Below are 114,593 nucleotides of genomic sequence, written 5' to 3'. Positions count from 1 at the left end.
AATAGGCGTTCACGGTCTGCGGCGTCATGCCCCACTCGTCGCGGTCGATAGGCTGGCCCAGCTTGTTCAATTCGCGGTTGTAGTTGAGCAGGTGCGAACGCTGGATGTTGCCGATCAAATCGTCCGGCGCCACCGTCAGGCCCGAGTAATCGCGCCATTTGTTCGGGTAGCCGATCTTGGTGGTGAACTTGGCCAGTTTAATTTGCGCCTGTTTCTTGGTGACGGGGCTCATCCAGTCGAGCTTGTCGATACTTTGCTGATAGGCCGTCATCAGGTTTTTCACCAGCGCTTCCATGCGCACCTTGCGCTCGGCCGGGAAATATTGCTCCACGTACAGCTGGCCCACGGCTTCGCCCAGCGCGCCTTCGACGGCGCCCACGCCACGTTTCCAACGCGGACGCATTTCCGTCACGCCCGTCAGCGTGGTGCCGTAAAACGCGAAGTTTTCATCGACATACGCTTTCGGCAGGTAGCCGGCATTGGCGTGCAGCAAGTGCCACTGGAAGTACGCTTTCCATGTGTCCAGCGGCGTCTTGTTGGCGATCTCGGCAAAGCCTTTCAGGTAGCTGGGCTGGCTGACGATCACGTAATTGACCTTGCCGGCGATACCCGTGTCCTTCAGGTAGCGGGCCCAGTCGTAGCCTGGCGCCACGGCGGCCAGTTTCGCCAGTTCCACCTTGTTGTAGGTCTTGACGGGGTCGCGGTTCTGCACATTGCTCCATTGCGCCTTGGCCAAGTCCGTTTCCAGCGCGAGGATAGCCTTGGCGTTGGCAGCAGCATTCGCGTCGCCGGCCAGGCTGAGCATTTTTTCCACGTGGGCCAGGTATTTGGCGCGCGTGTCGGCCTTGCCCGCTTCCAGGTAGTAATCGCGGTCAGGCAAGCCCAGGCCGCTTTGCACGATGTCGGCCACGTATTTGGTGGAATCCTTGGCGTCCTGGTGGATGCCGAAGTCGTACGGCGAGGTCACGCCCAGTTTGCTGAAGTGGGCGATCACGGCTGGCAACTCGGCCTTGTCCTGCAGTGCGGCGATCTTCGCCAGCTCCGCGTTCAAGGGCGTCAGGCCCAGGCTTTCCAGCTTGGCTTCATCCATGAAACTGTTATAAAAATCACCGATTTTCTGGGCATTCGAGCCGGCCGCGCGGGCCTTGTCGGCGCTGGCGCCTTCGACGATGCCGCGCAGCTGCGTTTGCGTATCGTCGGCCAGCTTGGCAAAGCTGCCCCAGCTCGACTTGTCGGCAGGAATCACGGTTTCCGCCAGCCATTTGCCATTCAGGTGCTGGAACAGGTCGTCCTGCGCGCGCACGGCAGGATCGACGTATTCGACGGCGATGCCAGACGTCAGCGCGGCGGCCGCGACGGCGGGAGCGGCAGCGGCTTTCTTGGCCGTATCAGCGGCGCCAGCCATGCCGGACACGCCGGCCAGCAAACTCAGGGTCAATGCACTTAACAAATAACGATTCACGGTTGTCCTCTATATTATATTGTGTGGAATATAAGGGTCAGAAGGCCCAGGGCTTCTGGCCCGGTTTTTGACTGTAGCATACCGGCTGAAATGACAGAAAGAACTTTGGCCAGAATGCAAAAAAGACCACGCAAGGTGGTCTCTTTTGTTGCTACAGGATTACGTTTTCATCACGACAGGGCTTACCAGATAATGACGCGGTTTTCCGGGGCGACATACATCTTGTCGCCCGGTTTCACGCCAAACGCTTCATAGAAGCCAGGCTGGTTGACCATGGTGCCATTCGCGCGGTACTGGCCCGGCGAATGCGGGTCGGTCTTGATCTGCACGATCTGCTGCGCTTCGCGCATTTTGCTGCGCCAGACCTGGCCAAAGCCCATGTAGAAACGCTGGTCGCCCGTCAAGCCATCGAGCACGGGCGCCGGCTTGCCACCCAGCGAGATCTTGTAGGCTTTGTAGGCGATCGCCACGCCCGAGTTGTCGGCGATGTTTTCGCCCAGGGTCAGCGCGCCGTTGACGTGGTAGCCCGGCAATGGGCTGTAGCCGTCGTATTGCTTGGTCAGCGCATCGGCCTTGGCCGCGAAGTTCTTGCGGTCGGCCGGGGTCCACCAGTCGCGCAGATTGCCGTCACCATCGGACTGGCTGCCCTTGTCGTCGAAGCCGTGGCTGATTTCATGGCCGATGACGGCGCCGATGGCGCCATAGTTGACGGCGTCGTCCGCGTTGGCGTCAAAGAACGGCGGCTGCAGGATGGACGCGGGGAAGACGATTTCATTCATCGTCGAGCTGTAATACGCGTTCACCGTCTGCGGCGTCATGCCCCACTCTTCGCGGTCGATCGGTTTGCCCAGCTTGGCCACCTGGCGCGCGGAACCAAAATTGGCGGCGCGCATCATGTTGCCCACCAGGTCGCCCTGGACGATTTGCAGCTTCGTGTAATCGCGCCATTGGTTCGGATAGGCGATCTTCGGCGTGAACTTGGCCAGCTTGGCTTGCGCTTCTTTCTTGGTGTCAAGGCTCATCCAGTCCAGGGTGTCGATGCTGTCCTTGTAGGCTGCCAGCACGTTTTTCACCAGTTCCTGCATGTGCGCCTTGCGCTCTGCCGGGAAATATTGCGCGACATACAGCTTGCCGACGGCTTCGCCCAGCACGCCTTCGACGGCGCCCACGCCACGCTTCCAGCGCGGCTGGTTTTCCGTCACGCCACTGAGTACCGTGCCGTAGAAGGCAAAGCTCTCATCGACGAAGTTTTTCGACAGGTAGCTGGCATAGCTGCGCAACAACTGCCATTCGAAATACGCTTTCAGGGTGTCCAGGTCGGTGCTAGCCAGCACCTTGTTGTAGCCGGCCAGGTAGCTGGGCTGGTTGACGATGACGTAATCGACCTTGTTGGCGATGCCCAGCGCGGCCAGGCCGGACTTCAGGTCGTAGCCAGGGGTCAGGTCGTTGAGCTTGTTGATATCGGTCTTGTTGTAGCGCTTTACCGGGTCGCGGTTCTCGACCTTGGTCCATTGCACTTCAGCCAGCGATGTTTCCAGCGCAACGACCGCCTTGGCGCGCGCGGCGGCGTTCTTGTCGCCGGCCATGGCCAGCATTTTTTCCACGTGCGCCTGGTACTTTTCTTTGATACCAGCCTGCTTGGCTTCCAGGTAGTAGTCGCGGTCGGGCATGCCCAGGCCGCTTTGGCTCACATACGCGGCATATTTCGTCGAGGCACGCGCATCCTGGCCCACATACACGGCATACGGGGTCGACACGCCCGTCTGGCTCAGGTGGGCGATCAGGGCGGGCACGCCCTTCTTGTCGCGCAGCGAGCGAATGCGGTTCAGTTCGCCGGCCAGCGGCTTCGTGCCCAGCGCATCGAGGCGGGCTTCATCCATATAGCTGGCGTACAGGTCACTGATTTTCTGCGCTTCGGAACCGGCCTTCTTGTTTTTATCTTGTTGCGTGGCTACGATGATGCCGCGCAATTGCGGCGTGGTGTCATCGCGCAACTTGGCGAACGAACCCCAGCTCGACTTGTCGGCAGGAATCTCGGCCGTGGCCAGCCACTTGCCATTCAAATGGGTGAAAAAGTCATCCTGCACGCGCACGGCGGGGTCGATGTACTGTACGTCGATGCCGGAAACGACGCCAGCGGCGGCAGGCGCGGAAGGTGCGACATTGGGCGCCACGGTCGGTGCCGCCACGGCCGATACGGGTTCGGCGGCATGGGCAAACGCAGCCAACAGGGTCAGGGTCAGACTGCTCAAGAGATAGCGATTCACGGATTGTCCTTATGGGGCATATCAAAAAAGACCGGGCAGATAGCTGCGGGCGGATAGCCCGCCGCGCCAGGCGCTGCCGGAATGTAGCACGCGACCAGGCCATTTGGCCATCCTTTGCCCCGGGATTGCCTCTCAGTTAGCCCCTCAGTTGGCGGGTAGCGTCATGCCGGCGCCCCCGCTGCCCATGCTCACGCCTCCCTTGCCGCCCTTGCGCCCGCCGTGTTCGCCAGCGGGCGCGCCGCGCGATTCATTGTGGGGTACGGCGGCATCCATCACGCGCGCCATCTGCCCGGCGATGAACTGGGCCACCGCCTGGCGCTGCTGCTCGTCCAGGGCATCGTTGACGCTGAGCCACCACTCGCGCACCTGCTTTTCTTCAGCCAGGCTCTGCGTGCTTTCCGTGTCCAGGCCGGCGAGCAGGTCGCGCAACTCCAGCCGGGGCGTTTGCAAGCCCTGCGTCACAGCCGCTTGCAGCCGTTCGCGGCGCGCCTTGCGTTCGCGCAAGAGTTGACGGGTTTTCCCTTCCACCTGCTGCCACAAGGTGGTCTGATTCGCATTGAGTTTCAATTCCATCCTGAAATCGGGCGCCATCGGCAACAAGTCTTCCAGGCGCATCTCGGCGATTGGCACGGCCGAGGCGGTCAAGGCGGTAGTGCCCAGCAGGAAAGCCAGGCCGAGACGGCGCACGGCGGGGAGAAAGGTCAGCGATGTCATGGGGGCTCCGGATAAAAAAAAGCCTGCGTCCGCAGACGCAGGCAAAACCACTTCGGGTCGAGAATGCGAATCCACTATAGGGCCGCCGCACACGCTTTTTTTCGACTCTTACAAATGCTTACTCCCCTCAAGAGTAACTATACATCGCATACAAAACCGCAACATATGGCAAGCTGACAGCCCCGTTTTCGCGCGTAGACTGGGCCCAGCCACGCTTTTTCCACGGCCGGCCCACACCGGCAGAGATTCAGGTCTATACTTTCAGGAAAGCGCCGCTCCACGGGGACTGGCGCTTATGCAAGACACGCTAGCTGCAAAGGTGCAATGATGGGCAAACTCAAAAATACCGGCTTGATTGGCCTGGGCGTGGTGGCCGGCGTCGCCGTGTCGCTGCAATTTTCGGCCATGGCACAAAAGACCGTCGAGCCGCCCCTGCCGCTGGAAGAGTTGCGCCAGCTGGCCGATGTGTTTGGCCTGATCAAGTCCGATTACGTCGAGCCGGTGGAAGACAAGAAACTGCTGGAAGACGCCATTTCCGGCATGGTCGCCTCGCTCGACCCCCATTCCGCCTACCTCGACAAGAAAGCCTACGCCGAGCTGCGCGAAGGCTCCGAAGGCAAGTTCGTCGGCCTGGGCATTGAAATTGGCCTGAGCGAAGACGGCTACATCAAGATCGTCTCGCCCATCGAGGATTCACCCGCCTACCGCGCCGGCATCAAGGCCGGAGACCTCATCACACGCCTGGATGGCCAGCCCGTGAAAGGCGTCAGCCTGGACGACAGCGTCAAGCGCATGCGCGGCGAACCGGGCACCAAGGTGTCGCTGACCATTGCCCGCAAGGATGAACCACAGCCGCTGGCCTTCACCATCACGCGCGAGGAAATCCATCAAAAGAGCGTGAAGGCGAAGATGGTCGAGCCGGGCTACGCCTGGCTGCGCGTGTCGCAATTCCAGGAACCGACCGTCGACGACATGGCCGCGCAGATCACGGCCCTGTACCAGCAAGACCCGCACATCAAGGGCATGGTGCTGGACTTGCGCAACGATCCGGGCGGTGTGCTGCAGGGCGCCATCGGCGTCTCGGCCGCCTTCCTGCCGAAGGACGCGGCCATCGTCTCGACCAACGGCCAGCTGCCGGACTCGAAACAGGTGTTTTACGGCCGCGCCGAATACTATACCTTCCGCTCGGAAGGCGATGCGCTGGCAAAATTGCCGGCCGCTATCAAGAAAGTGCCGCTGGTGGTGCTGGTCAACACGGGGTCGGCCTCGGCCTCGGAAATCGTCGCCGGCGCCCTGCAGGATTACAAGCGCGCCACCATCATCGGCACGCCAACCTTCGGCAAGGGTTCCGTGCAAACCATCCGCCAGCTGACGGCCGACACGGCCGTCAAGCTGACGACGGCCCGCTACTACACGCCGAACGGCCGCTCGATCCAGGCCAAGGGCATCGTGCCCGACCTGCTGGTCGATGAAAATGCGGACGGCGACGGCCTGAACGGCTTGCGCATCCGCGAAGCAGACCTGACCAAGCACCTGAGCAACGACCGCGACCAGGAAAGCGCCAAGGCCGCGCCCGTCAACGACGAGTTGGAAGAGCAATTGCGCATCATCGCCCTGGAAAAGACCCGCAAGCCGCTGGAATTTGGCAGCCAGGACGATTTTCAATTGCACCAGGCGCTGAACCACCTGAAGGGTTTGCCGGTGCAATTGGCCAAGGCCGAACCGGTGGTGGTGCAAGCCGACGTCAAGAAAGAACAGAAGAAGTAAGCAGCAGCGCCAGCAGCACAGAGGGGGGCGCCATGCCCCCCGATAACCGCTCCACGCGACAAAAATCAATCTTCCGCCACACTTCCCCCTCTCCCGCAACACGAAACTCTCTACAGTCGAGCCCGTTTGTGTAAAATTTGCTTCACTTATCGGCAGCGCGCCGATTGCCAAATTTGAAAGTTTAACCATGAAACAAGTCGTCATCAGCGGTACCGGACTGTACACGCCGCCATTTTCGATCTCCAACGAAGAGCTGGTCATCTGCTTCAATGCCTACGCAGAAAAATTCAATGCCGATCACGCCGACGCGATCGCCGCAGGCACGGTGACTTCGCTGGAGCTGTCGAGCGTGGCCTTCATCGAAAAGGCGTCCGGCATCAAGTCGCGCTTCGTGATGGAGAAAGAAGGCATCCTCGATCCGGCGCGCATGGTCTCGCGCATCCCGGAACGGGGCGATGACGAACTGTCCTTGCAGGCGGAAATGGCCGTCGCCGCCGCACGCGATGCGTTGGCGCGCGCCGGCCGCACGCCGGCCGACATCGACATGGTGCTGGTGGCCTGCAGCAATATGCAGCGCGCCTACCCCGCCATGGCGGTGGAAGTGCAGGATGCGCTGGGCATCGACGGGTATGGTTTTGACATGAACGTGGCGTGTTCGTCCGCTACCTTCGGCATCCAGCAAGCCGTGGCCGCCGTACAAAGCGGCCAGGCGCGCGCCGTGCTGGTGTTGAATCCCGAAATCACCAGCGGCCACCTGAACTGGCGCGACCGCGACAGCCATTTCATTTTCGGCGACGCCTGCACCGCCATCATCGTCGAAGCCAAGGACACGGCCGTGTCCAAGCACCAGTTCGAGATCATCGGCACGGAACTCAAAACGCGCTTCTCGAATGCCATCCGCAACAATTTCGGCTTCCTCAACCGTTTTGACGAGTCCGGCGTGGGCAAGGCCGACAAATTATTCCGCCAGCAAGGCCGCAAGGTCTTCAAGGAAGTGTGCCCGATGGCGGCCGAGATGATCAAGGCGACCCTGGCCAAGGCCGGCGTGGAAGTGGCGCAAGTCTCCCGCTACTGGCTGCACCAGGCCAACCTGAACATGAACCTGCTGATCGCGCGCCTGATCCTGGGCCGCGACGCCGAGGCCAACGAAGCGCCCGTGATCCTCGACACCTACGCCAACACCTCGTCGGCCGGTTCCATCATCGCCTTCCATACCTATCAGGATGATATGGCGGCAGGCGCAATGGGCGTCATCTGCTCGTTCGGCGCCGGCTATTCCATCGGCTGCGTGGTCGTGCGCAAGGTGTAAGCGTCGGGGGCGGGATGCGCCTGATTGCCTCAATTAGGCGCAGATCGCAGTCGATGGCATGCGTTCGGTGCCAGCTGGACGAAGATATAGCGCAAATTTTTTGTAAAAAAAGCGGCAGGAAAATTCCAGCCGCAGCTTTGTTGCGTTTATACTCGATCGCTGAACACCCTCTTTTTCCATCCGCACGTCTCCATAAGGAACCCACCACGCATGCCCCATGACATCAGTCTGATCACCACCATCGCCGCCGCCCTCGGGTTCGGCCTCATCTTCGGCTTCATCGCCGCGCGCCTGAAACTGCCGGCATTGGTCGGCTATCTGGCCGCCGGCATCATCATCGGACCGGCCACGCCCGGTTTTGTGGCGAATGCGGAAATAGCCGGGCAATTGGCGGAGATCGGGGTGATGCTGATGATGTTCGGTGTCGGCCTGCACTTTTCCATCGACGATTTGTGGGACGTGCGCAAGATCGCGCTGCCCGGCGCCATCTTGCAGATCGGCGTCGCCACGGCGATGGGTATGGGCCTGGCCCACTGGTGGGGCTGGACGCTAGGTGGCGGACTGGTCTTTGGCTTGGCCCTGTCCGTGGCCAGTACCGTGGTGCTGCTGCGCGCGCTGGAAGAACGGGGCATCCTCGACTCGCTCAATGGCCGCATCGCCGTCGGCTGGCTGGTGGTGGAAGACCTCGTCACCGTCCTGGTGCTGGTGCTGCTGCCGGCGTTCGCCGGTATGCTGGGTGGCAAGGTCGCGCCGGGAGCCGAGGCCACCAGCCTGTGGCAAACCCTGGCCGTGACCCTGGGGCAAGTAGCCGGTTTCATCGTCTTCATGCTGGTGGTGGGCCGCAAGCTGTTCCCATGGATTTTGTGGCAAGTGGCGCGCACCGGTTCGCGCGAACTGTTTACCCTGTGCGTGATCGCCGCCGCCGTCGGCATCGCCTACGCTTCCACCAAACTGTTCGGTGTGTCGTTCGCGCTGGGCGCCTTCTTCGCCGGCATGGTGCTGCGCGAGTCCGAACTGAGCCACCGCGCCGCGGAAGAGTCCTTGCCCCTGCGCGACGCGTTTGCCGTGCTGTTCTTCGTTTCCGTCGGCATGCTGTTCGAGCCGAATATCCTCATCGAGAAGCCGCTGCAGGTGCTGGCCGTGTGCGCCATCATTATCTTCGGCAAGTCCATCGCCGCCTTTTTGCTGGTGATGGCCCTGCGCTATCCGCCAAAAACAGCCATCATCGTCTCGGCCAGCCTGGCGCAGATCGGTGAATTCTCGTTCATCCTGGCGGCCCTGGGCCTCTCCTTGGGCCTGATGCCGCAGGAAGGACAAAGCCTGATCCTGGCCGGCGCCATCCTGTCCATCGCCCTCAACCCGCTCGTGTTCAGCATGGCCAAGCCGCTGCTGCGCGTGATCGGCAACAGCGATTTCGCGCGCAAGTTCGAACGCACCACCGACCCGCTGGCCGAACTGCCGATGACGGTGCCGCAGGAAAAGCTGTCGGGTCAAGTCGTGCTGGTCGGCTACGGCCGCGTGGGCCGGCGCATCGCCGCCGCCCTGATGGAACGCGGCATTCATTTTGTCGTCGCCGAGGAAAACCGCGAAATCGTCGACCAGCTGCGCAAGCAGGGCATTCCGGCCGTGGCCGGCAATGCGGGCGAACCGGCCGTGCTGATCCAGGCGCACATCACGCACGCCACCATGCTCGTCATCGCCACGCCGGACACCTTCCACGTGCGCGCCATGATCGAGACGGCGCGCGCGCTGAACCCCGCCATCCTGACGGTGGTACGCACGCACAGCGAGGAAGAGGCGGAATTGCTGCGCGCGGAAAACGCGGGCAAGGTCTTCATTGGCGAGCACGAGCTGGCCAATGGCATGGCCGAGCATGTGCTGCAGAGTTTTGAGACGGCCAAGAAGGGGCATGGCCATTAAGGTTCTTTGATACCGAACCTCTAGCCCATGCAAATGCCGGGGTCGGACCCTCAGGGTCCGACCCCAGTTTTTTCCGGGTTATAAACTGGCGGCCAGCTCCGCGCCTTCCCGTATGGCCCGCTTGGCATCGAGTTCCGCCGCCAGCGCGGCGCCGCCGATTTTATGGAAGCGCGGGCCGCCAGCCTGTAAGGGCTTGCCATCCTTGCCGACGGGCGGCATGAGTTCCGTCAAGCTGTCCTGGCCAGCGCAGATGACCACGTTGTCCACCGCCAGCAGGCGCTGCTCGCCGCCCACGGTGATGTGCAAGCCTTGCCCGTCGATCTTGTCATAGCTCACGCCAGCCAGCATGGCCACGCCATTGCGCGCCAGTGCCGCGCGGTGCACCCAGCCCGAGGTCTTGCCCAGGCCCGCGCCCACTTTCGACGTCTTGCGCTGCAACAGGAAAATCTGCCGTACGGGCGCAGGAGCCACGGACGCCACCAGGCCACCGCCGGTGGCCGCATTCAAATCCACACCCCACTCGCCCGCCCACGTCGCCACGGATTGCGGCAGCGGGTGCGCCGGGTCGTGCAGCAAATACTCTCCCACGTCAAAGCCGATGCCGCCCGCGCCGATGATGGCCACGCGCGCGCCGACGGGTTTCTTGGCTTGCAGCACATCCAGATACGACAGCACTTTCGGATGCTCGATGCCGGGAATGGCCGGGAGGCGCACCTTGATGCCGGTGGCGACGATGACGTCGTCATAGCCGCCGGCCAGCAATTGCTCACGCGTCACGCGCTGCCCCAGGCGCAGCTTGACTTCCAGCAGCGCCAGCCGGCGGGCAAAGTAGCGGATGGTTTCCGTAAATTCTTCCTTGCCCGGTATCTGCATCGCCACCTTGAACTGGCCGCCCACGCTGTCGCTGCTGTCGAACAGGGTCACCTCGTGCCCGCATTCGGCGGCCACGCAGGCGGCGGACAGGCCGGCCGGCCCGGCGCCGACGACGGCCACCCGGCGCGCTACGGCCTTTTTCGCGTACACGAGTTCCGTTTCATGGCAGGCGCGCGGGTTGACCAGGCAGCTGGCGCGCTTGTTGGCAAAAGTGTGGTCCAGACACGCCTGGTTGCAGCCGATGCAGGTGTTGATTTCGTCGGCGCGGCCTGAAGCGGCCTTGGCAACAAAGTCAGGATCGGCCAGGAAAGGGCGCGCCATCGACACCAGGTCGCAGTCACCGCGCTCCAGGATGGCGTTCGCTTCGTGCGGCATGTTGATGCGGTTCGAGGCCACCACGGGAATGCTCACTTCGCGGCGCAGCCGGCCCGCCACGGAGGCGAAGGCGGCGCGCGGCACGGAAGTGACGATGGTGGGCACGCGCGCCTCATGCCAGCCGAAGCCCGTATTCAGAATGGTCACGCCGGCCTGTTCCAGCGCCCTGGCTACCGTCACCACGTCCTCCCAGGTGTTGCCGCCTTCGACCAGGTCGAGCAGGGAATGGCGGTACATGATGATGAAGTTGGGACCGACGGCGGCGCGGATGCGGCGCACGATCTCCACGGGCAGGCGCATGCGGTTCTCGATCGTGCCGCCCCAGCGGTCCTGGCGCAGATTCGTGCGCGCGCACAGGAACTGGTTCAGCAGATAACCCTCGCTGCCCATCACTTCGATGCCGTCGTAGCCCGCCTTTTGCGCCAGGCGCGCGCAGCGCACGTAGTCGCAGATGGTGCGCTCGATGCCCCGCTCGCTCAAGGGACGGGGGCGGAACGGAGAGATCGGCGATTTTTTCGCCGATGCCGAGACGACGAAGGGCTGATAGCCATAGCGGCCCGCATGCAGGATCTGCATGACGATCTTGCCGCCCTCTTCGTGCACGGCGCGCGTCACCTTGCGGTGATTCGGCACATCGCCGAGGAAATTCAAGGTGCCGCCAAATGGCAGCAGCCAGCCCTGGCGGTTCGGCGAGATGCCGCCCGTGACGATCAGGCCCACGCCACCGCGCGCCCGTTCGCGGTAAAAGGCGGCCAGCTTGCCATAATGATAGAACCGGTCTTCCAGGCCCGTATGCATGGATCCCATGATGACGCGGTTACGCAAAGAGGTAAAACCCAGGTCGAGCGGGGCCAGCAGATGGGGATAGGCAGTCATGGTCGGTCCGATAGATGGTGGTATGCAGGCCGTACGGTAACAAGCATTGCTGGCCAGCGCAGCGACTTTCTCTAGACCGGGAGTTCTAAATCGCCGGGCGCGCCCGCCGACGATGGGCACAGCTTGTGCCGGGCGGTACTTTCCCGTAGGCTAGGTGGCATGACGCGACTCTTCCTCTGCCTGCTGATGCTGTGCACCGTCCCCGCTACCGCGCTGGCACAGGCGCAACGCCTGGACAAGCTGAAGGTCGAGGTCAAGCGCATCGAGGTCGACGGGCAGCGCATGTATGAAGTCGATGCCAGCGGCAGCGTGCAGGCACCGCCGATGTCCGTGTGGAAAACCCTGACCAGCTACGAGCGCATGAGCGAATTCGTGCCCGACCTCAGCTCTTGCCGCGTGCTGTCGCGCAACGGTAATGAAGTCATCATCGAGCAACAGGGCATGGCGCGCTTCCTGTTCATGAACCACGCCATCCATCTGGTGGTGCGGGCCACGGAAACGCCGTTGACCTCCATCGACATCGCCCTGATCTCCGGCGACATGCGGCATTACGAATCGCGCTGGAATTTGTACCCCATCCCCGAGACGGGCGGCACGCGCATCGTCTTTTCCAGCCGGCTGATGCCGGGCTTCTATGTGCCAGGCATGCTGGGCACGACCATGATACGCGGCGATATCGAGCGCATGATGGCGGCAGTACTGGCACGCATCGACAGCCAGCACGCCGATAAATCCGGATAATTCAGGCGGAATTACGCCAGATACGTGTCGCGGTCGCGGATTTCCGCGAAATTTTCCAGGCTGCCCAGTTTGACCGTGACGGGGTTCAGGCTGGCCTGCGGTTGCATCGAGCGCCAGGCGAACAGCCATTCCTGCTCGGGCGCTTCGGCGCGCGTCTTGGTGAAGGCGGCGCCCAGGGCGGCGCGCTGGCCATATTCGACGACGCCGTCGATGCCGGCCCAGCTGGGCAAGGTGCGCTGCACGGCGCGGTGCAGGCGTTCGCCGAATTCTTCCGTATTGTGGATGATCAAACAGGCGTCGGCCGGGGCGAACAGGTCGAACAGTTGCTTGTCCCACACTTGCGAAAAGCTGAGGGTCAGGCAATTGCCCGCGGGCATCAGACGGAACTGGCCCAGGCTCAGCGCCAGATCGAGTTCGCTGCGCTGGCCGTAGCGGTGCAGGGTGGGGGGACGTTTGTAATCGTGCATGCTGGACTCGTTCTTCAATAGTAGGGTAAAACCGGCGCGGTCGCTTAACGGGGCGGGCGGATATGGCGCCGGATGCGCTGGGCCCTGGCGGCCAGGTAAATTTCGCGCAGTAAGTAAATAAAACAGCCGATCAGGCAAATCACGGCCAGCACAAAGAAGGCCGCGATGTATTTGTCCAGGGTCAGATTCATAATATCGCCCAGAAACAGCATGGCGATGATGACGCAGACGAAGAAACCGCAGGCCGTGCTCAGCGAAATCGAGTAATTGATCAGATGGGTACGCTGATACAAGGTATCTAGCTCATCCATATAGAAATCGTTGTAACCGATGTCGAGCCGGTCTTCCAGCACGCGCGTGCGGTCGATGATGCGGCCCAGGCGGTTGGTCAGCACGACCAGCATGGTGCCGATGCCGGTCAGCAGGAAAACCGGCGCAATCGCCAGCTGAATGATATGGCCGATGTCGCCGATCTGTATGTTCATGGGTAAAAAAAGGTAAGGTCGCACTGCCGCCCGCGGAAGGCGGCGGCACAGGCGCTAGTGTAGCAGGTGGCGCACGCCGGCTGGCCGCTTTGCCAACCGGCATGTTTAGATGTCATGCGAAGCCACGCCCCGGGACGAAGCGCTCGGTGGCGCGCACCAGCGCCGAAGCGATGCCGTGCTCCAGCGCGCCATGGCCCGCGTCCGGTATCATCTCCAGCTGCGCGCCGGGCCAGGCTTGCTGCAGGCGGTAAGCCGACAGGGGCGGGCAGATGGCGTCGTAGCGTCCCTGAACGATGACGGCCGGCAAGTGCGCGATGCGCCCCATGTTGCGGATCAGCTGGTCTTCTTCGAAGAAACCGAGATTGGCCATGTAATGCGATTCGAGCCTGCCCACGCCCAGGTCCAGCGCATCGTTCGGCGCATCTTCCGGCTGCGGCATCAGGTAGACGCGGCGGCCCTCGAAGCGGCTCCAGGCGCGCGCGGCAGGCCAGTACACGGCGGGGTCGCTGCTGAGGATGCGTTGCACGTAGGCGGCCAGCAAGTCGCCCCGCTCCTCTGGCGGAATCGGCGCGGCAAATTCTGCGTACAATTCCGGATAGAACCAGCGTACGCCTTCGATGAACCAGTCGATTTCCGCCTGCGTGCATAAAAAGATGCCGCGCAGCACGAAACCGAGGCAAGCTTCCGGATGCGCCTGGCCATACGCCAGCGCCAGGGTCGAGCCCCAGGAGCCGCCAAACACCAGCCACTGGGCGATGCCGAACTGGGCGCGCAGCACTTCGATATCCTCGATCAGCAACTGCGTCGTGTTGTTGCGCCATTCGCCCAGCGGCGTGGACTTGCCCGCGCCACGCTGGTCGAACAGGATCACGCGGTAGCGCTGCGGATCGAAAAAGCGACGGTGCTGCGGCGACAGGCCCGCGCCCGGGCCGCCATGCAGGAACAACACGGGAATGCCGTCGGGATTGCCGCACTCTTCCCAATAAATGGTGTGCAGGTCATCGACCGCCAGCATGCCGTGCCGGTTCGGCATCAGGGCGGGAAACAGGGGCGACAGGGAATCGGGCATGGCGGTCCTTAGATGGCAGTCAGGGGCCAGGCACGATTCCTGGCAACTGTTCCAATTATAGTGCGCCCCCGGCGCCTCAGGCCAGCGGCAAGGGCAGGCGGTTCGACGACTTGATTTCGCGCATCGACAGGCTGGACTGGATTTCCGCCACGCCGGGGAGGCGGCGCAACACCGTCGAGACGAATTCGCCATACGCTTCCAGGTCGCGCGCCACCACTTGCAGGAAATAATCGGCTTCGCCCGCCACATTGTGGCACGACAATATCTCGGGAATCGTCGCGATGGCTTGCTCGAACTGCGACGGCTGCTCGCCGCCATGGTTGGCAAACACGACCCGTACAAAGGCCACCAGGCCGATGCCCAGTTTCTTGCGGTTGAGCAAAGCCTGGTAGCCGGTAATAAACCCTTCCTCTTCCAGGCGGCGCAGGCGGCGCCAGACGGGGGTTTCACTGAGCTTCAAGCGCTCGGCCAGGCGCGCGTTGGACAGCCTTCCTTCATCCTGCAACAGCCTGAGTATTTGCAAATCGGTGGCGTCGAGGCTAACTTCTGAAATTTTCATCTATTTTTTGTTTTTATAGGAGTGGAATCTACCCGAATACTAGGGCATGCAGGGCAGGAAAAGCAAGCACATTTCATCGCGACAAGAACATAATGGGGCCCGGCGAGCATGCGGCAAGCTGCCGTTGCTCCCGCCCTTACTTTTTGCCTGTGACCGAGCTGCGCCATGTCCGATTCTACCTTCCTGATGTACCTGCTGGCACTGGCCGGCGCCTTTTTATTACCGGGCCCCGACATGGCGCTGGTGCTGGCGACGGGCGCCGCGCGCGGCGTGGCGACGGCGCTGGTGACGGCGCTGGGCATCGCCGGCGCGCGCGCCGTGCACGTGGCGCTGTCGGGCGCGGGCCTGGCGGCATTGATGGTGACGCATCCGCAAGCCTTGCAATGGGTCAAATGGGCGGGCGCCGCGTATCTGCTGTACCTGGCGCTGCGCCTGCTGCAGTCGGCCCTGTCAACAAGCACGGCACAGGAAAAAGCCGCCCCCGCCACGGCGCACGGCGCCCGCGCCAGCCTGGTGCGCGGCTTCCTGACAAATCTGCTCAATCCGAAGGCACTGCTGTTTTGCAGCATGTTCCTGCCGCAATTCGTCGTTGGCAGCGAGCAGGTCGGCATGCAATACCTGCGTCTGGGCGCCGTCCTGGTGCTGGTGGGCTTGCTGTTCGATGCCCTGTACGCCGTACTGGCCGCACGCCTGGCGCGCCGCCTGCGCGGCAAACCTTCGCCTTACGGCAAGTTCGTGCTGCCCACCGTGTTCGTGCTGCTGGCGGGGCGGCTGGTGCTGGGCTGAACCGGCGCCCCGCTCTCAAAAAAGACGGGATAAGCCGTCAGTAATTCCTGTTCCCGGCGGTTCACGCTGGCAAACAGGCGATGCGTGGGTGCCAGTGTCCGGCCCGCCTCCCAGCTGCGCCAGGCATTGGCAGTATCGAACTGCGCATACAACGCATCGCCCAGTTCCTTGTAGCCGCCGGCCAGCTGCGGCCGCGCTTGCAGCGCTTGCAGATACAGCGTGGTCGCCTCCGGCCATTGCCCCGCCTTGCCGCGCATGCTGGCCTCAAACAATGTCAGCATGGGCTGATCCTTGCCGACCTGCGCGCGCAATGCCTGCACTGCGGCGAGGCCGGCCTTGATGGCGTCCTCGTCTCTGGCGGACAGCGCACGTATCAATTGCTGTGCCTGCTCATTGGTTTCCAGCGCCAGCCTTTGCTGCGGCGACAATTTCCCCACCGGGGCGCCTGTGGAATAATTGTCTTCCATCATGATCAGCAAGGCAGCAAAAGGCTGCTGCCCGGCAAACGCCTGCTCCGCCTGCGCGCGCATTGCCGGATGCGCCTCGGCCGCCAATGGCTGCAGCCGCGTTGCCTGGTCCAGCACGCGCGCCAGAACGGGAGCGTCGGCGCCGGCCCTGCCCGGCCGGTAGCCTTGCAGCGTAAAGGTCGCGGGTGCATCCGCCTGCACGGCACTGACACGAAAGCGGCGCGTGAGCGTGCCTCCCACCTCCTGATAGTGCAGCAGGAATCGCATGGGAATCTGCCGGCTGTCGGCAAGCATTTTCAGCACCAGCGGGTGACCGCCCCAGGTATAACGCAAGAACTGGGCAAACGCCTTGCTGTCCTGCCCGTCGCCTGCGCTATGGGCCGGCCCCAGACGCAGCAAAGGGTGCTCATCGAGCGACCACAGCACCTCGCCATCGAGAATGTTGGGCACCAGCCGGCCTCGCACCTTGCCGGCCCGGACCGACAGCGCCTGCTCCTCGTAGGCTTGGGGCGTGACCTGATCGGCCCGCTTGGCGACAGTCAGCACGTCGGCAATGCCCAGCCGGTGGCGCATCTCGCTCTGGCGCAGCGCGACAACATCGAACAGCGAGTATTGCTCGTAAGTCCCCGCTGCCTTGTCGATAACATAACGCCGGCGCGTGGAAAAATCGAGCACGGATAGCGTCTTGCCATCGCTGACGCTGATGTACTGCTGGCCCAGCACCACGTCACTTTCCTGCACTTCCTGCGCCGGCAAGCGGCTTTTCACGCCGGGGCGATTCTCGCGCTCGGTGGTGACGCTCACATGAAACGAGACAGCGGCCTGGGCAGCAGCAGCGGCCAGGAGAAGGACGGCGGCCAGGCTGGCGCGGCGCAAGGCAAAAAGTGCAGTCATGAAGGGAAGCGGAAAGGGAAATGCTGATTCTAAGGCAAATCCCGCACTCCCCTTGTTTTGCTTGCAAGCATAAAAAAAAGACAGCCGCAGCTGTCTCTCTGTTTTACCTCAACAACGATTACGACATGTGCTGGCCGCCGTTGATCGAGATATTCGCGCCAGTGACGAACGCTGCCTCGTCGGAGGCCAGGTAAGCCACCAGGCCGGCCACTTCTTCCGGCTTGCCCAGGCGCGCCATCGGAATTTGCGGGATGATTTTGCTGTCGAGCACTTCCTGCGGAATTGCCATGACCATCTTGGTACCGATGTAACCTGGCGAAATGGTGTTGACGGTGACGTTCTTGCGCGCCACTTCCAGCGCCAGCGACTTGGTGAAACCGTGCATGCCGGCTTTCGCGGCCGAGTAGTTGGTCTGGCCGAAGGCACCCTTCTGACCATTCACGGACGAGATATTGATGATGCGGCCCCAGCCGCGTTCCACCATGCCGTCGCAGACAGGCTTGGTCATGTTGAAAACGGAGTCGAGGTTGGTGCCCATCACGGCATCCCAGTTCGGCTTGTCCATCTTCTTGAACGTCATGTCGCGCGTGATGCCGGCGTTATTCACCAGCACGTCGACAGGACCGATATCCTTTTCCACGGCAGCCACGCAGGCGGCAGCCGAATCGTAGTCGGCCACGTCGCACGGATACGCCTTGAAGTCATAGCCCATGTCCTTGGTCGTCGCCAGCCAGTCCGCGACCTTCTGATTGCCTGGAGAATAGGTCGTGACCACGCGATAACCGAGCGCCGCCAGTTTAAAACACACCGCTTCGCCCAGACCACCCATGCCACCAGTTACCAATGCAACTCTTGCCATTTTTCATCCCCTCAGTGTCGTTCTGTTGCTAAAAAGTTAATTAATTAGGTAAGGCAGTCCACAACCGTTGCATCACGGCGGCAAACCGCACCGTACCCAAGCGTAGCGAGCGGCGATGATTTGTGGCTAAGAAGCGCAACCGTGTTTCAACACGGTGAGCATCGCAGGCCGCAAAGCGCGCCGCGCAGTAGCTTGGGGGCGGTGCCAGCTACTTAGTCGCGTTCGATCGCTAGAGCAACACCCATGCCGCCGCCGATGCACAAGGCGGCTAGGCCTTTCTTGGCGTCGCGGCGTATCATTTCGTGGATCAGCGTGACCAGGATGCGCGCGCCGGAGGCGCCGATCGGGTGGCCGATGGCAATCGCGCCGCCGTTCACGTTGATCTTGCTGGTATCCCAGCCCATTTCCTTGTTGACGGCAATCGCTTGCGCGGCGAACGCTTCATTGATTTCCATCAAGTCCAGCTCTTCATGCGTCCAGCCGGCTTTTTTCAGGCACAGACGCGAAGCGGAGACAGGGCCCATGCCCATGACGGCCGGGTCCAGGCCCGACGAGGCGTAGGCCTTGATGCGTGCCAGCGGCTTCAAGCCCAGTTCTTTCGCTTGCGAGGCCGACATCATGATGACGGCGGCGGCGCCATCGTTCAGGCCGGAAGCATTGCCGGCGGTGACGGTACCGTCCTTGGCGAACGCGGGGCGCAGGCCGGTCAGCGATTCCAGGGTCGAGCCCGGCTTGATGTATTCGTCGCTGTCGAAGACCACGGTGCCTTTTTTGTTGGCGATTTCCAGCGGCAGGATTTCATCCTTGAACTTGCCCGCTTTTTGCGCCGCTTCCGCCTTCAGTTGCGACTGCAGCGCGAATTCATCCTGCTCGGCGCGCGTCACTTCGTATTTCTTGGCGACATTTTCCGCCGTGATGCCCATGTGGTACTGGTTGTACACATCCCACAGGCCGTCGACGATCATGGTGTCGACCATCTTGAAGTCGCCCATGCGGAAACCGTCGCGCGAGCCGTTCATCGCGTGCGGCGAGGCGCTCATGTTTTCCTGGCCACCGGCGATGATGATGTTGGCGTCGCCACATTTGATCGCTTGCGCCGCCAGGTGCGTGGCCTTCAGGCCGCTGCCGCATACCTTGTTGATGGTGAATGCCGGGATGGAGCTGGGCAGGCCAGCCTTGATGACAGCCTGGCGCGCGGCGTTCTGGCCGACGGCAGCCGTCAGCACCTGGCCCAGGATCGCTTCGCCGATCAGGTTCGGGTCGATGCCGGTTTGTGCCAGCAAGCCCTTGATTACATGCGCGCCCAGTTCGGACGCAGGAATCTTGGCCAGACTGCCACCGAATTTGCCGACTGCGGTACGGCCGGCGGCCACGATTACGACATCATCCATTTATTTCTCCGATATGCAGGCCACGAGGGCCAAGGTGAAGGTGTTAATACAATCCAATGAATCCGGGAAGACACAGCAAGCTGTGTTTCATTCTAGCGCGGCATACGCCGCAGTTCCAGCGCCACACCGCAGGCGGCAGCGATGGCAGCCTGCCCTGCGGTGGCGGCGGGCGGCCTGGCGCGGCGGATAGCCGCTGCCGGGCCGCGACGCGCCTACGCTTGACGGGCAGGACGCGTGTTTTTATTTTTATCATACCCTTCATCGGCGCCGCCGAAAGTGGTTTTTAGAAAATTATTGAAGGGAATAATCAGGGGCGCGGGCGTTTGCTTTACCACCTGCAACAGCTCGTCGAATTTTTGACGCGATGCAGCAAACTCACCCTTTGTCACAGTGTCGAATTTTTGCTGGGCTTCCTGAGCAACATCCTTTGCCTGACGGTTATATGCACCGATGCGTTCGATGGCCAGTTGCGACTGCGTGCGCGACAGTTGCAGCAGCGCTTGCGGGTCCTTCGCGGACAGCAGCTGATTGCCCGCTACCGTAGCGGCCGCCAGCGCCGCGCGGGCCGCATCGAGCTGCAAATCCAGCACGCTGGCGCCGCTGTCGACGGCGGCCTGGACATACGCTTGCGCGCTGATCAATTGTGCTTCCACCACGGCCTTGCCGGCCAGTGCCCATTGCTCGGAAAATGAAAACATCGTGTTCCTCCCCAAAGAGTAGGCAGCGCCATGTTGCGCCGCACAGTGCTCAACTGTAAGCGGTGGTTCATTGCTGAACCTTGATATTTATCAAGCTTTGCTGTTGGTTTGTGCCCACCAACATGGATCAGGACAACAACTTGATACCGTCAAGCGAGGCCGCGCACTGCTCGCGTATCACGCTGACGAAATCGCGCACATATGCCTTGTCCTGCAACTGCTCCGGCACGGACACGTACAAGTCGCTCCACAGACCGTGCTCGCCCACCGGACGCGCCACCACATAATCGTAATCGACGTAATTCTTGATGGCCCAGTTCGGCAAGGCGGCGATGCCGCGCCGGCTCGCCACCAGCTGCAGCACGGCCACCGTCAGTTCGGCTGTGCGGCGCTCGAACTGGATGCCGGCGGGCCGCAGCACTTCGCGGATCAGATCGATGCGCTCTTCCGGCACGGGATAGGTGATCAGGGTCTCGCCCGTAAAGTCGGCCGCCACCAGCCGGCGCTGCGCCTGCAGCCGGTGCTTCTGCGCCATCACCACCAGCATTTCAAAGCGGAACAGGGGAAACACGGTGAAGTCGGGGCCGTAAGGCGAACCAATCACGAGATCGGCATCGCCCGAGCGCAGCAAGTCCGCCGGTTCGCTGTGAAAGCCCGATACCAGGTCAATCTCCACTTCCGGCCAGCGCTGGCGGAACGCATCCATCACCGGCATCAACCAGTCGAAGCAGGTATGGCATTCGAGCGCCACGCGCAGCTGCCCCTTGTCGCCCTGCGACAGGCGCGCCACGTCGCGCTCGGCCAGCTCGATCTCGGGCAGCAGCTTGTCGGCCAGGGCCAAGAGACGGCTACCCGTGGCCGTAAAGGCGATCGGCATCGACTTGCGCTCGAACAGGGGCGCCTTGTAGCGCTCTTCGAGCAAGCGGATCTGGTGTGACAGCGCCGACTGGGTCAAATTGAGCAGCTGCGCGGCGCGCACCAGGCTGCCGGACGAACGCAAGGCACTCAGGGTGCGCAGGTGGCGGATTTCTAGCATCGGGAAATGGGGGGAAGTACGTGAATTATTTTCATGTTATTCGGCAAAATGTTTCGTTTTGATTATAGACCAAGTTGCCGCACACTCTAGCGCATTCACATTAAATCTCGATGACATCATGCCCATTCGTACCCACATCCTTGGCTTTCCCCGTATCGGCGCCGCGCGTGAACTGAAACTGGCACTGGAAAGCCATTGGCGCGGCGAGGTGTCCGAGGCCGCCCTGGAAGCGACGGGCCAGCAACTGCGCGCACGTCACTGGGCCTTGCAACGCGATGCCGGTCTCGATTACGTCACCGTGGGCGACTTCGCCTTGTACGACCAGGTGGCCAGCCATATCCAGCTGCTGGGCTGCGAACCGGCGCGTTTCAACTTTACGCCGGAGCAATCACCGCTGGCGCGCTATTTCACCATGGCGCGCGGTGAAGCAACGCATGCGCAACACGCGGACTGCGGCCACGCGCACCATAGCAACGCCGCAGGCACTGCCGCGCTGGAAATGACCAAGTGGTTTGACACCAATTACCACTACCTGGTGCCCGAATTGTCGCCGCAGACCCAATTTTCGCTGGCTTGCGAGCGTCTGCTGGCGGAAGTGGCCGAGGCGCAAGCGCTGGGCCACCAGGTCAAGGCGGCCCTGATCGGCCCCCTCACTTTCCTCTGGCTGGGCAAGGAAAAGACGCCGGGCGAGTCTGGCTTCCATCGTCTGGCCCTGCTGGAACAATTGCTGCCCGTGTACGGCGCCCTGCTCGACCGCCTGAAACAGCAAGGCGTGACCTGGGTGCAGCTCGACGAACCGATTTTGGGCCTGGACTTGCCCCACGCCTGGCGCAGCGCTTTTGAGAGCACCTACTGGCAGCTGAACCAGGTGGGCGTGAATATCTTGCTGGCCACATATTTCTCGCCGCTGGAAGAAAACCTCAGCCTGACCTGCCGCCTGCCCGTGGCCGGCCTGCACGTGGACGGCATCCGCGCGCCGCATGAATTGATCAGCGTGACGGACTGGCTGCCCGCGCATAAAGTCTTGTCGATTGGCATCGTCGACGGGCGCAACATCTGGCGCACCGACCTCGACGCGGCCCTGGCCGTGCTGCAGCCGCTGGCAGCGAGGCGCAACGGCCAGCTGTGGCTGGCGCCGTCGTGCTCGCTGCTGCACGTGCCGTTCAGCCTGGACGCGGAAACGGAGCTCGACGGCGAGATCCAGAGCTGGCTGGCGTTTGCCACGGAAAAGCTGGCGGAACTGTCCCTGCTCAAGGGGGCACTGGAAGGCCATCCCGATGCCGCCGCGCTGGCCACCTCTCGCCTGGCCATCGCCGGGCGGCGCGCCAGCCCCCGCGTCCACCGTGCCTCGGTCACGCAGCGCCTGCAAACGCTCACGCCCACCGTCGACCGCCGCGATTCCAGCTTCCCCCTGCGCCAGGCCGTGCAGCGGGCGCGTTTGCAACTGCCCGACTTCCCGACGACGACCATCGGCTCCTTCCCGCAGACGGCGGCCATCCGCACCGCCCGCGCCCGCCATCAACGGGGCGAACTGGCAAGCGCCGAGTATGAAAACCAGATGCGCGCCGAAATCGCCCACGCCGTGGCGCGCCAGGAAGCGCTGGGCCTGGACGTGCTGGTGCATGGCGAAGCGGAACGCAATGACATGGTCGAATACTTTGGCGAGCAACTGGACGGGTTCGCCTTCACGCGCCTGGGCTGGGTGCAATCGTACGGCTCGCGCTGCGTCAAGCCTCCCGTCCTCTACGGCGATGTGCAGCGCCCGGCCGCCATGACCGTCGCATGGACGGTGCACGCGCAAAGCCTGACGCATAAACCCATGAAGGGCATGCTGACGGGCCCGGTCACGCTCTTGCTATGGTCGTTCGTGCGCGACGACCAGCCGCGCGCCAGCACGGCGCTGCAACTGGCCCTGGCCATCCGCGACGAGGTGCAAGACCTGGAAACGGCCGGCATCGGCATCATCCAGATCGACGAGCCGGCCATCCGCGAAGGCTTGCCGCTGCGCCGCGGCCAGTGGGACGCCTACCTGGACTGGGCCACGCGCGCCTTCCGCATCGCCGCGTCCGTCGTCAGCGACACGACGCAGATCCACACGCACATGTGCTATGCGCAGTTCAACGACATCCTGCCGCAGATCGCCGCCATGGATGCCGACGTCATCACGTTGGAGACGAGCCGCTCGGACAGGGAGTTGCTGACGGGCTTGGGCCAGTTCCAGTATCAGAACGAAATCGGCCCCGGCGTGTACGACATCCACTCGCCGCGCCGCCCCTCGATTCTCGACATGGTGAAATTGCTGCAAAAAGCCAGCGCCGTGATTCCGCCAGCCAACTTATGGGTCAACCCCGATTGCGGCCTGAAGACGCGGGGCTGGGCGGAAACGGAGGCGGCTTTAAAAAATATGGTCGCGGCGGCGCAGCAGATGCGCGCGGCGGCATGACATAAGCCGACCCAGGCCGCATGCAGGGCTGCTTTCAGGGTGGCGCACCGGTTTTCCGGGGCGCCGCCCATTTTTTTTGACATGAAGTAGGTGTTGCCCTGCGGAATAGCACGCGCCAGGCCCCTGATGCTGATTTTTTTGCAGTAGAATGCAAGAAATTTACTGCTCCCATTGTTGCCGTACGGAACATCTGGCCTGCCGCAGTTTCACTTTGATAAATGTTTATGTCCAAAAGCCCGTCGCAGAAGCCTATCGAAATCAAGATTTCCACCGTCGTCGCCGTTTCCGCCATTGTCCATAGCGCCGATACGCAGGCACTCGATGCCGCCTTGCGCGACATGACGGGAGGCGTGGCGGACTTTTTCGAAGATGACCTGGCCGTGCTGGACGTGGCCGACTTGCCGCCTGGCGGCATGCCCGTCGATTGGGCTTCGCTGGTGGCACTGCTGAAAAAATACCGCTTGAATGCCGTGGCCGTGCGCAATGCGCCGGCCGAGATGCAGGACGCCATCCTGGCGCAAGGCTTGAGCCTCGATAGCGGCAAGACGCGCGACGATGCGCCGCCCAAGGATACGCCCACGGCGGCCGCCCAGGCGGGCGCCGAAGCGCAAGTGATGGTGATCGACACGCCCGTGCGTGCGGGCCAGCGCATTTATGCGCGCGGCTGCGACCTGATCATCACCGCCGTGGTCAACAATGGCGCCGAAATCATCGCCGACGGCAGCATCCACGTGTATTCCTCGCTGTATGGCCGCGCGCTGGCCGGCGCCTCGGGCAATGCCCAGGCGCGCATCTTCGCGCTGGCCATGGAGCCTGAACTGGTGTCGATCGCCGGCGTGTACCGCACGTTCGAGGATGGTTTCCCTGCGGAAATGGCGCGCGGACCCGCGCAAATTCGTTTGGCTGGAGACAGAATCGATATACACTCTGTCAATCCGGTCACTCCCGTGAACCGCTCTTAAGCTGCACAATTCAAGAGATATCTGAAAAGGATTATTTGTGGCAAGAATTATTGTTGTGACGTCCGGCAAGGGCGGTGTCGGCAAGACGACCTCTAGCGCCAGTTTTTCCACTGGCCTGGCCATGCGCGGCCACAAGACAGCCGTGCTCGACTTCGACGTGGGCCTGCGCAACCTCGACCTGATCATGGGTTGCGAGCGCCGCGTCGTCTACGACCTGATCAATGTGATCAACAAGGAAGCCACGCTGAACCAGGCCCTGATCAAGGACAAGCACTGCGACAACCTGTTCATCCTGCCTGCGTCGCAAACGCGCGACAAGGATGCCTTGTCGGAAGAAGGCGTGGAACGCGTGTTGAACGACCTGATCAACATGGGTTTCGAGTTCATCATCTGCGATTCGCCGGCCGGCATCGAGCATGGCGCGCTGATGGCGCTGACGTTTGCCGACGAAGCCATCATCGTCACCAACCCGGAAGTGTCGTCGGTGCGCGATTCGGACCGCATCCTGGGCATCCTGCAAGCCAAGTCGCGCCGCGCGCAGACGGGCGGCGAACCGGTCAAGGAACATTTGCTGATCACCCGTTACTCGCCGAAGCGCGTGGAATCGGATGAAATGCTGTCCTACCAGGACGTGCAGGAAATCCTGCGCATCCCGCTGGTGGGCATCATTCCGGAATCGGAACAAGTGCTGGCCGCCTCGAACCAGGGCAATCCCGCCATCCATTTCAAGGGGACGGACGTGGCGCAAGCCTATGAAGACGTGGTCTCGCGTTTCCTCGGCGAAGAGGTCGAGTTGCGCTTTACCAACTATGAAAAGCCTGGATTACTCCAGCGCATTTTTGGGGCGAAGTGATATGGCCTTGCTTTCTTTCCTGTTTCCCCCCAAGCCGAAGACGGCGACCGCCGCCAAGGAACGCCTGCAGATCATCATCGCCCGCGAACGCAGCGGCCGCGGTGGTCCGGACTTCCTGCCCGCCCTGCACAAGGAATTGATCGCCGTCATTTCCAAGTACACCAAGGTCAATGCCGACGACATCAAGATCTCGCTGGACCGCCAGGGCAACCTGGAGGTACTCGACGTCAACGTGGTGCTGCCGGACGCTTAAGGTCTTTACTCCGGCCTGACCGTGAGCAATTCCTGCGCCACCGCGGCGCAGGCATTCACGTGCTGATTGCCGATCTGGCGGAACACGGCATAGCCGATGGCTGCCGCCACCGCCTGCCCGGCGAACGGCACGAAGCGCGCCACCTGCTTGGTGGCAATCTTGACGCCACTGCGCTTGAGCAGGTGGAGGATCAATTCGCGCGACACCAGCTTTCCCACCAGCATGCCGCCCATGCCCACCGCCGCGCGGTAGGCCATCATCTTGAACTGCGGGTTGAGGCGCTCGATCTGCTCGGGCGTCAGGCCGAATTCGTGGTTGATATCATTGATCAGCATGGAAAACAGGCCGACATCGGACATCAGGTCGATGCCGGGTATGGGAATGGCCGAGGCGCCCGCCGACATCACGGCACGCCGCTGCACCAGGCGCCGGCAACGCTCGCGCACTTGCTCGATTTCGGCATGACTGGCCGGTATCAGGGTCCAATCGGTACTGCTCTTGTCTGCCATGCGCGTTTCTCCGCTAGTAAGGGGTAGATGAACAAGTGTAACGTAAAGAATGTGGCCACCGATTTCACTGGACACAGTTGCAATCTCTGTTATATTTCACTTGAGCATTCCTTAACATTACGATAAGCAGAGCGGACCGTCTGTTTGTTGCTACACACTCCAGCCCATTATGCGAATTGCCGTACTCGATAGCGACCATAGTCAGGCAGAACTGATCTGCCAGGTGCTCACCGCCGCCGGCCACGCTTGCCACGAGTTTCAGAGTGGCAAGGAAATGCTGGGGCAACTGCGCAAGGACAGTTGCGACATGCTCATCCTCGACTGGCATGTGAGCGATCTGGATGGCGCCGAAGTATTGCGCCGTGCCCGGGAAAAACTGGCGCCGAAGGCGCCCGTGTTGTTTATGACCAACAGTTCCGGCGAAGACGATGTGGTGGCGGGCATGACGGCCGGTGCCGACGACTACATGATCAAGCCCTTGCGGCGCAGCGAACTGACTTTGCGCACCCAGGCGCTGCTGCGCGTGGCCTACCCGGCGCAGAATGGCGCCGAGTATTTGCAATTTGGTCATTACACGTTTGAAACCCGCCCCGGCCGCCTGCTGAAGGATGGCGAAGTGCTGGACGTGACGCACAAGGAATTCGCCCTGGCGCTGCTGTTTTTCCGCAACATGGGCCGTCCCCTGTCGCGCGCCTACATCCACGAAGCCGTGTGGCAGCGCGACACGGCCCTGCCCTCGCGCACCATGGACACCCACGTCTCGCGCGTGCGCAACAAGCTGCAACTGAAACCGGAACACGGCTACCGCCTCGTGCCCGTCTACAGTTATGGTTATCGCCTGGAAAAACTGGGCGGGTGACGCCCACGCATCCGGGTGAAAACAGGCGAACTGCTCAAAGAGCGGGCACAAGGCGTTATAATGTCGGCATAAGAATTCCCAACAGCCCTGAAATGCAACTGCTCGCCGTCGGCCTCAACCATACCACCGCTCCAGTGTCGCTCCGCGAACAGCTGGCGTTTGCGCCTGAGCATCTGGGTTCGGCGGTGATGGCGGCGCGCACCTGGTTCCAGCGCATCGACCTGCGCGACAACGACGAAGCGGCCATTCTCTCGACCTGCAACCGCACCGAGCTGTATGCGGCCAGCCATGTGCCCAATCCGCTCGACGCGGGTGCGCATTTCCTGGCCGATTATCACCAGCTCAATTACAGCGAGCTGCGCCCCCACTTATACATGCTGCCGCAGCACGATGCCGTGCGCCACACCTTCCGCGTCGCCTCCGGGCTGGACTCGATGGTGCTGGGCGAAACGCAGATCCTGGGGCAGATCAAGGATGCCATCCGCACGGCCGACGAGGCCGGCGGCCTGGGCACGTATCTGCACCAGTTGTTCCAGCGCAGCTTTTCGGTCGCCAAGGAAGTGCGCAGCAGCACGGAAATCGGCGCCCACAGCGTGTCCATGGCGGCCGCCGCCGTGCGCCTGTCGCAGCGCATCTTCGACAAGATCGCCGAGCAGAACGTACTGTTCATCGGCGCCGGCGAAATGATCGAATTATGCGCCACGCACTTTGCCGCGCAAAACCCGAAAAGCATCACGATTGCCAACCGCACCATGGAACGGGGCGAGGAACTGGCGCACCGCTTCAACGGCAAGGCGATCCGCCTGGCGGACTTGCCAGAAATGCTGCACCAGTTCGACATCGTCATCTCATGCACGGCATCATCGTTACCGCTGCTGGGCCTGGGCCTGGTCGAGCGCGCCATCAAGGCGCGCCGCCACAAACCCATGTTCATGGTCGACCTGGCCGTGCCGCGCGACATCGAATCGGAAGTGGGCCGCCTGAACGACGTCTTCCTGTACACGGTCGACGACCTGGGCAAGGTCGTGCAGACGGGCCTGGAAAGCCGGCAAGCGGCCGTGGCGCAAGCCGAGACCATCATCGAGACGCGCGTGCAATCGTTCATGAGCTGGGTCGACGACCGCGCCATGGTACCCGTCATCCAGCACTTGCATGAAAACAGCGAAGCGCTACGCCTGATGGAAGTGGAACGGGCGCGCAAGATGCTGGCCAAGGGCGCCGACATCGACGCCGTGCTGGAAGCGCTGTCGAAAGGCTTGACGGCCAAGTTCCTGCACGGTCCGCAACAGGCACTGCACCAGGCGCAAGGCGACGAGCGCAAGCAACTGGTCACCCTGCTGCCGAAACTGTTCCGCCCCCGCCGTTAGCGCAGCCCCGCTGGCCGCCCGCGCGCGGCTACCCCTGCCCGCCTGCCGGGCCTGCCGGACCCGCACCATCCCTACACTCTTTTACCGCGAATCGCTATGAAACCATCCATGCTGGGCAAACTCGATCAACTGGCGAACCGCCTGGTCGAACTCGACGAACTGCTGATGCATCCGGACGCCACGTCGAACATGGACAGCTACCGCAAGATGACGCGCGAGCACGCCGAACTGGGCCCGCTGGTGGCCCTGTACCATTCCTACCAGGAAGCGGGCAACGATATTGCGACGGCGCAAGAGATGCTGGGCGACCCGGACATGAAGGAATTCGCGCAGGAAGAGATCGAGGCGGCGAAAGCCACCATGGCGCGCCTGGAACGCGAATTGCAAACCATGCTGCTGCCGAAGGATGTCAATGACGAGCGCAATATTTTCCTGGAAATTCGTGCCGGCACGGGCGGCGATGAATCCGCGCTGTTCGCTGGCGACCTGCTGCGCATGTACTCGCGCTTTGCCGAACGCAACCGCTGGCAGGTGGAACTCGTGTCGTCGTCCGACTCCGACCTGGGCGGCTACCGCGAAGTGATCGTGCGCGTGGTCGGCAATGGCGCGTATTCCAAGCTGAAATTCGAGTCGGGCGGCCACCGCGTGCAGCGCGTGCCGGCCACAGAAACGCAGGGCCGCATCCATACGTCGGCCTGCACGGTGGCCGTGATGCCGGAAGCCGATGAAGTGGAAGACGTCAACATCAACCCGGCCGACCTGCGCATCGACACCTACCGCGCCTCGGGCGCGGGCGGACAGCACATCAACAAGACCGATTCGGCCGTGCGCATCACCCACTTGCCGACCGGCATCGTGGTGGAGTGCCAGGATGACCGCAGCCAGCACAAGAACAAGGCGCAAGCGATGAAAGTGCTGGCCGCGCGCATCAAGGACGTGCAACTGCGCGAGCAGCAGTCGAAGGAAGCGGCCACGCGCAAGAGCCTGATCGGCTCCGGCGACCGCAGCGAGCGCATCCGCACCTATAACTTCCCGCAGGGCCGCCTGACGGACCACCGCATCAATCTGACCTTGTATAAGCTGGACTTCATCATGGATGGGGATTTGACGGAGCTGACGAATGCGCTGGCGGCGGAGCACCAGGCGGAGCTTTTAGCAGCGCTGGGCGATTAAGTAACCCACGCAAGGGCCGGGGTCGGACGGGGACGCCGAGTCCCTGAGGGTCCGACCCCGGATTCTGCCTTTGGGTTTAAGTAGCGGCTAAGCAATAAAAAACCGGCCTTGTGCGAAAATGACCAGCTCGATTCCATCCACCTCACCGTGTCGCCCATGAAAAATTCACGCACCGTCCTCCTGTCGATCGCCGCCCTGTGTTTCCTGATGCTGGGCGTGGCCATGTATTTGCAGCATGCCATGAACATGGCGCCGTGCCCGCTGTGCGTGATCCAGCGCTACCTGTTCCTCGCCATCGGCATCGCCTGCCTGGCTGGCGCGGCCGCCAACCGGCCGAAAATCGGCGCCGGCATCGGTGTATTGGCGGCCTTGGGCGGCCTGGGCGTGGGCGCCAAGCATTTGTACGTGCTGGCGCACCCCGGCTTCTCGTGCGGCATCGACCCGGTGGAAACGGCGCTGAACAAGATCTTCACGGCCGAACTCATGCCCTTCATGTTTGAATCGTATGGCGCCTGCGAAAACGCCGGCGAGCCGTTTTTCGGCCTGTCGATCCCGCAATGGGCGTTCATCTGGTTCGCCATCTTCGCCATCGGCCTGCTGTGGACCTTGCTGCGCCGTCAGAAATAATTGAAAGTACCATGCCAGAAACACTGATCCCCGCCGGCAGCACTGTCGGCGCCCTGCAAATTCGTCCGCTGCTCGACCCGCTCGACAACCGCATCCTGCTGGGCCACGCGCTGGGCTTGTCGCGCGTCTCGCTGATCACACAATCGGAGCGCGTGCTCACTTCCGATGAAGCCGAACGCCTGTCCGGCTTGCTGGCGCGCCGCCTGCAAGGCGAGCCGATCGCCTACATCGTCGGCCAACGCGAATTCTTCGGCTTGCCATTCGAAGTCAACGACGCCGTGCTGATTCCCCGCCCCGACACGGAAGTGCTGGTGGAACTGGCGCTCGAGCGCCTGCCGCCCGGCGGACGGGTGCTCGACATGGGCACGGGCAGCGGCGCCATCGCCGTCGCGCTGGCGTACACGCGGCCCGACGCCGTGGTCACGGCCCTGGATGTCAGCAGCACGGCGCTGGCTGTGGCGCGCCGCAACGCCAGCGCCAACGGCGTCAACATCACCTTCATGGCCAGCGACTGGTTCGAAGCGCTGGGCACGGAAAAATTCGACCTGATCGTCTCGAATCCCCCCTACATCGCCAGCGGCGACCGCCACCTGGCAGAAGGCGATTTGCGCTTCGAGCCGGCCGGTGCGCTGACCGACCACGCCGATGGCCTGTCGGCCCTGCGCACCATCGTCGCTGGCGCCGCGCGCCACCTGGCGTCGGGCGCCTGGCTGCTGATGGAGCACGGCTATGACCAGGCGGCATCCGTGCGCGGCTTGCTGGCCGATGCCGGCTACAGCAAAGTACAAAGCTGGCGCGACCTGGCCGGCATCGAGCGCGTCAGCGGCGCCCGCCTGGGCTGACCCATCCACGTGCGCGGGACTTGATCCGGCAACGCGCCAGATGCTCCGCAGTTTGTTAAAATATCAAGCGAATTCCTGACCGAAGCGCCGCCCCTCTTGCCCGGGGCGGACGCTGGCGACGCGGCGTTTTTTGGGCCGGCGCCGACGCATTTGCCAAAATTCGGTTAATCTCAGCACAAATTATTTATATGCTGCACAAGAAAGGAAGCTCAAATTGCCCAACCTGTTGACTCGCCGCCTGGCATTGCTGACCGAAGATGCCAACCGCGCGCTGCTGGGCGGCTTGCGCGGCATCGAGCGTGAAACCCTGCGCGTCGACCCTGCTGGCCATCTGGCTTCCACGCCCCACCCCGCCGCCCTGGGCTCGGCGCTGACGCATCCTGAAATCACCACCGACTACGCCGAAGCGCTGCTCGAATTCATCACCCCGGCTGAAAGCGACATCGCCGTCACGCTCGACAAGCTGGGTACCGTGCACCGCCATGCCTACAGCCGCCTCGGTGACGAGTTGCTGTGGAGCCAGTCGATGCCCTGCCAGTTGCCGCCCGAAGCGGACATCGAAATCGCCAACTACGGCAGCTCGAACATGGGCATGCTCAAGCACGTCTATCGGCGCGGCCTGGCCTTGCGCTACGGCAAGGCCATGCAATGCATCGCCGGCATCCACTACAACTATTCGCTCGACGAACAGCTGTGGCAAGTGCTCGCCAGCAACCCGGACACCAGCGCCAGCCCGACGCAGGCAGCTGCCTCGCCGAAAGACGTGCAGTCGGAAAGCTACCTGGCGACGATCCGCAATTTCCGCCGCTACAGCTGGCTGCTGATGTACCTGTTCGGCGCCTCGCCGGCGCTGTCGGCCGGTTTCCTGCGCGGCCGCGCGCACAAGCTCGACACCTTGTCCGACGACACGCTGTTCCTGCCCTACGCCACCAGCCTGCGCATGAGCGACCTCGGCTACCAGAACGATGCCCAGTCGGGCCTGCGCCCGCACGAAAACAGCCTGGAAGACTACGTCAGCGCCCTCACGCATGCCGTCAACGACCCGTATCCGCCGTATGCGGCGCTGGGCACGAAAAAAGATGGCGAGTGGATTCAATTGTCCACCAACGTGCTGCAGATCGAAAATGAATACTATTCGACCATCCGCCCGAAGCGCGTGATCCGCACGGGCGAGCGCCCCATCCAGGCCCTGTGCCTGCGCGGCGTGCAATACATCGAAGTGCGCTGCATGGATGTCGACCCGTTCGAACCGGTCGGTATCAGCCTGGAAACGGGGCGCTTCCTCGATGCGTTTTTGCTGTTCTGCGCGCTCGACGACAGTGCGCCCATCTCGGCCGAGCAAAGCGCCTGCTACACGCACAATTTCGCGCGCACCGTCAAGGAAGGCCGCACGCCGGGCCTGACCCTGCGCCGCGACGGCGCAGACATCAGCCTGCAGGCCTGGGGCGAAGAATTGCTGGCGCGCATCGCCCCCGTGGCGGCCTTGCTCGACGCGCGCATTGGCGGCACGCAGCACGCGGACAGCCTGGCGGCGCAAGCCGTCAAACTGGCAGACCCGGACACGACGCCATCGGCCAAGGTATTGGCCGAGCTGCGCGCCAATGGCGGCTCGTTTGCCGCCTTCGGCCTGCGCCAGAGCGAACGCCACGCCGCCTACTTCCGCGCGCAGCCGGCCACACCGGAACAAAGCGCGTATTTCGACCAGATGGCCGCCAGTTCGCTGGCCGAGCAGCACGCCATGGAAGCGGCGCCCGCCGGCAGCTTCGACGATTTCGTCGCCGCCTACCGCGCCAGCACCCTGTGTTCGCACACCTGACCTTGCACAAAACGCCCCAATGCTGACCTTCTACAATGAATTGCATAGCCAGCACCGGGGCCGCTTCGAAATGTTTCGCGGCACCATGGTGCCCTGCTTCGAGACGCCCGAACGGGCCGACATGGTGGTGGCCGAACTGGGACGGCGCAATCTGGGCCGCATCGTCACACCGCACGGTGTACCGCTGACGTCGCTCGAACGTATCCACACGCCCCGTTACCTGCATTTCCTGCGCCACGCCTGGCACGACTGGCTGGCGCTCGACCCGGACAATGCCAACAAGGATGCCTTGCCCTCCGTGTGGCCCGTGCGCACCTTGCGCAGCGATATCGAACCGGACGACTTCACGGCCAAGCTGGGCCTGTATTCGATGGACAATGGCACGCCGCTGACGACCGGCACGTGGACGGCGGCCAAGACGGGCGCCGACTGCGCCGTCAACGCGGCGCACGCGCTGCGCCTGGGAGAACGGGCCACGTTCGCCCTGACGCGCCCGCCGGGCCACCATGCGGGCAGCGATTTCTTTGGCGGTTACTGCTTTCTGAACAACGCGGCCCTGGCCGCGCAGCACCTGCTCGACGACGGCGCCAGCAAGGTCGCCATCCTCGACATCGATTACCACCACGGCAACGGCACGCAGAGCATTTTCTATGCGCGCAACGACGTGCTGTTCGCCTCTGTCCACGCCGATCCGCGCAGCGAATACCCGTTTTACCTGGGCCACGCCGATGAAACGGGCAGCGGTGCGGGGCTTGGCTACAACGTCAACCTGCCGCTGCCTGCCGGCAGCACCACGGCCAGCTGGTTCGCCGCGCTGGAAACTGCTTGCCTGCGCATCAAGATGTACGCGCCCGACGCACTGGTGGTGTCGCTCGGTGTCGACACCTTCGTCGGCGACCCGCTGTCGCACTTCGCCCTGCAAAGCGGCGACTACCTGCGCGTGGGTGAACGCCTTGCCCATCTGAACCTGCCCACCGCCTTCATCCTCGAAGGGGGCTATGCGGTGAAGGAACTGGGCATCAATGTGGTGAATGTGCTCGAAGGGTTTGAAACCGCAGAGTAATTCTGGGGTCAGACCCCCGTCCACGTTGACGGTGAGCCTGGCGTTAGCGGTGTTGAGGGTCTGACCCCGGCTTTAGCATCGCTACATATTCCGGAACAAGGCCATGAACGGCTGGCTCACGGCCAGGGTTTCCGGCCGCGTTTTCAGACGCAATACACCGCGTCCCACCTCGTCGCGCGTGACCGCCGCCACCATCTTCATGTTGACGATGGTGGAGCGGTGAATCTGCTTGAAAATCGCCGGATCGAGCACGTCGAGCAGTTCGCGTATCGGCTTGCGCAGCAGCGCCTCGCCGTCCGCCGTCATGACGGCCGTGTACTTGGTGTCGGACTGAAAATAGGCGATATCTTCCACCATGATCAGGCGCGTGTCCTTGCCGCTGCTGGCCGTCAGCCACACCAGCGGCGGCGACTTGGCCGCCGCCGGCAAGGCGCGGCTCAATTGCTGCAGCAGGCCGGCCAGCGCGCCGTCGCCCGCCTGGGCCTTGCCGGCCCGCACCTGCAGGCGCTGCAAGGTCGCTTGCAGGCGCTCACGGGCGATGGGTTTCAATAAGTAATCGACGGCGCCCTTGTCGAAGGCATCGATCGCGTACTGGTCGTAGGCGGTGACGAACACCACCTGGGTGGCGGGACTGGCTTCGAGCGCGCCAGCCGCCACTTCCAGCCCCGTCAAACCCGGCATGCGGATATCCAGGAAGGCAACGTCGGGTCGCAGGGTGGCGATGGCGTCGAGCGCCGTGCCGCCGTCGTCGCAGGCGGCAACGATGCGCAGTGCCGGCCACTCTTCGGCCAGCAAGGCCACCAGCGCATCGCGCAGCAGGGTTTCATCTTCGGCGATGACGCAGGTCATCTCAGGCGGATGCATACGACACTCCTTGCGCCGTACTGTCCGGCACCGTGATGGTGGCCGTCACGCCATCGGGGAAATTGGCGACAATGGCAAACGCGGCGGTATTGCCATAGGTCAGGCGCAGGCGTTCGCGCACATTGCGCAAGCCGATGCCCGTACCGGCGCCGTCGTCGCTGAAACCCTTGCCGTCGTCGGCCACCGTGACGATCACCGTGCCGTCACCGCTGCGCGCCATGATCCAGATGGTGCCGCCGCCGCTCTTCGGCTCCAGGCCATGCTTGATGGCGTTTTCCACCAGGGTTTGCAGCATCATCGGCGGCAGCTCCGCCTGGCGCAGGTATTGCGGCACCTCAATCTGCAGGTTCAGGCGCGCGCCCATGCGGATTTTCAAAATATCGAGGTAGGCACGCGCCCGTTCCAGCTCCGTGCCCAGGGTCGACATGGCTTGCTCCGTGCGCGGCAGCGAGTGGCGCAAATACAGAATCAGGTTGCCCAGCATCTCGTCGGCGCGCACGGGGTCGCTGCGCGTGAGCAGCTGCGCGCTGGCCAGCGTGTTGTACAGGAAGTGCGGCTCGACCTGCGCGTGCAGCAGGCTCAGCTTGGCCACCGTGAGTTCCTTTTCCGTCACCGTCTGGCGCGCTTCGGCCTGCTCGCCGCGCCGGCGCTGCGCCACCCGGCGCGTCATCGCCCGCGTCACCGCTTCCGCGTTTTCCAGGTTGCTGCCATGGTCGACGAGGAACCAGTCGGTCCAGGCATTGCGCGCCGGCTCGCAGATCAGCGTCACGCTGCCCGCCTCGCCATTCGGCGTGACGGTGGCGAGGATCTGGTTCGGCCGCGGCTCCAGGAAACCCAGCAAGCGCATGCGGGGCAAGCCCGTGTGCGTGTACGGCGCGGCGCGGCGCACGCGGGCCTGCACCTGCAAGCTGTCGCGCGCGCTTTCGACCACTTCGCTGCCCGGCAATTCGCGGATGGCCGCGTCGATCATGTCGAACGCCTCACCCGCCTCGAACGGGATCTCGATCTGGCGCCGCTGGCGGCTCGACAGGGTGCCGGGGTTGACGGCGCCGGCGATCAGGCGCACGCGGCGCACGTGCGAAAACGCATTCGTGATGACGGCGCCGGCCAGCAGTGCGCCGATGCTGACAAAGAAGCCTTCCGTATGCCCGAAGATATAGCGCAGGAAATTCTCCACCAGGATCGCCGTGGCGATGATGTAGGTGAGCATCGTGGCCAAGGTGATGCGCAGGATAAAGAAGAGGCTAGTCATGATTTTTTCCTTGGGGTGTGAAGTGGGCCCAGCATAACCATCGCCCCCGGCGACGGTGGCCATTATGCGATGGAAGGGCAATACTGGCGACAAAGGCATCAAAATAAAGCACAAATCTGCATCGCCTGAAATTAAAATCGCTTGCAATTAAATAGTGCGCGATATATATTGTGTACATGGACGCCGGCAAGCGCTTCTGCAGACGGGCATCCTGGGGCGTTAGCCCATGAAACAAGTAGCACACTATTTAGTAGCCAACTATTTATCCATCTAAAGGAAATCATCATGTCGATCAAACAAGTCCTGTACCGCGCGCAAGCCACCGCTACCGGAGGCCGCGAAGGCCGTGCCGTGTCGTCCGACAATGTGCTGGATGTCAAGCTGACCACGCCGAAAGAACTGGGCGGCAATGGCGCCGTGGGCACCAATCCGGAACAACTGTTCGCCGCCGGCTACTCGGCCTGCTTCATCGGCGCCATGAAATTCGTCGGCGGCCGCGACAAGATCACCTTGCCGGCAGACCTGTCCATCGAAGGCAACGTCGGCATCGGCGCCATCGACACGGGCTTCGGCATCGAAGTGGAACTGAAAATTTCGCTGCCGGGCATGGAGCGCGCCGCCGCCGAAGCGCTGGTCGCCGCCGCCCACATCGTGTGCCCTTACTCGAACGCCACGCGCGGCAACATCGACGTCACCCTGACGATCGTCTGAGCGCACCTGGCATCAGTTGCTGCGCGTCACCATCAAAACCGCACTGCCATGTAGGCAGCGCGGTTTTTTTTCACGTGTACCTTTAGAATGGCGCTCTTTTCCTGATTTTTCCGGAGTACGCATGATCAGCTGGCAATGGAACACGTTCGACGAACTCGGCCCCCATGATTTGTACCAAGTGCTGGCCTTGCGCCAGCGCGTGTTCGTCATCGAACAGCAGTGTATTTACCCGGACCTCGATGGCCATGACCAGCCAGCCATGCACTTGTTGGGCTGGCAAACGGTCGATGGCCAGCGCCGGCTGGCCGCGTATCTGCGCGTGCTGGCGCCGGGCGCCAAATACGTGGAAATGTCGCTGGGCCGCGTGCTGACGGCGCCCGAGGCGCGCAGCACGGGCGCCGGCAAGCAGCTGCTGCTTGAGGGCATCGCGCGCGCCGAACGCCAGCACCCTGGCCACGCCATTCGCATCGGTGCGCAGCAGTATCTGGAGCGCTTCTACCAGTCGTTCGGTTTTGTCACCGTCAGCGCCCCCTACGACGAAGACGGCATACAGCACATCGACATGCTGCGCGCGGTGGAGACGGCAGCATGACGACGGCCCTCATTTCCTGGAGCGGCGGCAAGGATTCCTGCCTGGCCCTGTGGCGCGCACGCAACGCCGGTATGCGCGTGCCGCTGCTGATCACGGCCATGGATGAAGATGGCCGCAAATCGCGCTCGCACGGCGTGCCGCCCGAGCTGCTCGAAGCACAGGCAGCCAGCCTGGGGGCGCGCCTGCAGCGCTATCACGCCAGCTGGGCCAGCTACGAAGAACAATTCATCGCCATGCTGCGCGCGGCGAAAGACGAGGGCATAGCTCACGCCCTGTTTGGCGACATCGACCTGCAGCCGCACCGCGACTGGGAAGAAAAAGTCTGCGCCGCGGCCGGCCTGACGGCCCATCTGCCCCTGTGGGGCGAAGCGCGGCGCGCGCTGGTCGACGAATTTCTCGCCGCCGGCTTCAAGGCCATCGTCGTCTGCATCAATGGCCAGCACCTGCCACGCGAGTTTTGCGGGCGCGAGTTCGACGCTTCCTTCCTCGCCGACCTGCCGCCCGGTGTCGACGCCTGCGGCGAAAACGGCGAATTCCACACCTTCGTCTACGACGGCCCCGCCTTCAGCGCCCCCGTGGCGTTGCGCCGCACGCAGGTGCTGCAATATGACGCGCCAGCCGATCTGGGCGGCGCCACGTATTACTTCCAGGAACTGGCGCCAGCCTGACGCAGACAGGGCCCGCAAAGCAAAAAGGGCGATTCCGTGGAATCGCCCCTGGTACTGGCTGCCCTGCGCGTGCCTACTTCTTTTTCTCCACGCCGATCAGCTTGACTTCAAACAGCAAGCCGGCATAGCCGGGAATCTTCGGCGGGCTGCCCGCCTTGCCATAACCGAGGTCATACGGAATGGCCAGGGTGCGGGTGCCGCCCACCTGCATGCCGACCAGGCCGCGGTCCCAGCCCAGGATGACGTGGCCGATACCCAGAGGGAAATCGTAGCTGGCGCCAGCCTGGTTCGTATCGAACTGCGTGCCCTTGTTGCCCGGCTTGCTAGCGTCGTACAGCCAGCCTGTGTAAAGCACGCTCAGGGTATCGCCCGCCGCCGCCGCCGTGCCGGTGCCGACCACCACATCGGTAATGGTCAGTTCTTTCACCTGCGTATTCGGATCGAGCACGACCGGCTTTTCCGTGTTTGCGGCGGCGCCGCAGGCGGTCAGAGCCACGGCACAGGCAATCGTGGCGATCATTTTAAATACCGATTTCATGGTTTCCCTTTAAATATTGAGTGTGGCTCGATCCGTACGGTGCGGACCGGTGCGAGCAGCAGTTTAACAGGTGTCGCCAGCCTCATTTGTAAGCAGACGTAAGCACGGCGGAAGATTGTGCGTCAATACAACATTAACAAAATATCCATTCCGCCGCGCCGTCGGGCCTAGATTTCCACCTGCGTGCCCAGTTCGATCACCCGGTTGCTGGGGATCTGATAGTAGTCGGCCGCCGTGCGCGCATTGCGCGACATGGTGACGAACAGGTGCTCGCGCCACGGCATCATGCCAGCACCCGGCGTCGAGATGATGGTCTGGCGCGCGATGAAGAACGACGTTTCCATCATCTCAAAATCCATTCCCTGCTCGGCGCATTGCGCCAGCGCAGCCGGAATATCCGGTTCATCCTTGAAGCCGTAATGCACATTCACCTGGTAGCACTGGTGGCCCAGCTCCACCACGCGCACGCGCTCGGATGGCAACACCCACGGCTCTTCATGCATGAAGACAGTGAGGAAAATGACGCGCTCATGCAGCACCTTGTTATGCAGCAAGTTATGCAGCAGCGCATGCGGCACGCCATCCGTTTCACCGCGCAGGAAGATGGCGGTGCCGGGCACGCGCAGCGGCGGCGCGATGAACAGCGACGAGAGGAATTCGTTGAGCGGGATGGCGTGCTTTTCCAGGTTCTGGAACACCAGCTGGCGGCCCCGTTTCCAGGTCAGCATGATGATGAACAGGACGGCGCCCAGCAACAGCGGGAACCAGCCGCCGTGGAACAGTTTCAGGGAACTGGCCGCGAACAGGTTCACATCGATGATCAGGAAGAAGCCCGTGGCGGCCCAGCACAGCAGCAAATTCATCTTCCAGCGGTAGCGGATGACGAAGAAGGTCAGGATCGTGGTGGCCAGCATGGTGGCGGTGACGGCGATGCCGTAGGCGGCGGCCAGCTTTTCCGACGAGCCAAAACCGACGACGGCCATCAGCACGACGGCCAGCTGCAGCCAGTTGACGGCAGGAATGTAAATCTGGCCGATTTCGCTTTCCGACGTGTGGCGCACGCGCATGCGCGGCAAGAAGCCCAGCGCGATGGCTTGCTTGGTCATCGAGAAGGTGCCGGAAATGGTCGCCTGCGAAGCGATGACGGTGGCCATGGTCGACAAAATCACCAGCGGATACACGCTCCAGGCGCCCAGCTGCTGGTAGAACGGATTGGAAATGGCTTCCGGGTGCGCCAGCAGCAAGCCGCCCTGGCCCAGGTAGTTCAGCGCCAGCGCGGGAAAGGCGATCAGGAACCAGGCCATGCGGATCGGCTTCTTGCCGAAGTGGCCCATGTCGGCGTACAGCGCCTCGGCGCCCGTCAGTGCCAGCACCACGGCGCCCAGCGACAGGAAGGCGATGCGGCCATTGTCCAGCAGGAAAGCCACCGCATGCAGGGGATTGACGGCGGCCAGGATGCCTGGCGACTTGATGATATTGACCACGCCCATAAAGGCGAGCGCGACAAACCATATCAGCATGATGGGAGCGAAGAAGCGGCCGATGCCGGCCGTACCGTGCGACTGCACCGAATACAGCGCCACCAGCACGGCGATCGTCAGCCACACCACATACGGACTGAAGGCAGGCGTGGCCACTTCCAGGCCTTCGATCGCCGACAGCACCGAAATGGCCGGCGTGATCACGCTGTCGCCATAGAACAGGGTGGCGCCAAACACGCCGATCACCATCAGCGGCACATGCCAGCGCGACGACTTGCTGACGGACGACAGCACCAGCGCCATCAGGGCCATGATGCCGCCCTCGCCGCGGTTGTCGGCACGCAGCACCAGGGTCACGTACTTGAGCGAGACGATCAGGGTCAGGCCCCAGAAGATCAACGAGACGATGCCCAGCAGGTTGTTATGCGTGACAGACAGGCCGTGGGCCGGGTCGAATACCGTTTTGAGGGTGTATAGCGGACTGGTGCCGATATCGCCATAGACGATGCCGACGGCAGCCAGTGTCAAGCCGACCAGGCCGCTTTTTTTGTGTTCCGACGTCAAGATTGCACCCGTTTTTGTTTTGTTGCATCGCACAATATGATAGGTATTAGCAAATAGCAAGAGTATTTTTGCATGGTTCCGCAGCTGCCCCAAAGTCGTGGTTTTGTACCGCTCCGCCTTGCTGCGCGGGCTTGCGGCCATTGATTTGTTGCCATTCTACGCCTCGCCAGCGGCGCCGGGCAGCCCCCGATGTTTTCAGCCATAATGACAGACTGTCTACTCTCCAGCGAGCCCCATCATGAATCCAGGCATGTTGTACGCCTCCCTCGCCTTCCTGTGCTGGGGCCTGTTTCCCCTGTATTTCCATGCCATCGGCGAGATCGCACCACAGGAAATCCTGGCGCACCGCATGGTCTGGTCTCTGTTGTTTCTAGGCATCGTGCTGACCGTGCGCCGCCAGTGGAGCTGGCTGGGCAGCCTGAAAGCGCAGCCCAGGGTCGTGGCCGGCTTCGTCGCCAGTGCGTTTTTGCTGTCCGCCAACTGGTTCATCTATATCTGGGCCGTCAACAATGGCCATGTGGTCGACGCCAGCCTCGGCTACTTCATTACGCCCCTGATCAATGTCATGCTGGGCTTTATGCTGCTGCACGAGCGCTTGCGCCGCCTGCAGTGGCTGGCCATCGGCCTGGCCGCCTGCGGCGTGGCCTGGCTCACCTGGCAGGCGGGGCAAGTGCCGTGGATCGCCCTGCTGCTGGCGGCCACCTTCGGCGGCTATGGTTTGCTGCGCAAGACGGCCGCGCTCGGTGCGCTGGAAGGCCTGTCATTCGAAACCTTGATTTTGTTTCCCCTGGCGCTGGCCTACATGCTGTGGCTGGCCTGGCACGGCCAGAGCGGCTTCGTCAATACAGATTCCACCGCCACGCGCGCGCTGCTGCTGGCGTCCGGCCCCATCACGGCCATCCCCCTGCTGCTGTTTGCCGCCGGCGCGCGCCGCCTGCCGCTGGCCGTGCTGGGCTTATTACAATACATCGCCCCCACAGGCCAGTTGCTGATCGGCGTGTGGGTCTTCCACGAATCGTTCACGCCCGAACGCATGCTGGGCTTCCTCGTCATCTGGACGGCGCTGGCCCTGTACGCGGCCGAAGGGCTGTGGAGCAGCCGCCGCGCGCGCCTGGCAGCCTGACCGACCCGCTCCGGCAGCGTACAGCGCTGGCCGGAAGCGGGCGTTTACCGTATCCTGTCCGTCTTTGTATATCACCCGAGATTTCTAATGGCAAATTACGTCTACACCATGAATCGCGTGGGCAAAATCGTCCCGCCCAAGCGCCAGATTCTGAAAGATATTTCCCTCTCCTTCTTCCCAGGCGCGAAGATCGGCGTGCTGGGCCTGAACGGCTCCGGCAAATCGACCCTGCTGAAAATCATGGCCGGCATCGACACCGACATCCAGGGCGAAGCCGTGCCGATGCCGGGCCTGAACATCGGCTACCTGCCGCAGGAACCGCAACTGGACCCGGAAAAAACCGTGCGCCAGGAAGTCGAATCGGGCCTGGGCGAAGTATTTGAAGCGCAAGCCAAGCTGGAAGCCGTGTACGCCGCGTATGCCGAGGAAGACGCCGATTTCGACGCCCTGGCCACGGAACAGGCACGCCTGGAAGCGATCATCTCGACTTCCGACGGCGGCAATTTGAATTTGCAGCTGGAAATGGCCGCCGACGCGCTGCGCCTGCCGCCCTGGGATGCCAGCATCGGCGTGCTGTCCGGCGGCGAAAAGCGCCGCGTGGCGCTGTGCAAGCTGTTGCTGTCCAAGCCCGACATGCTGCTGCTCGACGAACCGACCAACCATCTGGATGCGGAATCGGTCGACTGGCTGGAACAATTCCTGCTGCGCTTCCCCGGCACCGTGGTAGCCATCACCCATGACCGCTACTTCCTCGACAATGCGGCCGAGTGGATCCTGGAGCTGGACCGCGGCAGCGGCATTCCATGGAAGGGTAACTACTCGACCTGGCTGGAGCAGAAGCAAGCCCGCCTGAAGCAGGAAGAATCGACGGAATCGGCACGCCAGAAGGCGCTGCAAAAGGAATTGGAATGGTCGCGCCAGAACCCGAAAGCGCGCCAGGCCAAGTCGAAAGCCCGCCTGGCCCGCTTCAACGAGCTGTCCGAGCACGAATACCAGAAGCGCAACGAAACGCAGGAAATCTTCATTCCCGTGGCTGAACGCCTGGGCAATGACGTCATCGAGTTCAAGAACGTGTCGAAAGCGTTCGGCGACCGTTTGCTGATCGATAACCTGAGCTTCACCGTGCCGCCAGGCGCCATCGTCGGCATCATCGGCCCCAACGGCGCCGGCAAGTCGACCCTGTTCAAGATGATCACCGGCAAGGAACAGCCGGACAGCGGCGAAGTGGCCATCGGCCAGACGGCGCGCGTCTCCATCGTCGACCAGAATCGCGGCGACTCGCTGTCGGACAGCAAGACCGTCTTCCAGGACGTGTGCGGCGGCGCCGACATGTTGACGGTTGGCCGCTTCGAAATGCCGTCGCGCGCCTACCTGGGCCGCTTCAACTTCAAGGGCGGCGACCAGCAAAAAATCGTCGGCAATCTGTCCGGCGGTGAACGTGGCCGTCTGCACCTGGCAAAAACCCTGCTGATGGGCGGCAACGTCCTGCTGCTCGATGAACCGTCGAACGATCTGGACGTGGAAACCCTGCGCGCGCTGGAAGACGCCTTGCTGGAATTTGCCGGCAGCGTGATGGTCATCTCGCATGATCGCTGGTTCCTCGACCGTATCGCCACGCATATCCTGGCATTCGAAGGCGATTCGCAGGTCACCTTCTTTGACGGCAACTATCAGGAATACGAAGCCGACAAGAAGAAACGTCTGGGTGACGAAGGCGCGAAACCAAAACGTATCCGCTACAAACCGCTCAGCGTATAAATCGGGTGCAGCAATGCAAAAAGGCAGTTACCTCGCGGTAACTGCCTTTTTTTTCAGCAAACTTCTAAACCATTAGAAGTTGTAGCGCGCGCCTAGGGCCAGGCCGGTAGCCTTGCGGCCCTGGTCGGCGCTCTTGCCGAAGTGTTCCACTTCCGCCGTCAGCGAGACTTTCTCGTTGATCGCGTACTGGGCACCTACGGAAGCGTACACGCCCGTCTTGTCGTTGCCGCTGATGCCGGTCGACAGGCCCGTGCCGCTCAAGCTATTCTTGACCTTGGCCACACCGAGCTTGCCGAACACGCCGACTTTATCGCTCACCGGCATGCTGGCCTTGCCGGCCAGGTAGTAGCCGTGCGAATCGCTTTTCACGGAACCGTTGCCGGTGCTGGTGACATAGCTGTAATCCTTGCTGCCGAAATCGGCGTAACCGCCCTCGACCGCCCAGGTTTTATCGAAATCGTAACCGGCGAAAACCTTGGCGCCCGCCTTGTAGCCGCTGTGATTATCGGCGCTGGTGGCGCCAGGAATATCGAAGCTATAACGGTTGCCCGTGACGCCGGCACCCACATAGGCGCCTTCGGCGTGCGCGGCGCTCATGCCGGTCAGTGCAGTAGTCGTAGCGATCATTGCAAACAGGATTTTCTTCTTCATCATGTTCTCTCTTTCAATTAGTGAATGGTGCCTGGATTCGCAGTTCAGCGAAGTGCGATGACTACACAATAACAGCCGAAAAAAGCTACGTCTTTCTCCATTCCGTAAGAACTGTGACAAGATGTAAGCAGACATTTCAAACTGACAATAACCATAAAATGCGCACCGTTGAGCGAACTTAAGATAGACTTAAGAGAAATTTGAATTTCAGACAAACAGGAGAGGTGCATGCACAAACGCCAGTTTCTCGCCGCCGCCATGGCGGCCACCGCCCTGCCCGCGATCGCCCGGGCGGCGCCCGCCGGCCTGCACGGTCCGGCCTTGCTGACCATCACGGGCAGCATAGCCAAACCCAACCGGGGTCCGTTCGACGCCGTGCGCGACCAGATGATGCACAAGCAGAAAATCAGTTTTGAGCGGGCGCGGGCATTCGACTTTGCGGCGCTGGCGAACTTGCCGGCGCGCACCATCCACCCCACCCTGGAATACGACGGCAAGGCGCATGCCCTGCGCGGGCCGCTGCTGGTCGATGTCTTGAAGGCGGCGGGCGCCCCGGAGGAAGATGATGTGCGCCTGCTGCTGCGCGGCGTGGATGGCTATGCGGCGGCGCTGACCGTGGCCCAGGCGCGCACGCAGCGTTTTATTGTCGCCACCCACCTCGACGGGCAGGCGATGGCGCTGGGCGGCCTGGGGCCGCTATGGGCGATCCATGATGCCGACCGCATCGCGGCCGTGGCGGCACTGCCCCTGGCCGAGCGTTTCGCCAGTTGCCCGTGGGCGCTGTATCACATTGGCGTGGAGGCGGGTTGAAGCAAATTAAGCGTAGGCTTCGGCCATCGACATAACCCTTGGCGCGATGGTGATGCCGTGCTCCTCGAACAGCGCCGTGATGGCGGCCAGGTTGAGTGTGCACTCCTCGGTTTTCCAGCCCTTGAAGATATCCGTGCCATCCTTCTGGAAATGCAAATCCAGCACCTTGCCCCCATCCTTGTGCAGGTAGGGAGAACTATAGGTGTTCTCGTAGCCGAGCACCTTCAATTGTCCCAGCAAGGCATGCGGTGGATGATCGGGATCGGTGGCGAGGAAAATGCCAAAAGTCTTGCCCGGTGGTTTGGCGGCGATGTCGACTTCATAAATGCCGGAGGCCTTGCTGACAGACGTACTCTTTAAAAATAACATACTACACTCCCCGCGCGTGGTGTCCTGCGCCTGAAACGGACGGCAAGACATGGGCGGTGCGCAATGATTCCCATCGTCAAATCTTATTGCTAATTTGCATCTTTGTCGACAAATCGGCACTTTTATTTGGTAAGTCGTGGTTATCTTGTCGCGGATACCAGCGTAAATTATCAATAAAGCCAGTTATCATTGCGCCAATACCCGGCCTGCTGCATACTTTTGGCTTGCGTAAAGATTGCCTTCCCGCCTGCCACTTCCTCGTCTCCATGCGCCTTCTGTCGATCAAGTACCGCCTGCTCATCCTCCTGACCCTGATCCTGGGGGCGGGCTTCATGGCGACCAGCCTGGCCAGCTACCTGGCCTCGCGCCAGGCCATCGAGCATGGTATCGCCGACCAGACCTTGCCGCTGACGGGCGACAACATTTACTCGGAAATCCAGAAGGACATGCTGCGCCCCGTCTTCATCTCCTCGCTGATGGCGCACGACACCTTCGTGCGTGACTGGATACTCGCTGGCGAAAGCAACCCGGCGCAGATCGTGCGCTACCTGGCCGAGGTCAAGAAGAAATACGGCGCCATCACCAGCTTTCTCGTCTCGGACAAGAGCAGCAAATATTATTATGCTGAAGGCACGCTGAAATCCGTCAGCCCGGAAGCGACGCGCGACCTCTGGTACTACCGCGTGCGCGCCATGGACAGCACCGATTACGAGACCAATGTCGACGTGGACATGGCCAACCGCGACAGCATGACCATCTTCATCAACCACCGCGTTTATGATTACGATGGCCAGTTCATCGGCGCCACGGGCATCGGCCTGACCCTGGACACCATGAGCCACATCATCGACCGCTACCAGGCGCGCTTCCACCGCAACATCTACTTTGTCGACGGCGCCGGCGCCCTGGTACTGGCGGGCAAGACCATGCGCGAGGGTCGCGGCAACATTCGCAATTTGCCCGGCGTGAGCAGCATTGCCGACCAGATCATCAACCACCAGAGCGCACCGACGCACCTGTCGTACCAGCTGGGCCGTGCGCAAATCCTCGTCAACTCGCGTTTCATTCCCGAGCTGGGCTGGTACCTGGTGGTCGAGCAGAATGTCAGCGATGAAGTCAAGTCGCTGCAAGGCGTGTTCATCCTGAATCTGGCCATCAGCTTTGGCGTCACCCTGCTGGTACTGCTGCTGACCTTGCTAACGGTGAACCGCTACCAGCGCCGCATCGAACGCATCGCCTCGACGGATGCGCTGACGGGCTTGCTGAACCGCCAATCGCTGGAATTGCTGTTCCAGCGCGCCATGCTCTTGTCCAAACGCAACGAACAACCGATGTCCGCCATCCTGTTCGACATCGATTTCTTCAAGCGCGTCAACGATACCCACGGCCACCTGTGGGGCGACAAGGTCATCCGTGGCGTGGCGGACGTGGCGCGCGCCACCGTGCGCGAAAGCGACGTCATCACGCGCTGGGGCGGCGAGGAATACCTGGTGCTGCTGAATAACTGCAACCTGGCGCAGGCGATGGACGTGGCGGAAAACCTGCGCGCCGCCGTCGAGCAGCACGATTTCGGCCTGCCCGCGCCGCAGCTCCCCGTGACGATCAGCCTGGGCGTGGCCGAATACCGGCCCGACGAAAGCGAGTCAGCCTTCTTTTCGCGCGCCGACAGCGCCCTGTACCAGGCCAAGCATCACGGCCGTAACGGCGTGCACGCCGCCTGATTCATCCCCCGCGCTTGCGCCTGGCCAGATCTTGCGTGGGCGCCACCAGCGCCCGGTACAACTCCCCCGTGGCGGCATCCCAGCTTTGCACCGCCTGCTGCTGGCGTTGCACGGTGGCTGCATCGCCGCGTGCGATGGGGCCGGACAGCGCGGGCGCGGCGCCCAGGCGAAACACATTGGCCACCGCTTCCGTCACCAAAGGCTGGGCCAGTTCGCGCGCCACCGGCTCGGCAATGCCGGCTGCCTGGTAGGCGCGCAGGGCGGCGTCGAGCACCGTCACCAGGTAGTTGCTGGCAAACACGGCAGCGGCGTGATACAGGGTCTTGGCGGCCGGGTCGATGGGCACGGGGCGCGCGCCGATGGCATTCAAGGCCGGCGTGAGGAAGGCCAGCGCCAGCGGATCGCCTTCGACGCCGCAAAACGTGCCATCAAAGGTGGCGGCCACCTGCTGCGGGTCGGCAAAGCTGCGGATCGGGTGGGCGCTGGCCACCGACGCCCCGGCCTGCGTGGCCGCCAGCAGCACGTTCGAGGCCAGCGCGCCGCTGCAGTGAAACACGATGGCGCCCGCCTGGCGTCCCTCGGCCACCAGCGCCGCGCAGGCCGGGACGATCTGGTCGTCGGAGACGGCAAGCAGGGTGACATCGGCGCGCCGCAAGGCCGCATAGCTGGCGACAGGCGTGCCGGCGCCCATGAAATCGACGGCCGCCTGCGCCGAGGCGATCGAGCGCGTCAGCACGTCCTGCACCGCGATCCCGTCCACGCCGGCGAACAGACGGCCCAGCACGCGGCCCACATGGCCGGCGCCGATGATATTCAGGGTGACGTCCATGGCTGCCTAGAAGCTGGAACCGGGCTGGCGCAAAAATTCCACTTCTTCCGGCGTGGAAGACCGGCCGAGAATGGCGTTGCGGTGCGGGAAGCGGCCAAAGCGGGCGATCACTTCCTGGTGCCGCTGCGCATAATCGAGCATGCCATCAAAGCCGGGCTGCGCCTGCGACAGCAGCTGGAACAATTCGACGGCGCGCGCCTGCATGGCCAGGTCTTCCGCATGTTCGAACGGCAGGTAGGCGAAGGCGCGCAGCATCGGTGGCAATTGCTGGTCCTGCCCCGCCTGCGTCAAGGCGACGGCCAGCGCCAGCGCCTGGACGTCGCCGGCAAAGGCGCGCGGCGTGCCCCGATAGACATTGCGCGTCAACTGATCGAGCACGATGAGGCGCGCCAGCGCGCCGTGCGGCGTCGCGTCCCACGCGCGCAAGCCGCCCTCGATGGCGGCATCGATCAGCGCGCCGAAACGCGCGCGTATGTGCGCGTCGAAGGCGTCATCCTTGCGGAACCATGCCACGCGCGACTGGCCGTAGTCAGGGTTATCCGGCGGCAGGAACCAGAAATCGAGTACGTCTTGGGCCTGTGCATCCATGTCCATCCTTTTCAGTTGCGTGCGTGCGACAGCTGGAAGCCGGCGATGCCTTCGAAGAGGGCCAGTTCGGCCGACATGGCCGACAGGCTGGCGCCCGTGTTCTTGCCATGCGCGATGGCGACAAAGCGCCATTCCTGCATGCCGTCCGTGCTGCCGATGGTCAACGAGCCGCCGGCGATGTCGTAGCCGCGCTTGGCGGCCATGCGCCGCAGCGCATCTTCGCGGGGAATGAACCCTTGCTTGAAGCGCATGGTGATGGCCACTGCGTGGCGCGACGGCAGCCAGTTCTCCAATTTTGACAGAAAAATCATCGCCATCGCGCACATGAAGGCCAGGCCCATGGCCGACAGATAAAAGCCGATGCCGACCATGATGCCGATCACGGACGAGGCCCAGATCGAGGCGGCCGTCGTCAAGCCGCTGATATTGAAGCCTTCGCGCATGATGACGCCGGCGCCGAGGAAACCCACGCCCGTGACGATCCCCTGGATGATACGCGTGGGGTCGCTGCCGACGATGGCGCCATGGCCGCCATACCAGAACTCCGGATAGCCGCCCAGCACCGTCAGCGCGGCCGACGCCATGCAGACCAGGCCATACGTGCGCATGCCGGCGGCACGCCCGTGATACGAGCGCTCATAGCCCACCAGCAAGCCCAGCAGCAACGCGCCCAACAGGTTCAGCAGAATCACGCCATTCGTTGCCAGCTCGGCCGGCGACCAATACGCGCGCAGGAAGTCGATGGTCGGCATCTAGGGCTTTTTCGTCAGCTGCTTTTCAAACGCCACATCGAGCTTGCTGACGCGGCGCGCCTTTTGCGGTCCCAGTCCATTCACGAAGGCGACGAAGGCATCGAGTTCCAGCGGCGGGCACAGGGGCGGCAAGCCCGGGCCTTCGGTCAGGAAAAACAGTTCATCGCCCGTGCGCGCCATCGTGTAGAGGCGGTGGCCGGTGCGTTCCTTGAGCCGCTCGATGGCGGATGTGGCGCGGGTCGAACGCATCAGATGGCTCCCGTACGCTGTTCCAGCCACGCCAGCGCAGGCGCATCGGCCGGCGCAGCCAACAGCGGCGCGAGGCGCGCACGCACGGTGGCGTGGTAATCGTTGAGCCAGGCCGCCTCATCGTCGCGCAACAGCGAGCGCTCGACGCAGCGCGTATCGATCGGGCACAGGGTCAGGGTTTCAAAACGCAGGAATTCCCCGAACTGCGTCGTCCCTGCGGGAACGTTCAATACCAGATTCTCGATACGGATGCCCCACTGGCCAGGGCGGTAGATACCCGGTTCGATGGAGGTGATCATGCCCGGTTCCATGGCCGTCTGCGGCTCCGGCATGGCGGACTGGGAAATCGATTGCGGCCCTTCATGGACATTCAGGAAAAAACCCACGCCGTGGCCCGTGCCATGGCCAAAGTCGATGCCCTCGGCCCACAACGGTGCGCGGGCAATGGCGTCCAGCATGGGCGACTTCACGCCGCGCGGGAACTGCGCACGCGACAGGGCGATCATGCTGCGCAAGACCAGGGTGAAATCGCGCCTGTGCTCAGCCGTGATCGTGCCGACGGGAACCACGCGCGTGATATCCGTGGTGCCGCCCAGGTACTGGCCGCCCGAATCGATCAGCAGCAAGCCGTCGCCTTCGATGGTGGCCTCGCTGCCCGCATGGGCGTGGTAATGCATGATCGCGCCGTGCGCGTTGAAGCCGGCAATGGTACCGAAACTGGGGCTGACAAAACCGGCACGGCGCGCGCGGCATGCCGTCAGGTGTTCGTCGACGCCGATTTCCGTCAAGGACGCGCGCTGCGGATCGGCCAGGGTGCGATCCAGCCAGCTGAAAAATTCGCACAGGGCGGCGCCATCCTGCTCCATGGCGGCGCGCACGTGCGCCGCTTCGCTCTCCGTCTTGCGCGACTTGGCCAGGGTGGTGGGATTGATCGATTCGACCACCCGCACGCCCTCGGCCACGGCCTGGCGCGTGCCGAACGTGATGCGGCGCGGGTCGAGCAGCAAGGTGGCGCCGGCCGGCAACGCGGCCAGCGCGGCCGCAGTACGGTCATACGCGGCCACGTCCACGCCTTCGCTTTCCAGGGTAGCGCGCAGGATAGCGGGCAGCTTGCCGTCGGCGACGAACAGAGTGGCGCGCTCGGGCCCCACCAGCGCATGCGCGAGGAAGACAGGGTTGTAGTTGACGTCGGCGCCGCGCAGGTTGAACAGCCAGGCGATATCGTCGAGGGTGGAAATGACGTGGTGGCTGGCGCCGTGCGCCGCCATGCTGGCGCGCAGGGCCGCCAGTTTGTCCTGGCGCGACAGGCCCGGATACGCGGCCGCGTGTTCCACCACGGGCGCGGCGGGCATGGCCGGACGCTGCGGCCAGACGGCTTGCAGCACATCGGTATCCGTGCGCAGGGTCACTTGCTCGCCCAGCGCCTGCTGCAGCAGGCGCGCATTGGCCAGGCCCAGCACGGCGCCATCGACGGCCACCGTCTGCCCCGGCTGCATGGTCTCGCCCAGCCAGTCGATATACAGCACGCTGGCGCCGGACGGGATTTTCTTCAGGACGATGCCGCTGCCGGCCAGTTCGTCTTCCGCCTGCTCCCAGTAGCGGCCATCGGTCCACACGCCGGCAAAATCCTGCGTCACGACCAGGGTGCCGACCGACCCCGTAAAGCCCGACAGCCACTCGCGGCCCTGCCAGCGCGCCGGCAGGTACTCGGACAAATGCGGGTCGGCCGAGGGCACGATGCAGGCGTCGATGTGCTGCGCGCGCATGGCGCTGCGCAGTTGCGACAAACGGGAGGCGGGAGTGGATTGGTCAGGTGTCTGCATGGGAGCGAAAATGGAGCGGTGCCGGGAAGCGTCTATGATACCGCGATTAGCAGCCGGGCTGCACTCGGTGCAGCACCATTAGCGCCCCGGCGGCGGCGGCGATTTTTTCCAGCAGCGCCTCGTCGTAGGGAAGCCACGGCACGGCGCCCAGCTTGCTCCCCTTCGCTACCACCTCAATCGCCGCCTCGGCACCATCCTTCGTGACCCTGCCGGTGGTCAGGTGGATCGCATGCCGGCCCACCATCAGGTGGCGCGCTTCGAGCGCCATGCGGCCATCCTCGATCTGGTCCGCGAATACCTGTTCCAGCACGGCGCGCCGCATGCCCGCCATCGGCCCCGGTGCCAAGTTGGCCAGGTAAAACAGGCGCTGTTCGCGCTCCACGCTTTGCTCTTCCTCCACCAGCGCCAACGCGCTGGCGCTGACCAGCAGGTCCGCCGCGCGACACGCTTCCGAATACGCCACCGGCGCCATCGGCATCATCTGCGCAGGCGCCAGTCCGTTTGACGTGCAAGCGCCGCCCGCACCCGGATACACGCGTCCCTCGACGCGCAGTGACACGCGCCAGGCGCCGAACTGGCGCGACAAGCCTTCATCATGGTCCAGACGCCAGCCTTCGCGGCGCGCCAGTCCCAGCAAGGTGCGCAGCGACAGCTGGTAGCCGGCAAATGGGGCACTGCCGTCGCCGGGCGGTTCATATATTTCGCGATAAACCTGGCGCAGCGGCTGGCGCAGGCGCCGCTGCGCGAGCAGCGCTTGCCAGGCCGCGCGCTCTTCCCCGTTGCCATGCAAGGGGTGCCACAGGCCGATCTCGCCTTGCGCAGGCAAACCCACCGGCTGCCCCTGTGCGTCGATTGCGCCCTTCCCGTCAAGCATAAAGGCCGACCCATCGCCCGTGCGCCAGACCAGCGCGCGCGCCACCGCGTCGATATCGGCATCGTCGCGCAGGGCGCGCCATTGGTCCAGGCGAAACCACACCTCGCTGGCGTAGCCCGCTTCCAGGCGTCGCGCCAGCATGGCCTGGCGCCGCTTGCCCATGGGGCCCGGCATACCGATCCTCCAGGCGATATCGGGCCGTTCGGCCAGCGCCCGTTCGGCCGGTTTCAGATTGCGTTCCAGTTTCTTGCGGATGCCCGCATGGCGTACCTGGGCCAGCGCCGCGCGCAGGGCCTGCAGGCTTTCGGGCGTGGGGATGGTTTCCACCGCATGGCCCAGCGCCATCGCCAGCGATTGCGACGGCGCGCTCTTGGCCGCGCCGGGTGCCACGCATGCCAAAGGCAGCAAGACGGTGATCACGGGCCTGAACCATGCATCATCGCGATAGGACGCCACCCGCGCGGCACGCGCCAGCACCGGAGAGTCTGCCGTGGCAAAGGCGGCATCGGCCGCATACGGCACGCTGCCGTCATGGATGGCGGCGATATGGCGCACCGCCTGTTCCAGTATCGTGCGCGCAAAATCGACATACGCCGCATCGTCGGCCAGCACTTCGGCGGGGTCCGCCTCGCCGATGCTGTCGCGGTTCCAGTGGCCGCTGTAGCGCGAGCCGGCCAGCGCCAGCAGGGACGCTTGCGCCAGCTGCGGCAGCACGGTGAGTTCCTGCAAGGTCAAGGGCATCGGGTAACGCGCATGGCGCTCGTCCATCATCTGCCCGAACTGGGCCGGGACGTCGCCACCGGCCAGCCGCGCCAGCAGCCAGGCGGCAAAATGCTGTTCGCCCCAGCGCGCAGGTTCATCAAGGATGCGCAGGGCCAGGCGCGCGCTGCCCTCGGGTACCTCGCCGTGCAGGCAAGCCAGGCAGCCGATTGCGTAATCCCAGTCGTGCACGCGGGCCGCGTCCAGCGCGTCGAGGAACATGTCGCCTGCCAGCGCCGGTGCCAGGTTCACGCTGCTCGCTTGTGCCAATAGCGCCATCGCCAGTTCGCGCCGCGCAGGATCGTCATGGCCGAAGCCCGCCGCGCGGTGCAACGCACCCCAGATGGCGCCCAGTTCTTCGGGTGCCCAGTCTTGGAAATCGACCGGCGGCCCCGTGAAACGCGCATGCTCGACAAAGCCGCCATCGAGGCGTGCGCGCAGCGCCGCGGCGCGAGTGGACTCAGATGGCATCATCGGCCTCGTAGCGGCGCAAGCCTTCCAGGTCCAGCACGCGGATGCCGCCATAGTCGAGGCGCAGCAAGCCTTTTTTTTCCAGCACCTGCAGAGCCTGGTTGGCGCGCTGGCGCGAAGAGCCGGACAGCAGGCCGATCTCTTCCTGCGACAGCTGCACCAAGGTATCCACGCCAGGGTACAGGTGCGAGTTGAACATCGAGGCCAGGCAGCGCGCCACGCGCGTGTTCAGGTCGAGCAGGCGCTCGTTTTCCACCATGCCGATGAACTGGCCCAGGCGCTCATTGAGCTGCATCAGCAGGAAACGCGTGAATGGCAGACTCGTTTCCAGCAGCCAGTGGAAGGTGGCGCCGGGCAGGCGCGCCACGCGCGTGTCGCGCAGCGCCATGGTGTCGTATTTGCGGATTTCGTTTTTCAGCAGCGAACCTTCGCCGAACCAGCTGCCGGGCGGCACGCCGATGAAGGTCATGGCCTTGCCGGAGGCGGAAAAATTATTCATCTTGACCATGCCGCTGATGACGCCGATCCAGTTGTCCACCGGCTCGCCCTTGCGGCAGACAAAGCCGCCTTTCGGCACGAAGGTTTCAAACACGTCCGCCTCGACGCGGGCCATTTGCACGGGATCGAGCAACTGCGCCCAGTTGGCCGCGCGCACGGCATCCTTCAGCGTGATATCAGGGTAGGTCATTGTGCGATGCACCATCGAAAAGTGGGTAAATGTCCCCGAAAAGACAACTCGGCAAACTAACGCAAGCTACTATCATTGCACAAACGCCTTATACATAAAAACACAGAGCGCCATCCAACGAGGTGGAGCCTGAGACAAGCAACAGGGAGACACTGGTGCAAACGACTACCACAGCAACGATACCGACTTTTCCGCGGCGCTTATTGCAACACGGGACAGTACGATCCGACAAGCCCGCATTTCGCGAAAAACACCTGGGTATCTGGCAAACCTGGACCTGGCTTGAGGTCAACGACGAGGTGCGCGCCCTGGCCTGCGGCCTGGCTGCCATCGGTTTTCAGCGCGGCATGAACCTGGCCATCATTGGCGACAACCGTCCCCGCCTGTACTGGGCCATGCTGGCAGCGCAAAGCCTGGGCGGCGTGCCCGTGCCACTGTATCAGGACGCGCCGGCCGCCGACATGGCCTATGTGCTGCAGGATGCGGAAATCCGCTACGCCATCGTCGAAGACCAGGAGCAGGTCGACAAGCTGCTGGAACTGAAAGCGCTGTATCCGCACATCGCCCATATCGCGTACGACGATGAACGGGGCATGCGCCATTACCGCCAGCCGGAGCTGATGTCCTTTGCCGCCCTGCAGGTGCTGGGCCGGGCCTATGACCGCGAGCATCCGGGCTTCTTCGACGCCGCCGTGGCAGCGGGCCAAGGTAGCGACTCGGCCGTCATCCTGTACACCTCGGGCACCACGGGCAAACCGAAGGGCGTGTGCCAGAGCCACACGGCGCTGCTGGCCGCCGGCGTTGGCGGCGTGGCCTTCGACAAGCTCACCGACGAGGAAGACATCCTGTCCTACCTGCCCATGGCATGGGTGGGCGACTGCCTGTTTTCGCTGGCGCAGGCGATGGTGGCCGGCTTCACCGTCAATTGCCCCGAATCGGGTGACACGGTGATGATCGACATGCGCGAAATCGGCCCCACCTGCTACTTTGCGCCGCCGCGCGTGTTCGAAAACATGCTCACCAGCGTGATGATACGCATGGAAGACGCCAGCAGCATCAAGCGCCACATGTTCAGCCATTTCATGGACGTGGCCAAGCGCTGCGGCGCGCAGATCCTGGATGGCAAGCCCGTGCCGCTGGCGGACCGCCTCAGCTACAAGCTGGGCGAGCTGCTGGTCTACGGTCCCCTGAAAAACGTGCTGGGACTGTCGCGCGTGCGCGTCGCCTACACGGCCGGCGCCGCCATCGGCCCCGACCTGTTCCGCTTCTACCGTTCCATCGGCGTCAACCTCAAGCAATTGTACGGTTCCACCGAAACCTGCGCCTATGTGTGTCTGCAGCCGGACGGCAATATCAAGTTCGACAGCGTGGGCCTGCCCGCGCCGGGCGTGGAAGTCAAACTGGCGGCCAATGGCGAAGTGCTGGTGAAGTCGCCCGCCACCATGAGCGGCTACTTCAAGCGTCCCGAAGCCACCGCCGAAGTGATCGATGCCGACGGCTACTTTCATACCGGCGACGCGGGCGTGTTCGATAGCGAAGGCCACTTGAAAATCATCGACCGCGCGGCCGATGTCGGCAAGCTGACGTGCGGCACCATCTTCGCGCCCAACTACATCGAGAACAAGCTCAAGTTCTTCCCCTTCATCAAGGAAGTGGTGGCCTTCGGCCATGCGCGCGACCAGGTGTGCGCCTTCATCAATATCGATATCGAAGCGGTGGGCAACTGGTCGGAGCGGCGCGGCATCGCGTATGCCGGCTACACCGACCTGGCGGCGCGCGCCGAAACCTACGGCTTGATCCGCGACTGCATCGAGCAGGTCAACGCGGAACTGGCAACCGATCCGCTGATGGACCGCACGCAGGTGCACCGCTTCCTGGTGCTGCACAAGGAACTCGACCCGGACGACGACGAACTGACGCGCACGCGCAAGGTACGCCGCAAATTCATCGCCGAAAAATACGCGGTGCTCATTTCCGCCCTGTATGAGGGCAAGGCAACGCAATACATCGAGACCCAGGTGAAATTCGAGGATGGCCGCACCGGTTCGACCAGCGCCAACCTGCAGATCTGGGACAGCAAAACGTATCGGCCCCAGGGCCTGGCCGCATGATGGAGCACAGCACGATGCAAATGAATGAACCCGACGCCCATTTCGGCACGGCCCGCAAGACCGGCCCCGTGATCCTCGACCTGAAGAACATCTCGCTGTCGTTCGGCGGCGTGAAAGCGCTGACCGACATCTCGTTTGACGTCAAGCAGCATGAAATTCGCGCCATCATCGGCCCGAACGGCGCCGGCAAGAGCTCGATGCTGAACGTGATCAATGGCGTGTACCGCCCGCAGCAGGGCGAGATCATTTATCGGGGCGAACACCGGCGCGGCATGGACTGCTACGCGGCCGCCAAGTCCGGCATTGCGCGCACCTTCCAGAACATCGCGCTGTTTAAAGGCATGACGGTGCTGGACAACATCATGACGGGGCGCAACCTGAAGATGAAGTCGAATTTTCTCTTGCAAGCCCTGTACTGGGGCCCGGCGCGGCGCGAGGAAATCGAGCACCGCAAGAAAGCCGAGGAGATCATCGACTTCCTGGAAATCCAGGCCATCCGCAAGACACCCGTAGGGCGCCTGCCCTACGGCTTGCAAAAGCGCGTGGAGCTGGGCCGCGCACTGGTGGCCGAACCGGAAATTTTGCTGCTCGATGAACCGATGGCCGGCATGAACGTGGAAGAAAAGCAGGACATGTGCCGCTTCATCCTCGACGTCAACGACCAGCTGGGCACGACCATCGTGCTGATCGAGCACGACATGGGCGTGGTGATGGATATCTCCGACCGCGTGGTGGTACTCGACTACGGCAAGAAGATCGGCGACGGCACGCCCGACGAGGTGCGCAGCAACCAGGATGTCATCAATGCCTACTTAGGCGTGGCGCACTAGACGAGGGATAGCAATGAATATCAATTTTTTCTTTGAAGTGCTGATCGGCGGCCTGCTGTCGGGCGTCATGTACGCGCTGGTGGCGATCGGTTTTGTCCTGATCTACAAGGCCTCGGGCGTGTTCAATTTTGCGCAGGGAGCGATGGTGTTTTTCGCCGCCCTCACCTGCGTCGGCATCATGGACAAGTTCGGCCTGTCGCTATGGCTGGCCATTCCGCTGACGATGCTCACCATGATAGCGCTGGGCATGGCGATTGAAAGGGTGGTCTTGCGCCCGCTCGTCAACCAGCCGGAAATCACGCTCTTCATGGCCACCATCGGCCTGACCTTTTTCATCGAAGGCCTGGCGCAGCTGATGTGGGGCTCGCAGGTGCACAAGCTGGACCTGCCCATCGAAGACGTACCGATGCAGTTCCTGATGGACCGCTTCGACATCAACATCTCGCAGTTCGACCTGATGGCGGCCGGCATCTGCGCGCTGCTGGTGATCTGCCTGGCCCTGCTGTTTTCGAAAACCAAGGTGGGCCGCGCCCTGCGCGCCGTCGCCGACGACCACCAGGCGGCGCTGGCGGTCGGCATCCCGCTGCAGCGCATCTGGGCCGTGGTGTGGGGCGTGGCGGGCCTGGTGGCCATGGTGGCCGGCTTGCTGTGGGGCGCGCGCAACGGCGTACAGTTCGCCCTCACCTTCATCGCCCTCAAAGCCTTGCCGGTGCTGATACTCGGCGGCTTTACTTCCGTGCCGGGCGCCATCGTCGGTGGCCTGATCATCGGCGCCTCGGAAAAGCTGGCCGAAGTCTACCTCGGCCCCATGGTGGGCGGCGGCATCGAAGGCTGGTTCCCGTATGTGCTGGCCCTGCTGTTCCTGCTGGTGCGCCCGGAAGGCCTGTTCGGCGAGAAGATCATCCGGCGAATATAAGGCCCCAAGAGCATCGTAGGTCGGATTAGCCGAAGGCGTAATCCGACAAACACCCCAACAGCCAGTAAAGGACACGCCATGATTTACCGTGAAGCAGGACAATTCAAGACCAGCTACCAGGCTGACAACCAGATTTTCCCGATCCGCCAGGACCGCCTGGCGCTGACGGCCACGCTGCTTGTCGCCGTCTTCCTGCTGCCGTATTTTGCCTCGCCCTACATGCTGTCGGCGATCCTGATTCCCTTTCTGATCTTCGCGCTGGCAGCGCTGGGTCTGAACATATTGACCGGTTACGCAGGCCAGCTGTCGCTGGGCACGGCCGCCTTCATGGCCGTGGGCGCCTTTGCCTCGTATAACTTCATGGCCCGCCTGCCGGGACTGCCGCTGCTGGTGTCGTTCATCCTCGGTGGCCTGTGCGCGGCCATGGTGGGCATCGCCTTCGGCCTGCCCTCCCTGCGCATCCGCGGCTTTTACCTGGCCGCCTCCACCCTGGCGACGCAGTTCTTCGTCGTCTGGTGCCTGACCAAGATCCCGTATCTGACCAACTACAGCTCCTCGGGCGTCATCACGGTGCAGAAAATGACTATCCTCGGCTATCAGTTCGATACGCCGCAAAGCAAATACCTGCTGGTGCTGGCCATCGTCGCCGGCATGGCGCTGCTGGCCAAGAACATGATCCGCTCCAACGTGGGCCGCTCGTGGATGGCCGTGCGCGACATGGACATGGCGGCCGAAGTGATCGGTTTCAGACTGATGCGCACCAAGCTGCTGGCGTTTGCCGTCAGCTCGTTCTACTGCGGCGTGGCCGGCGCCCTGTATGCGTATGCCTACCTGGGCACGGTGGAGCCGGAAGCGTACAACCTGGACCTGTCCTTCCGCATCCTGTTCATGATCATCATCGGCGGCGTCGGTTCGATCCTCGGTTCCTTCCTGGGCGCGGCCTTCATCGTGCTGCTGCCCGTCTTCCTGAACACCATCGCGCACGGCCTGGCATTGCCGACCAGCGTGGCCTCGAATCTGGAACTGATGGTGTTCGGCGCGCTGATCATCTTCTTCCTGATCGTCGAACCACACGGCCTGGCCAGGCTGTGGCAAATCGCGAAAGAGAAACTGCGCCTGTGGCCTTTCCCGCACTAGGCATTTGTACCTTGCAGTCTGATGTCGGTTGACTTGAAATCAAATAAAACAAGAGGAGACACACAATGAAACACATCAAATCGCTCATGCTGGCCGCCGCCATCGCCAGTGCCGCACTCACCATGGCCGGCAGCGCCCAGGCACAGGACAAGGAACAGTACATCGCCCTGCCGTCCTACCGCGTGGGTCCCTACGCGGCCGGCGGCTCCGGTTTCTACGGCGGCGCCATCGACTACTTCAACCTGGTCAACCAGGCCGGCGGCGTGAATGGCGTCAAGATCAGCTGGGAAGAATGCGAAACCGAATACAACCCGTCGCGCGGCGTCGAATGCTATGAGCGCCTGAAAACCAAGCAGGGCGGCGCCACCCTGGTCGAAACCCTCTCCACCGGCGTCGCCTACGGCATTCTGGACCGCGTGGCACAGGACAAGATCCCCATGACGATGATCGGCTACGGCCGCTCGGATGCCGCCAACGGCAAGGTCTTCCCGTATGTGTATCCTCTGATCTCCAGCTACTGGAGCCAGGCCGCCGCCATGATCAAATACCTGGGCGACAAGGACGGCGGCATGGACAAGCTGAAAGGCAAAAAGATCGTGCACCTGTACCACGATTCGGCCTTCGGCAAGGAGCCGCTGCCCGTGCTCGAAGCGCTGTCGAAACAGTACGGCTTTGAACTGGTGAAAATTCCCGTCGCGCCGCCAGGCAGCGAACAGCAATCGCAATGGCTGCAAATCCGTCAGGCCAAGCCGGACCACGTGATCCTGTGGGGCTGGGGCGTGATGAACTCCGTTGCCATCAAGACGGCGCAGCGCAACGGCTTCCCGCGCGACAAAATGCTGGGCGTCTGGTGGGCCGGCTCCGAGGAAGACACGATTCCATCGGGCGACGCGGCCAAGGGCTACACGGCGATGACGTTCAATACGCCGGGCAACTACCCCGTGCTGGACGACATCCGCAAGAAACTCTACGCGTCCGGCAAGGGCAACCTGTCCGACCAGTCGCGCGTCGGCTCCGTCTACCACATGCGCGGCGTAACAGCCGGCATCCTGTGGGTGGAAGCGATCCGCGTGGCGCAGGAAAAATTCGGCAAGGGAAAGCCTGTCACGGGCGAGCAAATGCGCTGGGGCCTGGAAAACCTGAACGTCGACGACGCGCGCCAGAAGGCCGTCGGCGCACTGGGTATGTTCCCCACCGTGAAAACCAGCTGCGACGACCATGAAGGTTCGGGCGCCGTGAAAGTGCAGCAGTGGGATGGCAAGAAGTGGATCGCCATCACGCCGAAATGGATCGTCGGCGACAAGGCCCTGGTGCGTAAACTCGTCGAGGAATCGTCGGGCAAGTACGCCGAAGAGAAGAAGATCACGCCGGCGTGCATGAAGTAATGCAGTAGGCGAGAGGAACCGGACCGGCCACCGCCGGTCCCGTGTTTAACATTTTAAAGAAGCAGCCATGACACCCACTGCCACGCAAACACCAGACACCCCACCGCCCTACCTGTCGGTGAACAATATCGAAGTCATCTACGACCACGTGATCCTGGTCCTGAAGGGCGTGTCGTTGCAAGTGCCGCAAGGCAAGATCGTGGCGCTGCTGGGCGCCAACGGCGCCGGCAAGTCGACCACCCTGAAAACCATCTCGACTCTGCTGCGCGGCGAACGCGGCGACGTCACCAAGGGCGAAGTCCAGTTCAAGGGCGAGCGCGTGGATCAATTGACGCCGAATGAGCTGGTCAAGCGGGGCCTGTCGCAAGTGATGGAAGGGCGCCACTGTTTCGGCCACCTCACCATCGAGGAAAACCTCCTGACGGGCGCCTACACGCGCAGCCTGTCGCGCGGCGAGCTGAAAGACGCGCTGGAGAAGGTGTATCACTATTTCCCGCGCCTGAAAACGCGGCGCAGCAGCCAGGCCGGCTATACCTCGGGCGGCGAACAGCAGATGTGCGCCATCGGCCGCGCGCTGATGGCCAAGCCGTCGATGATTTTACTGGACGAACCGTCGATGGGCATCGCGCCGCAGATCGTCGAAGAGATCTTCGGCATCGTCAAGGACCTGAACCACAAGGAAAACGTGTCGTTCCTGCTGGCCGAACAGAACACCAACGTGGCGCTGCGCTACGCCGACTTCGGCTACATCCTGGAAAACGGCCGCGTCGTGATGGAAGGGCAAGCGCAGGAACTGGCCAGCAACGAAGACGTCAAAGAGTTTTATCTGGGCGTCTCCAGCGCCGGGCGCAAGAGCTTCCGCGACATGAAGTTCTATCGCCGCCGCAAGCGCTGGCTGGCCTGACACAGGAGCAGACGTCATGGACCTGGAACGGGCGAAGCAAGTATGCCGCGGCTTTCCCGGCGCGACAGAAGACATCAAGTGGAGCAATGTGCTGGCGTTTTGCGTCGGTGGCAAGCTGTTCGCGCTGTGCGGCGCGGAACACCACAGCACGCGTGGCATCAGCTTCAAGGTCGATGCGGAGCGCTTCCTGGAATTGACGGACCGCCCCGGCTTTCGCCCGGCGCCCTACCTGGCGCGGGCCAAATGGGTGCTGGTCGCCAGCCCCGACGCGCTCGACGACGACGAAATGGCCGCCCTGCTACAGCGCTCATACAGCCTGATTGTTGCGGGGCTGACGAAAAAAATGCAACGTGACATTGGAGAATCAGCAACATGACCGATACGCTCGATAGTCTGGAAGCACGCGCCCCCGAAGCGCGCGAACGCGAATTGATGGCCGGCCTGCCGCAGTTGATCGCGCGCGCGCAACAGGCGCCGGGCTGGGCCCGCATTCTCGATGGTGTCAACGCGGCCGACATCACCAGCCGCGCCGCGCTGGCGCAGCTGCCCGTGACGCGCAAGTCCGACCTCAAGCAATTGCAGCACGATGCCTTGCCCTTCGGCGGCTTGAACACGACGCCGAAAAACGCCCTGGCGCGCGTGTTCGTCTCGCCCGGCCCCATCTTCGATCCGGAAGGCCGCGGCCCCGACTGGTGGCGCTTCGCGCGACCCATGTATGCGGCCGGCGTGCGCGCCGGCGGCTTGCTGCAGAACTGCTTTTCGTATCACTTCACGCCGGCCGCCTTCATGGTCGAAGGGGGCGCCGCACGCATCGGCTGCACCGTCATCCCGGCCGGCATCGGCCAGACGGAAATGCAGGTGCAGGCGATGGTCGACCTGAAGCCCGACACGTATATCGGCACGCCGTCATTTTTAAAACTGATCATCGAGAAGGCGCGCGAAATGGGCGCCGACATCAGCAGCGTCACCAAGGCTGTGATGGGCGCGGAAGCCTTGCCCGAATCCCTGCGCAGCTGGTTTGCCGAGAACGGTGTGCCGCACGTGTTCCAGACCTATGCCTCGGCCGATATCGGCAGCATCGCCTATGAAACGGCCAGCAATGGCAAGCTCAATCCGGGCATGGTCGTCGATGAAAACGTGCTGCTTGAAATCGTCCATCCGGGCAGCGGCATTCCCGTCGCACCGGGCGAAGTGGGTGAAGTCGTCGTCACCGTCTTCAATGCCGACTATCCGCTGATCCGCTTCGCCACGGGCGATCTGTCGGCCGTACTGGTCAATGCGCCTGACTCGCCGTGCGGCCGCACGAATACGCGCATCAAAGGCTGGATGGGGCGTGCGGACCAGACCACCAAGGTGCGCGCCATGTTCGTGCATCCATCGCAGGTGCACGAGATCGCGCGCCGCCACCCGCAAATCAGGAAGGCGCGGCTGGTCGTGTCCGGGCGCATGGCCAACGACGAGATGGCTTTGCATTGCGAAGTCGACGATCCGACGGACGCCAGCGGCGTGGAAGCCATCATCGGTTCGATCCGCGAACTGACCAAGCTGCGCGGCGACGTGGTGCTGGTGGCCGTGGGCAGCCTGGCGCAGGATGGCAAGGTCATCGACGACATGCGCGATTACAAATAAGGCCGATTTGCGGGATAATACCCGCATTGACCATCAGCCCCATTCATCGCCATGCAAGAGTCCATGCAAGAATTTCATCACAACCGTGCCCGTGACCTGATCAAGAACGCGGAACTGCTGTTCGACCAAGATACCGTGCAGGCGTCGATCACGCGCATGGCCGATGTGCTCAACACGCGCTTCAACGCCGAGGATTCCAAGGAATTCCCGCTGGTGCTGGGCGTGATGGGCGGCGCCGTCGTGTTTACGGGCAACCTGCTGCCGCAACTGAGCTTCCCGCTCGAATTCGACTACATCCATGTGAGCCGCTACGGCGACGACGACAAGGGTGGCGAAGTGGTGTGGAAAGTCATCCCCCGTTCGAACGTGGCGGGCCGCACCGTCATCGTGCTCGACGATATTCTCGACGAAGGCGAAACCCTGGCGCACGTCAAGCAGCGTTTGCTGGACATGGGCGCCTCGGAAGTCATCCTGGCCGTGTTTGCCGACAAAGCCATCGGCAAGAAAAAACCGGTACAGGCGGACATCGTCGGCCTGGTGATCCCGAACCGCTTCGTCGTCGGCTTCGGCATGGATGCGTACGGCTACTGGCGCAACCTGCCGGGGCTGTGGGCCATCAAGCCAGAGGATTTGAAGCAGGAATAACTCACAGCAGGTTTTCACCCCAGTAGCAAAGACTGGGGTCGGACCATGAGGGTCCGACCCCGGCCCTTTCACCGTTGGGTTACAGCTTCAACCGCGCGCGCGCCGCATCGTATTCGGCTTTCAGGCGCGCCACCATCTCTTCCACGCTCGGCACGTCGTCCATCAAGCCCACGCCCTGGCCGGCGCCCCAGATGTCGCGCCAGGCCTTGGCGCTGCCGGAGCCAAAATTCATCGAACTCTTGTCCGCTTCGGGCAAGGCTTCCGGATCGAGTCCGGCCGCAACGATCGATTTTTTCAGATAATTCCCGTGCACGCCCGTAAACAGGTTCGTGTAGACGATGTCCGAGGCTGCGGATTCGACGATGGCGTCGCGGTAGCCGTCGCTGACGTTCGATTCCTTGGTCGCCAGCCAGCGCGAGCCGATGTAGGCAAAATCGGCGCCCATGGCCTGTGCGGCCAGCACGGCGTCGCCCGTGGCGATGGAGCCGGACAGCGCCAGCGGACCGTCAAAGAATTTGCGCACTTCACCCACCAGCGCGAACGGCGACAGGGTGCCCGCATGGCCGCCAGCACCGCTGGCCACCAGGATCAAACCGTCGACACCCGCCTCCAGCGCCTTTTTCGCGTGGCGGATCGAAATCACATCGTGCAGCACGATGCCGCCATAGCTGTGGATGGCGTCGAGCATTTCCTTGGGCGGCGCGCGCAGCGAGGAAATGATGATGGGAATCCGGTGTTTCACGCACACTTCCACATCATGCGCCAGGCGGTCGTTCGACTGGTGCACGATCTGGTTGACGGCGATCGGTCCCACTTTTTTATCGGGATTGGCGGCCTGGAAGGCGGCCAGCTCGGCCTGCAGCTCCGTGAGCCACGTGTCGAGCAATTCGGCGGGACGCGCGTTCAGGGCCGGGAAGGAACCGACGATGCCGGCCTTGCACTGCGCCGCGACGAGGGCCGGGCCGCTGGCGATGAACATCGGCGAGGCGATAACGGGTAAGGAAAGGTTTTGCAACGCAACAGGCAATGCCATGGCGGACTCGCTGGAAAGTTGATCGGGATGAAAGACACACTGAGCGTTGATTATAGTGCAGAAAAAGTACGATCGTGCTGAATTTATCACCTATCCGCTTCAGCCCTCGTTGAGCAAGTACTCACCCTCGACCCGTGCCGCCGCAGCCCTCACCAGTTGCGACACGCCCCACTCGGCCAGCGCGGCCGCCTCCTGGCGCAGGAAGCGCCGGTTGGCCTCTTCGAAGATGGGCATGCCGCCCAGCAGGGCCGGTATGGCGGCGAGGGCGATGCGCTGACGCTCCAGCAGCAAAAATTTCAGCAGCACTTTCACCGCATTCTGCGCATTGCGCACGGGGTCGGACGACAGGTAATCGAGACGCGAATACGCGCGCTGCAGGGCGCCGGCAGCGTCCTCGAACGGCCGCCCGTGGCCGGGAATGACGACGCGCACGTCCAGGCTGGCGATCAGGTCCAGGGTGGCGCGCGCTTCCAGAAAGCCGGAGCCGCCATCGAGTTCGGGGAAGATCACGCCAAAGCCGTTTTCCCACAGGGCGTCGGCGGAGATCAGGATGCCCTCGTCGGCGCAGTAAAAAATCAGCGAGTGCGGGTCGTGGCCCGGTGCGCCCAGCGCCTGCCAGGCCATGTCGGCCAAGGTCAACGTGTCGCCGGGCGAGACGGTGGCGTCAAAGCCGAAGCGCGGGCATTGCTGGCCCGTGGCCTGGAAGCTGAGGGCATCGACATCCCATACTCGTACCTTGTCCGCTTCCGAGACGGGTATGGCCGTCTGGCAGCGATATGCGGCTTGCAGCAGCGCGTTGCCGCCGCAATGGTCGGAGTGCAGATGGGTGTTGAACAAGCGGTCCAGTGGCCGCCCTTGCAAGCTATGGCGCAGCAAGGCCAGGGTCTGCGGCGCATGCGTGACATAGCCGCTGTCGATCAGGGCCGTGTCGTCCCGGCCCTGGAACAGGATATTGTTCGACGACAGCCAGCCGCGTTCGAACACCTGCATGGAATCGGGGAACAGCGCTGGCGATCGCGGCATGGGCTTCCTCAGTAGTCGGGCTCGAAGTCGAGCAAAGATTCGCGTCCCGGCAATTCGGCCCACACGGCGCGCTTGAAGTCGTCGTCAGCCTTGCTCCAGGCGATGATCTCGTCGAGCGTGCGCAAGCAGCCTTCGCACAAGCCGCTGTTGCGATTCATCTTGCACAGGCTGACGCAGGGCGACGGCACCGGCGACGGCAAGGGGAGCGGAACGGCTGGCGGAGGTGGGGTAGCGACCATCATGGAGCGGCATCGTAAACGTGAAGGCTTTCATTATGCCGCGAAACCGTGCCGGCGAGGCGATGGCACTGGCATGCAATGTTTCTGTCACTATATTTTTCAGCGCAAAACATGATTAAAAAGCCATCTGTTGCACATTTATTTTAGGCCGCGTTTTCACTCTGCGGGCATCCGTCCTACAACACGATCAGGCCAGATCCTGCTTGACTTGAGATATTTCAGAACTATACTACCATCCATACAGATGGCAATTGGATGCCACGTGGAGTTTTTGGAGAGATATGGCCAAGCAAGACAGCAAGCCCAAAATTGGGGAATCCGAGAAAATCACGATCAACCTCGGTTTGATCGACCTGGGGCAGATCGATTTGCTGGTCCAGGAGGGATTTTATTCCAACCGCACGGATCTGATCCGTACGGCCATACGCAACCAGCTGGGTATCCACGCCGACGTGGTGAAACAAACCGTCGCCCGTAAAAGCCTGGTATTGGGCATGCAGCATTATTCGCGCGCCGACCTGGAAGCGATCCAGGCAGCCGGCCAGCGCCTGCAGATCCAGGTGCTGGGACTGGCCAGCATCGCCAGCGACGTCTCCGTGGAACTGGCACTGGCCACCATCGAGTCGATTTTCGTATTAGGTGCCCTGCACGCCAGCACCGTCGTCAAGACGGCGCTCGCAGGGCGAATTCACTAGCGTATTGGTTCGCGGCGATGACCCGGCCGATGCGCGGCACCGTTAAGGATGGTCATGAAACTACCTCTCAACATGTTAGCGCAGATGCGCGCAGCGACCCGTAATCTGATGGGCAGCGGCCCCGCCGCCGCCACCGAAGCAATCCAGCAGGCGCTGTCTGCGGCCGGCCTGACACCGCAGGCAGCAACCACGCAAGCGCCGCCACCGCAGCCGATGCGCGACATTAATCCACCACCGGCGCCACCACCGGCACCGCCATCAGCGCAGGCCCGCGCCGCGCAGCCGCAAGCTGATGCCGCGCCGGAAGCGGCATCGGTGCCGCCCACGCCCGCGCAGGCGGCGCAGGAATTCGCGCAGGATTTCATGGCGCGCCTGGGCGTGCCCGCCGGCCTGGGCCAGCACAGCTTCGACATGCCCAGCTTCGAGATGCCGAATTTTCATCCGCCCGGTTTCAACGCGCCGGCCACCGCGCCGGCGCAGATGCCCGCTGGCGCGCAGTTCATCGACGGCGTGTACCGCAACCATGCGGGCACGCGTTCGTACAAGCTGTATATCCCCAGCAGCTACCACGGCCAGGCCATGCCGCTGATCGTCATGCTGCACGGCTGCACGCAGAACCCCGACGATTTCGCCGCCGGCACGCAGATGAATGCGCTGGCCGAAGAAAAGGAGTGTTTTGTCGTCTATCCGGCGCAGACGCAGGGTGCCAACAGTTCGCGCTGCTGGAACTGGTTCAACGCCATCGACCAGCAGCGCGACCAGGGCGAACCGTCGCTGATCGCCGGCATCGCGCGGCAAGTCATCGACGACTACCCGGTGAATGAACGCGAAGTGTTCGTCGCCGGCCTGTCGGCGGGTGGCGCCATGGCCGTCATCGTCGGCACCTTGTACCCCGACCTGTTTGCCGCCGTCGGCGTGCATTCGGGCCTGCCCTTCGCCTCGGCGCAGGACTTGCCGTCGGCGCTGGCCGCCATGAAGGGCGGCGCCATGCCCATTGGCCAGCGCAAGGCGCCGGCGGGCGGCGTGCCCATCATCGTTTTTCACGGCGACCGTGACACCACCGTCAACCCGCGCAATGGCGATGAACTGATCGCCCAGGGCGTACGCAGCCAGGCGGGCGGCAAGGCGGCCAAGGCCGACTCCATCGACGGTAGCGTACCGAATGGCCACCGCTACACGCGCACCACGCACAGCCAGGCCGATGGTTCGCCGCTGGGAGAACACTGGGTCATCCACGGCGCCGGCCATGCCTGGTCCGGCGGCAGCAATAATGGCAGTTACACGGACGGCAAAGGGCCGGACGCCAGCCGCGAGATGTTGCGCTTCTTCAAGACCGTCAGCTAATCCTTCAGCCGATATTTTCGGTGTAGGGCGCGATCTGCCGCTGCTTGTCGGCGATCTCGCACACGCCATCGGCATAGCGGCTGGAGATGGCGATGAACTGGTCCTGGATCTGCAGGAAGGCGTCGACGATCTCGGCGTCAAAGTGCGAACCGCGCCCCTCGACGATAATCTGCACGGCCTGTGCATGCTCCATGCCCTGCTTGTAGATGCGCCGACTGATCAGGGCGTCATACACGTCGGCCAGCGCCATCAGGCGCGCCGAAATCGGGATGGCTTCGCCAGCCAGACCTTGCGGGTAGCCGCTGCCATCCCATTTTTCATGGTGGCTGTAGGCGATCTCTTTCGCGTACTTGAGGAAATCGACCTCGATGCCCAGCTCGTGTTCGGCCGCCAGGATGGCGTCGCGCCCCAGGGTGGTGTGCGTCTTCATGATGGCCATTTCGTGCGGCTCGAAACGCCCCGGCTTGAGCAAAATATGGTCGGGGATACCCACCTTGCCGATATCGTGCAGCGGCGCCGTCTTGAACAGCAGTTCGATATTCTTGTCCGTCAAAAAATCGCGGAAACGCGGCAGGCCGCGCACTTTCTCGGCCAGCGCCTTCAGGTAGTGCGAGGTGCGGCGGATATGGTTGCCCGTCTCGCTGTCGCGCGTCTCGGCCAGCGACGCCATGGCGTGTATCGTAACGTCCTGCAGCGCCGCCACTTCCTGCACCCGGCGCTCCACTTCCGTTTCCAGGTAATGATTCTGGTCGCGCAAAAAATCCTGCATCTGCTTCATCGCCAGCTGCGTCTTGATACGGGCCAGCACGATGGGCGCCGAAATCGGCTTGGTGATGTAGTCGACGGCGCCCAGGGCCAGGCCCAGCTGCTCGTCGGCCACTTCGCTCATGGCGGTCACAAAAATCACGGGTATGCCGGCCGTGGCGGGATCGGCCTTCAGCGCGCGGCACACATCGTAACCACTCATGCCCGGCATCATGATGTCGAGCAGGATCAGATCGGGCTGGTCGCCGCCGGCGGCGATTTTCAGGGCGCGCTCGCCATTGACGGCGATCTTGGTCCGGTAATCGTCTTCCAGCACTGCGCGCAACAGGTCGATATTGTCTGGCGTGTCGTCGACTACCAGGATGGTTGGCTTGCTTGCTGACGCTCTCATTCCCGTCCTTCGCTCTGCATAGTTATCCTTGTCACAGTGTCAGCTCCAGCGCATCGGCCACCTCGCCCAGCTGCGCCAGCGCACCTTCGAAATCGTATTGTCCCAGCATGCGCTTCAACTGGCGCGCATGTTCCGCCTGCCCGGCCGCGACCAGCACGGGACCGATGCCATCGAGATGCTTGACGGCCTGCGCATCGTCCTGCTGCAGCAGTTGCGACAGTTCGCGCAAGCCCGCCTCCAGGTGTGCCCGGTCCACCGCTGCCACCACGGTGTTGCCCGGCTCGGGCACATTGCCGCGCGACTGCATGGCCAGCACGATCTTCGGCAGCAGTTCGTCGAGCGCCAGGGTGCAGGCCGCCAGCGCCTGCGGCAAGCCGTCATGCGATCCCAGGCTGAGCAAATGCTCGACCCGCGCCGCGCTGTCGGCCAGGCCACCGGCGCCGATATTGCCGGCCAGGCCCTTCAGGGTATGCGCTTCCCGGATTGCCGTCTCGAGCTGGTTGTTCTCGATGGCGGCGACGATGCGCTGCATGGCATCGAACTGGGTTTCCACAAAACGGTCCAGCAATTTTCGCATCAACGTGGCATTGCCGCCCACGCGCCGCATGGCCTCCGCCATTTTCAGGCCGGCGATCACGGGCAGCTCCGCTTCCGGCTGCGCCACCACCACCGTCATTTCCTGCGGCGCAGCCGGCGCGATCCAGCGCGCCAGGGTACCGAACAGCTGTGCCACGTCGATCGGTTTGGCGATGAAATCGTTCATGCCGGCGTCCAGGCATTTTTCCTTGTCGCCGACCATGGCATTGGCCGTCATGGCGATCACGGGCAAATCCGAATAACGGGGATCCTGGCGCAGCTTGCGCGTGGCCTGGTAGCCATCCATCACCGGCATCTGGCAATCCATCAGTACGCCGTCATAGGCGTTTTCCTCGATCTTCGCCAGCGCGATGGCGCCATTGCTCGCGATGTCGACACGAATGCCGGCGTCGTTGAGAATATGCTGCGCCACTTCCTGGTTCACCTCATTATCCTCCACCAGCAGCAGCCAGGCGCCGCGCAGGGCGCGTTCGTCGTCGCGGTAGCTGCTCTGGCGCTGCGTCTTGCGACTCTGCCCTGTCACGCCGCCAAACACGAACGATATCTGGTCGAGCAGGGTCGAGGCGCTGACCGGCTTGTTCAATACGCCATCGAGCGGCAATTCCCGCTGGCGCGCCGCCTCCAGCAGCGCTTCGCGATGGAAGGCCGTGACCATGATACAGGCCGGCGTCGCATCGATGCCGGCGGCATCGGCACGGATGCCGGCCAGCGTATCGAGGCCGTTCATGCCCGGCATTTTCCAGTCCATCAGCACCAGCCCGTACGGGCGCCCCTCGGTGCGCGCCTGCGCCACGGCACCGATGGCCAGCACGCCGCCAAACACGGCACGCGCATCGAAACCGAGCGCCGTCAGCATGCTGACGAAAATTTCACGCGCGCTGGGGTTGTCGTCGACCACCAGCACGCGCAGGCCCTGGAACTGCGGCGGCACCGGCAGGCTGTCGCGCGGCACGGCGGCCAGGCCGAAGCGGGCCGTGAAGAAAAAGGTGCTGCCCACACCCGCTTCGCTGACCAGGTCAATCTCGCCTTCCATCATTTCCACCAGGCGCTTGCTGATGGTCAGCCCCAGGCCTGTGCCGCCATGGTGGCGCGTGGTGGACGTGTCGGCCTGGGTAAATGCCTGGAACAATTTGCTGCGCTGGGGCGGCGTCAGGCCGATGCCCGTGTCGCGCACATCGACGCGCAGCACCGCCGCATGTTCTTCCAGCTGCTGCAAGCGGATGCTGACGACGATCTCGCCCTTGTCCGTAAATTTGATGGCATTGTTGGTCAGGTTGATCAGCACCTGGCCGAGGCGCAGCGGATCGCCCTGCAATGCGTTCGGCACGTCGGGGGCGATGTCGAACAGCAGTTCGAGCCCCTTGTCCTGGGCACGCATCACGGACAGGTCGGCGATCTGCGCCAGCACGTCCTCGAGGAAAAAATCGACTTTTTCAAAGGCCATCTTGCCCGCCTCGATCTTCGAGAAATCGAGGATGTCGTCGATGATGGCCAGCAGGTTCTTCGAGGCCGATTCCACCTTTTCCAGGTAGTTGCGCTGGGTCGAGGTGAGCTCCGTCTGCAGCGCCAGGTGGGTCATGCCGATGATGCCGTTCATCGGCGTGCGAATTTCATGCGACATATTGGCCAGGAAGTCCGACTTCATCTTGGTCGCATCCTCGGCCACTTCGACGGCATGCCGCAGATCCTGCTCGACGGCCAGGTTGGTGCTCATGTTTTTCAGCGCCTGCAGCAATTCGCCCGTCTCATCGCGCGACGTCACTTCGATGACGGAACTGAAGTCGCCTTTGGCCACGCGCGTAGCGATCGCCACCGCCTCGCCCAAGGGACGCGTGATCGAACGCGCCGACCAGGCAAAGGCCAGGCCGATCAACAGGGCTGCCAGCCCGATACCGCCCATCAGGATCAGCGATGTATCGATATCGTTGCGTATCCTGGCCGCGCTGTCGCGTATCAGTTGCTGCTGCAAGTCATCGAGCTGGCCCACATACAGCAGCACTTTTTCCAGCACCGGCAAGGTCTGCGTCCGCATGGCCAGTTCCGCGGCAGCGTCCTCGCCGCGCTCGACCAGTTTGAACATCGTCTTGAGCGAAACATAGTAGTCGGCACGTGCCAGGTGCATCTGTTCCAGCAGGCGCCGTTCTTCCGGCCGCGCATCGAGACCATCGAGGATGCGCACCTGTTCATCGATGCCTTGCTTGATCGCTTCCAGGTGCGCCTGATTCGCCTGGCGCCGTGCCAATTCGTGCTGGTTCGGCAGGCTGGGAATGCGTGTGGCCGCCTCGCGCGCCAGCCCATGGATCTTGCTGGTGGCCTTGGCGGCGACCCAGTCGCGCTGCAGGATATCGTCGGTCTCGGCGCGGATGGCATAGATGCGGCTACCGGCCAGGACGATGACGACCAGCATCAGCACGATCAAAATGGCATAACCGGCATTGATACGCACGCCGATGCGGATATCCCTGAAGCGCATAACTTTCCTATAAGAAATTCTTAAAAATTGAAGTCTGAACGTATTCCCCTACGGAAAGCAAGGTTTATTGCAAAGCAATTTGTACCGAAGCGCTTAATTGGTCGAAGTGACCGTTTTTAGAGGAGGGGTCAGGGTGGCAATATGCGCTTGCAGGCAGGCCGGGCACCAGCAACCGATGGCGCGATTGCCGGGCACGGGAACGGCCGGCGGCAAGGCCGTGCACCAGCATGGCTCGCTGGTCTGCGGGTCAGTCTGGCCACACTGGAAGGTGGCGCCGCAGCGGGTGCATACGCTCATGGCTGTGTTTGAATTGGCAAGTGTGTGTCATGCTGCATCAGGATGCGACGCAGATGTAACTGGCAGTAAAAAGGCTGGTTGGGGGACATATCGGGCCAGACTATAGGATCATCAGGGAAAATACAACAAGATCGCCCTATAATGCCTCCAGGATTTTCTTCTTCCCTGTAAAATCGCACAAATCTATTTTCCGGACTCGCCATGAATCAACTAGCTAACTTGAACCTGGACATGAATGACGACTTGACGGCGGTGTCGCCGCAAATCAAGGCGCAGATTCTGGCCGAGGCCCTTCCCTACATTCGCAATTTCCATGGCAAGACCATCGTCATCAAATACGGTGGCAATGCCATGACGGACGAACGCCTGAAGCACGGCTTCGCGCGCGACGTCATCCTGCTCAAGCTGGTCGGCATGAACCCGGTGGTGGTGCACGGCGGCGGACCGCAGATCGACAACGCGCTGAAAAAAATCGGCAAGCAAGGCACCTTCGTGCAAGGCATGCGTATCACCGATGAAGAAACCATGGAAGTGGTGGAGTGGGTGCTGGGCGGCGAAGTGCAGCAGGATATCGTCATGCTGATCAACCATTACGGCGGCCAGGCTGTCGGCCTGACGGGCAAGGATGGCGGCTTGATCCGCGCGCGCAAGATGCAGATGCCGGACCGCGAACATCCGGGCGAATTCCTCGACATCGGCTTTGTCGGCGAGATCGACGCGATCAACCCGGCCGTCGTCAAGGCGCTGCAGGACGATGCCTTCATTCCCATCATTTCGCCGATCGGTTTCGGCCAGGATGGCCAGGCTTACAACATCAATGCCGACGTGGTCGCCGGCAAGATCGCGGAAATCCTGAAAGCGGAAAAGCTGATCATGATGACCAACATCGCTGGCGTCCAGGACAAGCAGGGCAACCTGGTGACCGACCTGTCGGCGCGTGAAATCGATGAGATGTTCGCCGATGGCACGATCTCGGGCGGCATGCTGCCGAAGATCTCGTCCGCGCTCGACGCAGCCAAGTCCGGCGTGAACACGGTGCACATCATCGATGGCCGCATCGAACACTCATTATTGCTGGAAGTGTTGACCGAGCAGGCTTTTGGTACTATGATCCGTTCGCACTAAAAAAATCGCAATGCATCACAGCGAGTAGTTTGGCGGCGCAGATCACCTGGCGCCGCTTTTAATTTGCCCTTGTAGCTCAGTGGTAGAGCACTCCCTTGGTAAGGGAGAGGCCACGTGTTCGATCCACGTCAAGGGCACCAACTATATCTCCCCGCAGCTGAAAAAATGTCCATGGCGGCGTTGTCCTTCCTCGCCGTACATTCGTACTGTCTTCGTCAGTCCGCCTTGCCCTGAACACTCCCCATCTGCTCTGCTATCTGTAGCCCGCGTCTACTCCGCGTCTTAATACACCCGCTCTACCTTCAAACCTTTCTTGCGCAGCAGATCCGGCACGCTTTTCGTTCCCACCAGATGCAGCACGCCGATGGCGGCCAGGCTGTGTTTTTCGCGCGCCAGCAGTTTGGCGATGCCGTCGGCCAGGGCCGGATTGCGGCCGTCCAGCAGTACTTTTTGCACGAATTGCGCGGCAAACGAGGGGTCTGTCGCCGCTTTGGCGGCCAGCTTGTCGAAGGCGGCCGCGTCGGCCGTGCGCCAGGCGTTGGCGATCTCGCGCGCTTCCTGGCTTTGTTCCTGGTCCTCGATCGAGGCCACGCCGTCTTCCAGGAAGCGGCACTGGTCAGCCGGCGTCATCGCGCCAAACAGCGCCAGCTGGCCTTCCATCGATTCGAGTTCCAGCACGGGGATCTTGCGCGCCTTGGCCTGCTGCGACAGATAATTGTCGACCGCCAGGTCGGAGCGATAGCCGAGTGTGGAAAACTCGCCGATGGCCAGCATGCTGGCCAGCATCCACGGTTTCATCGGCGCCACCGATTCAGCGGGAATACCGTATTTTTGCAACAACGGCGCCAGACGCGGCGCCAGGGTCTGGCGGCAGTCGGCCGGCACTTGGCTGCCCGGCGCCTCCATGCCGTATTTCAGCACGGCGCCCAGGGCGGCGCGCGGGTCGGCGCCGGGATCGATCTCCAGCGCCAGTGCCCCGGCACCTTCCAATGCCTGCGTCACCGTCGGCTCGAGCGGATAAAAGTCGGGGGCGCCGACGTGGATGGTGCCGAATAAATACAGGGTGTGGCCCGCGTCCTGCACCTTGAACAGGGCGCCCCGGTTTTGCGCCACGGGCGCCGCTTCGGCGAAGGCCGCCGGCAACGGCAGCAAGAATAATCCGCAAAACATCACTATAATCTGGCTTCGCATGGTTTTCCTGATTGTTGAATTTTTCATCTTGCTTATCATCTTGCCTAAAGACGCCTGTGCCTGTGTCCCATCTTAACCGCTCGTCGCCGGTCTGGCTGTTTGACCTCGACAACACGCTGCACAATGCCTCGCACGCCATCTTCCCCACCATCACGGCCAATATGAACACGTATATTGCCCGCGTGCTGGGCGACGGCGTCACGCCGGCTGACGACGCCATCGTCAATGCGGCGCGCGCGGCCTACTGGCGCCGCTATGGCGCCACCTTGCTGGGCATGGTCAAGCACCATCAGGTGCAGGCAGCGCACTTCCTCCACGAGACGCACGCGTTCGACGATTTGCGCGCCATGATACGCGCCGAGCGGGGGCTGGGGGCTTTACTCAAACGCCTGCCTGGCCGTAAAATTTTACTCACCAACGCGCCGCTGCGCTACTCGAGCGACGTGATGCGCCATCTGGGCCTGCACCGGCACTTTGCGCAGCATATCGCCATCGAGTCGATGCATGTGCACCGCCAGCTGCGGCCCAAGCCATCGACCCTGATGCTGCGCAAACTGATGCGCAAGCACCAGATCCGCCCTGGCCGCTGCATCCTGGTGGAAGACACCCTGGCCAACCTGAAGAGCGCAAAAAGACTGGGCTTGCGCACGGCCTGGGTCACGCAATACCTGAAAATGGCTGATCCGATCAGCGTGGCGAAGCTGCCCAAGGCGTTAAATCGCCCCGCTTACGTCGATGTCAAAGTAAAATCTGTCCGGCATTTGGTACGCCGCCTTCACCGCCTGCGTTGAAGGGGACTCCTGGGCTTCCGGTTGACGCCGGAAGCCGCACCGCTAGCGGCGGTGACGGATATCCCCATCAAGGCAGCATTTTTTTTAACGACAAGAGAAAATATGGCAAGCACACCGCCGGGCCAACGCAGGCTACAAATTCTTCAGGCCCTCGCCGCAATGCTGGAGCAGCCGAAAGGCGAAAAGATCACCACTGCCGCACTGGCGGCCAGACTGGCCGTGTCGGAAGCGGCCCTGTACCGCCATTTCGCCAGCAAGGCGCAAATGTTCGAAGGATTGATCGAATTCATCGAGTCGAGCGTTTTCGGCCTGATCAACCAGATCGCGGAAAAGCACAGCGACGGCATGACGCAGACGCGCGATATCATCGGCATGCTGCTCAATTTCGCCATCAGCAATCCGGGCATGACGCGCGTATTGATCGGCGATGCGCTGGTCAATGAAGACGAGCGCCTGCAAGTGCGCATGAACCAGTTCTACGACCGCGTGGAACTGGCGCTCAAGCAGGCCTTGCGCGTGGCCGCCGCCGAAGGCCATGGCAAGGAAAGCGAAGTGGCGGCGCGCGCCACGCTGATCGTCAGCTTCGTCATCGGACGCTGGCACCGCTATGCCAAGAGCGGCTTCAAGATCAATCCATCCCAGGACGCGGCGCTGCAAATCGCCATGCTGCTGGGGTAAGTCATCGCTGCGGCTGTCCCCATGCATACCGACTGTTTCGCCCTGCTCGACGACGCCAGCACACCTGGCGCCGGTTCGCGCCTGTACACGGGCCTGGTGGCGGTCTTGCTGTGCACCGAGGGGGAGCAGTGGCCTGCCCTGCTTGAAGGGCTGCAAGGGGCCTTGGAACGCGGCCAATACGCCGTCAGCGTGTGCAGCTACGAGTTGGGCGCGCACTTGCTGGCCATGCCGCCGCGCGCGGCAGGCATCGATACGCCGCCGCTGGCGCAAGTGCTCGTCTTTGACCATTGCACGCAGCTGTCGCAAGACGAGGTGGCGCAGTGGCTGAACGCGCGCCTTCACGCGAACGCCGCGCCGGCCGGCGTGGCCGATATCCGCGCAAATGTGGATCAAGCAGAATTTACGCGCGCGCTGCAGCGCATCCACGACTACATCGTGGCCGGCGACACCTACCAGGTCAACTACACGTATCGTTTGCGCTTCGACGCCTTCGGTTCGCCCCTGGCCCTGTATGCGCGGCTGCGCGCGCGCCAGCCCGTGCCGTATGGCGCGCTGGTGATGCTGCCCGATGGCGGTGCCCTGCTGTCGCTGTCGCCGGAACTGTTCGTGCGCCATGCGCAAGGCGAGCTGACGGCGCGTCCCATGAAAGGCACGGCACCGGCCGCTCCTGCCGAACAGGTGGAAGAAAATGCGCGCCGCGCCAGCGCCCTGGCCCATGACCCGAAGAATCGCGCGGAAAACCTGATGATCGTCGACCTGCTGCGCAACGACATCGGCCGCATCGCCGTCACGGGCTCCGTCAGGGTGCCGGCCCTGTTCCAGGTGACGCGCTACAGCAGCGTGCTGCAAATGACCTCCACCGTACAGGCGCGCCTGCGCGAAGATGCCAGCTTGGCCGACATCTTCCAGGCCTTGTATCCCTGCGGCTCGATCACGGGCGCGCCGAAACGGCGCACCATGGAAATCATCGCCGAACTGGAACCAGCGCCACGCGGCATCTATACGGGCGCCATCGGCTGGTTCGACCCGCCTGCCGCCGGCGCTGGCCACGCGGTGGGCGACTTCTGCCTATCCGTGCCGATTCGCACCCTGGCCTTGCAAGCGCCTGGGGCGAACGGCGTGCGGCGCGGCGAAATGGGCGTGGGCGCCGGCATCGTGCTCGACAGCGACCCGCGCGATGAATTTGCGGAATGCCAGCTCAAGGCCCGCTTCCTGACGGGCCTGACGAACGACTTCGAACTGTTCGAAACCCTGCACGCCAGCCGCAACCATGGCTGCCGCCAGCAGGAGCGCCACCTGGCGCGCCTGGCCGCCTCCTGCGCCTATTTTAATTTTGCCTGGGATGCGCAGGCCGCCCGCGCCGCGCTGCAGGCGGCTTGCGCGGCACGGCCAGACGATGCGCCCTTCCGCCTGCGCCTGGCGCTGCGCCAGGATGGCCAGTTCACAGTGCAAAGCGGTACGCTCACCGCCTTGCCGGAGACCGTGAACATTTTGCTGGCGCCCGACGCCACCACAGCGGACGACCTGTTCCTGCGCCACAAGAGCAGCGTGCGTGCGCGCTACGACGCAGCCTGGCGCGCGGCCGAGGCGCAAGGCGGCTTCGACATGCTGTTCTTCAATGAACGGGACGAGCTGACGGAGGGTGGGCGCAGCAATGTCTTCGTGAAGCTGGACGGCCGCTGGCACACGCCGCCCCTGTCCTGCGGTCTGCTGCCCGGCGTGCAGCGCGCGGCCATGCTGGCCGACCTCGCCTGGAATGCGCAGGAAACCATCATCACGCGCGCCATGCTGGCGCGGGCCGAAGCCATCGTCGTGTGCAATGCGCTGCGCGGGGCGATGCCGGCAAAACTGATTACTTGATGTCAACCTGCATTTCGTAACCGCCATAGATCATCCGCTTGCCATCGAACGGCAGCTTGGCCGGATCCATCATCTCGGCCAGGCGCGGGTCTTTCATGACCTTGTCGTTGATTTCATCGCGCTTGGCGCGCGACTCATACACGATCCAGGAAAACACCACCACTTCGCCATCCTGCAAGTCCACCGCCTGCGGGAACGAGGTCAGCTTGCCCGGCTTGACATCGTCGCCCACGCATTCGCGAAATTCCAGCGCGCCATATTCGCGCCAGACGGCGCCGCAACTACGCGACATGGCCAGGTAAGCATCGAGCTTGGCTTTCGGTACGGGCACCACAAATCCATCGACATACGCCATGATGTTCTCCTCTGTTGTGACAAACGCGAACAACCAGCTTAGGATAATGATGGCAAGACGACAAGCGCGGCATTAAAAAAAAAGCAGGCGATCAAGCCTGCTTGTGTGTCGGCAACTTACAGCGCCAGCGCTTTTTCCACCGCGCCAACGAGTTTCTTGTCCTCCGGCGTCACCTTGCTGGGGAAGCTTTCCACCACTTTACCGTGGCGGTCGATCAGGTATTTATGGAAATTCCAGGCCGGCGTCTTGCCCGTCTGCTTGATCAGGTCCACGTACAGCGGATTCGGCGCGGGGCCGGAAACCGCCGATTTGGCGAACATGGGGAACTTCACGCCATAGGTGTTGTAGCAGAAATCGGCGATTTCCTTGCTGTTGCCAGGCTCCTGCTTGCCGAAATCGTTCGACGGAAAGCCCAGCACCACCAGGCCCTTGCTGCCGTACTTGGCGTACAGCGCTTCGAGCCCTTCATACTGGTTGGTAAAACCACAATAACTGGCCGTATTGACCACCAGCACGACCTTGCCCGCGTACTGGCACAGGTTTTGCGGCGCCTCATCCTGCAAACGGTTGAAGGTCTGCTTGAGGATGGCGGGACAGGCCGCTGGCGCGGCGGCAGCTGGCGCGGTGTCGGCAGCTGGCGCGGTGTCGGCGGCATGGACCGGCACGGCCAGGCTGGCGCCGGCGGCAAGGGTGGTGAGCGCAAACAGCTGGGCAAGGGTCTTGGACATGAGGGGCACCATGGTTGAACGGAAAAAAACCATTCTATGCCAAACACCGCCCACGCGCATGAGGGCCACAACAACAGCGATAGCTTGAGCGACATCAACGACCGTGCAGTACTTGCCCAGCGCACAGTTTTTTTACCTATGCTCGGCCTTCCTGCCCTTGCCTTGTGGAGTCACCATGTCCTTCCCGCACCTGACCACACTAACCACCACCCTGCTGACCGCCAGCTTGCTCGTCCTGGCGCCTGGCGGCGCGCACGCCGCCACCGCCGCCAAAGCCGTCAAGCCCGCCGCGAGCAAAGATGCCGCCGCCCTGCCCGCCTACCAGGCCGACCTGAGCCAGACCACGGTGTCCGGCCTGTCCTCGGGCGGCTTCATGGCGGCGCAATTTGCCGTCGCCTATTCGGCCACGGTGGCCGGCGCCGGCATCATCGCCGGCGGCCCGTATTTCTGCTCGGGCCAGCCGGGCCGCTTTCCCTACATTCCCTACCTGACGAATGCCCTGACCACCTGCATGAATCCGGGCAGCGCACAGGTGGCGCCGCCCGTGGCCAGCGAATTGCTGCGCGCGGCAAACGATTTTGCACGCGCCCGTCTCATCGACGACACGGCCAACCTGAAACGCCAGCGCGTGTATCTGTTCAGCGGAACGAAAGACCAGACCGTGACGCGGCCGGTGGTGGAACAGGTGGGAAAATTCTATGCATTGGCGGGCACGCCGGCGGCGCAGATCCGCTTCGTCGATACGGTCGGTGCGGGCCATGCCATCATCACGGACAACAATCAGGACAAGCCGTGCGCCGTGACGGACTCGCCCTTCATCAATGACTGCGACTTCGTGCAGGCGCGCGACATCCTGCAGCACCTGTACCCGGACCTGCAACCGTCGTCGACCACCCTGACGGGCAAGCTGATCGCCTTCAACCAACGCAGCTTCATCCAGAACGCCTACTCCAGCATGAACAATACGGGCTACGCCTACATCCCGAAAGCCTGCGACAGCGAGAGCTGCCGCGTGCACGTGGTGTTCCACGGCTGCCTGCAAACGACGCAGGCCATCGGCGACCGCTTCTATACCAGCACCGGCTACAACCAGGTGGCGGACGCCAACAAGATCATCGTGCTGTATCCGCAGGCCGAACCGAGCCCCGTCTACCCGTACAACCCGAAAGGCTGCTGGGATTTCTGGGGCTATACCAGCATCAATCCGATCGACCCGGATTTCTACCGCAAGAGCGGCACGCAGATGGAAGCGGTCAAGGGCATGCTCGACCGCCTCGCCGCGCGCCGCGGCTCGCGCTAGGCAGCCTTAGATACCGCCCATGCAGATGTATTTGATGACTAAATAATCTTCGATACCGTAGGTCGACCCTTCACGGCCCAGGCCCGATTGCTTGACGCCGCCGAAGGGCGCGATCTCGTTCGAGATCAGGCCCGTGTTGACGCCAACCATGCCCGTTTCCAGACCTTCGGCCACGCGCCAGATGCGGCCGATGTCGCGCGAATAGAAGTAGGCGGCCAGGCCGAATTCCGTGTTGTTCGCCAGGGCGATCACTTCATCATCCGTCTTGAAGCGGAACAGGGGTGCCAGCGGGCCGAAGGTTTCCTCGGTGGCCACGCGCATGTCGTTCGTCACGTCGGCGATGATGGTCGGCTCGAAGAAGCCGTTACCCAGCGCATGGCGCTTGCCGCCGGCCAGCAGGCGACCGCCCTTGGCCAATGCATCGGCCACGTGCTCCTCCACCTTGGCGACGGCCTTGGCGTCGATCAGCGGGCCTTGCGTCACGCCCGCCTCGATGCCATTGCCCACCTTCAGCTTGGCCACGGCGGCCACCAGTTTGTCGGCAAACGCGTCATACACGCTGTCCTGCACGTACAGGCGGTTGGCGCACACGCAAGTCTGGCCCGCGTTGCGGTATTTCGAGGCGATGGCGCCTTCCACGGCCGCATCCAGGTCGGCGTCGTCGAAGACGATGAACGGCGCATTGCCGCCCAGTTCCAGCGAGAGTTTCTTGATCGTTGGCGCGCACTGCTCGGCCAGCAAGCGGCCCACCTGGGTCGAGCCCGTAAACGTCAGCTTGCGCACGATGGGGTTCGAGGTCATTTCGCCGCCGATGTCTTTCGGCGCACCCGTAACGATGCTGAACACGCCCGCAGGCACGCCCGCGCGCTCGGCCAGCACGGCCAGCGCCAGCGCGGAAAACGGCGTCGCTTCGGCAGGCTTCAGGACCATCGGGCAGCCGGCGGCCAGGGCCGGGCCGACTTTGCGCGTGATCATGGCGGCCGGGAAGTTCCACGGCGTGATGGCGGCGCACACGCCGATCGGCTCCTTGGTGATGACCAGGCGACGGTCCGGCCACGGCGATTGCAGGGTATCGCCCGCGACGCGCTTGCCTTCTTCGGCAAACCACTCGATGAACGAGGCACCGAACTGCACTTCGCCCTTCGCTTCCGGCAGGGGCTTGCCCTGCTCGGTGGTCATGATCAGCGCCAGGTCGTCGGCGTTTTCCAGGATCAGGTCATGCCAGCGGCGCAGCACGGCCGCGCGTTCCTTGGCCGTCTTCTTGCGCCAGGCGGGCCAGGCGGCATTGGCCGCCTCGATGGCGCGGCGCGTCTCGGCCGCGCCCATCAGTGGCACCGTGCCGATATGCTCGCCGGTGGCGGGATTGCTCACATTAATCGTCTGGCCACCATCGGCATCCGCCCAGGCTCCATTCACGTAAGCCTGGTGACGCAACAAGGTAGGATCTTTCAACTGCAGCATATGGATCTCCGGTCTGGTTTGAATTATCGACGAGGGATACTATGCCACAGCGCGGCCGATTCCGCAGGCGCGGCGCTGAACTGCCCTGCCCTCTACTCGACCTTGAAAGACGACAGTTTCGGGTCCGGCGCCGGGTATTCCAGCTTCATGCCCTGCAGGGTTTCCAGCAGCAGCGAGGCGACCACCAGGTTGCGCTGCGTCTTGGAGTTCGATGGCACCACGTACCACGGCGCGTGATCGGCATCGGTCTCGCGAATCGCCGTTTCATAGGCGCGCTGGTAGCCATCCCACTTCTTGCGCTGGGCGATATCGTTGGGATCGAACTTCCACTGGCGGTCGGGATCGTCAAGCCGCTCCTGCAGCCGTCCCCGCTGCTCGTCCTTCGAGATATGCAGGAAGACTTTCAGGATGACGGTGCCCGTTTCGCTCAGCATGCGCTCGAAATCGCGGATCTGCGCGTAGCGACGCTGGCATTCGGCCTTGTCGATCATGTCCTGCACCCGCGTGACCAGCACATCTTCGTAGTGGCTGCGGTTGAAGATGGCGATCTCGCCCTTGACGGGCACGTGCTGGTGCACGCGCCACAGGTAATCGTGCGCCAGTTCGATATCGGTGGGGCCCTTGAACGCCACGGCGCGGATGCCCATCGGGTTGATATTGCTGAAGATAGCCTTGACCGTGCCATCCTTGCCCGAGGTATCCATGCCCTGCAGGACCAGCAGCACTTTTTTCTTGTGCTGCGCATACAGCATGCTCTGGCACTCGGCGATCTGCGCCGTCAGGGCCACGGTTTCCTCGCGGTCCAGCGCCTTGCACTGGGCTGGCGTCAGCTTCTTGTTGGCCGCCTTGGTGGCGGCGCCCAGCAGGCGCTTGCCGGCGAATTCCTCGTTCAGCTCGAAGCCCTGGCCGGCGCGAAATTGCGTGCGCGCCTTCATGCCGCCACCGTCAGCTTGCGGTGCTCAATTTTTGTGCAGTGGTTCATCACCACGTCCAGGCCAGCCGCCCGTGCCAGTTGCGCCGCCGGCTCGTTGATGATATCGAGCTGCAGCCACAAACAGCCTGCCTTGACGGCGATGGCTTCTTCGGCGATGGGCAGGATATCCTCGGACTTGCGGAAGCAATCGACGATGTCGATGCGCGCCGGCGCCACAGCCGCCGCGGCCTCCATCAGGGTGGCATAGGCGCGCTGGCCCAGCACTTCCTTACCGGCGAGGGCCGGATTGACGGGCAGCACGCGGTAGCCATGCCGCAGCAGGTAATCGGCCACTTCGTGGCTGGCGCGTTCGGGCTTGTCGGACATGCCGACGATGGCGATGATGCGGCTGTCTTGCAGGATGCGGGCGATGTTGGACATGGTTTCTGTAGTTGGGCGTGCGACATTGCCCGCCTAGCGTAGCAGATTCCCGTCGCGCCGGGAGCTAGCCAGAAGACTTAGAAGTCCGCACGGCCGCCATCTGCGCGACAAAAGCCTGCGCACGCGCCGTCACGGCCGCGTAATCTCCCGTGGCGCCCGGGCCACTCAGGCTGCCGCCGATACCCACGGCCACGGCGCCGCTGGCAAACCATGCATGCAGGTTCTCCACCGTCACGCCGCCCGTCGGCATCAGCGGCGCTTGCGGCAGGGGCGCGCACAGGGCCTTGATGTAGGCGGGGCCGAACATCTCGGCGGGGAAGACCTTGACGATGTCGGCGCCCGCCTGCAGGGCCGTGACGATTTCCGTCGGCGTCATCGCGCCCGGCATGGCCAGCACCTGGTAGCGCTGGCACAGCGTGATGGTTTCCACGTTGACGCCGGGCGAAATGATGAACTGCGCGCCGGCCAGGATGGCGGCGCGCGCCGTCTCCGTATCGAGCACCGTGCCCGCGCCCAGCAGCACGTCGTCTCCATGGCGTTCGCGCAGGGTGCGCAGCACGCCCAGGGTATCGGGCGTGGTGAAGGCCACTTCCAGCGCCGTGATGCCGCCGGCGATGCACGCCTCGGCGATCAGCAGCGCCGCATCGGGCGAGCCGGCGCGCACGATGCCGACCATGCCCCGCTCGATAATGCCCTCGAAAACCGCGTGTTTTTGCATATGCTCTCTCCTGTCAGGCCGGCAGGGCGCCAAAGCGCACTTCCGGCAAACCGCGCAAGCCAGGCTGGCGCGCATGAAACAATCCCCCGGCCAGCGGTTCGCCCGCCAGCTGAGCCGGCGTCAAACTCTCCTGAGCGGTGGTGACGAACAATTCGTCGTAATGCGGGCCGCCCAGGCTCACGCAGCTGGGCTGCGAGACGGGCAAGGTGATCGCGCGCTCGACGCTGCCGTCCGGCGCGAAGCGCAATACGCGTCCCGCGCCCCATTGCGCGCTCCACAAGTGGTCGTGCGCATCGATGGTGGCGCCGTCGGCGGCGCCGGGGCCGGGATCGAGCACGGCAAACACGCGCACCCGGCTGGCGTCGCCCCCCAGGTAATCGTCCCAGCGGTAGATCGCCTTCTTCATCGAATCGCAAAAATACATGGCCGTGCCATCGATGCTGAAGCAGATGCTGTTCGAGATGGCGATGGGCGGCAGCGGCAGGCGCTCCAGGCTCAAGTCCAGGTTGAGGCGGTAAAAGCTGGCGATGGCATCGCGGCACGGGCGTTCATCGAGCGTGCCGAAGACAAAACGTCCCTGGCGGTCGCAGCGGCCATCGTTCAGGCGCGTCATGGGCAAGTCCCCCTCCACCGTGTGGAAGGGCGTGACGGCCCCGCTGCGCGCGTCAAACCACGCCAGGCGCGAGGCCAGTCCCAGCAGCAGCACCTCGTCGCTGTGCGTCAGCGCGAAGCACGCCAGACGCTCGGGCATGGCCCAACTCTGGCGTTCGCCCGTGGCCAGCACCAGCGCATGCAGCTGGCAGCCTTCGATATTCGTCCAGAAAACGCGGCCGCTGCGTTCGCACCAGCGCACGCCCTCGCCCAGGAAATTCTGCGCATCGACCAGTAATTGGGCCCGTGTCCCCATCATTTTTCCTTTAACTGTGTATAACGCATGATAAAACCGTCGCGAGCGGAAGTCAGTTGGGGCCGAGACGCGCAACTGTGCTTGAGCACAGTGAGCATCGAGGCCGCAAATGACGACGCGCAGCAGGTTTGATCGTGCGTTATCAATGTGATTCGCGAGGCACGGCCGAACCGCGGCAGCCGACGAGGAAGTCCAGGTCCGCGCCTTCGTCGGCCTGCGTCACGTGCCTGATGTACATGGACTGGTAGCCGCCCTTCATGGCCGGCTCGGGTACGCGCCACTCTGCGCGCCGGCGCGCCAGCTCGGCCTCGTCGACGTCCAGGTGCAAACGCCGTCCCGCCACGTCGAGTTCAATCATGTCGCCATCGCGCACCAGCGCCAGCGGCCCGCCCACGGCCGCTTCCGGCGCCACGTGCAGCACCACCGTGCCATAGGCCGTGCCGCTCATGCGCGCATCCGAGATGCGCACCATGTCGCGCACGCCCTGCTCCAGCAGTTTTTTCGGCAGTCCCATATTGCCCACTTCGGCCATGCCCGGATAGCCCTGCGGGCCGCAATTTTGCAGCACCATCACGCAGCTGGCGTCGATATCAAGGGCGGGATCGTCGACGCGCTTTTTATAGTGCTCGATGCTGTTGAAGACGACGGCGCGGCCACGGTGCTGCATCAGCTCCGGCGAAGCGGCCGAAGGCTTGATGACGGCGCCGCGCGGGGCCAGGTTGCCGTGCAGGACGGCGATGCCGCCCTCGTCCTTGAATGGCTGCGCCAGCGGCGTGATCACCTCGGGATTGAAATTTTCCGCCTCGGCCACGTTGACGGCCATGCTGGCGCCCGTGACGGTGAGCGCCTCGCCATGCAATTTGCCAAGCAGGTCGCGGATGATCACGGGCAGGCCGCCCGCATAGTAAAAATCTTCCATCAGGTACTGGCCCGACGGCATCAGGTTGAGCAGGCAGGGAATGTCGCGGCCCAGGCGGTCCCAGTCGGCCAGGCGCATGTCCACGCCGATGCGCCCGGCGATGGCCAGCAGGTGGATCACGGCATTGGTCGAGCCGCCGATGGCGCCATTGACCATGATGGCGTTTTCAAACGCGTCGCGCGTGAGGATCTGCGACAGTTTCAGGTCTTCATGCACCATGTCGACGATGCGCCGGCCCGTCAGTTGCGCCTGCAGCTTGCGGCGCGCATCGACGGCGGGAATGGCGGCGTTGCCGGGCAGGGTCACGCCCAGCGCCTCGACCATGCTGGCCATGGTAGACGCCGTGCCCATGGTCATGCAGTGGCCGGCGGAGCGCGACATGCACGATTCGGCCTGCTTGAATTCGGCGGACGTCATGCGCCCGGCGCGCACGTCTTCGGAAAACTTCCACACGTCGGTGCCCGAGCCGATCGGTTTGCCGCGATAGTTCCCGTTCAGCATGGGGCCGCCCGACAGCACGATGGTGGGCAAGTCCACGCTGGCCGCGCCCATCAGCAGGGCCGGGGTGGTCTTGTCGCAGCCCGTCAACAGCACCACGCCGTCGATCGGGTTGGCGCGGATCGATTCTTCCACATCCATGCTGGCCAGGTTACGGAACAGCATGGCCGTCGGGCGCAGATTCGTCTCGCCCAGCGACATGACGGGAAATTCGACGGGAAAGCCGCCCGCTTCGAGCACGCCGCGCTTGACCATCTCGGCCAAGTCGCGGAAATGGCCATTGCAGGGCGTCAGCTCGGACCAGGTATTGCAGATGCCGATGACGGGACGGCCATCGAAAGCGTCGCCGGGATAACCCTGGTTCTTCATCCAGCTGCGGTGAATAAAACTGTCCTTGTCGTCGCCGCCAAACCACGACTGCGAACGCAAGGGACGCTTGTTCTTGTTGTCACTCATACCGTCTCCTGCCGGGAAATCAAGCCGCGCGCGGCGGCGATCAGCAGCGCACCGTGACCGGCCAGATGGTCTTGCTGCTGGTCGTCGACGATGATGCGCTTGCCATAAAAAAATCCGTGTTCTTCGATCAGCAGCCCGAGCGCCTGCCGCAGCATGGGTTTACCGGTAATAACGAGCGGGGTATCGGGCCGCATCTGGATGGCGGTGCTGTTGCGCAGCGCCAGCAAGTCGCCGCTGAGGACGGCGCCCATCAGGAAATTGGCCCGCTCATTGCATTCGACGGCGCTGAACTGACCCAGCGTGCGCACGCTGAAGCAGGCGCGCGCCAGTCCCGTTTTTTGCGCCGCGGCCGCGCCGGCCAGCAGCATTTTCGGCACCAGGGTCTGCGCAAAACCGCCGTCGACCGATTGCTTGATCAGGGTGTGCTGCGTGATCGCCTGCAGCAGCTCGCCCGCGATGGTGGTGCTGCAGCCGAGGATGCGGCGCTGCTCGTCCACGCTGATCAATTTGGTATGCGAACCGGGCATGATCAGGGTCGCCGCGCCGCGCAACTGCAAGCGCTCGAGCAGCGCGACGACTTCCGTCTCTTCGCCGCGCATCATGTCCATCGCCTCGACGTTATGCAGGCCGACGGCGCCATGCTGGTTGCGCACGCCGGGGATCAGCCACAGGGGCTGCGCCAGCACGTCGGGCAAGTCCACCGTCTGCATGCCTTGCGCCAGCTGGGCCAGGCCGGCGGGCGCCGGCAAATGCGGCACTTCCCGCACGCCCATGGGCGAGCTGATCATGCCCGAGGCCAGCGCCAGGTCCACGGCGGACGGCGCGATGCCGGCGCTGGCCAGCACGCTGGCGATGGTGTCGCGCAGCGCCTGTTTCAGCGCGCCGTTATGGCCATCGATGGCGGTATTGCGCACGCCCGTTTCCAGCTGCGCCTGGGCGACGACGGCACCGGCGCGCCACAGCAAGGTACGCGTATTGGTGGTGCCGGCATCGATGGTGAGTATGTTCATGGGCAGGTTCGCAGCGTCGCTAAGAGCAAAAATAAATGAGGGAAAAACTACCCCATGGTAGAACTGCCCCGCATATCTGACCAATCACTTATTTGACATCATTGATACCGGTTCGGATATGTCAAACGCGTCGAGATCCTGCACGCCCAAACGGTAGGCGAGCTTGAAGCGCATCACCTGTCCCGGCTGCACTTGCACGCCCCGCGCCAGCAGGGAAAAACAGCGCGCATCGGAATACAGATGGCAGCTGTCCTGGCTACTGGAAAAACGCAAGACCCGGCCCGACGCGGGGTCGGCAACCCGTGCCGCTTCGCGCAGCTGGCCGCAGCCCGTCCAGTAAAAGTCATGCCGGAATCCCGGCAAGTTCACCAGCGCGGGCCAGGCCAGGCGCGATGCGAGCGGCGCCGGCTGGCGAAAGTCAAACGCGCTGCCCGCCACATCGAGCGGAGCATCGCTGGCGCTGCCGCCAGGCCAAGGCCAAGGCCAATAATGGTCGGCGGCCAGGCGCAGCACATGGTCGCCCACACTGGCATGATGGCCCTGCAGATTGAAGCGGGGCGCGGCAAGCGCGAAACGGGAAACGCTATCGGCCGTAGCGGCGCAGTCGAGGTGCAGGCTGCCATCGTCGTCAAGCCGGTAGGCCAGGCGCACCGACAGGCCGTCGTGCGCCAGGTGCAGCAGCAAGTGGCCGTCCACCGGCGGCGCGCACCGCCAGCCCGTGGACGACCGTGCCGCAGGGGGCGCCGCGTCCAGCACATCGGCCAGGCGGCCATAGCGGTCGGGTGCCCACCAGGCCCGCACGCTGGCATCGTGCGCGTCGATGGCCACGCGCATGCCGCGCGCGTTGTGCAAGGTAAAAATCGTCATGGCGGTGGCTGGCTGCGCTGCTGGAATTCGCGCGGCGTGCAACCGAGTTCGCGCTTGAAGACGGCGTGCATGTACTGCACCGTGGTAAAGCCGCAACGCACGGCCACCTCGGCCACCTGCCCCGGCCCGAGCGCCAGCAGGGTCTTGGCCGCATCGAGCTTGAAATGCAGGATCTCGTCGTGCACGCTGCGCCCCAGTTCCTGGCGGAAGTGCGCTTCGAGCGAGGAGCGCGACACGCCCACGTAATCGGCCACCTGCTCCGTCTTGATGCCCTGGCACGCGTACTGGCGGATGAAGTGGCGCGCCTGCATCACCTGCGGATGCTGGAAGGGCTGGTGACGCGTGGACGCGAGCACGTTCAGGCCGGCCGGCGGCACCAGGATGCGTGTGCCGGACAGGCGCGCGCCATTCAACATCTGGTGCAGCAAATGCGCCGCCGTGCGGCCCATTTCCTCCGTGCCCTGGATCACGGAACTCAATGGAATGCGCGTGAGCATGCGCGCCAGCGGGTCATTGTCGATGCCGATCAGGGCGACTTGCTCCGGCACGGCAATCCCCGCATGCATGCAGGCTTGCAGCAGCTGACGCGCGCGCGCGTCGCTGACGGCGATGATGCCGACGGGTTTTTCCAGGCTGTTGAGCCAGGCGATCTGCTGCTCCACCGCTTCGTCCCACGCGGGCGCGCTGGTGGCGACGCCCCGGTACACGTCGGCGCGCATGTGGTCGCGCTCCATCAAGGCGCAAAACGCCGTTTCGCGCTCCTGCGCCCAGCGGTTGACATCGGCCTCGGGCAGGCTGAAACAGGCAAAGCGGCTCAATCCCGCTTCCACCAGGTGCTCATAGGCCAGCTTGACGATCTTAAAATTATCGGTCGCCACGTATGGGATGGCGGCCGGGTAGTCCTCGGCGCGCGCATACGAGCCGCCCACGGCCACCACGGGCAGGCGGCTGTGCGCCAGCGCCGCGCAGACCGCGGGATCGTCGAAATCGGCGATGATGCCGTCGCCCTGCCAGCGCTCGATGCCGGGCAGGCGGCAGCGAAAATCCTCTTCCAGGAACAGGTCCCACGATACGCGCGTGGTGTTCAGGTAGGCGGCAATGCCCGCGATGATGTCGCGGTCGTATATCTTATTCCCGTTAAACAGCAGCGCGATCCGGTGCGCGGTCGGTAACTTCATGCTGGTGTCTCCTCCATGTGGCAGCCAGGCCTTTCGGGGCCCGCTAGCGGCGCCCGGCGCGCGTGCTAACATCGACCCACACGGCGAGGGTGAGGATACTGCCTTTCACGATCATCTGCCAGTAAGTGTCCACGTCCAGCATGGACATGCCGTTATCCAGGCTGGCCATGACCAGCGCGCCGATCAGGGCGCCGTACACGGTGCCCGAGCCGCCGCGCATCGAGGTGCCGCCGATGAAGCAGGCGGCGATGGCATCGAGTTCGCTGAAGGTACCGGCCGAGGGCGAACCGGCCGCAAGGCGGCCCGTGTTGATCAGGCCAGCCAGCGCGCACATCAGGCCCATGATGCCGAAGATCCACAACTTGACGGCTTTCACGTTGATGCCGGACAAACGCGTCGCCTCCATATTGCTGCCGACGGCGTAGATGCGGCGGCCGAACACGGTCTGGCTGGTGATATAGCTGAACAGTCCCAGCAAGGCCAGCAGCAACAGCACGGGCAGCGGGATACCTTCATAACCGTTCAGGGTTTGCACGAAGGCGTACAGCACGGCGCCGATGACGGCCAGGCGCAAGCCATCGGCCCAAGGCGCCGTCTGCGGCAAGCCATGCTGCGCGCGGCTGGCGCGCGCGCGCCACGTCAAAAAGGCGGCCAGCAGGAACAGGCCGACGCCCAGCACGATGCCGGGCGCCGCGGGCAAGTAACCCTGCCCCAGGTAGACCATCGGCTCGGAGACGGGTGCGATCGTGATGCCGCCCGTGATGCCCAGCAGGACGCCGCGATACGCGAGCATGCCGCCCAAACCAACGATGAAGGACGGGATGCCCCGGTACGCCGTCAGGTAGCCATTCAAGAGGCCGATCACCAGGCCGCAGCCGAGTACCGCCGCCAGGTTCAGCGCCAGCGGCCAGTGCTGCGTCACGTCCAGCACGGCGGCGATGCCGCCCAATAGCCCCAGCAGGGAACCGATCGACAGGTCGATCTCGCCGGCGATAATCACCAGCACCATGCCGCAGGCGAGGATGCCGGTGACGGACATCTGGCGCAGCAGGTTCGACAGGTTGCGCGGCGTGAGGAAACTGCCCTGCGTCTTCCACGAAAAGAAGGCCCAGATCAGCGCCACGGCGATCAGCAGGGCCAGCATCTTGTATTGGGTGAACAGCTGTTTGATACTGTGCGGTTTCATGCTGCGGGTTCCTTGTTTGCGGTGTTGGCGGCGGGCGCCGGACGCTGGTCCAGCGCCGCCGCCAGCACGGTTTCCTGGCTCAGGCCATCGTTGATAAAGTCGCCGCGCAGGCGGCCTTCGCCCATCACCAGCACGCGGTCGGACACGCCCAGCACTTCGGCCAGTTCCGACGAGACCATGATGATGGCCACGCCCCGGTCGGCCAGCGCCAGCATCAATTTGTAGATTTCATATTTGGCGCCCACATCGACGCCGCGCGTGGGCTCATCGAGGATCAGCACGCGCGGGCGCGTCAGCAGCATCTTCGCCAGCACGGCCTTTTGCTGGTTGCCGCCCGACAGGCTCGTGATGGGCAGCGACGGACTGGCCGCCTTCAGTTCCAGCTGGGCGATCTCGCCGCGCACGGCCGCCAGTTCCGCCTCGCCATCGATGCGCGTGGCGCGCACGAATGTCTCCAGCACGGCCAGGGTGATGTTCTGCCCCACGTCGAGGTCGGGCACGATGCCGTGGTGCTTGCGGTCTTCCGGCACCATGGCCAGGCCCATGGCAATCGCCTTTTGCGGAGACGAGGTGTCGATGCGGCGGCCATCGAGCCACACTTCGGCCTGGCACGGCCCCTGGTAGGCGCCGAACAGGGCCGAGACGAGCTCCGTGCGCCCCGCCCCCACCAGGCCGGCGATGCCGAGGATCTCGCCTTTGCGCAGGGTGAACGAGATGTCGTCGACCCGCTTGCGCTGCGGGTTGTCGGCATCGATGCAGCTCACGTGGCGCGCCTCGAACAGCACTTCGCCGATACGTGCCGGCTGCGCGCGTTGCGGGTACAGCTGGCTCATTTCGCGGCCCACCATCTGCGCGATGATGCGCTCGACGTTCATCTGCGCCATCGGCGTGGTGGCGATATGCTTGCCGTCGCGGATGACGACGATGGTGTCGCAGATGGACGCCACTTCATCGAGCTTGTGCGAAATGTAGATGCAGGTGACGCCCTTGGCTTTCAGGGCGCGCAGGATATCGAGCAGCACGGCGATTTCCGACGCCGTCAGCGACGACGATGGCTCGTCGAGGATCAGCAGGCGCGCATTCTTGTTGAGCGCCTTGGCGATTTCCACCAGCTGCTGGTGGCCGCCGCCGTAATTCATCACGGGCTGCGCCACGTTCAGTTCGGGAATGTTCAGTTCGCGCAGCAGCTCGTCGGCGCGCTTGTACATGGCCGCGTAATGCATGCGCCCGCCCGGCAGGGTGAGCTCGCGGCCCATGAAGATATTCTCGGCCACGGACAGCTGCGGCACCAGCATCAGTTCCTGGTGGATGATGATGATGCCCGCGTCTTCCGTGTCGCGGATCGATTGCGCGCGCAGGGGCTGGCCCTCCCACAGGATCTCGCCATCCCAGGTGCCATGCGGATAGACGCCGGACAGCACCTTCATCAGGGTCGACTTGCCGGCGCCATTCTCGCCGCACAAGCCGATGCACTCGCCGGCCCGCACCTGCAGGTCGATGCCGTCAAGCGCGCGGACACCGCCAAATTGTTTGACGATGCCTTTCATTTCAAGCAGATAGTCGGACATGCTCACTCTCGTTGCGGATTACAGAAACTACACCGGTTGTAGCTGGTACTCCAACCCCAACGTCGAAAGACCGGGGTCGGACCCTAAGGGTCCGACCCCAGATTCTGCCGTTGGGGTGAAAGATGACACAGGCGATCAATTACCCAGCTGCGCCTTGGTATAGAAGCCGTCATCGACGAGAATGTTCACATTCGCCTTGGTCAAGGGCGTTGGTTTCAGCAGCACCGTGCTGACTTTCTTCAGGCCGTTGTCATAGCTGGAGTTGTAGGCCGGCTTTTCATTGCGCGCCAGCTGGATGGCCAGCTTGGCCGCTTCGGCAGCGATGGTTTTCAACGGCTTGTAGACGGTCATCGATTGCGTGCCGGCGATCACCCGTTTCACCGCCGCCAGGTCGGCATCCTGGCCCGAGACGGGCACCTTGCCAGCGAGTTTTTGCGCGGCCAGAGCCTGGATGGCGCCGCCGGCCGTGCCGTCGTTCGAGGCGACGATGGCGTCGATCTTGTTGCCGTTGGCCGTCAGCGCGTTTTCCACGATGGACAGCGCTTCGGTGGCGCTCCAGTCCTTCACCCACTGCTGGCCGACGATCTTGATGTCGCCCTTGTCGATGAATGGTTTGAGTACCTTCATCTGGCCTTCGCGCAGCATCTTGGCGTTGTTGTCGGTCGGCGAACCGCCCAGCAGGTAGTAATTGCCCTTCGGCTGCAGCTTGGTCACGCCTTCGGCCTGCATCTCGCCCACTTTCTCGTTGTCGAACGAGATGTAGGCATCGATATCGGCATTCAGGATCAGGCGGTCATACGACAGCACCTTGATGCCGGCCTTTTTCGCTTCCTTGACGGTGTTGTTGAGGACTGTGGCGTTGAACGGCACGATCACCAGCACGTCCACGCCGCGCGAGATCAGATTTTCGATCTGTGAAATCTGGCGCTGTTCGCTGGCGTCTGCCGACTGCACGAAGACCTTGGCGCCCTGCTTTTCGGCGGCGGCGATGAAGAAATCGCGGTCACGCGTCCAGCGTTCCACGCGCAAATCGTCGATGGAAAAGCCGATCTTCGGATTTTTCGCGTCGGCCAGGGCGGCGCTGCTGCTCAATGCCAGCATGGCGGTCATGATGGCTGCACTGATGATCTTGTTCATTACGTGTCTCCTTGTTGGATTTTTTTAACGACGTTTTTTCACTACGGGTGTTGCGGCTTCATAAATCAGTGGTTATGGCGCGGCAGGGTTTGCCCCACGGCGCGGTATTTCAGTGCCAGCTCCATGCAGGCGCCCGTTTCCAGCTGGCCCACGCTGGCGCGATAGAGCTCCTGCCACGGCGTGGCGCTGTCGTTGACTGGCGGCGGCAGCTCCTGGGCGCGGCGCGCCAGCTCAAAGGCGTCAACCAGCATGTCGCAGCGGCCTGCATTCAAGTCCACGCGGATGATGTCGCCCGTGCGCAGCAGCGCCAGGCCGCCACCGACCGCGCTTTCCGGCGAGGCGTTCAGGATCGAGGGGCTGTCCGAGGTGCCCGACTGGCGCCCGTCGCCCAGAGTCGGCAGGTTCAAAATGCCGGCCTTGAGCAAGGCGTCGGGCGGCTGCATGTTGACCACTTCGGCCGAACCGGGCCAGCCGACAGGACCGGCGCCGCGCATGACCAGCATGCAGCTGTCGTCAATGTTGAGTGCCGGGTCGTTGATGCGCGCGTGATAGTCGCTTGAACCGTCAAAGACGATGGCGCGCACCTCGAACACGCCTTCGCTGCCGGGGCGCGACAGGTAGCGCTCACGGAAAGCGGGCGAGATCACGCTGGTCTTCATGATGGCGAAGTCGAACAGGTTGCCCTGCAAGGCCATGAAACCCGCCTTTTCCTTCAGGGGCGCGGCAAACGGGCGGATCATCTCGCGGTCCGCGCTTTCACGCCCCGCCAGGTTGAGCGCCATGCTCTGGCCCGTGACCGTCAAACGCTCGGCATGCAGCAAGCCCGCCTGCTGCAGCTCCCACATCACGGCCGGCACGCCGCCGGCGCGGTGGAAGCGCTCACCCAGAAATTTGCCGGCCGGCTGCATGTTCAGGAGCAGCGGCACGTCGTAGCCATGTTCCATCCAGTCGCTCGAATGCAGTTCCACGCCCGCGTGACGGGCCATGGCCATCAAGTGCGGCTGGGCGTTGGTGGAGCCGCCGATGGCCGCGTTGACGATGATGGCGTCCAGAAAGGCCTCGCGCGTGAGGATGCTCGACGGGCGCACGTCCTCATGCGCCAGCTCGACGATGCGGCGCCCCGTGGCATAGGCGATCTGGCCCCGCTCGCGGTACGGCGCGGGGATGGCCGAACAGCCCGTCAGGGACATGCCCAGCACCTCGGCCAGCGCATTCATGGTCGATGCCGTACCCATGGTGTTGCAGTGGCCGGCCGACGGCGCCGAGGCGGCGGCGATCTGCAGGAATTTGTCGTTGTCGATCAAGCCGGCGGACAGCTGGCGGCGGCCCTTCCAGATGGCGGCGCCGGAACCCACCAGTTCGCCATCCATCCAGCCATCGAGCATGGGACCGCCCGACAGCACGATGGCGGGAATGTCCACCGTGGCGGCGGCCATCAGTTGCGCCGGCGTGGTCTTGTCGCAGCCCGTGGTCAGCACCACGGCGTCGATCGGGTAGCCATGCAGGATTTCCACCAGGCCCAGATACGCCAGGTTGCGGTCCAGCGCGGCCGTGGGACGGCGGCAATTTTCAAAAATCGGGTGCAGCGGGAATTCCATCGGGATGCCGCCCGCATCGCGGATGCCGTCGCGCACGCGCTGCGCCAGTTCCAGATGGATGCGGTTGCAGGGACTGATATCGCTGCCGCTTTGCGCAATGCCGATGATGGGCCGCCCTGAACGCAGTTCCTCGGCCGTGATGCCGTAATTCATGAAGCGCTCCAGGTACAGCGCCGTCATGTCGATGTGCTCGGGATTGTCGAACCAGTCCTGCGAGCGGAAGCGCCGCGACGGGCGTTGGGCTGGAATGTTCATGCGCCGTACCAGCCGGCGTCGACATAGTATTCGCGTCCCGCGCACTTGGCCGCGTTGTCGGACGCGAGGAACAGCGCCAGCGCCGCCACGTCTTCCGGCTCCACGCGCGTCTGCAGGCACTGTCCCTGCAGGATCAACGCTTCCGCCTCCGGCGTATGCCACAGCCGCTCCTGGCGCGGCGTGCGCACGGCGCCGGGAATGATGCAGTTGACGCGGATGCCGTCGACACCCAGGTCGCGCGCCAGGCCGCGCGTGAGGCCCTCGATGCCAGCTTTCGCCGTCATGTAGATCGACAGGTTCGCTTGCGCCAGGTGCCAGGAAATCGACCCCAGGTTGAGGATCACGCCACGGCCCTTGGCGCGCATGGCCGGCGCCACTGCCTGCGCACAGAAATACTGGTGGCGCAGGTTGACGGCGATGCGCTCGTCCCAGTAGGCGGGCGTGACGTCCTGCAACTGGTGGCGATCATCATTGGCCGCATTGTTGATGAGGATATCGGTACCACCGCTGGCGTTTTCGATCTCGGCGAAGGTGGCGGCCAGGGCGCCCAGGTCCGTCAGGTCGCAATAGCGGAAAACGGGTGGCTGCGGCAGGTGTGCCAGCTTTTCCTGCAGCGCCAGCGACGCCTCGCGGGCAATGTCGAGAAAGGTGACGTGGGCGCCCTGGCGCGCGAACGCCTCGACGATGGCCACGCCGATACCGGTGCCGCCGCCCGTGATGACGACGCGCTTGCCGGCCAAGCTAGGGTAAGTTGCATGCTGCATGGTGTCTCTCTTTTAAAAAAATCGGATCAAAGCACGCCGCGTTGCGCCAGGTTCTGATACAGCGCGCGCACGCCGAACGTCCAGGGGGTAATCGCATCGCAGCGCTGCACTTCGTTGACCAGCGCGCCCAGCGCGGCGCTGGCAATCGTCACGCGGTCGCCCAGGTGGTGCGTAAAACCGCCGCCCTGCGCGCCGCGGTCCTTCACGGGCGAGAACATGGTGCCGAGGAACAGCATGAAGCCGTCCGGATACTGGTGGTACTGGCCCGCCGTCTGGCGCACCAGGTCGAGCGGGTCACGGCTGATCTCGCGCATGAAGCTGGCGCCTTCGAGCACAAAGCCGTCGTCCGCGCCTTCGATCAGCAGCGACACTTCGGCCTGGCGCACGGTCTCGAGCGTAAAACACTCGTCGAAGAGGCGGATGAAGGGACCGATGGCGCAGGAGCCGTTGTTGTCCTTGGCCTTGCCCAGCAACAGGGCGCTGCGCCCTTCGATATCGCGCAGGTTGACGTCGTTGCCCAAGGTCGCCCCCAGCACCTCGCCACGGCTGTTGACGGCCAGGACGATCTCCGGCTCGGGGTTGTTCCAGGCGGACGATGGCAGCAAGCCCACCTGCGCGCCGCAGCCCACCGACGACATCGGCTGCGCCTTGGTAAACACTTCCGCATCGGGGCCGATGCCCACTTCCATGTATTGCGACCAGGCGCCGCGCTGCTGCAGCTGCTGTTTCAGCCGCTGCGCCGCCTCCGAGCCGGGTTTCAGGGCCGACAAATCGCCGCCCAGGGTCGTTTGCAGCGCAGTGCGCAAGCTCGCGGCGCGTGCCGCGTCGCCGCCCGCCTGTTCTTCGATCACCCGTTCGAGCAGGCTGACGGCGAAGGTCACGCCGCAGGCCTTGACGGCCTGCAAGTCGCACGGCGCCAGCAGCAGCGGCTCACCTGCCGGTGCGGCCAGCGCCTGCGCCAGCAGCGCCTGCACGGAGCCGAGCGCGATACCGGGCGCATGGCGGGCGATATCGAGCGCATCGCTGCGCTCGAACAGCTCGGCCACCGTCGCTACCGTCTGCGTGATGTCGACCACCTCGCCGCCGCGCACGGCGACGACGCAGGGTCCGTCACGCCAGATGCGGCCGATAAGGAGGGCCTGCGCCAGGTCGGCGGGCAACAGGGAAGCGGGGGAAATCGGCTGCATGGCAAGCTTTCAAAAGGTCGTGACGGGATGGCCGGTCTTCAAGTCCGGACCGATTCTGCGCGCCGGCCTGTGTCGCCGCAATTACGAAAATCACCAAATTGAATGATGATTATTGGTATTGCAGCGCACCAAAAAAAGCCGCCGCCCGGCCCCCGTTTCCGCCCTGTCAGCATGCGGAAAGGGGCGACATGGCGCATTGCATCAATTGGCGTATCGATACCGTTTTGGATATCGGCTATGCGAAAAAAGTGATTGGTGAGGGATGGATGGACAAACTAGTATCAGCCGTGGCCTGCAATCGGCCATCCGCACGGAGCCCGCCCGGTGGGACGACGGCCCTGGCACATTCAACTATCGAAGACGGTGGAGACCTGAAATGAAAACAACAATGAAAATGCTGACCGCGAGCCTGGCGCTGGCCATCTCCGGCATGGCGGTAATGCCTGTGGCTAGTGCCGCCGACAAGGGCGCGATCGGCATCTCGATGCCGACCAAGTCGTCCATGCGCTGGATCGCCGATGGCGACAACATGGTCAAGGTATTCAAGGAGCGCGGCTACAAGACGGACTTGCAGTTTGCCGACGACGATATCCCGAACCAGCTGGCGCAGGTGGAAAACATGATCACCAAGGGCGCCAAGGTGCTGGTGATTGCCGCCATCGACGGCACCACCTTGTCGAACGTGCTGCAAAAGGCGGCCGACAAGGGTATCAAGGTCATCTCGTATGACCGTCTGATCCGCGGCACGAAAAACATCGATTACTACGCCACCTTCGACAACTTCCAGGTCGGCGTACTGCAAGCGGGCTATATCGAATCGGCGCTGAAACTCAAGGAAGGCAAAGGCCCGTTCAATATCGAATTGTTCGGCGGCTCGGCCGACGACAACAACGCGCACTTCTTCTACAACGGCGCGCTGTCGGTCCTGAAACCGTACATTGACAGCGGCAAGCTGGTGGTGCGCTCGAAGCAGATGGGCATGGAAAAAGTGGCCACCCTGCGCTGGGATGGCGCCGTGGCGCAAGCACGCATGGACAACCTGCTCAGCGCCTACTATGGCAATGCGCGGGTCGATGCGGTGCTGTCACCGTATGACGGCTTGAGCATCGGCATCCTGTCCTCGCTCAAGGGTGTCGGCTACGGCACGCCGAAACAACCGTTTCCCGTCGTGACGGGCCAGGATGCGGAAATCCCGTCGGTGAAATCGATCATCCGCGGCGAACAGGCATCGACCGTGTTCAAGGACACGCGCGAACTGGCCAAGGTGACGGCGAACATGGTCGACGCCATGATGTCGGGCAAGGTACCGACCGTCAACGATACCAAGACCTACAACAACGGCGTCAAGGTGGTGCCGTCCTACCTGCTGAAACCGGTCACCGTCGACAAGGCGAACTGGAAACAGGTGCTCGTCACCGGCAGCGGCTACTACACGGAAGCGCAAGTGAAATAAGCATCCACGGTACTGAAGGCCCGGCGCTGCCGGGCCTTTCGCTTCATGCACGATCCAGAACAAGACTGCCGCACGACCGATGCCGACCAGCGCGGCCGTGCCAGAGAGGTTATATGACGAACACTATCCTGGAAATGCGCGGGATACGCAAAACATTCCCGGGCGTCGTGGCGCTCGACAATGTCAACCTGCGCGTGCGCAGCGGCGAGATCCACGCCATCGTCGGCGAAAACGGTGCAGGCAAATCGACCCTGATGAAGGTGCTGAGCGGCGTCTACGGCCATGGCAGCTATACGGGCGACATCGATTACCTGGGCCAGACGCGGCACTTTCGCGGCATCAAGGACAGCGAAGAAATCGGCATCATCATCATCCACCAGGAACTGGCGCTGGTGCCCCAGCTGTCGATCGCCGAGAATATCTTCCTCGGCAACGAGCCGGCCCGCATGGGCGTCATCGACTGGGAATACGCGCAAGCGAAGACGCGCGAACTGCTGCACAAAGTCGGCCTGAAAGAGTCCCCGGACACCCTGATCACCAACCTGGGCGTGGGCAAGCAGCAGCTGATCGAGATCGCCAAGGCGCTGTGCAAGGACGTCAAGCTGCTGATCCTCGACGAGCCGACGGCCAGCCTGAACGAGAGCGACAGCGCGGCCCTGCTCGACCTGCTGCTGGGCCTGAAAGCCCAGGGCATCGCCTCGATCCTGATCTCGCACAAGCTCAATGAAATCTCGCGGGTGGCCGATGCCATCACTGTGCTGCGCGACGGGAACACGGTCGACAGTTTCGACTGCCGCACGGAGCCCGTCAGCGAAGACCGCATCATCGAAAAAATGGTCGGGCGCGAAATGGCCGACCGCTATCCTCCGCGCACACCCAGCATCGGCGAGACCATTTTCGAGGTGCGCGACTGGCGCGTCTTCCATCCCGAGCATGCCGACCGCCCCGTCATCAAGGGCATCAACCTGCACGCCAAAAAGGGCGAGATCATCGGCATCGCCGGCTTGATGGGCTCAGGGCGCACGGAACTGGCGATGAGCATATTCGGACGCGCCTACGGCCAGCGCATCAGCGGCACGGTGCTCAAGAATGGCCAGGAAATCGACGTCAGCAGCATCGGCAAGGCGATCGCCCATGGCCTCGCATATGTCACGGAAGACCGCAAGGGCCTGGGCCTGATCCTCGAGGAAGACATCCAGAAGAACACCAGCCTGGCCAACCTGGATGCGATTTCGAAGCACATGGTGATCGATGAGCAGCGTGAATTCAGCGTGGCCGAGGAGTTCCGCCGCAAGCTCAAGACCCGTTGCTCGAGCGTGGCGCAAAAGGTAGTCAATCTGTCCGGCGGCAACCAGCAGAAAGTGGTGCTGGCGAAGTGGCTGTTTTCGCGCCCCGACATCCTGATCCTCGATGAACCGAGCCGCGGCATCGACGTGGGCGCCAAGTACGAGATCTACAGCATCATCAGCGAGCTGGCGGCCGAAGGCAAATGCATCATCATGATTTCCTCGGAAATGCCGGAATTGCTGGGCATGTGCGACCGGATCTATGTCATGAACGAAGGCCGCTTCGCGGCAGAACTGAGCGCGGCAGAAGCATCGCAGGAGCGCATCATGCGCGCGATCGTTACACACGGAGAAAACAATGGACAATAAACTGACAGCAGGCGCGCCGGCAGCAGCAGCGCCAGCGGCCGCGCCGCAAGCGAAAAGCTATGCCGGCTTTTTGAAGAACAATATGCGCGACTACGGCATGCTGCTCTCCCTGATCGTCATCATGGGCTTTTTCCAGTACATGACCGATGGCACCCTGATGCAGCCGCTGAACCTGACCAATCTGGTGCTGCAAAACAGCTACATCGTCATCATGGCGCTGGGCATGCTGATGGTCATCGTGGCCGGCCATATCGATTTGTCCGTCGGCTCCGTGGTCGGCTTCGTCGGCGCGCTGGCGGCCGTCCTGATCGTCAACTACGAGATGAACTTTATCGCCGCCAGCATCATCTGCCTGCTGGCCGGCGCCGTCATCGGCGGCGCGCAAGGCTATTTTGTCGCCTTCTTTAAAATCCCGTCCTTCATCGTCACCCTGGCCGGCATGCTGGTGTTCAAGGGCCTGACCCTGGCCCTGCTGGCAGGCCAGTCGGTCGGTCCCTTCCCGGAAGGCTTCCAGATGCTCAGCTCGGGCTTTTTGCCCGACCCGTTCGGCGGTGAAAACCTGCGCGGCCTGTCATTGCTGCTGGGCGTGATCGCCGCCGCGGCGCTGATTATCACTTCGCTGCGCAGCCGCGCCAAGCAACTGAAGCACGGCATGGAAAACGAGCCGCGCGCCTTCTTCCTGCTGAAAAATAGCATCTTCGCCGCCGTGATGGTGTATTTCAGCTACCTGCTGGCGTCGTACCGCGGTTTTCCCAACGTGCTGGCCGTGATGTCGCTGCTGATCGTCGCCTACACCTTCATTACCAACCGCACCGTGCTGGGCCGCCGCGTGTATGCTGTGGGCGGCAACGAGAAGGCGGCGCGCCTGTCCGGCATCAAGACGGAACGGGTCAGCTTCTACACCTTCGTCAACATGGGCATGCTGGCCGCGCTGGCCGGCCTGATCTTCGCGGCGCGCCTGAACACGGCCACGCCGAAAGCCGGTACGGGTTTTGAACTGGACGTGATCGCCGCCTGCTTCATCGGCGGCGCCTCGGCCTCGGGCGGCGTTGGCAAGGTGATGGGGGCCGTCATCGGCGCCTTCATCATGGGCGTAATGAACAACGGCATGTCCATCATGGGCATCGGCATCGATTACCAGCAGGTGATCAAGGGCCTGGTGCTGCTGGCGGCCGTGTTCATCGACGTGATCAACAAGAACAAGTAGACCGGTTCGAGCCTTAGGGGGCTCAGGCCGGCGTTCGCGCCGGCCTTTTTATTTTGCCGCCAGGCGAGCGGCCCTATCCCCCCACCACGCCGCTTCCTCGAACACGGAAAAGCCCGACAAATCGGCATGCGCGAACAGGATGGCGCCATCGTGCTCGCGCAGCGCCTTCAAGCCCGCATTGCTGCGAAATCCCGGTAACGGTGCGGCCATGGCATGGCCGCGCACGGTGATGTCGACGCGCTCGACGCAGCTGGCAAAATCGCGTCCATACGCCGTTTTCAGGTCGACGCTGGCCAGCGCCAGCAATTGCTCGGGCGTGGCCACATCTAACCATTTGCGCGCTTGCTGCGGCGTGCGGTCGGACAGGGCCACGTAGGCGCTGAAGACGGTTTTCTCGGGCGGACGCACACGGATATCCTGGTGGGTCGAGACGACGTAGCCGAGGCCCGGTTCCTGGTACACCACGTTGTCCCAGCACAGGGGCGCATGCGGCAGTTCGTCGGGAAAGCGTTTCAGTAAAAAGTTCGCCACCATCCATGGCGCATAGGCGGGCGTGTGCAGCTTCGCGTCAAAGCCGTAGCTGGCAATGTCCGGCACCACACGCGCCGCCACATACAAGGGCATGGCGCAGATGGCCTTGCGTGCGCGGACCAAATAGGTGCGTGGCTGGCCGTCGACCAGTTCCAGGCACAGCGCTTCCACGCCCTGATCCGTCGTCTGTACGGAAACCACCGTGCCCGCATGACGTTGGACACCCGAGGCCTGCTCCATGGCCGTGGCCACCGGTTGCATGCCACCGGGCCAGGTCAGCCAGGCGCCATTGCCGGCATTCGCCGCCTGTCCCCAGCGGCTGCAGTAGTAATGCAGGCCGGCCCAGGCCGAGACCTGGTCGTAGCGCGTGCCGTAGTCGTCGCGGCAGCAGTAGTTCAAATACCAGTGCAGGGTAGGCGAGGTATAGCCTTCGCGTTCCATCCACTGCTTCAAGGTGATGGTGTCGAGCGCCTGCCAGGCGGGATCATGCGACGACTCCACGGTAGGAAAGACAAACACGCGCTTGCCGTCATTGCCGCGCGCCTGGCGCAGCTGCGCCACCTGCGCAAAGAAGCGCTGGTGCTGCGCCAGTTCCGCAGGCGGCACGCCTTCCGTGGGAATGAAGCCATCCTGCCAGTGACCGTTGAACAGCAATCGTTCTTCCGGCGCGTGCAGGATATAGCGCTCGTCGTAAGTCGGCTTTTCCGCCTGCGGATCGCGCTGGATAATCCCCAGGTCGAACAGGATCTCGCGCACATGGGTCGATTCGGGCGAAGGCAGCGGCAAGTAATGGCCACCGGTCGGATAAGCCAGGTCGCCGAAGTGGCCGCCGGCCGCGTTGCCATAAGGCTGCGGACCGTCGATCATCAGGAAATCCTGGTGCCCCAGCTTGTTCAGGCGCCAGGCGGCCGTCAGGCCGGCGATGCCGGAGCCGAGGATGGCCACGTCGGTGCTCAAGGTGCGTGAAGGTGGCGGCAGCGCCGTGCGCTCGCGCAGCAGCGTGCGCAAATAGTGCCCCTCGCTGCGGCCTGGATACAACACCTTGGGCGTGATTTCCTGCCAGCGCAAATACGCGGCGATACTGCCGATGCCAGCCGCGGCCGCGGCCGTGCCACCGGCAGCCCACAGCATGAAGGAACGGCGCCGCATCAGCGAATCACCCGGTTCCAGTCCTGCTCGAATTCATGCACGAGCGACTGGGTATTCAGGCGATTCGGCGCCATCGGCAGCGGCTGCATGTCGGGCGGGAAGATGAACATCTCGCGCGTGGTGTCCGCGTTCAGGTAGCGCATCGGCAGGCGGTATGTCGTCGGCGGTGTGTAGTCGAGCTGGGGTGAAGCGAGGATAAAACCCCATTCGCCGAACGAGGGTACATAGGCGTGGTAGGGCCAGGTGCGCATGCCCACTTCGCGCAGGGTCGAATTGATGGTCCAGTAGGCGTGCGGGGCAAAAAAGGGCGAAGTCGATTGCACCACCATCAAGCCCTTGACCGCCAGGTGTTTTTTCACCAGGTCGTAGAAGGGCACCGAATACAGTTTGCCGAGCGCAAAGCTGGACGGATCGGGGAAGTCGACGATGGCCGCGTCGAACATGTCGCCGTTATTGCGCAGCCAGACGGCGGCATCGGCATTGACGACGGTGACGCGCTTGTCGGAGAACGAGTTGTTATTCAGCTTTGCCAGTTCCGGGCGCGTGGTAAACGCGGCCGTCATGGCCGGGTCCAGGTCCACCACGGTGACGTGCTCGATCTGTGGATAACGCAGGATTTCGCGCAGCGCCAGGCCATCGCCGCCGCCCAGCACCAGCACGCGGCGCGCCCACGGCAGCGCTTCCAGCACGGGGTGTACCAGCGCCTCGTGGTAACGGTACTCGTCGCGTGAGGAAAACTGCAGGTTGCCGTTGATGTACAGCCGCGTATCGTCCTTCCAGCGCGTGATCACCAGGCGCTGGTAGGGCGTGGTGGTGGAATACACGATCTGGTCACCGAACAGGCCATGTTCGCCCCAGGCCACCATACGGTCCGACATGGCAAAGCCGGCGATCAGCACCAGCATCACGACGCAGGCGCGCAGGAAGCGCCCCGTGAGGTTCTTCAGCTCCGCGCGGAACACGTAAATCGTCCACAGGCCCACGCCAACATTCAGCATGCCGAACAAAAAGCCCGTGCGCACCAGTCCCAGATACGGCGACAGTACCAGCGGGAACAGCAGGGAGACGGCCAGCGCACCCAGGTAATCGAAGGTGAGCACACGGCTGACAAGTTCACTAAATTCCGTCTGGCGCGAATTGAGAGCGCGCATCACCAGCGGCACTTCCATGCCGACCAGTGCGCCGATCAGGAACACCATCACATACAATAAGGTGCGAAATGGCGCGGCCATCCACGAAAACGTCATGAACAGGATGGCGGCCGACAGGCCACCGATCAAGCCCACGGCCAGCTCGATGTCGACGAAGCGCGAGAGCACGTCGTCGTCCTTTACATACTTCGAAAAGTGAGCACCCACACCCATGGCGAACAGGTAGCAGCCGATGATGGTGGAAAACTGCAGGATGGAGTCGCCGAGCAGGTAGCTGGACATGGCGCCGGCGATCAGTTCATACGCGAGGCCGCAGGAGGCGACCACGAAGACGGACAAGATCAGAATTTTTTTGTTCATGGGACTTTTTTTGTTCTAATATGCGTTGACGTTATCAAATACTCATTGCGAGGAAAGCCGTGCCCGCCATCCTAAACTATCTGATCCATCTTTTACTGGCCGCCGGGCTGTTGATTGTATTTTTTATCATCTACACGCGCGTTACGCCCTACAACGAAGTGCTGCTGATTCGCCAGGGCAACCAGGCGGCGGCGCTGTCGCTGGGCGGCGCGCTGCTGGGATTTTCCGCCACCATCGCCTCGTCCCTGATGCACACGGCCGACTATCAGCAATTCTTCGCCTGGGCCTTCGGCGCCATGGTGGTGCAGTTGCTCGCCTATGTGGTCACCACGCGCTTGCTGCGCATGTCGAAGGACCAGATCGAATCGAACAACAGCGCCTTCGGCGGCTTGCTGGGCGCCATTTCCCTGTCGATCGGCGCCATCAACGCCGCCTGCATTTCCTGACACCGTTTTATCTTATTCAAGGACATTCATCATGAGCCTCGGCAGCTTTATCAAGAAGCAGTTTATCGACGTACTGCAGTGGAACGAAGAAACGGAAGGCGTACTGGCCTGGCGCTTCCCCATGCAGGATTTCGAGATCCAGAACGGCGCCATCCTGAATGTGCGCGAATCGCAGGTCGCCGTCTTCGTCAATGAAGGCAAGATCGCCGACGTCTTCGGTCCCGGCACGCACAAGCTGACGACGCAGACTTTACCGCTGCTGACCAACCTGAAAAACTGGGACAAGCTGTTCGACTCGCCCTTCAAGTCGGATGTGTATTACTTCAGCACCCGCGTACAGACGGGCCGCAAGTGGGGCACGCCGCAGCCGATCACCATCCGCGACAAGGATTTCGACATGATCCGCGTGCGCGCCTTCGGCATGTACTCGTACCGCATCGCCGACGCCCGCACCTTCTTCACCGAGATCAGCGGCACGCGCGAAGTCTATACGCGCGACGAGGTGGAAGATCAATTGCGCGGCATTCTGATGTCGAGCATGGCCAGCTCGCTGGGCGGCGCGAACGTTCCCTTCCTCGACATGGCGGCCAACCAGGCGCTGATGGCGCAAGAGGTCAAGGATGGCCTGGCGCAGGCGTTTGCCCGCTATGGCGTGGGCCTCGATGAATTCAACGTGGCCAGCATCAGCCTGCCCGAGGAATTGCAGGCGGCGCTCGACGAGCGCATCTCGGCCGGCATGAAGGGCGGGCTGGGCGCCGACAAGATGAGCGGCTACACCAAATTCCAGGTCGCCAACGCGATCCCGCTGGCGGCGCAGAACGAAGGCGGCATGGCCGGTATCGGCGCCGGTCTCGGCGCCGGGCTGTCGATCGGCCAGGTGATGGCGCAAAGCATGGGCGGTGCGCTGCAGCAGCCGGCTCCGGCCGCACCTGCGGCACCACCGGCCCCTGCGGAAGAACCGATCGAGGCACGCCTGGAAAAGCTCAAGGGTCTGCTCGACAAGGGTCTCATTTCGCCGGCCGACTACGACGGCGCCAAGGCTGAACTGCTGAAAAAACTGATCGGTTAAGCGCGACTGCATGCAAACTGTTTCCTGTCCCAGCTGCGGCGCGGAAGTTCATTTCCGCTCGCATGCTTCCGTGCTCGCCGTGTGCGAGTACTGCCACAGCACCATCCTCAAGGACGCCGATTCCGTCAGGGACGTGGGCAAGATGTCGACCGTCCTGGAAGACTATACACCGATCCAGATCGGCACGGCCGGCGTACACGACGGCCTGCACTTCACCGTCGTCGGGCGCATCCAGCAGCGCTACAGCGCCGGCACATGGAACGAGTGGTATCTGCTGTTCGACGACGCCAGCACGGCCTGGCTGGGCGACTCGTCCGGCCTGTACACGCTGACGCGTGAGCGCAGCACGCAAGATACCCTGCCCGTCTTTGGCGAGCTGGCGCCGGGCAAGCGCTATACGCTCTGCGGCGAGCCGTACACGGCGGCCGAGATCCGCAATGCCGAATGCATCGCCGGCCAGGGTGAATTGCCGTTCAAGGTGGGCGCCGGCTGGCGCATCCAGGTGGCGGACTTCCGCAACTACGCCAGCTTTGTCACGCTCGACTACACGGACGGCCCGCAACCCGTCGTCTACCAGGGCGTTGCCGTCACCCTGGATGGCTTGCAGTGCCAGCTGCTGCGCGATGACGACGCCATCGCCAGAAGCGCCGGCAAGTACCGTGGCAAGCTCGATGCGCTCGACTGCCCCTCCTGCGGCAGCGGCATCAAGTACGTCCCCGGCGCGGCGGCGCAGCTGGTGTGTCCCGCCTGCCACGCGCAGCTCGACGCCAGCGGCCCGGAAGCACAGGTGCTGGCCATCGGCAAGCAGGTGCACGACAATGCCGACATCACGCTGGAGCTGGGCGCCAGCGCGAAGATCAGCAATGCCGACTTCACGGTGATCGGCATGATGCGCCGCGCCGACGATGAAGGCAGCGAGTGGAACGAATACCTGCTGTACAACGCGCGCGCCGGCTTCTTCTGGCTGGTGGAGACGGACGACGGCTGGTCGCGCTCGAACGTGCTGCCGAACTGGCCCAACTGGGCCTCGCTGGACGCCGCTACCTGCACGCTCGATGGCGCCACCTATCGCAAATTGTATGACTACGGCTCGCAGGTGGTGTATGCGGCGGGCGCCTTCAACTGGAAGGTGGCCGTCGGCGACAGCACGCGCGTCCACGAATTCGAGCAGGGTCAGACAAAACTGGCGACGGAGCTCACCGGCGAGGAAATGACCTGGTCGCGCTCCGTACCCGTCGCCTATGACCAGATGGCCGCCTGGTTCGGCGCCGCCTTCCATGGCGCTGCCAAGGTACAAAATATTAAACTGAGTCACCGCGGTATCGCCAAGGTCTTCATCGTCATCGTGCTGGTCTTGAATGCGATCCCCATGTTTGTCTCGTTCTCCAGCACCTTGATGTGGAGTTTGCTGGGCTGCCTGGCGCTGTTCCTGCCCGCCGTTTTCCTCGACAAGAATGCAAAGAATCCTCCATGAGTAAATACGTGATCTATGCCTTGATGGTGACGTTTTCCGTCACGGCCGCCAACTGGGTGCGCATGTTCAAGGTAGCCGGCAGCAGCAGCGGCAGCAGCTGGAGTTCGCGCACGGGCAGCGGCGGCGGCAGCTATGGTGGCGGCTCCAGTGGCGGCAGCCACAAATAAGCATGACCGCCACACCGCATCTGCCCCTGGGCATCCATCTGCTGGCCGACTTGTCCGGCATCGCACCCGAACGCCTGCGCGACTGCGCCGCGCTCGAACGCCTGCTGCGCGCAGCGGCCACTACGGCCGGCGCGCAGGTGCTGCACAGCCATTTCCACAGCTTTGGCGCAGGCCAGGGCGTCACCGGCGTGGTGCTGCTGGCCGAATCGCACATTTCCATCCACACCTGGCCGGAATGCAGCTTTGCCGCCGTCGACATCTTCATGTGCGGCGCGGCGCAGCCGCAACTGGCGCTTGACGCCATCCAGGACGCACTGCAGGCGGCGCACTGCCAGCTGCAATCCGTGCGGCGCGCCCCGCCCGAGCACTCCTAGCGTCGCTGGTGGATCGCGTGGCGATCGCTTACACTGTCGGCTGATCCTCCAACCGTGACTCCCATGCGCCGTTCCACCCTCCTCGCCCTGCCCCTGCTACTGCTGGTTTCCGCCTGCGACGACTACACGGCGCCCAGCCTGTACCAGGCCACCACGCCCGAGTGCAAGACGTGGACGGAAGGTTCGCGTTTCGAACTGCCGCGCGGTATCAGCGTGTATGCCACGCCGCCCGTCACCTTGAAGGAAGGCGGCACGGAACTGGCGCTGATCTTCACCTTGCCCGTCGGTACGCAAGCCAGTTTTACGCGCCTGTCCTTCCTGCTGGAAGAGCCGAAACAAGCACCGTTCGCCGAAGCGAAGATACTCACCATTTACCAGCGCGGCGTGAGCCGCAAGGCGGAAATGGTCGACGTCATCGAAACACTGCCCATCATGTTTTCCGCCGTGGGTTCGAGCGCAGAAACCCAGTGGCGGCTGCGCCTGCAACTGCCGCGCCAGCTGCCGCAGCGCTTCGATCTGTCGATGCCCGACATGCTCGTCGCCGGCAAGCGCTACCCGGTGCGCACGTTTACGTACCGCTATTTCCCCGAGCGCCAGGCATACGGCATGTGCAGCTGAGGTTGACGGCGGCGCACGCCGCTGGCACACTGGCATTTTCCATCACACCTCAGGAGTAGACAACATGCGCCATTCGCATACTGCCGTGCTGTCGGCTGCCTGATCACCGTTTTTCCCTGCGTAGCCTGTTAGCTCGCAACTCCCCATACGCGTGATCGCGTAGCCGACGTCCCCCTTCTTTCGTGCCAGTCATCGCGACTGGCGGTGCCTGCACGCGCAGGCTACATGTCCGCACGCGGACGACAGAATCTGGAATCACGCTACCATGATCGCATTCGATTTTGCGCAACTACGCCTTATCGGGCTGCAGCAGGCCATCGCCAGCGCAGCCGCCCAACTCGACGTATCCTCCCCACTATCTTCTTCCAGCGCGCAGCTGCTGCGCGTGAGCGCCGTGCACCGCGACAGCATCGGCGTGCACGACGGCGGCAAGGAACACCCGGCGCAGATCCTGCCGCGCCTGCTGCACGAACTGCAGGCGAAGGACGAGGTCCTCACGGTCGGCGACTGGGTCGCCGCCGAACACGATGCGCACGGCGCGCTGTGGATAACGGCGCACTTATCCCCAGTCACGCAAATCGCCCGACGCGGCAATGACGGCCGCCGCCAGGTACTCGCCAGCAATGTCGATACGGCCCTGCTGGTGATGGGACTGGATGAGGATTTTAATCCGCGCCGCCTGGAGCGCTACCTGGCCATCGTGCTGGCGGCGCAAGTGACGCCCGTGGTGGTGCTGAGCAAGGCCGACGTAGCCGACGACGTCGCCGGTAAACTGGCGCAGCTGAAACAGCGCCTGCCGCCCCACGTGCCGCTGTTGGCCGTCGATACGCGCCACGCATATGACGTGGCCATCCTGGAACCCTGGCTGGGCGCCGGCCAGACCCTGGTGCTGCTCGGTTCATCGGGCGCCGGCAAGTCCAGCCTGACCAACACCCTGTGCGCGGTGGATCAAACGACCAACGACGTGCGCCATGGCGACGGCCGTGGCCGGCATACGACGACGGCGCGCTCGCTGCACCTGTGCGCGGATGGCGCCTGCATCATCGACACACCGGGCTTGCGCAGCTGGCAGGCCGATGCCGACGCGCAGACCCTGGCGGCCACGTTTTACGACATTGTGGCACTGGCAGCGACGTGCCAGTTCCGCGATTGCCAGCATGCCAGCGAACCCGGTTGCGCCGTGCGCGGCGCCATCGATGCGGACCGCTTGCGCAATTATCACAAGCTGCTGCGCGATGCCCTCCGTGGCGAAACGACGCCGCTCGAGCGCAGCGCAGCGCGCGCCAAGTGGAAGGTGACGATGAAGGCCTTCAGGCAGCGCGACAAGAAAGGGATTGCATGAACAGCCGACCCGCAGCCAGGATGCTGGAATATATCAAAGTTGCAATTGAGAAATATGCAAGGTATAGTCAAATGCAGTACCAGCAGACATGCGCCGCACGCAATGCCCGCGGCCCGCCAACCATGAAATGAGGATGCACTGTGTTCAAGGGAAAAACCGTTTTACTTCTGAGTACATTGTCAGCTTGCCTGTTCGCCAGCGGCTCGCTGTTCGCGCAGAAGCTGATCGTGCCGCAAGAGATTCACTATGCCGACAAGGTCTACACGTTGGCGTTTACCGCGCCGCAGGGTCGCAACAGCCAACGGGCCTTGTATGAATATACGACGAATGGCGAAGCGGTGGAAAAATGGAGCAGCCTGATTACCATACTCTACGAAGGCAATTCCAAGACCGATCCCCTGGCCTTCTCGGCAGCCCTGCTCAAGTCGCTGGCAGCCACCAAGCCGGAACCGATTTCCTCCGTCACGGTCGAAAATGGCCACGTGCTGATGCGGTCGGTATATGAACCGGATGCGGCCAACCCCGTGTATGAATCGAACGTCAGCAAGAGCTTTCATGGCGCTGCCGCCTGCGGTGGCCTGCTGCAGTTTCAGTATGCGGTAAAAACACCCCCCGGCGAAGACCAATCGGCGGCGGGCAAGCAGGCGACGCTGAAGCTGGTCAATGAGGGCAATGCCAGCCTGGCTGTCCAGTTGCGCGATGGTGCCTGGCAGCCACGCTGCGAATAAGTCTAGCGGCTGAGGCATAAAAAAAGGCAGCCCGCAGGCTGCCTTTTTGTTTTACTGCATGCGAGCAAATTAATGCTTGCGCAACTTCTGGATCGCTGCCAGCTGCGCAATCGCGCTGGCCAGCTCGGCTTGCGCTTGCGCGTAGTCGATGCCCGAATCCTTGTTGTGGATATTTTCTTCCGCCAACTTCTTCGCTTCCAGCGCTTTCGCCTCATCCAGGTCGTGACCGCGGATCGCGGTATCGGCCAGGACGGTCACGGTATTCGGTTGCACTTCCAGCAGGCCGCCGGCAACGAAGACGAACTCTTCTTCAGCCTGGCCGACTACCTTGATGCGGACCGCGCCCGGACGGATGCGGGTAATCAAAGGCGTGTGGCGTGGGTAGATACCCAGCTCGCCCTGTTCACCCGGCAACGCGACGAATTCTGCTTCGCCTGAAAAAATCAGTTCTTCAGCGGAAACCACGTCAACGTGAATTGTGTGTGCCATGTGTATCCTATCGGGTTGAAGAACCCCGCCTTCTAAGGGGCGGGGTTAGGCCCAGACTTAACTTAGTTAAGTTTCTTGGCTTTTTCGATTGCTTCTTCGATCGTGCCGACCATGTAGAACGCTTGTTCCGGCAGGTGATCGAGTTCGCCCGAAGCGATCATTTTGAAGCCCTTGATCGTGTCTTTGAGCGAAACGTATTTACCAGGCGCGCCGGTAAAGACTTCAGCGACGTGGAAAGGCTGCGACAGGAAACGCTGCATCTTACGTGCACGGGCAACCAGCAGTTTGTCTTCCGGTGCCAGCTCGTCCATACCCAGAATCGCGATAATGTCGCGCAATTCTTTGTAGCGTTGCAGGGTCGTTTGCACGGCACGCGCGGTGTCATAGTGCTCTTGACCAACGATCAACGGATCGAGCTGACGCGAGGTCGAATCGAGTGGGTCCACGGCTGGGTAGATACCCAGGGAAGCGATGTCACGCGACAGCGCAACGGTCGAATCCAAGTGAGCAAACGTGGTAGCAGGCGATGGATCGGTGTAATCATCGGCTGGAACGTAGACGGCCTGGATCGAGGTGATCGAACCGGTCTTGGTCGACGTGATACGCTCTTGCAGACGGCCCATTTCTTCAGCCAGGGTCGGTTGGTAACCCACAGCCGACGGCATACGGCCCAGCAGTGCCGAGACTTCGGTACCAGCCAGCGTAAAGCGGTAGATGTTGTCGACGAAGAACAGAACGTCCTTGCCTTCATCACGGAACGATTCAGCGATCGTCAGGCCGGTCAGCGCGACGCGCAGACGGTTACCTGGCGGCTCATTCATCTGACCGTAGACCATCGCGACTTTGGAGTTCTCTGGGTTTTCCAGATCGACCACTTTCGCGTCAGCCATCTCGTGGTAGAAGTCGTTACCTTCACGCGTACGCTCACCCACACCGGCGAACACGGACACGCCGCTGTGCGCTTTGGCGATGTTGTTAATCAATTCCATCATGTTGACGGTCTTGCCTACGCCAGCGCCGCCGAACAGACCAACTTTACCGCCTTTTGCAAACGGGCAAACCAGGTCGATCACCTTGATGCCGGTTTCCAGCAGTTCTTGCGATGGCGACAGTTCGTCGTATGCAGGAGCGGTGCGGTGGATCGACGCGACTTGCTCGTGCGACACTGGGCCGCATTCGTCAATCGGGTTACCCAGCACGTCCATGATGCGACCCAGGGTTGCTTTACCGACTGGCACCATGATAGGTTTGCCGGTATTTTGAATCATCATGCCGCGACGCAAGCCATCGGACGTGCCGAGTGCAATGGTACGGACAATGCCGTCGCCCAACTGCTGTTGTACTTCCAGGGTCAGTTCCGAGCCTGCCATCTTCAAGGCATCAAATACCTTAGGCATCGCGTTGCGGGGAAACTCAACGTCCACCACAGCGCCGATACACTGAACGATTTTGCCATCAGCCATGTTCGTTCCTTCAATATAGTTAAATTCGTTTAAACCGCAGCCGCACCGGCGACGATTTCGGAGAGTTCTTTGGTAATCGCAGCTTGGCGGGTCTTGTTGTAGATCAGCTTCAGTTCGCCGATCACACTACCCGCGTTGTCGCTTGCAGCTTTCATCGCGACCATCCGTGCCGATTGCTCGGACGCCAGATTCTCCGCGACTGCCTGGTACACCAGCGCTTCTACATAGCGCTCCAGCAATTCGTCGATGATGCTTTGCGCATCCGGCTCGTAGATGTAATCCCACGAGTGTGCGCTCTTGTCGGCGACCATCTTGTCAGCCGTCAGGGGCAGCAACTGTTCGACCACTGGTTCCTGCTTCATCGTGTTGATGAATTTGGTGTAGCACAGGTACACTGCGTCGAGCTTGCCTGCCTGGAACTCTTCGAGCATGACCTTGACAGGTCCGATCAGTTTGTCCAGGTGGGGCGTATCACCAGTTTGAATGGCAGAAGCGACGATCTTGACGCCGATGCGATTCAAAAAACCCAAACCCTTGTTACCGATGGCAACTGCTTCAATCCGGTTGCCAGCTGCTTCCAGCTCGCGCGACTTCGACGTCACCTGGCGCAGGATGTTGGTGTTCATGCCGCCGCACAGACCCTTGTCGGTCGTGACAACGATGAAACCCACTGCCTTCGCTTGCGTACCCTGGGCAGCTGCCAGGAACGGGTGCGTGTATTCCGGATTGGCATTCGCCAGATTGGCGGCGATATTCCGAATCTTGTCACTATAGGGACGAGCGGCCCGCATCCGGTCTTGCGCCTTGCGCATTTTGGACGCGGCGACCATTTCCATCGCCTTGGTGATCTTCTTCGTATTCTCTACGCTCTTGATCTTGCCTCGTATCTCTTTGCTTGATGCCATGAGTCCTTACTCCTTCTGCGCGTAGGGCGGCGCCTCACTCGAGGTGGGCGCCGCCTGGCCGCTTAATATGCGCCGGATTTCTTGAAATCAGCAATGGCCGCCGACAGAGTTGCTTCGCTGTCTTTGTCGAGTTGCTTGGTTTCTTCGATCTTGGCCAGCAGAGCAGCTTGCTTGGTCTTCATGTAAGCGTGGACACCAGCTTCGAACGACAGCACTTGCTTGACTGGCACGTCGTCCATGAAGCCTTTGTTCACCGAGAACAGCGATACGGCCATCAGCGAGATCGACAGTGGCGAGTACTGGGCTTGCTTGAGCAATTCCGTCACGCGGGCACCACGGTCCAGCTGCTTGCGGGTCGATTCATCCAGGTCCGATGCGAACTGCGCAAACGCGGCCAATTCACGGTACTGCGCCAAGTCGGTACGGATACCGCCGGACAGGTTTTTGATGACCTTGGTCTGGGCGGCGCCACCGACGCGCGATACGGAAATACCGGCGTTAATCGCAGGACGGATACCGGCGTTGAACAGCGAGGTTTCCAGGAAGATCTGACCGTCGGTAATCGAAATCACGTTGGTTGGAACGAATGC

The 114,593-nt window shown here is 62.9% G+C and carries 107 protein-coding genes and 1 tRNA gene (2 of these 108 cut by a window edge); 51 read left to right on the top strand and 57 right to left on the bottom strand.

Annotation, left to right across the window (positions count from 1 at the left end):
• The 3 genes from O0882_RS19390 to O0882_RS19380 form a co-directional block, all read right to left on the bottom strand.
• Positions 1-1,462: the 5' portion of a M13-type metalloendopeptidase gene (locus tag O0882_RS19390; RefSeq protein WP_289950603.1), read on the bottom strand. Its footprint begins 608 nt before the window's first position; only the first 1,462 of its 2,070 coding nucleotides appear in the window; its start codon is at positions 1,460-1,462; the stop codon falls past the left edge of the window.
• Between the two features lie 182 nt (positions 1,463-1,644).
• Positions 1,645-3,729, bottom strand: a complete 2,085-nt coding sequence (locus O0882_RS19385; RefSeq protein WP_289950601.1) for a M13-type metalloendopeptidase — start codon at positions 3,727-3,729, stop codon at positions 1,645-1,647.
• Positions 3,730-3,873: 144 nt separating this feature from the next.
• The gene (locus tag O0882_RS19380) at positions 3,874-4,443 is read right to left on the bottom strand and encodes a hypothetical protein (RefSeq protein ID WP_289950599.1); all 570 of its coding nucleotides are present in this window, start codon (positions 4,441-4,443) and stop codon (positions 3,874-3,876) included.
• Between the two features lie 324 nt (positions 4,444-4,767).
• On the opposite strand from O0882_RS19380, the gene O0882_RS19375 reads away from it, so the two are divergent.
• The 3 genes from O0882_RS19375 to ybaL all read left to right on the top strand — a co-directional run bounded on the left by O0882_RS19375 (position 4,768) and on the right by ybaL (position 9,439).
• Entirely contained in the window at positions 4,768-6,210 is a 1,443-nt protein-coding gene (locus O0882_RS19375) for a S41 family peptidase (RefSeq protein ID WP_289950598.1), read from the top strand.
• A gap of 187 nt (positions 6,211-6,397) precedes the next feature.
• Positions 6,398-7,519 (top strand): beta-ketoacyl-ACP synthase III, encoded by a 1,122-nt coding sequence (locus O0882_RS19370; protein ID WP_289950596.1) that lies wholly within the window; start codon positions 6,398-6,400, stop codon positions 7,517-7,519.
• A gap of 210 nt (positions 7,520-7,729) precedes the next feature.
• Complete coding sequence (ybaL, locus tag O0882_RS19365) at positions 7,730-9,439, top strand: YbaL family putative K(+) efflux transporter (protein ID WP_289950594.1); 1,710 nt, start codon at positions 7,730-7,732, stop codon at positions 9,437-9,439.
• A 78-nt stretch (positions 9,440-9,517) separates the two neighbouring features.
• Here ybaL and O0882_RS19360 read toward each other — a convergent pair whose 3' ends face one another.
• Positions 9,518-11,563 (bottom strand): NADPH-dependent 2,4-dienoyl-CoA reductase, encoded by a 2,046-nt coding sequence (locus O0882_RS19360; RefSeq protein ID WP_289950592.1) that lies wholly within the window; start codon positions 11,561-11,563, stop codon positions 9,518-9,520.
• A gap of 159 nt (positions 11,564-11,722) precedes the next feature.
• Here O0882_RS19360 and O0882_RS19355 point away from each other — a divergent pair, with 159 nt between their 5' ends.
• The gene (locus tag O0882_RS19355; protein ID WP_289950590.1) at positions 11,723-12,304 is read left to right on the top strand and encodes an SRPBCC family protein; all 582 of its coding nucleotides are present in this window, start codon (positions 11,723-11,725) and stop codon (positions 12,302-12,304) included.
• A gap of 11 nt (positions 12,305-12,315) precedes the next feature.
• On the opposite strand, the gene O0882_RS19350 is transcribed toward O0882_RS19355, so the two are convergent.
• The 4 genes from O0882_RS19350 to O0882_RS19335 form a co-directional block, all read right to left on the bottom strand.
• Positions 12,316-12,771, bottom strand: a complete 456-nt coding sequence (locus O0882_RS19350) for a hypothetical protein (RefSeq protein WP_289950587.1) — start codon at positions 12,769-12,771, stop codon at positions 12,316-12,318.
• Between the two features lie 44 nt (positions 12,772-12,815).
• Positions 12,816-13,256 (bottom strand): DUF2721 domain-containing protein, encoded by a 441-nt coding sequence (locus O0882_RS19345; RefSeq protein ID WP_289950586.1) that lies wholly within the window; start codon positions 13,254-13,256, stop codon positions 12,816-12,818.
• Positions 13,257-13,368: 112 nt separating this feature from the next.
• Positions 13,369-14,325, bottom strand: coding sequence for a prolyl aminopeptidase (gene pip / locus O0882_RS19340; RefSeq protein WP_289950583.1), 957 nt, complete (start codon positions 14,323-14,325; stop codon positions 13,369-13,371).
• A gap of 76 nt (positions 14,326-14,401) precedes the next feature.
• Entirely contained in the window at positions 14,402-14,884 is a 483-nt protein-coding gene (locus O0882_RS19335) for an Lrp/AsnC family transcriptional regulator (RefSeq protein ID WP_010393611.1), read from the bottom strand.
• Between the two features lie 165 nt (positions 14,885-15,049).
• Here O0882_RS19335 and O0882_RS19330 point away from each other — a divergent pair, with 165 nt between their 5' ends.
• Positions 15,050-15,670 (top strand): LysE family translocator, encoded by a 621-nt coding sequence (locus O0882_RS19330; protein ID WP_289950582.1) that lies wholly within the window; start codon positions 15,050-15,052, stop codon positions 15,668-15,670.
• On the opposite strand, the gene O0882_RS19325 is transcribed toward O0882_RS19330, so the two are convergent.
• From O0882_RS19325 to O0882_RS19305, 5 genes are all read right to left on the bottom strand, one after another.
• Positions 15,607-17,031, bottom strand: a complete 1,425-nt coding sequence (locus O0882_RS19325; RefSeq protein ID WP_289950580.1) for a hypothetical protein — start codon at positions 17,029-17,031, stop codon at positions 15,607-15,609. The two genes, O0882_RS19330 and O0882_RS19325, sit on opposite strands and share 64 nt — an antisense overlap.
• 118 nt (positions 17,032-17,149) lie before the next feature.
• Complete coding sequence (phbB, locus tag O0882_RS19320; protein ID WP_096233088.1) at positions 17,150-17,890, bottom strand: acetoacetyl-CoA reductase; 741 nt, start codon at positions 17,888-17,890, stop codon at positions 17,150-17,152.
• A 212-nt stretch (positions 17,891-18,102) separates the two neighbouring features.
• Entirely contained in the window at positions 18,103-19,281 is a 1,179-nt protein-coding gene (locus tag O0882_RS19315; protein WP_099761085.1) for an acetyl-CoA C-acetyltransferase, read from the bottom strand.
• Between the two features lie 212 nt (positions 19,282-19,493).
• On the bottom strand, positions 19,494-19,979 hold the full coding sequence (locus tag O0882_RS19310) for a phasin family protein (RefSeq protein ID WP_289950575.1): 486 nt from the start codon (positions 19,977-19,979) through the stop codon (positions 19,494-19,496).
• Between the two features lie 127 nt (positions 19,980-20,106).
• Positions 20,107-21,015: a LysR family transcriptional regulator gene (locus O0882_RS19305; protein WP_289950572.1), complete on the bottom strand. Its 909-nt coding sequence runs from the start codon at positions 21,013-21,015 to the stop codon at positions 20,107-20,109.
• A 118-nt stretch (positions 21,016-21,133) separates the two neighbouring features.
• Here O0882_RS19305 and metE point away from each other — a divergent pair, with 118 nt between their 5' ends.
• The 4 genes from metE (at position 21,134) to minE (ending at position 25,526) form a co-directional block, all read left to right on the top strand.
• Positions 21,134-23,458, top strand: a complete 2,325-nt coding sequence (metE, locus tag O0882_RS19300; protein WP_289950570.1) for a 5-methyltetrahydropteroyltriglutamate--homocysteine S-methyltransferase — start codon at positions 21,134-21,136, stop codon at positions 23,456-23,458.
• 224 nt (positions 23,459-23,682) lie between these two features.
• Positions 23,683-24,420: a septum site-determining protein MinC gene (gene minC, locus O0882_RS19295; RefSeq protein WP_099761089.1), complete on the top strand. Its 738-nt coding sequence runs from the start codon at positions 23,683-23,685 to the stop codon at positions 24,418-24,420.
• A gap of 37 nt (positions 24,421-24,457) precedes the next feature.
• Positions 24,458-25,273: a septum site-determining protein MinD gene (minD, locus tag O0882_RS19290; RefSeq protein WP_010393629.1), complete on the top strand. Its 816-nt coding sequence runs from the start codon at positions 24,458-24,460 to the stop codon at positions 25,271-25,273.
• A 1-nt stretch (position 25,274) separates the two neighbouring features.
• Positions 25,275-25,526, top strand: coding sequence for a cell division topological specificity factor MinE (gene minE, locus O0882_RS19285; RefSeq protein ID WP_071079935.1), 252 nt, complete (start codon positions 25,275-25,277; stop codon positions 25,524-25,526).
• Positions 25,527-25,531: 5 nt separating this feature from the next.
• Here the strand turns inward: minE and O0882_RS19280 are convergent, their stop codons facing one another.
• Positions 25,532-26,035: a hypothetical protein gene (locus tag O0882_RS19280; protein WP_289950558.1), complete on the bottom strand. Its 504-nt coding sequence runs from the start codon at positions 26,033-26,035 to the stop codon at positions 25,532-25,534.
• A 169-nt stretch (positions 26,036-26,204) separates the two neighbouring features.
• On the opposite strand from O0882_RS19280, the gene O0882_RS19275 reads away from it, so the two are divergent.
• The 7 genes from O0882_RS19275 (at position 26,205) to O0882_RS19245 (ending at position 33,782) form a co-directional block, all read left to right on the top strand.
• Positions 26,205-26,894, top strand: coding sequence for a response regulator transcription factor (locus O0882_RS19275; RefSeq protein WP_071079937.1), 690 nt, complete (start codon positions 26,205-26,207; stop codon positions 26,892-26,894).
• A gap of 92 nt (positions 26,895-26,986) precedes the next feature.
• On the top strand, positions 26,987-28,261 hold the full coding sequence (gene hemA, locus O0882_RS19270; RefSeq protein WP_116742911.1) for a glutamyl-tRNA reductase: 1,275 nt from the start codon (positions 26,987-26,989) through the stop codon (positions 28,259-28,261).
• Between the two features lie 96 nt (positions 28,262-28,357).
• Positions 28,358-29,434: a peptide chain release factor 1 gene (gene prfA, locus O0882_RS19265; RefSeq protein WP_289950553.1), complete on the top strand. Its 1,077-nt coding sequence runs from the start codon at positions 28,358-28,360 to the stop codon at positions 29,432-29,434.
• A 156-nt stretch (positions 29,435-29,590) separates the two neighbouring features.
• Positions 29,591-30,061 (top strand): disulfide bond formation protein B, encoded by a 471-nt coding sequence (locus O0882_RS19260; RefSeq protein WP_289950551.1) that lies wholly within the window; start codon positions 29,591-29,593, stop codon positions 30,059-30,061.
• Positions 30,062-30,072: 11 nt separating this feature from the next.
• Positions 30,073-30,903: a peptide chain release factor N(5)-glutamine methyltransferase gene (gene prmC, locus O0882_RS19255; protein WP_071079940.1), complete on the top strand. Its 831-nt coding sequence runs from the start codon at positions 30,073-30,075 to the stop codon at positions 30,901-30,903.
• 214 nt (positions 30,904-31,117) lie between these two features.
• A complete protein-coding gene (gene gshA, locus O0882_RS19250; protein ID WP_289950546.1) occupies positions 31,118-32,719 on the top strand; it encodes a glutamate--cysteine ligase in 1,602 nt (533 codons plus the stop codon).
• 19 nt (positions 32,720-32,738) lie between these two features.
• Positions 32,739-33,782: a histone deacetylase family protein gene (locus tag O0882_RS19245; protein ID WP_289950544.1), complete on the top strand. Its 1,044-nt coding sequence runs from the start codon at positions 32,739-32,741 to the stop codon at positions 33,780-33,782.
• Between the two features lie 81 nt (positions 33,783-33,863).
• Here the strand turns inward: O0882_RS19245 and O0882_RS19240 are convergent, their stop codons facing one another.
• Entirely contained in the window at positions 33,864-34,646 is a 783-nt protein-coding gene (locus tag O0882_RS19240; protein ID WP_289950543.1) for a LytTR family DNA-binding domain-containing protein, read from the bottom strand.
• The gene (locus O0882_RS19235; protein WP_289950541.1) at positions 34,633-35,898 is read right to left on the bottom strand and encodes a histidine kinase; all 1,266 of its coding nucleotides are present in this window, start codon (positions 35,896-35,898) and stop codon (positions 34,633-34,635) included. The genes O0882_RS19240 and O0882_RS19235 overlap by 14 nt, the downstream gene beginning before the upstream one ends.
• 285 nt (positions 35,899-36,183) lie before the next feature.
• Between O0882_RS19235 and O0882_RS19230 the strand changes: the two genes are divergently transcribed.
• The 3 genes from O0882_RS19230 (at position 36,184) to O0882_RS19220 (ending at position 37,869) form a co-directional block, all read left to right on the top strand.
• A complete protein-coding gene (locus tag O0882_RS19230; RefSeq protein ID WP_289950538.1) occupies positions 36,184-36,609 on the top strand; it encodes an organic hydroperoxide resistance protein in 426 nt (141 codons plus the stop codon).
• Between the two features lie 121 nt (positions 36,610-36,730).
• Positions 36,731-37,201, top strand: a complete 471-nt coding sequence (locus tag O0882_RS19225) for a GNAT family N-acetyltransferase (RefSeq protein WP_289950536.1) — start codon at positions 36,731-36,733, stop codon at positions 37,199-37,201.
• On the top strand, positions 37,198-37,869 hold the full coding sequence (locus O0882_RS19220) for a diphthine--ammonia ligase (protein WP_289950534.1): 672 nt from the start codon (positions 37,198-37,200) through the stop codon (positions 37,867-37,869). Before O0882_RS19225 ends, O0882_RS19220 begins: the two co-directional genes overlap by 4 nt.
• A 73-nt stretch (positions 37,870-37,942) precedes the next feature.
• On the opposite strand, the gene O0882_RS19215 is transcribed toward O0882_RS19220, so the two are convergent.
• Together O0882_RS19215 and O0882_RS19210 are read right to left on the bottom strand one after the other, a co-directional pair.
• Positions 37,943-38,407: an FKBP-type peptidyl-prolyl cis-trans isomerase gene (locus O0882_RS19215; protein WP_289950531.1), complete on the bottom strand. Its 465-nt coding sequence runs from the start codon at positions 38,405-38,407 to the stop codon at positions 37,943-37,945.
• A gap of 167 nt (positions 38,408-38,574) precedes the next feature.
• Positions 38,575-40,452: a potassium transporter Kup gene (locus O0882_RS19210; RefSeq protein ID WP_289950530.1), complete on the bottom strand. Its 1,878-nt coding sequence runs from the start codon at positions 40,450-40,452 to the stop codon at positions 38,575-38,577.
• Between the two features lie 238 nt (positions 40,453-40,690).
• Between O0882_RS19210 and rarD the strand changes: the two genes are divergently transcribed.
• Positions 40,691-41,575 (top strand): EamA family transporter RarD, encoded by an 885-nt coding sequence (gene rarD / locus O0882_RS19205; RefSeq protein ID WP_289950529.1) that lies wholly within the window; start codon positions 40,691-40,693, stop codon positions 41,573-41,575.
• 87 nt (positions 41,576-41,662) lie between these two features.
• Positions 41,663-43,333: an energy-dependent translational throttle protein EttA gene (gene ettA / locus O0882_RS19200; protein ID WP_099761103.1), complete on the top strand. Its 1,671-nt coding sequence runs from the start codon at positions 41,663-41,665 to the stop codon at positions 43,331-43,333.
• Between the two features lie 72 nt (positions 43,334-43,405).
• On the opposite strand, the gene O0882_RS19195 is transcribed toward ettA, so the two are convergent.
• Positions 43,406-43,987 (bottom strand): porin family protein, encoded by a 582-nt coding sequence (locus tag O0882_RS19195; RefSeq protein WP_219134062.1) that lies wholly within the window; start codon positions 43,985-43,987, stop codon positions 43,406-43,408.
• Positions 43,988-44,212: 225 nt separating this feature from the next.
• Here O0882_RS19195 and O0882_RS19190 point away from each other — a divergent pair, with 225 nt between their 5' ends.
• Positions 44,213-44,794, top strand: coding sequence for a molybdopterin-dependent oxidoreductase (locus O0882_RS19190; protein ID WP_289950526.1), 582 nt, complete (start codon positions 44,213-44,215; stop codon positions 44,792-44,794).
• A gap of 6 nt (positions 44,795-44,800) precedes the next feature.
• Here O0882_RS19190 and O0882_RS19185 read toward each other — a convergent pair whose 3' ends face one another.
• Positions 44,801-45,163, bottom strand: a complete 363-nt coding sequence (locus O0882_RS19185; protein ID WP_289950524.1) for a hypothetical protein — start codon at positions 45,161-45,163, stop codon at positions 44,801-44,803.
• A gap of 224 nt (positions 45,164-45,387) precedes the next feature.
• Between O0882_RS19185 and O0882_RS19180 the strand changes: the two genes are divergently transcribed.
• On the top strand, positions 45,388-46,884 hold the full coding sequence (locus O0882_RS19180) for a sensor domain-containing diguanylate cyclase (RefSeq protein WP_289950521.1): 1,497 nt from the start codon (positions 45,388-45,390) through the stop codon (positions 46,882-46,884).
• A gap of 1 nt (position 46,885) precedes the next feature.
• On the opposite strand, the gene O0882_RS19175 is transcribed toward O0882_RS19180, so the two are convergent.
• The 7 genes from O0882_RS19175 to O0882_RS19145 are packed head-to-tail and all read right to left on the bottom strand — an operon-like array spanning position 46,886 to position 53,842.
• Positions 46,886-47,713 carry a Rossmann-like and DUF2520 domain-containing protein gene (locus O0882_RS19175; protein ID WP_289950520.1) on the bottom strand — a complete coding sequence of 276 codons (828 nt, stop codon included), beginning with the start codon at positions 47,711-47,713 and terminating at the stop codon, positions 46,886-46,888.
• Between the two features lie 6 nt (positions 47,714-47,719).
• Positions 47,720-48,307 (bottom strand): DUF924 family protein, encoded by a 588-nt coding sequence (locus O0882_RS19170; protein ID WP_289950518.1) that lies wholly within the window; start codon positions 48,305-48,307, stop codon positions 47,720-47,722.
• Between the two features lie 5 nt (positions 48,308-48,312).
• On the bottom strand, positions 48,313-49,053 hold the full coding sequence (locus tag O0882_RS19165; protein ID WP_289950517.1) for an MgtC/SapB family protein: 741 nt from the start codon (positions 49,051-49,053) through the stop codon (positions 48,313-48,315).
• Positions 49,054-49,302 carry a hypothetical protein gene (locus tag O0882_RS19160; protein ID WP_071079957.1) on the bottom strand — a complete coding sequence of 83 codons (249 nt, stop codon included), beginning with the start codon at positions 49,300-49,302 and terminating at the stop codon, positions 49,054-49,056.
• On the bottom strand, positions 49,302-51,125 hold the full coding sequence (locus O0882_RS19155) for an aminopeptidase P family protein (protein ID WP_289950516.1): 1,824 nt from the start codon (positions 51,123-51,125) through the stop codon (positions 49,302-49,304). The genes O0882_RS19160 and O0882_RS19155 overlap by 1 nt, the downstream gene beginning before the upstream one ends.
• Before the next feature lie 46 nt (positions 51,126-51,171).
• Entirely contained in the window at positions 51,172-53,232 is a 2,061-nt protein-coding gene (locus O0882_RS19150) for a DUF4132 domain-containing protein (RefSeq protein WP_289950515.1), read from the bottom strand.
• Complete coding sequence (locus tag O0882_RS19145) at positions 53,219-53,842, bottom strand: Crp/Fnr family transcriptional regulator (RefSeq protein WP_226939566.1); 624 nt, start codon at positions 53,840-53,842, stop codon at positions 53,219-53,221. Before O0882_RS19145 ends, O0882_RS19150 begins: the two co-directional genes overlap by 14 nt.
• 278 nt (positions 53,843-54,120) lie before the next feature.
• On the opposite strand from O0882_RS19145, the gene O0882_RS19140 reads away from it, so the two are divergent.
• From O0882_RS19140 to O0882_RS19100, 9 genes are all read left to right on the top strand, one after another.
• A complete protein-coding gene (locus O0882_RS19140) occupies positions 54,121-56,028 on the top strand; it encodes an AMP-binding protein (RefSeq protein ID WP_289950514.1) in 1,908 nt (635 codons plus the stop codon).
• Between the two features lie 14 nt (positions 56,029-56,042).
• A complete protein-coding gene (locus O0882_RS19135; protein WP_029496076.1) occupies positions 56,043-56,858 on the top strand; it encodes an ABC transporter ATP-binding protein in 816 nt (271 codons plus the stop codon).
• A gap of 19 nt (positions 56,859-56,877) precedes the next feature.
• A complete protein-coding gene (locus O0882_RS19130; protein WP_170840586.1) occupies positions 56,878-57,774 on the top strand; it encodes a branched-chain amino acid ABC transporter permease in 897 nt (298 codons plus the stop codon).
• Positions 57,775-57,852: 78 nt separating this feature from the next.
• Positions 57,853-58,911 carry a branched-chain amino acid ABC transporter permease gene (locus O0882_RS19125; protein WP_034752817.1) on the top strand — a complete coding sequence of 353 codons (1,059 nt, stop codon included), beginning with the start codon at positions 57,853-57,855 and terminating at the stop codon, positions 58,909-58,911.
• 65 nt (positions 58,912-58,976) lie between these two features.
• On the top strand, positions 58,977-60,296 hold the full coding sequence (locus O0882_RS19120; protein ID WP_099761113.1) for an ABC transporter substrate-binding protein: 1,320 nt from the start codon (positions 58,977-58,979) through the stop codon (positions 60,294-60,296).
• 67 nt (positions 60,297-60,363) lie between these two features.
• Positions 60,364-61,200, top strand: coding sequence for an ABC transporter ATP-binding protein (locus O0882_RS19115; RefSeq protein WP_071079964.1), 837 nt, complete (start codon positions 60,364-60,366; stop codon positions 61,198-61,200).
• Between the two features lie 16 nt (positions 61,201-61,216).
• A complete protein-coding gene (locus tag O0882_RS19110; RefSeq protein WP_289950513.1) occupies positions 61,217-61,576 on the top strand; it encodes an MmcQ/YjbR family DNA-binding protein in 360 nt (119 codons plus the stop codon).
• On the top strand, positions 61,573-62,829 hold the full coding sequence (locus tag O0882_RS19105; protein ID WP_289950512.1) for an AMP-binding protein: 1,257 nt from the start codon (positions 61,573-61,575) through the stop codon (positions 62,827-62,829). Before O0882_RS19110 ends, O0882_RS19105 begins: the two co-directional genes overlap by 4 nt.
• A gap of 63 nt (positions 62,830-62,892) precedes the next feature.
• On the top strand, positions 62,893-63,474 hold the full coding sequence (locus O0882_RS19100) for a hypoxanthine-guanine phosphoribosyltransferase (RefSeq protein WP_035823544.1): 582 nt from the start codon (positions 62,893-62,895) through the stop codon (positions 63,472-63,474).
• Between the two features lie 79 nt (positions 63,475-63,553).
• On the opposite strand, the gene O0882_RS19095 is transcribed toward O0882_RS19100, so the two are convergent.
• The 3 genes from O0882_RS19095 to O0882_RS19085 all read right to left on the bottom strand — a co-directional run bounded on the left by O0882_RS19095 (position 63,554) and on the right by O0882_RS19085 (position 65,772).
• On the bottom strand, positions 63,554-64,507 hold the full coding sequence (locus O0882_RS19095; RefSeq protein ID WP_099761116.1) for a nitronate monooxygenase family protein: 954 nt from the start codon (positions 64,505-64,507) through the stop codon (positions 63,554-63,556).
• Positions 64,508-64,606: 99 nt separating this feature from the next.
• Positions 64,607-65,530, bottom strand: coding sequence for an MBL fold metallo-hydrolase (locus O0882_RS19090; RefSeq protein WP_289950510.1), 924 nt, complete (start codon positions 65,528-65,530; stop codon positions 64,607-64,609).
• Positions 65,531-65,538: 8 nt separating this feature from the next.
• The gene (locus O0882_RS19085) at positions 65,539-65,772 is read right to left on the bottom strand and encodes a DUF1289 domain-containing protein (RefSeq protein WP_070304433.1); all 234 of its coding nucleotides are present in this window, start codon (positions 65,770-65,772) and stop codon (positions 65,539-65,541) included.
• A gap of 278 nt (positions 65,773-66,050) precedes the next feature.
• Here O0882_RS19085 and O0882_RS19080 point away from each other — a divergent pair, with 278 nt between their 5' ends.
• Both O0882_RS19080 and O0882_RS19075 read left to right on the top strand, forming a co-directional pair.
• The gene (locus tag O0882_RS19080; RefSeq protein WP_034783786.1) at positions 66,051-66,464 is read left to right on the top strand and encodes a CopG family transcriptional regulator; all 414 of its coding nucleotides are present in this window, start codon (positions 66,051-66,053) and stop codon (positions 66,462-66,464) included.
• Between the two features lie 54 nt (positions 66,465-66,518).
• Positions 66,519-67,808 carry a PHB depolymerase family esterase gene (locus O0882_RS19075; protein ID WP_289950506.1) on the top strand — a complete coding sequence of 430 codons (1,290 nt, stop codon included), beginning with the start codon at positions 66,519-66,521 and terminating at the stop codon, positions 67,806-67,808.
• 4 nt (positions 67,809-67,812) lie between these two features.
• On the opposite strand, the gene O0882_RS19070 is transcribed toward O0882_RS19075, so the two are convergent.
• From O0882_RS19070 to O0882_RS19060, 3 genes are all read right to left on the bottom strand, one after another.
• Positions 67,813-68,964: a two-component system response regulator gene (locus tag O0882_RS19070; RefSeq protein ID WP_289950504.1), complete on the bottom strand. Its 1,152-nt coding sequence runs from the start codon at positions 68,962-68,964 to the stop codon at positions 67,813-67,815.
• Between the two features lie 31 nt (positions 68,965-68,995).
• Positions 68,996-72,034: a response regulator gene (locus tag O0882_RS19065; protein WP_289950503.1), complete on the bottom strand. Its 3,039-nt coding sequence runs from the start codon at positions 72,032-72,034 to the stop codon at positions 68,996-68,998.
• A gap of 93 nt (positions 72,035-72,127) precedes the next feature.
• Positions 72,128-72,331, bottom strand: a complete 204-nt coding sequence (locus O0882_RS19060; RefSeq protein ID WP_289950500.1) for a cysteine-rich CWC family protein — start codon at positions 72,329-72,331, stop codon at positions 72,128-72,130.
• 231 nt (positions 72,332-72,562) lie between these two features.
• On the opposite strand from O0882_RS19060, the gene argB reads away from it, so the two are divergent.
• A complete protein-coding gene (argB, locus tag O0882_RS19055) occupies positions 72,563-73,456 on the top strand; it encodes an acetylglutamate kinase (RefSeq protein ID WP_010393729.1) in 894 nt (297 codons plus the stop codon).
• Positions 73,457-73,521: 65 nt separating this feature from the next.
• A tRNA-Thr gene (locus O0882_RS19050) sits at positions 73,522-73,596 on the top strand.
• Positions 73,597-73,738: 142 nt separating this feature from the next.
• Here O0882_RS19050 and O0882_RS19045 read toward each other — a convergent pair.
• On the bottom strand, positions 73,739-74,608 hold the full coding sequence (locus tag O0882_RS19045; RefSeq protein ID WP_354670278.1) for a TraB/GumN family protein: 870 nt from the start codon (positions 74,606-74,608) through the stop codon (positions 73,739-73,741).
• 95 nt (positions 74,609-74,703) lie between these two features.
• Here O0882_RS19045 and O0882_RS19040 point away from each other — a divergent pair, with 95 nt between their 5' ends.
• The 3 genes from O0882_RS19040 to pabB all read left to right on the top strand — a co-directional run bounded on the left by O0882_RS19040 (position 74,704) and on the right by pabB (position 77,976).
• Positions 74,704-75,438, top strand: a complete 735-nt coding sequence (locus O0882_RS19040) for a pyrimidine 5'-nucleotidase (RefSeq protein ID WP_289950497.1) — start codon at positions 74,704-74,706, stop codon at positions 75,436-75,438.
• A 102-nt stretch (positions 75,439-75,540) separates the two neighbouring features.
• A complete protein-coding gene (gene slmA, locus O0882_RS19035; RefSeq protein WP_289950495.1) occupies positions 75,541-76,116 on the top strand; it encodes a nucleoid occlusion factor SlmA in 576 nt (191 codons plus the stop codon).
• A gap of 21 nt (positions 76,117-76,137) precedes the next feature.
• Complete coding sequence (gene pabB / locus O0882_RS19030; protein ID WP_289950493.1) at positions 76,138-77,976, top strand: aminodeoxychorismate synthase component I; 1,839 nt, start codon at positions 76,138-76,140, stop codon at positions 77,974-77,976.
• Here the strand turns inward: pabB and O0882_RS19025 are convergent.
• Both O0882_RS19025 and O0882_RS19020 read right to left on the bottom strand, forming a co-directional pair.
• Entirely contained in the window at positions 77,969-78,331 is a 363-nt protein-coding gene (locus tag O0882_RS19025) for a DUF1428 domain-containing protein (protein WP_046681873.1), read from the bottom strand. The two genes, pabB and O0882_RS19025, sit on opposite strands and share 8 nt — an antisense overlap.
• Before the next feature lie 116 nt (positions 78,332-78,447).
• Positions 78,448-79,059: a glutathione peroxidase gene (locus O0882_RS19020; protein WP_289950488.1), complete on the bottom strand. Its 612-nt coding sequence runs from the start codon at positions 79,057-79,059 to the stop codon at positions 78,448-78,450.
• Positions 79,060-79,234: 175 nt separating this feature from the next.
• Here O0882_RS19020 and O0882_RS19015 point away from each other — a divergent pair, with 175 nt between their 5' ends.
• Positions 79,235-80,359 (top strand): poly(3-hydroxybutyrate) depolymerase, encoded by a 1,125-nt coding sequence (locus O0882_RS19015; RefSeq protein ID WP_289950487.1) that lies wholly within the window; start codon positions 79,235-79,237, stop codon positions 80,357-80,359.
• A 6-nt stretch (positions 80,360-80,365) separates the two neighbouring features.
• Here the strand turns inward: O0882_RS19015 and gabD are convergent, their stop codons facing one another.
• From gabD to O0882_RS18940, 15 genes are all read right to left on the bottom strand, one after another.
• Positions 80,366-81,820: an NADP-dependent succinate-semialdehyde dehydrogenase gene (gene gabD / locus O0882_RS19010; RefSeq protein WP_289950484.1), complete on the bottom strand. Its 1,455-nt coding sequence runs from the start codon at positions 81,818-81,820 to the stop codon at positions 80,366-80,368.
• A 92-nt stretch (positions 81,821-81,912) separates the two neighbouring features.
• Positions 81,913-82,755: a PPK2 family polyphosphate kinase gene (locus O0882_RS19005; RefSeq protein WP_289950483.1), complete on the bottom strand. Its 843-nt coding sequence runs from the start codon at positions 82,753-82,755 to the stop codon at positions 81,913-81,915.
• The gene (locus tag O0882_RS19000; RefSeq protein WP_289950480.1) at positions 82,752-83,174 is read right to left on the bottom strand and encodes a CoA-binding protein; all 423 of its coding nucleotides are present in this window, start codon (positions 83,172-83,174) and stop codon (positions 82,752-82,754) included. The genes O0882_RS19005 and O0882_RS19000 overlap by 4 nt, the downstream gene beginning before the upstream one ends.
• 64 nt (positions 83,175-83,238) lie before the next feature.
• On the bottom strand, positions 83,239-83,892 hold the full coding sequence (locus tag O0882_RS18995) for a bifunctional 2-keto-4-hydroxyglutarate aldolase/2-keto-3-deoxy-6-phosphogluconate aldolase (protein ID WP_289950478.1): 654 nt from the start codon (positions 83,890-83,892) through the stop codon (positions 83,239-83,241).
• A gap of 13 nt (positions 83,893-83,905) precedes the next feature.
• A complete protein-coding gene (locus tag O0882_RS18990; protein WP_289950476.1) occupies positions 83,906-84,799 on the bottom strand; it encodes an SMP-30/gluconolactonase/LRE family protein in 894 nt (297 codons plus the stop codon).
• A gap of 142 nt (positions 84,800-84,941) precedes the next feature.
• Entirely contained in the window at positions 84,942-86,672 is a 1,731-nt protein-coding gene (gene araD, locus O0882_RS18985) for an L-arabinonate dehydratase (protein WP_289950475.1), read from the bottom strand.
• Positions 86,669-87,682, bottom strand: a complete 1,014-nt coding sequence (locus O0882_RS18980) for a 2-dehydro-3-deoxygalactonokinase (RefSeq protein WP_289950473.1) — start codon at positions 87,680-87,682, stop codon at positions 86,669-86,671. The genes araD and O0882_RS18980 overlap by 4 nt, the downstream gene beginning before the upstream one ends.
• An 84-nt stretch (positions 87,683-87,766) precedes the next feature.
• Positions 87,767-88,549: a hypothetical protein gene (locus O0882_RS18975; protein WP_289950472.1), complete on the bottom strand. Its 783-nt coding sequence runs from the start codon at positions 88,547-88,549 to the stop codon at positions 87,767-87,769.
• Positions 88,546-89,727 carry a DNA-binding transcriptional regulator gene (locus O0882_RS18970; protein ID WP_289950470.1) on the bottom strand — a complete coding sequence of 394 codons (1,182 nt, stop codon included), beginning with the start codon at positions 89,725-89,727 and terminating at the stop codon, positions 88,546-88,548. The genes O0882_RS18975 and O0882_RS18970 overlap by 4 nt, the downstream gene beginning before the upstream one ends.
• A gap of 43 nt (positions 89,728-89,770) precedes the next feature.
• On the bottom strand, positions 89,771-90,913 hold the full coding sequence (locus O0882_RS18965; protein WP_289950468.1) for a sugar ABC transporter permease: 1,143 nt from the start codon (positions 90,911-90,913) through the stop codon (positions 89,771-89,773).
• Complete coding sequence (xylG, locus tag O0882_RS18960; RefSeq protein ID WP_289950465.1) at positions 90,910-92,481, bottom strand: D-xylose ABC transporter ATP-binding protein; 1,572 nt, start codon at positions 92,479-92,481, stop codon at positions 90,910-90,912. Before xylG ends, O0882_RS18965 begins: the two co-directional genes overlap by 4 nt.
• Before the next feature lie 135 nt (positions 92,482-92,616).
• Complete coding sequence (xylF, locus tag O0882_RS18955) at positions 92,617-93,618, bottom strand: D-xylose ABC transporter substrate-binding protein (protein WP_289950464.1); 1,002 nt, start codon at positions 93,616-93,618, stop codon at positions 92,617-92,619.
• Positions 93,619-93,683: 65 nt separating this feature from the next.
• On the bottom strand, positions 93,684-95,471 hold the full coding sequence (locus tag O0882_RS18950; RefSeq protein ID WP_289950462.1) for an IlvD/Edd family dehydratase: 1,788 nt from the start codon (positions 95,469-95,471) through the stop codon (positions 93,684-93,686).
• Complete coding sequence (locus O0882_RS18945) at positions 95,468-96,235, bottom strand: SDR family oxidoreductase (RefSeq protein ID WP_289950460.1); 768 nt, start codon at positions 96,233-96,235, stop codon at positions 95,468-95,470. Before O0882_RS18945 ends, O0882_RS18950 begins: the two co-directional genes overlap by 4 nt.
• A gap of 26 nt (positions 96,236-96,261) precedes the next feature.
• A complete protein-coding gene (locus tag O0882_RS18940; protein ID WP_289950458.1) occupies positions 96,262-97,422 on the bottom strand; it encodes a fumarylacetoacetate hydrolase family protein in 1,161 nt (386 codons plus the stop codon).
• A 376-nt stretch (positions 97,423-97,798) separates the two neighbouring features.
• Between O0882_RS18940 and chvE the strand changes: the two genes are divergently transcribed.
• The 3 genes from chvE to mmsB all read left to right on the top strand — a co-directional run bounded on the left by chvE (position 97,799) and on the right by mmsB (position 101,737).
• Positions 97,799-98,875, top strand: a complete 1,077-nt coding sequence (chvE, locus tag O0882_RS18935; RefSeq protein ID WP_071079995.1) for a multiple monosaccharide ABC transporter substrate-binding protein — start codon at positions 97,799-97,801, stop codon at positions 98,873-98,875.
• Positions 98,876-98,988: 113 nt separating this feature from the next.
• Positions 98,989-100,530 (top strand): multiple monosaccharide ABC transporter ATP-binding protein, encoded by a 1,542-nt coding sequence (mmsA, locus tag O0882_RS18930; protein ID WP_289950455.1) that lies wholly within the window; start codon positions 98,989-98,991, stop codon positions 100,528-100,530.
• Complete coding sequence (gene mmsB, locus O0882_RS18925) at positions 100,520-101,737, top strand: multiple monosaccharide ABC transporter permease (RefSeq protein ID WP_289950453.1); 1,218 nt, start codon at positions 100,520-100,522, stop codon at positions 101,735-101,737. Before mmsA ends, mmsB begins: the two co-directional genes overlap by 11 nt.
• A 48-nt stretch (positions 101,738-101,785) precedes the next feature.
• Here the strand turns inward: mmsB and O0882_RS18920 are convergent, their stop codons facing one another.
• Positions 101,786-103,417, bottom strand: coding sequence for an NAD(P)-binding protein (locus tag O0882_RS18920; RefSeq protein WP_289950451.1), 1,632 nt, complete (start codon positions 103,415-103,417; stop codon positions 101,786-101,788).
• Positions 103,417-104,928 (bottom strand): polyamine aminopropyltransferase, encoded by a 1,512-nt coding sequence (locus O0882_RS18915; protein ID WP_289950450.1) that lies wholly within the window; start codon positions 104,926-104,928, stop codon positions 103,417-103,419. The genes O0882_RS18920 and O0882_RS18915 overlap by 1 nt, the downstream gene beginning before the upstream one ends.
• A 59-nt stretch (positions 104,929-104,987) precedes the next feature.
• Here O0882_RS18915 and O0882_RS18910 point away from each other — a divergent pair, with 59 nt between their 5' ends.
• From O0882_RS18910 to O0882_RS18875, 8 genes are all read left to right on the top strand, one after another.
• On the top strand, positions 104,988-105,374 hold the full coding sequence (locus tag O0882_RS18910) for a DUF350 domain-containing protein (protein WP_070313122.1): 387 nt from the start codon (positions 104,988-104,990) through the stop codon (positions 105,372-105,374).
• A gap of 31 nt (positions 105,375-105,405) precedes the next feature.
• Complete coding sequence (locus O0882_RS18905) at positions 105,406-106,443, top strand: SPFH domain-containing protein (RefSeq protein ID WP_289950444.1); 1,038 nt, start codon at positions 105,406-105,408, stop codon at positions 106,441-106,443.
• A 10-nt stretch (positions 106,444-106,453) separates the two neighbouring features.
• Entirely contained in the window at positions 106,454-107,917 is a 1,464-nt protein-coding gene (locus O0882_RS18900) for a DUF4178 domain-containing protein (protein WP_289950443.1), read from the top strand.
• Positions 107,914-108,084, top strand: a complete 171-nt coding sequence (locus O0882_RS18895; RefSeq protein WP_157814714.1) for a hypothetical protein — start codon at positions 107,914-107,916, stop codon at positions 108,082-108,084. The genes O0882_RS18900 and O0882_RS18895 overlap by 4 nt, the downstream gene beginning before the upstream one ends.
• Before the next feature lie 2 nt (positions 108,085-108,086).
• Positions 108,087-108,458, top strand: coding sequence for an adenosylmethionine decarboxylase (gene speD / locus O0882_RS18890; protein ID WP_289950441.1), 372 nt, complete (start codon positions 108,087-108,089; stop codon positions 108,456-108,458).
• Positions 108,459-108,521: 63 nt separating this feature from the next.
• Positions 108,522-109,076 (top strand): hypothetical protein, encoded by a 555-nt coding sequence (locus O0882_RS18885; protein ID WP_289950440.1) that lies wholly within the window; start codon positions 108,522-108,524, stop codon positions 109,074-109,076.
• A 265-nt stretch (positions 109,077-109,341) separates the two neighbouring features.
• Positions 109,342-110,418 carry a ribosome small subunit-dependent GTPase A gene (gene rsgA, locus O0882_RS18880; protein WP_289950439.1) on the top strand — a complete coding sequence of 359 codons (1,077 nt, stop codon included), beginning with the start codon at positions 109,342-109,344 and terminating at the stop codon, positions 110,416-110,418.
• A gap of 176 nt (positions 110,419-110,594) precedes the next feature.
• On the top strand, positions 110,595-111,146 hold the full coding sequence (locus O0882_RS18875; protein ID WP_289950438.1) for a hypothetical protein: 552 nt from the start codon (positions 110,595-110,597) through the stop codon (positions 111,144-111,146).
• 69 nt (positions 111,147-111,215) lie between these two features.
• Here O0882_RS18875 and O0882_RS18870 read toward each other — a convergent pair whose 3' ends face one another.
• The 4 genes from O0882_RS18870 to atpA all read right to left on the bottom strand — a co-directional run.
• Entirely contained in the window at positions 111,216-111,635 is a 420-nt protein-coding gene (locus O0882_RS18870) for a F0F1 ATP synthase subunit epsilon (protein WP_289950435.1), read from the bottom strand.
• A gap of 62 nt (positions 111,636-111,697) precedes the next feature.
• Positions 111,698-113,098: a F0F1 ATP synthase subunit beta gene (atpD, locus tag O0882_RS18865; protein ID WP_071080005.1), complete on the bottom strand. Its 1,401-nt coding sequence runs from the start codon at positions 113,096-113,098 to the stop codon at positions 111,698-111,700.
• Between the two features lie 29 nt (positions 113,099-113,127).
• Entirely contained in the window at positions 113,128-114,003 is an 876-nt protein-coding gene (atpG, locus tag O0882_RS18860) for a F0F1 ATP synthase subunit gamma (protein ID WP_141171262.1), read from the bottom strand.
• A gap of 62 nt (positions 114,004-114,065) precedes the next feature.
• Positions 114,066-114,593, bottom strand: the 3' portion of a protein-coding gene (gene atpA / locus O0882_RS18855; RefSeq protein ID WP_071080007.1) for a F0F1 ATP synthase subunit alpha. Its footprint extends 1,014 nt past the window's final position; 528 of the gene's 1,542 nt are visible here — the last part of the coding sequence; the start codon falls outside the window, past its right edge; it ends in the stop codon at positions 114,066-114,068.

Origin of the sequence: Janthinobacterium sp. SUN073 (assembly GCF_030397665.1) — a bacterium.
Taxonomy (GTDB): Bacteria; Pseudomonadota; Gammaproteobacteria; order Burkholderiales; family Burkholderiaceae_D; genus Janthinobacterium.
This window is presented reverse-complemented; position numbering and strand designations above follow the sequence as displayed.

Excerpts from the sequence above, each read along its gene's own strand:
- O0882_RS19380 (WP_289950599.1), bottom strand. The coding sequence starts at position 4,443 with ATGACATCGCTGACCTTTCTCCCCGCCGTGCGCCGTCTCGGCCTGGCT.
- O0882_RS19375 (WP_289950598.1), top strand. The coding sequence starts at position 4,768 with ATGATGGGCAAACTCAAAAATACCGGCTTGATTGGCCTGGGCGTGGTG.
- O0882_RS19370 (WP_289950596.1), top strand. The coding sequence starts at position 6,398 with ATGAAACAAGTCGTCATCAGCGGTACCGGACTGTACACGCCGCCATTT.
- ybaL (WP_289950594.1), top strand. The coding sequence starts at position 7,730 with ATGCCCCATGACATCAGTCTGATCACCACCATCGCCGCCGCCCTCGGG.
- O0882_RS19360 (WP_289950592.1), bottom strand. The coding sequence starts at position 11,563 with ATGACTGCCTATCCCCATCTGCTGGCCCCGCTCGACCTGGGTTTTACC.
- O0882_RS19355 (WP_289950590.1), top strand. The coding sequence starts at position 11,723 with ATGACGCGACTCTTCCTCTGCCTGCTGATGCTGTGCACCGTCCCCGCT.
- O0882_RS19350 (WP_289950587.1), bottom strand. The coding sequence starts at position 12,771 with ATGCACGATTACAAACGTCCCCCCACCCTGCACCGCTACGGCCAGCGC.
- O0882_RS19345 (WP_289950586.1), bottom strand. The coding sequence starts at position 13,256 with ATGAACATACAGATCGGCGACATCGGCCATATCATTCAGCTGGCGATT.
- pip (WP_289950583.1), bottom strand. The coding sequence starts at position 14,325 with ATGCCCGATTCCCTGTCGCCCCTGTTTCCCGCCCTGATGCCGAACCGG.
- O0882_RS19335 (WP_010393611.1), bottom strand. The coding sequence starts at position 14,884 with ATGAAAATTTCAGAAGTTAGCCTCGACGCCACCGATTTGCAAATACTC.
- O0882_RS19330 (WP_289950582.1), top strand. The coding sequence starts at position 15,050 with ATGTCCGATTCTACCTTCCTGATGTACCTGCTGGCACTGGCCGGCGCC.
- O0882_RS19325 (WP_289950580.1), bottom strand. The coding sequence starts at position 17,031 with ATGACTGCACTTTTTGCCTTGCGCCGCGCCAGCCTGGCCGCCGTCCTT.
- phbB (WP_096233088.1), bottom strand. The coding sequence starts at position 17,890 with ATGGCAAGAGTTGCATTGGTAACTGGTGGCATGGGTGGTCTGGGCGAA.
- O0882_RS19315 (WP_099761085.1), bottom strand. The coding sequence starts at position 19,281 with ATGGATGATGTCGTAATCGTGGCCGCCGGCCGTACCGCAGTCGGCAAA.
- O0882_RS19310 (WP_289950575.1), bottom strand. The coding sequence starts at position 19,979 with ATGTTTTCATTTTCCGAGCAATGGGCACTGGCCGGCAAGGCCGTGGTG.
- O0882_RS19305 (WP_289950572.1), bottom strand. The coding sequence starts at position 21,015 with ATGCTAGAAATCCGCCACCTGCGCACCCTGAGTGCCTTGCGTTCGTCC.
- metE (WP_289950570.1), top strand. The coding sequence starts at position 21,134 with ATGCCCATTCGTACCCACATCCTTGGCTTTCCCCGTATCGGCGCCGCG.
- minC (WP_099761089.1), top strand. The coding sequence starts at position 23,683 with ATGTCCAAAAGCCCGTCGCAGAAGCCTATCGAAATCAAGATTTCCACC.
- minE (WP_071079935.1), top strand. The coding sequence starts at position 25,275 with ATGGCCTTGCTTTCTTTCCTGTTTCCCCCCAAGCCGAAGACGGCGACC.
- O0882_RS19280 (WP_289950558.1), bottom strand. The coding sequence starts at position 26,035 with ATGGCAGACAAGAGCAGTACCGATTGGACCCTGATACCGGCCAGTCAT.
- O0882_RS19275 (WP_071079937.1), top strand. The coding sequence starts at position 26,205 with ATGCGAATTGCCGTACTCGATAGCGACCATAGTCAGGCAGAACTGATC.
- hemA (WP_116742911.1), top strand. The coding sequence starts at position 26,987 with ATGCAACTGCTCGCCGTCGGCCTCAACCATACCACCGCTCCAGTGTCG.
- prfA (WP_289950553.1), top strand. The coding sequence starts at position 28,358 with ATGAAACCATCCATGCTGGGCAAACTCGATCAACTGGCGAACCGCCTG.
- O0882_RS19260 (WP_289950551.1), top strand. The coding sequence starts at position 29,591 with ATGAAAAATTCACGCACCGTCCTCCTGTCGATCGCCGCCCTGTGTTTC.
- prmC (WP_071079940.1), top strand. The coding sequence starts at position 30,073 with ATGCCAGAAACACTGATCCCCGCCGGCAGCACTGTCGGCGCCCTGCAA.
- O0882_RS19245 (WP_289950544.1), top strand. The coding sequence starts at position 32,739 with ATGCTGACCTTCTACAATGAATTGCATAGCCAGCACCGGGGCCGCTTC.
- O0882_RS19240 (WP_289950543.1), bottom strand. The coding sequence starts at position 34,646 with ATGCATCCGCCTGAGATGACCTGCGTCATCGCCGAAGATGAAACCCTG.
- O0882_RS19235 (WP_289950541.1), bottom strand. The coding sequence starts at position 35,898 with ATGACTAGCCTCTTCTTTATCCTGCGCATCACCTTGGCCACGATGCTC.
- O0882_RS19230 (WP_289950538.1), top strand. The coding sequence starts at position 36,184 with ATGTCGATCAAACAAGTCCTGTACCGCGCGCAAGCCACCGCTACCGGA.
- O0882_RS19225 (WP_289950536.1), top strand. The coding sequence starts at position 36,731 with ATGATCAGCTGGCAATGGAACACGTTCGACGAACTCGGCCCCCATGAT.
- O0882_RS19220 (WP_289950534.1), top strand. The coding sequence starts at position 37,198 with ATGACGACGGCCCTCATTTCCTGGAGCGGCGGCAAGGATTCCTGCCTG.
- O0882_RS19215 (WP_289950531.1), bottom strand. The coding sequence starts at position 38,407 with ATGAAATCGGTATTTAAAATGATCGCCACGATTGCCTGTGCCGTGGCT.
- rarD (WP_289950529.1), top strand. The coding sequence starts at position 40,691 with ATGAATCCAGGCATGTTGTACGCCTCCCTCGCCTTCCTGTGCTGGGGC.
- ettA (WP_099761103.1), top strand. The coding sequence starts at position 41,663 with ATGGCAAATTACGTCTACACCATGAATCGCGTGGGCAAAATCGTCCCG.
- O0882_RS19195 (WP_219134062.1), bottom strand. The coding sequence starts at position 43,987 with ATGATGAAGAAGAAAATCCTGTTTGCAATGATCGCTACGACTACTGCA.
- O0882_RS19190 (WP_289950526.1), top strand. The coding sequence starts at position 44,213 with ATGCACAAACGCCAGTTTCTCGCCGCCGCCATGGCGGCCACCGCCCTG.
- O0882_RS19185 (WP_289950524.1), bottom strand. The coding sequence starts at position 45,163 with ATGTTATTTTTAAAGAGTACGTCTGTCAGCAAGGCCTCCGGCATTTAT.
- O0882_RS19175 (WP_289950520.1), bottom strand. The coding sequence starts at position 47,713 with ATGGACGTCACCCTGAATATCATCGGCGCCGGCCATGTGGGCCGCGTG.
- O0882_RS19170 (WP_289950518.1), bottom strand. The coding sequence starts at position 48,307 with ATGGACATGGATGCACAGGCCCAAGACGTACTCGATTTCTGGTTCCTG.
- O0882_RS19165 (WP_289950517.1), bottom strand. The coding sequence starts at position 49,053 with ATGCCGACCATCGACTTCCTGCGCGCGTATTGGTCGCCGGCCGAGCTG.
- O0882_RS19160 (WP_071079957.1), bottom strand. The coding sequence starts at position 49,302 with ATGCGTTCGACCCGCGCCACATCCGCCATCGAGCGGCTCAAGGAACGC.
- O0882_RS19155 (WP_289950516.1), bottom strand. The coding sequence starts at position 51,125 with ATGCAGACACCTGACCAATCCACTCCCGCCTCCCGTTTGTCGCAACTG.
- O0882_RS19150 (WP_289950515.1), bottom strand. The coding sequence starts at position 53,232 with ATGATGCCATCTGAGTCCACTCGCGCCGCGGCGCTGCGCGCACGCCTC.
- O0882_RS19145 (WP_226939566.1), bottom strand. The coding sequence starts at position 53,842 with ATGGCCCGCGTCGAGGCGGACGTGTTTGAAACCTTCGTGCCGAAAGGC.
- O0882_RS19135 (WP_029496076.1), top strand. The coding sequence starts at position 56,043 with ATGCAAATGAATGAACCCGACGCCCATTTCGGCACGGCCCGCAAGACC.
- O0882_RS19125 (WP_034752817.1), top strand. The coding sequence starts at position 57,853 with ATGATTTACCGTGAAGCAGGACAATTCAAGACCAGCTACCAGGCTGAC.
- O0882_RS19120 (WP_099761113.1), top strand. The coding sequence starts at position 58,977 with ATGAAACACATCAAATCGCTCATGCTGGCCGCCGCCATCGCCAGTGCC.
- O0882_RS19115 (WP_071079964.1), top strand. The coding sequence starts at position 60,364 with ATGACACCCACTGCCACGCAAACACCAGACACCCCACCGCCCTACCTG.
- O0882_RS19110 (WP_289950513.1), top strand. The coding sequence starts at position 61,217 with ATGGACCTGGAACGGGCGAAGCAAGTATGCCGCGGCTTTCCCGGCGCG.
- O0882_RS19105 (WP_289950512.1), top strand. The coding sequence starts at position 61,573 with ATGACCGATACGCTCGATAGTCTGGAAGCACGCGCCCCCGAAGCGCGC.
- O0882_RS19100 (WP_035823544.1), top strand. The coding sequence starts at position 62,893 with ATGCAAGAATTTCATCACAACCGTGCCCGTGACCTGATCAAGAACGCG.
- O0882_RS19095 (WP_099761116.1), bottom strand. The coding sequence starts at position 64,507 with ATGGCATTGCCTGTTGCGTTGCAAAACCTTTCCTTACCCGTTATCGCC.
- O0882_RS19090 (WP_289950510.1), bottom strand. The coding sequence starts at position 65,530 with ATGCCGCGATCGCCAGCGCTGTTCCCCGATTCCATGCAGGTGTTCGAA.
- O0882_RS19085 (WP_070304433.1), bottom strand. The coding sequence starts at position 65,772 with ATGATGGTCGCTACCCCACCTCCGCCAGCCGTTCCGCTCCCCTTGCCG.
- O0882_RS19080 (WP_034783786.1), top strand. The coding sequence starts at position 66,051 with ATGGCCAAGCAAGACAGCAAGCCCAAAATTGGGGAATCCGAGAAAATC.
- O0882_RS19075 (WP_289950506.1), top strand. The coding sequence starts at position 66,519 with ATGAAACTACCTCTCAACATGTTAGCGCAGATGCGCGCAGCGACCCGT.
- O0882_RS19070 (WP_289950504.1), bottom strand. The coding sequence starts at position 68,964 with ATGAGAGCGTCAGCAAGCAAGCCAACCATCCTGGTAGTCGACGACACG.
- O0882_RS19065 (WP_289950503.1), bottom strand. The coding sequence starts at position 72,034 with ATGCGCTTCAGGGATATCCGCATCGGCGTGCGTATCAATGCCGGTTAT.
- O0882_RS19060 (WP_289950500.1), bottom strand. The coding sequence starts at position 72,331 with ATGAGCGTATGCACCCGCTGCGGCGCCACCTTCCAGTGTGGCCAGACT.
- argB (WP_010393729.1), top strand. The coding sequence starts at position 72,563 with ATGAATGACGACTTGACGGCGGTGTCGCCGCAAATCAAGGCGCAGATT.
- slmA (WP_289950495.1), top strand. The coding sequence starts at position 75,541 with ATGGCAAGCACACCGCCGGGCCAACGCAGGCTACAAATTCTTCAGGCC.
- pabB (WP_289950493.1), top strand. The coding sequence starts at position 76,138 with ATGCATACCGACTGTTTCGCCCTGCTCGACGACGCCAGCACACCTGGC.
- O0882_RS19025 (WP_046681873.1), bottom strand. The coding sequence starts at position 78,331 with ATGGCGTATGTCGATGGATTTGTGGTGCCCGTACCGAAAGCCAAGCTC.
- O0882_RS19020 (WP_289950488.1), bottom strand. The coding sequence starts at position 79,059 with ATGTCCAAGACCCTTGCCCAGCTGTTTGCGCTCACCACCCTTGCCGCC.
- O0882_RS19015 (WP_289950487.1), top strand. The coding sequence starts at position 79,235 with ATGTCCTTCCCGCACCTGACCACACTAACCACCACCCTGCTGACCGCC.
- gabD (WP_289950484.1), bottom strand. The coding sequence starts at position 81,820 with ATGCTGCAGTTGAAAGATCCTACCTTGTTGCGTCACCAGGCTTACGTG.
- O0882_RS19005 (WP_289950483.1), bottom strand. The coding sequence starts at position 82,755 with ATGAAGGCGCGCACGCAATTTCGCGCCGGCCAGGGCTTCGAGCTGAAC.
- O0882_RS19000 (WP_289950480.1), bottom strand. The coding sequence starts at position 83,174 with ATGTCCAACATCGCCCGCATCCTGCAAGACAGCCGCATCATCGCCATC.
- O0882_RS18995 (WP_289950478.1), bottom strand. The coding sequence starts at position 83,892 with ATGCAAAAACACGCGGTTTTCGAGGGCATTATCGAGCGGGGCATGGTC.
- O0882_RS18990 (WP_289950476.1), bottom strand. The coding sequence starts at position 84,799 with ATGGGGACACGGGCCCAATTACTGGTCGATGCGCAGAATTTCCTGGGC.
- araD (WP_289950475.1), bottom strand. The coding sequence starts at position 86,672 with ATGAGTGACAACAAGAACAAGCGTCCCTTGCGTTCGCAGTCGTGGTTT.
- O0882_RS18980 (WP_289950473.1), bottom strand. The coding sequence starts at position 87,682 with ATGAACATACTCACCATCGATGCCGGCACCACCAATACGCGTACCTTG.
- O0882_RS18975 (WP_289950472.1), bottom strand. The coding sequence starts at position 88,549 with ATGACGATTTTTACCTTGCACAACGCGCGCGGCATGCGCGTGGCCATC.
- O0882_RS18970 (WP_289950470.1), bottom strand. The coding sequence starts at position 89,727 with ATGAAGTTACCGACCGCGCACCGGATCGCGCTGCTGTTTAACGGGAAT.
- O0882_RS18965 (WP_289950468.1), bottom strand. The coding sequence starts at position 90,913 with ATGAAACCGCACAGTATCAAACAGCTGTTCACCCAATACAAGATGCTG.
- xylG (WP_289950465.1), bottom strand. The coding sequence starts at position 92,481 with ATGTCCGACTATCTGCTTGAAATGAAAGGCATCGTCAAACAATTTGGC.
- xylF (WP_289950464.1), bottom strand. The coding sequence starts at position 93,618 with ATGAACAAGATCATCAGTGCAGCCATCATGACCGCCATGCTGGCATTG.
- O0882_RS18950 (WP_289950462.1), bottom strand. The coding sequence starts at position 95,471 with ATGAACATTCCAGCCCAACGCCCGTCGCGGCGCTTCCGCTCGCAGGAC.
- O0882_RS18945 (WP_289950460.1), bottom strand. The coding sequence starts at position 96,235 with ATGCAGCATGCAACTTACCCTAGCTTGGCCGGCAAGCGCGTCGTCATC.
- O0882_RS18940 (WP_289950458.1), bottom strand. The coding sequence starts at position 97,422 with ATGCAGCCGATTTCCCCCGCTTCCCTGTTGCCCGCCGACCTGGCGCAG.
- chvE (WP_071079995.1), top strand. The coding sequence starts at position 97,799 with ATGAAAACAACAATGAAAATGCTGACCGCGAGCCTGGCGCTGGCCATC.
- mmsA (WP_289950455.1), top strand. The coding sequence starts at position 98,989 with ATGACGAACACTATCCTGGAAATGCGCGGGATACGCAAAACATTCCCG.
- mmsB (WP_289950453.1), top strand. The coding sequence starts at position 100,520 with ATGGACAATAAACTGACAGCAGGCGCGCCGGCAGCAGCAGCGCCAGCG.
- O0882_RS18920 (WP_289950451.1), bottom strand. The coding sequence starts at position 103,417 with ATGCGGCGCCGTTCCTTCATGCTGTGGGCTGCCGGTGGCACGGCCGCG.
- O0882_RS18915 (WP_289950450.1), bottom strand. The coding sequence starts at position 104,928 with ATGAACAAAAAAATTCTGATCTTGTCCGTCTTCGTGGTCGCCTCCTGC.
- O0882_RS18905 (WP_289950444.1), top strand. The coding sequence starts at position 105,406 with ATGAGCCTCGGCAGCTTTATCAAGAAGCAGTTTATCGACGTACTGCAG.
- O0882_RS18900 (WP_289950443.1), top strand. The coding sequence starts at position 106,454 with ATGCAAACTGTTTCCTGTCCCAGCTGCGGCGCGGAAGTTCATTTCCGC.
- O0882_RS18895 (WP_157814714.1), top strand. The coding sequence starts at position 107,914 with ATGAGTAAATACGTGATCTATGCCTTGATGGTGACGTTTTCCGTCACG.
- speD (WP_289950441.1), top strand. The coding sequence starts at position 108,087 with ATGACCGCCACACCGCATCTGCCCCTGGGCATCCATCTGCTGGCCGAC.
- O0882_RS18885 (WP_289950440.1), top strand. The coding sequence starts at position 108,522 with ATGCGCCGTTCCACCCTCCTCGCCCTGCCCCTGCTACTGCTGGTTTCC.
- rsgA (WP_289950439.1), top strand. The coding sequence starts at position 109,342 with ATGATCGCATTCGATTTTGCGCAACTACGCCTTATCGGGCTGCAGCAG.
- O0882_RS18870 (WP_289950435.1), bottom strand. The coding sequence starts at position 111,635 with ATGGCACACACAATTCACGTTGACGTGGTTTCCGCTGAAGAACTGATT.
- atpD (WP_071080005.1), bottom strand. The coding sequence starts at position 113,098 with ATGGCTGATGGCAAAATCGTTCAGTGTATCGGCGCTGTGGTGGACGTT.
- atpG (WP_141171262.1), bottom strand. The coding sequence starts at position 114,003 with ATGGCATCAAGCAAAGAGATACGAGGCAAGATCAAGAGCGTAGAGAAT.